The organism is Pedobacter sp. V48 (assembly GCF_000523515.1).
Lineage (GTDB): Bacteria > Bacteroidota > Bacteroidia > Sphingobacteriales > Sphingobacteriaceae > Pedobacter.
This window is the reverse complement of record NZ_AWRU01000008.1, coordinates 25,084-140,426: the sequence shown is the minus strand read 5'-3', so window position 1 is coordinate 140,426 and position 115,343 is coordinate 25,084. Positions and strand designations below refer to the sequence as shown.

The 115,343-nt window shown below is 37.5% G+C and carries 96 protein-coding genes, 1 tRNA gene, 6 pseudogenes and 1 riboswitch (1 of these 104 running past the window's edge); of the genes and pseudogenes, 39 read left to right on the top strand and 64 right to left on the bottom strand.

The window, feature by feature from the left end; all coding sequences use genetic code 11:
* Together N824_RS09825 and N824_RS09820 are read right to left on the bottom strand one after the other, a co-directional pair.
* Positions 1–1,196 carry the 5' portion of a SusD/RagB family nutrient-binding outer membrane lipoprotein gene (locus N824_RS09825; RefSeq protein ID WP_048904979.1) on the bottom strand. 382 nt of this gene lie to the left of the window's left edge, so only the first 1,196 of its 1,578 coding nucleotides appear in the window; its start codon is at positions 1,194–1,196; its stop codon lies beyond the left edge, outside the window.
* A 12-nt stretch (positions 1,197–1,208) separates the two neighbouring features.
* Positions 1,209–4,370: a SusC/RagA family TonB-linked outer membrane protein gene (locus N824_RS09820; protein WP_052334104.1), complete on the bottom strand. Its 3,162-nt coding sequence runs from the start codon at positions 4,368–4,370 to the stop codon at positions 1,209–1,211.
* 240 nt (positions 4,371–4,610) lie between these two features.
* On the opposite strand from N824_RS09820, the gene N824_RS09815 reads away from it, so the two are divergent.
* The 4 genes from N824_RS09815 (at position 4,611) to N824_RS09800 (ending at position 11,120) form a co-directional block, all read left to right on the top strand.
* Positions 4,611–5,282 (top strand): RNA polymerase sigma-70 factor, encoded by a 672-nt coding sequence (locus N824_RS09815; protein WP_152542145.1) that lies wholly within the window; start codon positions 4,611–4,613, stop codon positions 5,280–5,282.
* A gap of 40 nt (positions 5,283–5,322) precedes the next feature.
* Positions 5,323–6,363, top strand: a complete 1,041-nt coding sequence (locus N824_RS09810; RefSeq protein ID WP_048904977.1) for a FecR family protein — start codon at positions 5,323–5,325, stop codon at positions 6,361–6,363.
* An 86-nt stretch (positions 6,364–6,449) separates the two neighbouring features.
* Positions 6,450–9,512, top strand: coding sequence for a SusC/RagA family TonB-linked outer membrane protein (locus N824_RS09805; RefSeq protein ID WP_052334103.1), 3,063 nt, complete (start codon positions 6,450–6,452; stop codon positions 9,510–9,512).
* Between the two features lie 9 nt (positions 9,513–9,521).
* On the top strand, positions 9,522–11,120 hold the full coding sequence (locus N824_RS09800; protein ID WP_048904976.1) for a SusD/RagB family nutrient-binding outer membrane lipoprotein: 1,599 nt from the start codon (positions 9,522–9,524) through the stop codon (positions 11,118–11,120).
* Positions 11,121–11,180: 60 nt separating this feature from the next.
* On the opposite strand, the gene N824_RS09795 is transcribed toward N824_RS09800, so the two are convergent.
* The 3 genes from N824_RS09795 to N824_RS09785 all read right to left on the bottom strand — a co-directional run bounded on the left by N824_RS09795 (position 11,181) and on the right by N824_RS09785 (position 13,733).
* Complete coding sequence (locus N824_RS09795) at positions 11,181–12,413, bottom strand: MFS transporter (RefSeq protein ID WP_048904975.1); 1,233 nt, start codon at positions 12,411–12,413, stop codon at positions 11,181–11,183.
* Positions 12,414–12,453: 40 nt separating this feature from the next.
* Positions 12,454–13,119: a FadR/GntR family transcriptional regulator gene (locus N824_RS09790; protein ID WP_048904974.1), complete on the bottom strand. Its 666-nt coding sequence runs from the start codon at positions 13,117–13,119 to the stop codon at positions 12,454–12,456.
* Positions 13,120–13,244: 125 nt separating this feature from the next.
* Entirely contained in the window at positions 13,245–13,733 is a 489-nt protein-coding gene (locus N824_RS09785) for a lipocalin family protein (protein ID WP_048904973.1), read from the bottom strand.
* Positions 13,734–13,851: 118 nt separating this feature from the next.
* On the opposite strand from N824_RS09785, the gene N824_RS09780 reads away from it, so the two are divergent.
* The 4 genes from N824_RS09780 (at position 13,852) to N824_RS09765 (ending at position 19,121) form a co-directional block, all read left to right on the top strand.
* On the top strand, positions 13,852–14,970 hold the full coding sequence (locus N824_RS09780; protein WP_048904972.1) for a PLP-dependent aspartate aminotransferase family protein: 1,119 nt from the start codon (positions 13,852–13,854) through the stop codon (positions 14,968–14,970).
* A gap of 159 nt (positions 14,971–15,129) precedes the next feature.
* A riboswitch (SAM riboswitch) is annotated at positions 15,130–15,243 on the top strand.
* A 240-nt stretch (positions 15,244–15,483) separates the two neighbouring features.
* Positions 15,484–16,788: an O-acetylhomoserine aminocarboxypropyltransferase/cysteine synthase family protein gene (locus N824_RS09775; protein ID WP_048904971.1), complete on the top strand. Its 1,305-nt coding sequence runs from the start codon at positions 15,484–15,486 to the stop codon at positions 16,786–16,788.
* A 25-nt stretch (positions 16,789–16,813) separates the two neighbouring features.
* On the top strand, positions 16,814–17,872 hold the full coding sequence (gene metX, locus N824_RS09770; RefSeq protein ID WP_048904970.1) for a homoserine O-acetyltransferase: 1,059 nt from the start codon (positions 16,814–16,816) through the stop codon (positions 17,870–17,872).
* A gap of 7 nt (positions 17,873–17,879) precedes the next feature.
* The gene (locus N824_RS09765; RefSeq protein ID WP_048904969.1) at positions 17,880–19,121 is read left to right on the top strand and encodes a homoserine dehydrogenase; all 1,242 of its coding nucleotides are present in this window, start codon (positions 17,880–17,882) and stop codon (positions 19,119–19,121) included.
* A 65-nt stretch (positions 19,122–19,186) separates the two neighbouring features.
* Here the strand turns inward: N824_RS09765 and N824_RS09760 are convergent, their stop codons facing one another.
* From N824_RS09760 to N824_RS09750, 3 genes are read right to left on the bottom strand one after another with little or no spacing between them, the layout of a single operon-like run.
* The gene (locus N824_RS09760) at positions 19,187–20,518 is read right to left on the bottom strand and encodes a dihydrolipoamide acetyltransferase family protein (protein WP_048904968.1); all 1,332 of its coding nucleotides are present in this window, start codon (positions 20,516–20,518) and stop codon (positions 19,187–19,189) included.
* Positions 20,519–20,568: 50 nt separating this feature from the next.
* On the bottom strand, positions 20,569–21,816 hold the full coding sequence (locus N824_RS09755; protein WP_048904967.1) for a competence/damage-inducible protein A: 1,248 nt from the start codon (positions 21,814–21,816) through the stop codon (positions 20,569–20,571).
* Between the two features lie 11 nt (positions 21,817–21,827).
* A complete protein-coding gene (locus N824_RS09750; RefSeq protein ID WP_235207053.1) occupies positions 21,828–24,407 on the bottom strand; it encodes a putative LPS assembly protein LptD in 2,580 nt (859 codons plus the stop codon).
* Between the two features lie 131 nt (positions 24,408–24,538).
* Here N824_RS09750 and N824_RS09745 point away from each other — a divergent pair, with 131 nt between their 5' ends.
* From N824_RS09745 to N824_RS09735, 3 genes are read left to right on the top strand one after another with little or no spacing between them, the layout of a single operon-like run.
* Positions 24,539–25,417, top strand: a complete 879-nt coding sequence (locus tag N824_RS09745; RefSeq protein WP_235207052.1) for an N-acetylmuramoyl-L-alanine amidase — start codon at positions 24,539–24,541, stop codon at positions 25,415–25,417.
* Between the two features lie 26 nt (positions 25,418–25,443).
* Complete coding sequence (locus N824_RS09740) at positions 25,444–26,289, top strand: N-acetylmuramoyl-L-alanine amidase (RefSeq protein WP_048904964.1); 846 nt, start codon at positions 25,444–25,446, stop codon at positions 26,287–26,289.
* A 28-nt stretch (positions 26,290–26,317) separates the two neighbouring features.
* On the top strand, positions 26,318–27,268 hold the full coding sequence (locus tag N824_RS09735) for an MlaD family protein (RefSeq protein WP_048904963.1): 951 nt from the start codon (positions 26,318–26,320) through the stop codon (positions 27,266–27,268).
* Here N824_RS09735 and N824_RS09730 read toward each other — a convergent pair.
* From N824_RS09730 to N824_RS09715, 4 genes and pseudogenes are all read right to left on the bottom strand, one after another.
* Positions 27,269–28,180: pseudogene (locus tag N824_RS09730) on the bottom strand (ribonuclease Z).
* Positions 28,180–28,566 carry an STAS domain-containing protein gene (locus N824_RS09725; RefSeq protein ID WP_048904961.1) on the bottom strand — a complete coding sequence of 129 codons (387 nt, stop codon included), beginning with the start codon at positions 28,564–28,566 and terminating at the stop codon, positions 28,180–28,182. Before N824_RS09725 ends, N824_RS09730 begins: the two are co-directional and overlap by 1 nt.
* Before the next feature lie 78 nt (positions 28,567–28,644).
* A complete protein-coding gene (locus N824_RS09720) occupies positions 28,645–29,598 on the bottom strand; it encodes a phosphoribosylaminoimidazolesuccinocarboxamide synthase (protein ID WP_048904960.1) in 954 nt (317 codons plus the stop codon).
* Between the two features lie 35 nt (positions 29,599–29,633).
* A complete protein-coding gene (locus N824_RS09715; protein WP_048904959.1) occupies positions 29,634–30,599 on the bottom strand; it encodes a PhoH family protein in 966 nt (321 codons plus the stop codon).
* 102 nt (positions 30,600–30,701) lie between these two features.
* Here N824_RS09715 and N824_RS09710 point away from each other — a divergent pair.
* Positions 30,702–31,481: pseudogene (locus N824_RS09710) on the top strand (S-adenosyl-l-methionine hydroxide adenosyltransferase family protein).
* A gap of 54 nt (positions 31,482–31,535) precedes the next feature.
* On the top strand, positions 31,536–32,048 hold the full coding sequence (locus N824_RS09705) for a hypothetical protein (protein WP_048904957.1): 513 nt from the start codon (positions 31,536–31,538) through the stop codon (positions 32,046–32,048).
* A gap of 138 nt (positions 32,049–32,186) precedes the next feature.
* Here N824_RS09705 and N824_RS09700 read toward each other — a convergent pair whose 3' ends face one another.
* From N824_RS09700 to rpsO, 7 genes are all read right to left on the bottom strand, one after another.
* A complete protein-coding gene (locus tag N824_RS09700) occupies positions 32,187–33,431 on the bottom strand; it encodes a DUF1015 domain-containing protein (protein WP_048904956.1) in 1,245 nt (414 codons plus the stop codon).
* A gap of 64 nt (positions 33,432–33,495) precedes the next feature.
* Positions 33,496–34,446, bottom strand: coding sequence for a D-2-hydroxyacid dehydrogenase (locus N824_RS09695; RefSeq protein ID WP_200869860.1), 951 nt, complete (start codon positions 34,444–34,446; stop codon positions 33,496–33,498).
* An 11-nt stretch (positions 34,447–34,457) separates the two neighbouring features.
* Positions 34,458–35,525, bottom strand: coding sequence for a 3-phosphoserine/phosphohydroxythreonine transaminase (serC, locus tag N824_RS09690; RefSeq protein WP_048904955.1), 1,068 nt, complete (start codon positions 35,523–35,525; stop codon positions 34,458–34,460).
* Positions 35,526–35,575: 50 nt separating this feature from the next.
* The gene (locus N824_RS09685; protein ID WP_048904954.1) at positions 35,576–37,975 is read right to left on the bottom strand and encodes a TonB-dependent receptor; all 2,400 of its coding nucleotides are present in this window, start codon (positions 37,973–37,975) and stop codon (positions 35,576–35,578) included.
* Positions 37,976–37,995: 20 nt separating this feature from the next.
* Entirely contained in the window at positions 37,996–38,667 is a 672-nt protein-coding gene (rpe, locus tag N824_RS09680) for a ribulose-phosphate 3-epimerase (protein ID WP_048904953.1), read from the bottom strand.
* Positions 38,668–38,823: 156 nt separating this feature from the next.
* Positions 38,824–40,974 carry a polyribonucleotide nucleotidyltransferase gene (pnp, locus tag N824_RS09675; protein ID WP_048904952.1) on the bottom strand — a complete coding sequence of 717 codons (2,151 nt, stop codon included), beginning with the start codon at positions 40,972–40,974 and terminating at the stop codon, positions 38,824–38,826.
* Between the two features lie 139 nt (positions 40,975–41,113).
* Entirely contained in the window at positions 41,114–41,392 is a 279-nt protein-coding gene (rpsO, locus tag N824_RS09670) for a 30S ribosomal protein S15 (RefSeq protein ID WP_048904951.1), read from the bottom strand.
* 149 nt (positions 41,393–41,541) lie between these two features.
* Here rpsO and N824_RS09665 point away from each other — a divergent pair, with 149 nt between their 5' ends.
* Both N824_RS09665 and N824_RS09660 read left to right on the top strand, forming a co-directional pair.
* On the top strand, positions 41,542–41,961 hold the full coding sequence (locus N824_RS09665; protein WP_048904950.1) for a thioesterase family protein: 420 nt from the start codon (positions 41,542–41,544) through the stop codon (positions 41,959–41,961).
* Between the two features lie 218 nt (positions 41,962–42,179).
* On the top strand, positions 42,180–43,607 hold the full coding sequence (locus N824_RS09660) for an MATE family efflux transporter (RefSeq protein ID WP_048904949.1): 1,428 nt from the start codon (positions 42,180–42,182) through the stop codon (positions 43,605–43,607).
* Between the two features lie 84 nt (positions 43,608–43,691).
* Here N824_RS09660 and N824_RS09655 read toward each other — a convergent pair whose 3' ends face one another.
* The 3 genes from N824_RS09655 to N824_RS09645 form a co-directional block, all read right to left on the bottom strand.
* Positions 43,692–44,093, bottom strand: coding sequence for a DUF983 domain-containing protein (locus N824_RS09655; protein WP_048904948.1), 402 nt, complete (start codon positions 44,091–44,093; stop codon positions 43,692–43,694).
* 64 nt (positions 44,094–44,157) lie between these two features.
* A complete protein-coding gene (locus N824_RS09650) occupies positions 44,158–44,739 on the bottom strand; it encodes a Crp/Fnr family transcriptional regulator (protein WP_048904947.1) in 582 nt (193 codons plus the stop codon).
* A 27-nt stretch (positions 44,740–44,766) separates the two neighbouring features.
* A complete protein-coding gene (locus tag N824_RS09645) occupies positions 44,767–45,753 on the bottom strand; it encodes a D-alanine--D-alanine ligase (protein WP_048904946.1) in 987 nt (328 codons plus the stop codon).
* Between the two features lie 281 nt (positions 45,754–46,034).
* Here N824_RS09645 and N824_RS09635 point away from each other — a divergent pair, with 281 nt between their 5' ends.
* The 7 genes and pseudogenes from N824_RS09635 to N824_RS37235 all read left to right on the top strand — a co-directional run bounded on the left by N824_RS09635 (position 46,035) and on the right by N824_RS37235 (position 50,943).
* Positions 46,035–46,805 (top strand): PASTA domain-containing protein, encoded by a 771-nt coding sequence (locus tag N824_RS09635; protein ID WP_048904944.1) that lies wholly within the window; start codon positions 46,035–46,037, stop codon positions 46,803–46,805.
* 18 nt (positions 46,806–46,823) lie between these two features.
* Entirely contained in the window at positions 46,824–47,882 is a 1,059-nt protein-coding gene (mltG, locus tag N824_RS09630) for an endolytic transglycosylase MltG (protein WP_048904943.1), read from the top strand.
* Positions 47,882–48,289, top strand: coding sequence for a thioesterase family protein (locus tag N824_RS09625; protein WP_048904942.1), 408 nt, complete (start codon positions 47,882–47,884; stop codon positions 48,287–48,289). The genes mltG and N824_RS09625 overlap by 1 nt, the downstream gene beginning before the upstream one ends.
* A 9-nt stretch (positions 48,290–48,298) precedes the next feature.
* Positions 48,299–49,291, top strand: coding sequence for a YihY/virulence factor BrkB family protein (locus tag N824_RS09620; protein ID WP_048904941.1), 993 nt, complete (start codon positions 48,299–48,301; stop codon positions 49,289–49,291).
* Positions 49,292–49,385: 94 nt separating this feature from the next.
* Positions 49,386–49,477, top strand: a tRNA-OTHER gene (locus tag N824_RS36390).
* 246 nt (positions 49,478–49,723) lie between these two features.
* Positions 49,724–50,452 (top strand): annotated as a pseudogene (locus N824_RS37240) (phage integrase SAM-like domain and Arm DNA-binding domain-containing protein).
* On the top strand, positions 50,425–50,943 hold the full coding sequence (locus N824_RS37235; protein WP_306413888.1) for a site-specific integrase: 519 nt from the start codon (positions 50,425–50,427) through the stop codon (positions 50,941–50,943). The pseudogene N824_RS37240 and the gene N824_RS37235 overlap by 28 nt, the downstream one beginning before the upstream one ends.
* Positions 50,944–51,311: 368 nt before the next feature.
* On the opposite strand, the pseudogene N824_RS27895 reads toward N824_RS37235, so the two are convergent.
* The 3 genes and pseudogenes from N824_RS27895 to N824_RS09600 all read right to left on the bottom strand — a co-directional run.
* Positions 51,312–51,554, bottom strand: a pseudogene (locus N824_RS27895) (GLPGLI family protein); the annotation flags it as partial.
* A 12-nt stretch (positions 51,555–51,566) separates the two neighbouring features.
* A complete protein-coding gene (locus tag N824_RS27890; RefSeq protein ID WP_052334099.1) occupies positions 51,567–51,755 on the bottom strand; it encodes a hypothetical protein in 189 nt (62 codons plus the stop codon).
* Between the two features lie 110 nt (positions 51,756–51,865).
* Complete coding sequence (locus N824_RS09600; protein ID WP_152542142.1) at positions 51,866–52,633, bottom strand: hypothetical protein; 768 nt, start codon at positions 52,631–52,633, stop codon at positions 51,866–51,868.
* A 145-nt stretch (positions 52,634–52,778) separates the two neighbouring features.
* On the opposite strand from N824_RS09600, the gene N824_RS09595 reads away from it, so the two are divergent.
* Positions 52,779–57,050 (top strand): NACHT domain-containing NTPase, encoded by a 4,272-nt coding sequence (locus N824_RS09595; protein WP_048904939.1) that lies wholly within the window; start codon positions 52,779–52,781, stop codon positions 57,048–57,050.
* Positions 57,051–57,263: 213 nt separating this feature from the next.
* Here N824_RS09595 and N824_RS09590 read toward each other — a convergent pair whose 3' ends face one another.
* From N824_RS09590 to N824_RS09575, 4 genes are all read right to left on the bottom strand, one after another.
* Positions 57,264–58,613: a hypothetical protein gene (locus tag N824_RS09590; RefSeq protein WP_048904938.1), complete on the bottom strand. Its 1,350-nt coding sequence runs from the start codon at positions 58,611–58,613 to the stop codon at positions 57,264–57,266.
* A 72-nt stretch (positions 58,614–58,685) separates the two neighbouring features.
* Positions 58,686–59,774: a hypothetical protein gene (locus N824_RS09585; protein WP_048904937.1), complete on the bottom strand. Its 1,089-nt coding sequence runs from the start codon at positions 59,772–59,774 to the stop codon at positions 58,686–58,688.
* Between the two features lie 11 nt (positions 59,775–59,785).
* Entirely contained in the window at positions 59,786–60,160 is a 375-nt protein-coding gene (locus N824_RS09580; protein ID WP_048904936.1) for a type II toxin-antitoxin system VapC family toxin, read from the bottom strand.
* Complete coding sequence (locus N824_RS09575; RefSeq protein ID WP_048904935.1) at positions 60,154–60,372, bottom strand: hypothetical protein; 219 nt, start codon at positions 60,370–60,372, stop codon at positions 60,154–60,156. Before N824_RS09575 ends, N824_RS09580 begins: the two co-directional genes overlap by 7 nt.
* Before the next feature lie 2,021 nt (positions 60,373–62,393).
* Here N824_RS09575 and N824_RS30135 point away from each other — a divergent pair.
* From N824_RS30135 to N824_RS31215, 3 genes are all read left to right on the top strand, one after another.
* Positions 62,394–62,786, top strand: a complete 393-nt coding sequence (locus N824_RS30135; RefSeq protein WP_152542140.1) for a hypothetical protein — start codon at positions 62,394–62,396, stop codon at positions 62,784–62,786.
* Positions 62,787–62,881: 95 nt separating this feature from the next.
* Positions 62,882–66,076: a hypothetical protein gene (locus tag N824_RS09555; RefSeq protein ID WP_048904931.1), complete on the top strand. Its 3,195-nt coding sequence runs from the start codon at positions 62,882–62,884 to the stop codon at positions 66,074–66,076.
* Positions 66,077–66,079: 3 nt separating this feature from the next.
* Positions 66,080–66,253 (top strand): hypothetical protein, encoded by a 174-nt coding sequence (locus tag N824_RS31215; RefSeq protein WP_161662293.1) that lies wholly within the window; start codon positions 66,080–66,082, stop codon positions 66,251–66,253.
* A 170-nt stretch (positions 66,254–66,423) separates the two neighbouring features.
* Here the strand turns inward: N824_RS31215 and N824_RS09550 are convergent, their stop codons facing one another.
* From N824_RS09550 to N824_RS09530, 5 genes are all read right to left on the bottom strand, one after another.
* Positions 66,424–66,735, bottom strand: a complete 312-nt coding sequence (locus N824_RS09550) for a hypothetical protein (protein WP_152542137.1) — start codon at positions 66,733–66,735, stop codon at positions 66,424–66,426.
* Between the two features lie 281 nt (positions 66,736–67,016).
* A complete protein-coding gene (locus N824_RS09545; protein ID WP_084498260.1) occupies positions 67,017–67,412 on the bottom strand; it encodes an STAS-like domain-containing protein in 396 nt (131 codons plus the stop codon).
* 78 nt (positions 67,413–67,490) lie between these two features.
* The gene (locus N824_RS09540) at positions 67,491–68,777 is read right to left on the bottom strand and encodes a hypothetical protein (RefSeq protein WP_048904928.1); all 1,287 of its coding nucleotides are present in this window, start codon (positions 68,775–68,777) and stop codon (positions 67,491–67,493) included.
* Positions 68,778–68,782: 5 nt separating this feature from the next.
* Positions 68,783–74,353, bottom strand: a complete 5,571-nt coding sequence (locus tag N824_RS09535) for a hypothetical protein (RefSeq protein WP_048904927.1) — start codon at positions 74,351–74,353, stop codon at positions 68,783–68,785.
* Between the two features lie 661 nt (positions 74,354–75,014).
* Entirely contained in the window at positions 75,015–75,335 is a 321-nt protein-coding gene (locus tag N824_RS09530) for a hypothetical protein (protein WP_048904926.1), read from the bottom strand.
* A gap of 569 nt (positions 75,336–75,904) precedes the next feature.
* On the opposite strand from N824_RS09530, the gene N824_RS09525 reads away from it, so the two are divergent.
* The gene (locus N824_RS09525) at positions 75,905–76,732 is read left to right on the top strand and encodes a sigma-70 family RNA polymerase sigma factor (RefSeq protein WP_048904925.1); all 828 of its coding nucleotides are present in this window, start codon (positions 75,905–75,907) and stop codon (positions 76,730–76,732) included.
* Positions 76,733–76,736: 4 nt separating this feature from the next.
* Positions 76,737–77,834 carry a hypothetical protein gene (locus N824_RS09520; protein WP_048904924.1) on the top strand — a complete coding sequence of 366 codons (1,098 nt, stop codon included), beginning with the start codon at positions 76,737–76,739 and terminating at the stop codon, positions 77,832–77,834.
* A 196-nt stretch (positions 77,835–78,030) separates the two neighbouring features.
* Here N824_RS09520 and N824_RS09515 read toward each other — a convergent pair whose 3' ends face one another.
* The 3 genes from N824_RS09515 to N824_RS09505 all read right to left on the bottom strand — a co-directional run bounded on the left by N824_RS09515 (position 78,031) and on the right by N824_RS09505 (position 79,917).
* Positions 78,031–78,717, bottom strand: coding sequence for a hypothetical protein (locus N824_RS09515; RefSeq protein ID WP_048904923.1), 687 nt, complete (start codon positions 78,715–78,717; stop codon positions 78,031–78,033).
* Complete coding sequence (locus N824_RS09510; RefSeq protein WP_048904922.1) at positions 78,714–78,953, bottom strand: hypothetical protein; 240 nt, start codon at positions 78,951–78,953, stop codon at positions 78,714–78,716. The genes N824_RS09515 and N824_RS09510 overlap by 4 nt, the downstream gene beginning before the upstream one ends.
* A 685-nt stretch (positions 78,954–79,638) precedes the next feature.
* A complete protein-coding gene (locus tag N824_RS09505) occupies positions 79,639–79,917 on the bottom strand; it encodes a helix-turn-helix domain-containing protein (protein WP_048904921.1) in 279 nt (92 codons plus the stop codon).
* A 665-nt stretch (positions 79,918–80,582) separates the two neighbouring features.
* Here N824_RS09505 and N824_RS09495 point away from each other — a divergent pair.
* The 5 genes from N824_RS09495 to N824_RS09475 are packed head-to-tail and all read left to right on the top strand — an operon-like array spanning position 80,583 to position 85,777.
* Positions 80,583–80,768: a hypothetical protein gene (locus N824_RS09495; protein ID WP_048904919.1), complete on the top strand. Its 186-nt coding sequence runs from the start codon at positions 80,583–80,585 to the stop codon at positions 80,766–80,768.
* A 49-nt stretch (positions 80,769–80,817) separates the two neighbouring features.
* Entirely contained in the window at positions 80,818–82,557 is a 1,740-nt protein-coding gene (locus N824_RS09490) for a thiamine pyrophosphate-binding protein (RefSeq protein WP_048904918.1), read from the top strand.
* Positions 82,558–82,566: 9 nt separating this feature from the next.
* Positions 82,567–83,283, top strand: a complete 717-nt coding sequence (locus N824_RS09485; RefSeq protein WP_048904917.1) for a hypothetical protein — start codon at positions 82,567–82,569, stop codon at positions 83,281–83,283.
* Positions 83,270–84,247, top strand: coding sequence for an iron-containing redox enzyme family protein (locus N824_RS09480; RefSeq protein ID WP_048904916.1), 978 nt, complete (start codon positions 83,270–83,272; stop codon positions 84,245–84,247). Before N824_RS09485 ends, N824_RS09480 begins: the two co-directional genes overlap by 14 nt.
* A 12-nt stretch (positions 84,248–84,259) precedes the next feature.
* Positions 84,260–85,777 carry a hypothetical protein gene (locus N824_RS09475; RefSeq protein WP_048904915.1) on the top strand — a complete coding sequence of 506 codons (1,518 nt, stop codon included), beginning with the start codon at positions 84,260–84,262 and terminating at the stop codon, positions 85,775–85,777.
* A gap of 141 nt (positions 85,778–85,918) precedes the next feature.
* On the opposite strand, the gene N824_RS33020 is transcribed toward N824_RS09475, so the two are convergent.
* From N824_RS33020 to N824_RS09395, 18 genes are all read right to left on the bottom strand, one after another.
* Entirely contained in the window at positions 85,919–86,095 is a 177-nt protein-coding gene (locus N824_RS33020; RefSeq protein ID WP_200869859.1) for a hypothetical protein, read from the bottom strand.
* A gap of 10 nt (positions 86,096–86,105) precedes the next feature.
* Complete coding sequence (locus N824_RS09470; protein WP_048904914.1) at positions 86,106–86,411, bottom strand: hypothetical protein; 306 nt, start codon at positions 86,409–86,411, stop codon at positions 86,106–86,108.
* A gap of 50 nt (positions 86,412–86,461) precedes the next feature.
* On the bottom strand, positions 86,462–87,697 hold the full coding sequence (locus N824_RS09465) for a Dyp-type peroxidase domain-containing protein (RefSeq protein ID WP_048904913.1): 1,236 nt from the start codon (positions 87,695–87,697) through the stop codon (positions 86,462–86,464).
* A complete protein-coding gene (locus tag N824_RS09460) occupies positions 87,697–88,938 on the bottom strand; it encodes a hypothetical protein (protein WP_200869858.1) in 1,242 nt (413 codons plus the stop codon). The genes N824_RS09465 and N824_RS09460 overlap by 1 nt, the downstream gene beginning before the upstream one ends.
* 1,075 nt (positions 88,939–90,013) lie before the next feature.
* Positions 90,014–90,163: a hypothetical protein gene (locus tag N824_RS38315; protein WP_373419283.1), complete on the bottom strand. Its 150-nt coding sequence runs from the start codon at positions 90,161–90,163 to the stop codon at positions 90,014–90,016.
* Positions 90,163–90,450, bottom strand: coding sequence for a hypothetical protein (locus N824_RS09455; protein ID WP_152542135.1), 288 nt, complete (start codon positions 90,448–90,450; stop codon positions 90,163–90,165). Before N824_RS09455 ends, N824_RS38315 begins: the two co-directional genes overlap by 1 nt.
* Positions 90,451–90,528: 78 nt before the next feature.
* On the bottom strand, positions 90,529–90,828 hold the full coding sequence (locus N824_RS09450) for a DUF4062 domain-containing protein (RefSeq protein WP_048904911.1): 300 nt from the start codon (positions 90,826–90,828) through the stop codon (positions 90,529–90,531).
* Positions 90,829–91,137: 309 nt separating this feature from the next.
* The gene (locus N824_RS09445; protein WP_048904910.1) at positions 91,138–91,623 is read right to left on the bottom strand and encodes a hypothetical protein; all 486 of its coding nucleotides are present in this window, start codon (positions 91,621–91,623) and stop codon (positions 91,138–91,140) included.
* Positions 91,620–92,264 carry a dTMP kinase gene (gene tmk, locus N824_RS09440; RefSeq protein ID WP_048904909.1) on the bottom strand — a complete coding sequence of 215 codons (645 nt, stop codon included), beginning with the start codon at positions 92,262–92,264 and terminating at the stop codon, positions 91,620–91,622. The genes N824_RS09445 and tmk overlap by 4 nt, the downstream gene beginning before the upstream one ends.
* 1 nt (position 92,265) lies before the next feature.
* Positions 92,266–93,342 (bottom strand): thymidylate synthase, encoded by a 1,077-nt coding sequence (locus tag N824_RS09435; protein WP_048904908.1) that lies wholly within the window; start codon positions 93,340–93,342, stop codon positions 92,266–92,268.
* 86 nt (positions 93,343–93,428) lie between these two features.
* A complete protein-coding gene (locus tag N824_RS09430; protein ID WP_048904907.1) occupies positions 93,429–93,770 on the bottom strand; it encodes a MazG nucleotide pyrophosphohydrolase domain-containing protein in 342 nt (113 codons plus the stop codon).
* Positions 93,748–94,722 carry a hypothetical protein gene (locus N824_RS09425; protein WP_048904906.1) on the bottom strand — a complete coding sequence of 325 codons (975 nt, stop codon included), beginning with the start codon at positions 94,720–94,722 and terminating at the stop codon, positions 93,748–93,750. Before N824_RS09425 ends, N824_RS09430 begins: the two co-directional genes overlap by 23 nt.
* A 7-nt stretch (positions 94,723–94,729) precedes the next feature.
* Positions 94,730–95,593, bottom strand: a complete 864-nt coding sequence (locus N824_RS09420; protein ID WP_048904905.1) for a metallophosphoesterase — start codon at positions 95,591–95,593, stop codon at positions 94,730–94,732.
* Between the two features lie 82 nt (positions 95,594–95,675).
* Positions 95,676–96,587: a hypothetical protein gene (locus N824_RS09415; RefSeq protein ID WP_048904904.1), complete on the bottom strand. Its 912-nt coding sequence runs from the start codon at positions 96,585–96,587 to the stop codon at positions 95,676–95,678.
* A gap of 9 nt (positions 96,588–96,596) precedes the next feature.
* On the bottom strand, positions 96,597–98,102 hold the full coding sequence (locus N824_RS09410; RefSeq protein WP_152542132.1) for a hypothetical protein: 1,506 nt from the start codon (positions 98,100–98,102) through the stop codon (positions 96,597–96,599).
* A 286-nt stretch (positions 98,103–98,388) separates the two neighbouring features.
* Positions 98,389–99,579, bottom strand: a complete 1,191-nt coding sequence (locus tag N824_RS09405; protein WP_048904902.1) for a metallophosphoesterase — start codon at positions 99,577–99,579, stop codon at positions 98,389–98,391.
* Positions 99,580–99,582: 3 nt separating this feature from the next.
* Positions 99,583–100,425, bottom strand: coding sequence for a Dam family site-specific DNA-(adenine-N6)-methyltransferase (locus tag N824_RS09400; RefSeq protein ID WP_048904901.1), 843 nt, complete (start codon positions 100,423–100,425; stop codon positions 99,583–99,585).
* A 354-nt stretch (positions 100,426–100,779) separates the two neighbouring features.
* Positions 100,780–102,144 carry an IS110 family transposase gene (locus N824_RS09395; RefSeq protein ID WP_048904900.1) on the bottom strand — a complete coding sequence of 455 codons (1,365 nt, stop codon included), beginning with the start codon at positions 102,142–102,144 and terminating at the stop codon, positions 100,780–100,782.
* Positions 102,145–103,321: 1,177 nt separating this feature from the next.
* On the opposite strand from N824_RS09395, the gene N824_RS09390 reads away from it, so the two are divergent.
* Together N824_RS09390 and N824_RS09385 are read left to right on the top strand one after the other, a co-directional pair.
* A complete protein-coding gene (locus N824_RS09390) occupies positions 103,322–103,561 on the top strand; it encodes a hypothetical protein (protein ID WP_152542130.1) in 240 nt (79 codons plus the stop codon).
* A 3-nt stretch (positions 103,562–103,564) separates the two neighbouring features.
* Positions 103,565–104,197, top strand: a complete 633-nt coding sequence (locus N824_RS09385) for a zeta toxin family protein (protein WP_048904898.1) — start codon at positions 103,565–103,567, stop codon at positions 104,195–104,197.
* Between the two features lie 207 nt (positions 104,198–104,404).
* Here N824_RS09385 and N824_RS33015 read toward each other — a convergent pair whose 3' ends face one another.
* The 7 genes and pseudogenes from N824_RS33015 to N824_RS09360 form a co-directional block, all read right to left on the bottom strand.
* A complete protein-coding gene (locus N824_RS33015; protein ID WP_200869857.1) occupies positions 104,405–105,085 on the bottom strand; it encodes a hypothetical protein in 681 nt (226 codons plus the stop codon).
* 27 nt (positions 105,086–105,112) lie between these two features.
* Positions 105,113–105,853 carry a DEAD/DEAH box helicase gene (locus tag N824_RS38310; RefSeq protein ID WP_373419282.1) on the bottom strand — a complete coding sequence of 247 codons (741 nt, stop codon included), beginning with the start codon at positions 105,851–105,853 and terminating at the stop codon, positions 105,113–105,115.
* Between the two features lie 12 nt (positions 105,854–105,865).
* A pseudogene (locus N824_RS38305) lies at positions 105,866–107,366 on the bottom strand (DEAD/DEAH box helicase family protein); the annotation flags it as partial.
* Between the two features lie 113 nt (positions 107,367–107,479).
* Entirely contained in the window at positions 107,480–107,848 is a 369-nt protein-coding gene (locus N824_RS09370) for a type II toxin-antitoxin system VapC family toxin (RefSeq protein ID WP_048904896.1), read from the bottom strand.
* 3 nt (positions 107,849–107,851) lie between these two features.
* Positions 107,852–108,082 (bottom strand): hypothetical protein, encoded by a 231-nt coding sequence (locus N824_RS09365; RefSeq protein ID WP_048904895.1) that lies wholly within the window; start codon positions 108,080–108,082, stop codon positions 107,852–107,854.
* A 629-nt stretch (positions 108,083–108,711) separates the two neighbouring features.
* Positions 108,712–108,912 carry a serine hydrolase domain-containing protein gene (locus tag N824_RS38300; RefSeq protein WP_084498258.1) on the bottom strand — a complete coding sequence of 67 codons (201 nt, stop codon included), beginning with the start codon at positions 108,910–108,912 and terminating at the stop codon, positions 108,712–108,714.
* Positions 108,845–109,072, bottom strand: coding sequence for an ATP-binding cassette domain-containing protein (locus N824_RS09360; protein ID WP_048904894.1), 228 nt, complete (start codon positions 109,070–109,072; stop codon positions 108,845–108,847). The genes N824_RS38300 and N824_RS09360 overlap by 68 nt, the downstream gene beginning before the upstream one ends.
* A 1,675-nt stretch (positions 109,073–110,747) precedes the next feature.
* Between N824_RS09360 and N824_RS09350 the strand changes: the two genes are divergently transcribed.
* Entirely contained in the window at positions 110,748–110,927 is a 180-nt protein-coding gene (locus tag N824_RS09350) for a hypothetical protein (RefSeq protein ID WP_152542125.1), read from the top strand.
* Between the two features lie 74 nt (positions 110,928–111,001).
* On the opposite strand, the gene N824_RS09345 is transcribed toward N824_RS09350, so the two are convergent.
* A complete protein-coding gene (locus N824_RS09345) occupies positions 111,002–111,421 on the bottom strand; it encodes a hypothetical protein (RefSeq protein WP_048904891.1) in 420 nt (139 codons plus the stop codon).
* A 1,274-nt stretch (positions 111,422–112,695) separates the two neighbouring features.
* Between N824_RS09345 and N824_RS09340 the strand changes: the two genes are divergently transcribed.
* The gene (locus tag N824_RS09340) at positions 112,696–113,154 is read left to right on the top strand and encodes a hypothetical protein (RefSeq protein WP_048904890.1); all 459 of its coding nucleotides are present in this window, start codon (positions 112,696–112,698) and stop codon (positions 113,152–113,154) included.
* Between the two features lie 711 nt (positions 113,155–113,865).
* On the opposite strand, the pseudogene N824_RS09335 reads toward N824_RS09340, so the two are convergent.
* A pseudogene (locus N824_RS09335) lies at positions 113,866–114,468 on the bottom strand (SDR family NAD(P)-dependent oxidoreductase).
* Positions 114,469–114,553: 85 nt separating this feature from the next.
* On the opposite strand from N824_RS09335, the gene N824_RS09330 reads away from it, so the two are divergent.
* Positions 114,554–114,907 carry a helix-turn-helix domain-containing protein gene (locus tag N824_RS09330; protein ID WP_048904888.1) on the top strand — a complete coding sequence of 118 codons (354 nt, stop codon included), beginning with the start codon at positions 114,554–114,556 and terminating at the stop codon, positions 114,905–114,907.
* Positions 114,908–115,089: 182 nt separating this feature from the next.
* Positions 115,090–115,343: hypothetical protein (locus N824_RS34110; RefSeq protein WP_235207050.1), on the top strand; the 254-nt coding region annotated here is incomplete at its 3' end.

The following is a 115,343-nucleotide window of genomic DNA, read 5'->3' as shown; positions in this document are numbered from 1 at the left end:
TAGTTGATTGGTTTACTTGTTGCATCAGCCAAATAGGCATCAACACCTGCGGCTCCCCAGTCGGCAAAAGAAAGGCGTACTCCATTTTCATAGTTTGTTTTAGCATCTCCTGCGTTTGCCCATCCTCTTAATGCTGCTTCGGCTTTCAAAAAAGCTATTTCCGATGCAGTAAACCCTCTTCTGTTTTGCACTGATTTGAAATCTGTACTCACTGTAGAATAGGAAACTCTGTCATCTTTGGCATTTATGAAAGCGCCGCTGCGAATACCTTTATATTTGTATGCAGGATGGTCAGTAACTAAACTGGCATCACTTACTTCAGCAAAGTATTTATTCATACGTCCATCTTTTAAACCCACCATAAAAGATTCCATGGTTGCACCCATACGGGTATCATTCCAGTCAAAAGAAATCATCGAAACAGGCATTACCTCTCCATTTAACGAAATAAGGAAATTCTCTGCATTGGTATTGATTAACCCAACTGGGTCAGCCAGGGCTTTTTCTCCCTGTGTTTTAGCAACTATAGGGCTAACCTTAACCAAACGCATGGCCAGGCGGAAACGTACTGAATTAAGTAATTTTAACCAGGAAGCGATGTTGCCTTTATAGCTTGGGTCGAATTTGGTAAATCCGGTGTACGATGTGTTGGCTTTGAAATTTGTTTCAATCTCATCTAACTGTGTAAACAGATTGTTATATAGATCCGACTCCTTGTCGTATTTGATCGAACCTAAGCCCGAAGTGCCATAATTCGAATAGATCACAGGACCATAGATAGCCGTTAATTTCGATATGGCTAATATCCTGACCAATTTTGCCCAATCTCCGAATAATGGCAATTCTTTTTCTTCAGCAAGCTGTATTACCTGTTTTGAGGGAGACATTACGCTACCATATATACGATTCCAATAGGCATCAATCCAGCGCAGGTAATAAGTGGTATTGTTTACACCTGCAACATAAGGGGTTGGAGAGCCCATATATCCCATCCAGTTGTCATAACACAGGTCTTCTTCAATTTGGTGGCCCATCAGGTTAAATAACATCACTGAGAAGGAAGATCCAACCAGATTAAAGTCCTGCTCCAACATTTTATCTGTTATTTGATTTGGATTTGTATTTATCTCTTCGAAATTCTTGGTGCAGGAGTTGAGTACGATCAAAGCAAACACCATTAAAAATATTTTTTTCATTATTTTAAGACATTAAAAGTTTAACTTAAGATTTAGCCCGTAAGAACGTGTACCAGGTACCGCAAAAATATCATTAGCCTGCATGCTATTGTTGGTACTCATCGCCTGCTCTGGATCGAAAGGTGATTTTTTATAGAAGAAAAACAGGTTACGCCCGATTAGCGAAATAGAAGCTGATTTAATAGCCGAACCTTTAACAGGCAAATTATAAGCTAAAGATACCTGTGCCAAACGGACATTGGTCCGGGAGAATACATAAGGCTCCATAATCCCATTCCTATCACCGATTGTTGAATAGTACAGCGCAGGGTCAATTGAACTTTGAGGGGTAGTACCCATTATGGCATTAATCGGGATATTTCCAGCATCTCGTGCTTCACCAGTTCTTTTACTTACTCCGTAAGAATCCAGAAAAGCCTCAGTTTTAGAGAAAGCAACACCGCCGAACTTAGCCGTTACCAGAGCACTTAAACTCAATTTTTTATATGTAAATGTGTTATTCCATCCGGTTATCAAATTTGGATTTAAATTTCCAACATATTCCTGCGTTGCAGCTTTACTCGGTTTTCCAGCATCATCCAATATAATCTGACCTGAAGCATTGCGTGCAAATTTGAAAATGTATAGGTCGTTAAAAGACCCACCAGCTTTGATTATTGAATTAAAACCTTCGCTATCGCTACCTACCTGATAACCGGGATTATCGGCAATCAACTCCACAATCTTGTTTTTGTTCCGCGATAGGTTAACAGATGTGTTCCACTGGAAGTTTTCGTTTCTTATGGGGTCTCCGCCCAATGTCAACTCAAAACCCTGGTTGGTAACCTTACCCGCATTCACGTAGTAAAAGGTGTAACCAGAACCCGAAGGAGCTGGCAAAGATAAAAATTGGTTGGTACTTGTGTTTTTATAATAGGTAAAATCAAGCGTTAATCTATCGTTTAGAAAACGGCTTTCCAGGCCAATCTCATTACTGATTATTTTTTCAGGCACCAATGTCGCGAAAGGTGTCTGTGTATTTCTGGTAATTCCCCCTATGCCGTTAGGTCCACCTGCGCCACCGATAACATTACCAGGGTTTACGATATTGTATGGCACTTCATTTCCGACCTGCGAGGTAGATGCCCTTAGTTTTAAGAAATTGATTTCTTTGGGCATGGTTACCATCTGGCTGATTATAGCGGATAGTCCTGCCGAATAATAAAAATAGGAATCATTTCCGGTCGTTGCCAGGGTAGATGCATAATCGTTGCGCCCAGCCAGATCTACATAGATCATATCTTTGAATCCCAGAGAGGCATTGGCAAATAAGCCCTGTTTCTGAACTCTGCTGTAGGTCTGATTGATAACCAGATTATAAGGCAGGTTTGCGAAACTGAAAAAGTTCGGGTACTGAAGTGGTGTTGTACCGTTGGCAAAAGTCATCCCGTCATTAAACGTGTAATCCTGGATACTTCCCCCCAATACGCCATTCAAACTGAATTTACCAAAAGTGTTGTCGTAGCTTAAGATGGCATCACCATATAATGCCTTGTCATTATACTTGGCATAATTCCATGTTCCGTTAGAACTTACGCTTACCGAATTGCCCCCTGCAGCATAACGATAGTCTAATAATCTGTCATTATAATCAATGTTCCCACGTACATCAAATTTAAAATGTGGTAAAAATGAATATGAAGCTTTTGCTGAAGCAATTACTCTGTTACTAGTAGAAAGTTTTGGGTCATTATATAATTCCCAATACGGGTTGTTTTGTTTTTCTTCAGTAGAATACCAGTTTTGTTTATACAGATTTCGTTCAGTATTAAAAACTTGATAATTGGCTTTGTAATCATTAAAATCTCTTTCCCTGGCAAATAAATATAATCCTGTTAATGGATTATTGTAATAACCGGCTCCAGGGCGATTTTTTGATTTTTCGTTAGAAAACCTCACATTTCCACTCAAAGTAAGCTTATCATCAAATAATTTTGTTTCCTGACTCAAGGTAACATTATGCTTGTTGTAGGTGCTGGTTGGTACAATGCCCGATGCATTGTTATTTCCATAGGAGAAATAAGTAGTTGTTCTTTCGTTTCCACCTGATACTGAAAGTGAATTAATGGTATTTACTCCGGTCTGAAAAAAATCATCAATATAGTTACGTTGGTAATCCCCCTTTGTTTTGGACCAACTGTAATCGCTACCGCCTATTGCGCCATAATCAAATTGAAACTCGGGTAATGTTGCAGCATTGCTGAAATTTATTGTAGAATTTAAAGCGATAGCAATTTTGCCGTCCTGACCTTTCTTAGTATTGATTAGAATTACGCCATTCGCTCCCTGGCTACCATATAAAATAGCTCCATTGGCTCCCCTTAAAATGGTAACTGATTCAAAATCGTCTTGATTTAATGCAGAAAGACCATCGCCACCATCTGTTCCACCATAAGAACCCGGCTGCCCACCTTTGTTATTTACTACAGGCACTCCATCGATTACAAAAAGTGCTTCACTATTTCCTGCAATTGATTTTGAGCCCCTTAATACTGTTTTTGTTGAACCTCCAACACCTGAGTTACTGATGCCGATGTCAATACCAGCAGCCTTACCGCTTAAAGCCTCCATGAAATTCGGACTTCCAGCTTTTGTAAGTTCCGTGCCTGCAAGTTGCTGCGCAGCGAAGGTCAGCGCTTTTTTCTCACGCTTTACACCTAAAGCGGTAACTACTACCTCTGTTAAATTTGCATTACCGGAAGGTTTTAACTTTATAGTAACGTTGGTTAAATTACTGATGTTTACTTCCTGAGATTCCATGCCAATATAGGAAACTACCAGTATGGCGACATTATCAGGAACATTTAACGTAAACTTCCCATCACTGCCAGTAACTGTTATAGCACTGGTACCTTTAGCGGCAACAGTTGCACCAGGAAGTGGTAATCCGGTATCGTCGATTACCAATCCGGTTACCGTCTTAGCGACTGTCTCACTTACATTAAGTGAATATTTTACCTCCTTTGAGCGATTTGGAAATAAATTTTTGTTTGCTACAATACCTTCTGCTTTAGCGGTATTCTGTAAGCCAAGCGCAGCAACTGCTAGGAGCACTAGCTTCCGCAAGCCTCTGGTTGTGCTAGAAAATGTAATTTCTAGGGCACTGGTTGTGGAATGAACTTTCCTCATTTTCATACATTTGTTTAGTTTAGGTTAATAATTTTCATTAATACAGTCAATTGCTTACAAATGGTTAATTGTAACCGAGCTTGGTTAGCGAATTCTTCGATGGCTCAAAGCAATTGACGGCACACAATGACCAGTATTTAGAGAAGAGATCAGTTTTGGAAAGAAATTGCCTACAACGAATTCATTTTTTTTGAAATTATTTTAATTCGCTACATTGCAGTGGAAAAAAACCAATCTATTTAGCAATTGAAAACAGTAAAGCCCGACTTATCCAGTCTGTGGACCAGAATGTCCGTTGAAGACGATGTTAAATCCTTTGAGGCTTTATACTATGCACTATTTAATAAACTTTTTAAATTCTGTTGTTATTATGTAAGTCAAAAAGAGGTTGCAGAAGATATTATTTCAGAAATATTCATAAAATGTTGGGAAAACAGAAAAGTAAGCCTACATGTAATTAACCCTGAAACATATCTGTTTGTTGCGGTTAGAAATCAATCCTTAAAACATCTTAAAAAATATTCAGGAGTCCACATGACTGAATTAGAATTGTCGGGCGAATATCCATTCTCGGACAACAATAACCCTGAGAAAGAGCTGGAGCGCAAAGAATTGCACATTAAACTGGATAATGCAATTGAAAAACTCCCATTGCAGGCAAAAATGGTTTTTAGGTTGATTAAAGAAAATGGAATGAGATATAAAGAGGTAGCAGAAATTCTAAATATATCTCCAAGAACGGTGCAAACACAGCTTTTCAGGGCTATCGATAAACTAAGGATTACATTGCTTTCCTATAAAGAAGCTAAGTATCAATGCGGCAATAATGATACACAAAACATTAGCGGAAAAATTATAAGTCTTATTTTTTTAATAAGCATAACAAACTATTTTTTAGAGTATTGTAGGCATTTTTAAGTAAAAACAGTACTATAATAGTAACACAACAAAAACACAAATGACTGATCAAAGATTTACGGAGTTATTGGGTAAAAGATTAGCCGGTGAAATTTCACCCAAAGAGCTTATTGAGCTTAAAGAACTGCTTTCAAAAAGTGCGGAACACAGGAGTGAGTACGAAAATCTAACCGGTTATTTTAACGACGAAAAACCAACCACCAACAATATTGATTCCGTTTTTGAAAAGATTAAACAACAAATAGCTGTTACAGAACCTAAGTCTATTCAAAATATTGAAGAACCGATAAAAAGAAACTTTGTTAGCTGGTACCGAATTGCGGCTGTTATTGCCTTTTGTATCTGTTCTTTTGCAGCATATCATTTTTTTATTCCAGATAACTCTGCCGGGAACAATGATATTAAAGAATGGAAAGTCTTGCAAACGCCAAGCCGGGATAAATCAAAAATCATACTTGAAGATGGTACTGAGGTGAACTTAAACGCTAAAAGTCAATTAAAATATCCAGCATCCTTTAGCGGAAAAACCAGGGAAGTATATCTTAATGGGGAAGCTTTTTTTGATGTCAAAAAAGACCCTGAACATCCTTTCATTATTCATACGAAACATATGAGGATAAAGGTTTTGGGAACTGCCTTTGATGTAAAAGCTTATGAGGATGATTCATTTATTGAAACCACTTTGGTAAGAGGGCTTGTTCAGGTCACATTGAATAACAAACCTGCTGAAAAGATCATATTAAAACCGAACCATAAGTTTACGCTTGCCGACAAAAACAGTGTTAATTATACGATAGTCCCATTGACTTATTACAATTCAAAGGATAGCAGCAGCAACAGCATAATGGAAACTTCCTGGTTAAATGACAGATTAGTATTCAAGAATCAAACATTCATTTCTATTGCCCGAGATGCTGAAAGAAAATATGGTGTTGAGATAAGATTTAATGATGAGAAAAAGAAAGATTATACCTTCACAGGAAAGTTTGAAAAAGAAAGCATTGATGAACTATTAAATGCTTTGAGTTATATAGAAAATTTCAGCTATAAAAAAGAGGGGAATATTATATATATTTATTAAAATCCCTCTAACAAAATTACCATCAAGACCCGAGTACGAAGCTTATGATGAAGACGATGCGACAGGTATTGATTTTCTGCTTCCTTATGATAGCAGTTAATGTCCATTCGCAAACGAAAGTGACATTAAAGCTCGAATCGGCAAGTTTTAATCAAGTTATTAATGAGATACAAAATCAGACCGGTTATCGATTTGTCTTTAGTGAACGTAAAATTCCTGATAAGAAAATTACCATTAATGTAAAGAATGAGGAAACCTTTAAAGTTCTTGACCAGATTCTGATTCACACCAATTACAACTATAAATTACTTCCCAATAACCTTATTGTTATAAAACCGAGATCAACCGAAGATGAGGATATTGATTCAGTTAAGCTGCTGGATGAAGTAATAGTAACAGCCTTAAATATTAAAAAAGAGAACAGAAAGATAGGTTATGCTGTATCCACTATTGACGGATCCTTACTAACAAAGGCGAGGGAATCCAACCTTGCTATGGCATTAGAAGGACTGGTAGCGGGATTAAATGTTAGTGGTGTGAATGGAGGACCGGGCTCGTCTGCCAGAATACTGCTAAGAGGTGCGGCAAGCAAAGATGCAGGGCCACCTCTTTTTATCATTAATGGGATACCTATAGATAATACTCAGCGAGGGAGTGCAAATGAATATGGAGGTGTAGATTATGGGGATGGAATTAGTAACATCAACCCCGATGATATAGAGACTATTACGGTATTAAAAGGATCTTCCGCTTCCGCCTTATACGGTGCACGTGCTGCAAACGGTGTGATCATAATTACAATTAAAAGTGGAAAAAAGAAATCGGATAATTCTGTTGAATACAATTCTAATTTCTCATTTGACAATCCTGTAAATAATACGGATTACCAATACATATATGGTCAGGGCACACAGAACTTAAGACCACAAAGCGTTGCAGGAGCAATTGCAACCGGTATACTTAGTTGGGGAGAAAAGATGGATGGACAGCCAAGTGTGCAAATTAATGGAGAAACCCGCCCCTATGTGACAGTAAAAGACAACATAAAAAAATTCTATAGAACAGCGCCGGCATTTACAAATACCATTTCTCTAAATGGCGGATCGGATAAAAGCAGCTATCACGCATCTGCTTCAATTCTCGATTATCAATCTATTTTAAGAAACAGCGATCTGAACAGAAAAACTTCAAACATATTTACTTCATATGACCTAACCAAAAAACTCACACTCACTTTAAATGGCAATTACATTTATGAGCGGGGTAAAAACAGATCGTACCTTAGCGATGGCCCTATCAATCCAAATTATGGCATCAATGCCATCGCTACAAGTGCAGATCAGGCCTTGTTGGCTCCGGGATATGATGTAAATACCGGAGCCGAAACCAGGTGGAATGCGGATGAATATAAAACCAATCCATATTTCACCATCAATAAAAAAGAAGACAAGGCTACACGCGACAGGTTTATATCCTCAGCGCTTTTCAAATACGATTTGAGCAACAGGCTGTTCGTACAGGGAAGATTTGGCTACGATATTAGTAATGACCACATTATAAGCATAGTGCCAACAGGAACGGCTTTTTCTATAAATGGTCAGGGTGGTATAAATACCTTAAATCAATCCAAAACATCAGAATTAAATACCGATATTCTTCTTTCTGGAAACCGGGACATTACTAAAGACCTAAACATAGATATATCTGCAGGTGCAAGCTTTCGCAATAGAAGAACAAAATCCAATGAGTTAACCGGAACCCAATTTATCATACCTTATTTGTACACCGTCGATAATCTATCGGCCGTTAGTAGTAGAAATGCACTTTCAAGAATTGTTACCCAGTCAGCATACTATACGGTCGACCTTGATTTCAAAAAGTACCTTACCCTATCATCTACCGGACGATACGATGTATACTCTACACTTCCCAGAAACAACAGGGGTATTTTTGTGCCAAGTGTATCAGGTAGCTTTATATTCTCTAACTTTTTAAAGATAAAAGGTCTGGATTTTGGTAAAGTAAGAGCCAGTTTTGCGCAAACAAGTGGAGAACCGGCAGTACCTTATACCACACAAATCTATTATTCTTCAGACAAGTCTGTAAACGGCGTTCCTTTAGGAAATTTTTCGAGGGATTTACCAAATTACAACCTAAAGCCATTCACTTTAAATGAATTTGAAACAGGTATTAATTTAAAACTTTTCGGCAACAAAATAGATCTTGATTTCACTTACTTCCACAGGATTACCAATAAGGAAATTATTAATGCCGGACAATCTGTAACTACGGGATTCACATCTGCATATGTAAATTTAGGCAAAACCCGTAATACAGGTATTGAAACTTCTATACAAACCAATTTAATAACCAATAAGAACTTTTATTGGAAGGCAGGAATTAATGCCAGTCATATAAATAACTTATTGATATCAATAGATGGCATCAGCAGTTATGCATTTGGCGGCACTTATCGACCATTAAACGCGAACACAGCACTGGTTGTTGGCAAGTCGATAACTCAGATTATGGCCTATGATTATGAACGTGACAAGAATGGAAACGTTATTATTGGTTCAGATGGGGTTCCAAAGCGAGGAGAGATGAAACCAATGGGCAGTGTCCTTCCATCTTTCTACGGAGGGTTCAGCAATAACTTTCAATATAAAAGCTTCAGTTTAAGCTTCCTAATAGATTATAAATTTGGAAACAAAATTCTGTCGGCTACAGAAGATTACTCCTATGTTCTTGGCCTTAATAAAGCAACGCTTTATGGTCGTGAAACAGGTATAGTTGCTAACGGCGTGTATGAAAATGGAGAAACAAATACCACAAATGTTCCAGCCTACAACTACTACCCAGCATTGGCTACAAACATCTCTGCACTTTCTGTTTTAAATGGCAGTTTTATAAAATTAAGACAAGTTGTATTTGGCTACACATTCTCGTCCAAAATATTAAATAAAACGCCTTTTAAAAATGCCTCAATTGATTTAATAGGAAGGAATTTATTAACTATCCTGAAGTATACTAAGAATATAGATCCGGAATCACAGTTCTCTCCCAGCTTTGCTTATGCAGGAATAGAGGGCGCATCATTACCCGCAACAAGAACTTTTGGTATAAATCTGAATCTGAAGTTTAAATAACTGCACGCTATGAAAAAAATAATTATTCTTCCATTGATTTTAATAACGGCCATTATGTTTAGCTGTAGTAAAGAACAACTGGATAAAATAAATAATGATCCTACAAAATCCAATTCTTCAAACTTTGACCCGAATAGTCTACTTTCAACGGCACAGTTAAAATTCGCAAATAAAGGTTATTATCAGTTGCTTTATCAAAGCACAATGACGCAGTTACTCGCGTCTACCTATTATTATTATAATAACGGGGATAAATATATAAATGTAGCGAGCTTTACGGATTATCAAGGGCGAATTTTTGAAGAGGGCTATGCAGAAGCCTCCACGATAAGAGAAATGCAGCGACTCGCAACTGAAAAAGATGCTGATAAATATTCCAATCTGATCAGTATTGGAGATATTATGTTCGTACTAATTTTACAAAGAATAACCGATACTTATGGGGATATACCTTATAGTGAAGCCGCTAAAGCCAGGCAAGGGATTAAATATCCTTTGTATGATAAACAGGAAGACATCTACAATTCCATGTTATTAGATCTGGAAAAAGCCATTGCAAATTTGAATCCTGACAAGCCCGGACCAACGGCGGATCTGCTTTACAACGGTGACATTCATAAATGGCAAAAGTTCGGCTACGCTTTAATGGTACGAGTGGCAATGAGACTGAGCAAAGTTCGACCAGATATAGCCCGACTCTGGGTTGAAAAAGCCTCGGACCATGCTTTTTCCGATGCAAACGACAATGCAATTCTAATGACTGATGCTACGAGTTCAGGTAGCCAAAATAGCTCTTCGGCTGCATTACGTGTGTTTTCAGATTATATTGAAGTTAAATGGAGCAAAACCTTAATTGATTACCTAAGAAATACTGGAGATCCAAGATTGGGCGTCATAGCTGAAGTACCTCAGGATGGACTTGCAAAAAATATAAATCAAACACTCTCAGGAAATACAGATGCATCAATTCAAATGGGATTGCCGAACGGATATGACCTGCTTGGGGGAAATACAGATATCAGCAAACATCCAATGTATCCTGGAGGAACGGGTTCAGGTGCTGATTTTGCTCCTCTGGGTAAATATTCCAGACCAAGAACCGCTGTATACTTGAAACTTGGAGGGCCGATTTTTATTATAACCTATGCCGAAATCGAATTTTTACTATCTGAGGCAAAACTGAGGGGCTGGGATATTTCGGGCACTGCGGCCCAACATTATTCAAATGGCCTTAGAGGCGCATTGCAATCAATGGAACAACAGGATGTACAAGCAAAAATAGCCCCTGAAATCATCAACACCTATGTAAATGAGCATCCACTAACGCAATCTGGCCTGGAAATGGCCCTTAGTCAAATTAACACCCAGTACTGGGTGGCTACAGGCACCAACTTTAATTTTATTGAATCGTGGTTAAATTGGAAAAGATCAGACTACCCTAAATTGATACCTGTTAATTATACCAGTAACGTAACCAATGGAACCATCCCCAGAAGAATGATATACCTCTCATCTGAGGCCTTGAATAATCCTGTGAACTATAGAGCTGCAGTTGCTCGATTAAATGGTGGTGATACTTTGACATCAAGGGTGTGGTGGGATAAATAAAAAAGTACTCCCAATCCACTGCTATCTAATGAATAAAGGAGTACAATCGAGCGCAAAAAATTATCTTTTTTTACTACCTTCTATATTTGGGAGGAATCCCGTAAAAATCCCAATTAAAGGAAGAAAAGCACAAATTTTAAATACATATTCAATACTGGTCTGATCAGCCAGCTTACCCAAAACCGCAGAGCCCAATCCACCCATTCCAAAGGCAAAACCGAAGAACAGCCCCGCAATCATACCCACCTTTCCGGGTACCAATTCGGTTGCATAGACCAGTATTGCAGAAAATGCGGAAGAAATAATTAAGCCAATAATAACAGATAAAGCACCTGTCCAGAATAAAGAAACATACGGCAGCAGTAATGTGAATGGCGCTGCACCTAGAATCGAAATCCAGATGATATACTTACGGCCAAATTTGTCTCCTAATGGCCCTCCAATTAACGTACCGGCAGCAACAGCCCCTAAAAAAGCAAATAGGTAGACTTGAGACTGCTGCACCGACACATTAAATTTATCCATTAGGTAGAATGTGTAATAGCTAGTCATACTAGCCATATAGAAGTATTTTGAAAAGATAAGTACCATTAAAATACCTAAGGAAAGTACCACTCGGTTCTTAGATAAATTATGATGAACCTCTTCTTTAGCAATGCTTTTATTTAATGCCTTTAATGCCAATTGTTCCTGATACCATTTTGCCACTCTAGACAGTACTACAATACCTAAAATTGCAGCTAATGAAAACCATATAATGTAAAATTGCCCGTAAGGGACAACTATAATTGCTGCCAAAAGTGGGCCTATAGCACTACCTGCATTTCCACCCAGCTGAAAAATAGATTGTGCAAGCCCCTTTTTACCTCCGGAAGCTAAATGGGCCACCCTCGAAGATTCCGGATGAAATATTGAGGACCCTACTCCTATTAAACTTACCGCAAGAAGGATATTTAAAAAGCTGGAAGCAAAAGACACGGCTACAAGTCCACAGAGTGTAAAGCCCATGGCAATAGCAAGTGAATACGGACGAGGCTTCTTATCCGTGTAAAAACCAATAAAGGGCTGCAATATTGATGCTGTTAGCTGATAAGTTAAAGTGATCAGACCAATTTGGGCAAAAGTAAGATTGAACTTTTCTTTGATTACAGGATATACAGCAGGAATTACTGCCTGAAGCATATCATTAAGTAAATGCGTAAAACTAATTGTGAATAAAATAGAGAATACTGTTTGTTGCGTAATCCTCTTTGTGTCGATAACGGCAGTGTTTGTAAAAGATGTTTTTTCCATATTTTTCAGATCAGATCATCTGATGAATTTTAATAAATTTTTATTGAGATACGTGTCCTAATATTTTTGCTGCAATATTCCAGGCCTTTTTTGGGTCTCCAGCAATAATGCTTTTTAGCAACTGCTCATGATATATGTAAGTTTCTTCGAAGGCTCTGGCATCTGAATGTGTTTGAAGGAACCAATTTTTTAAATGAATGGAGGCTGATTTATATAAATCGGCCAGTATTTCATTCTTTGAAGCTTCGGCAATTGAGATATGAAATTGCACGTCTGCTTCAATACACTCTTCTAACAGCCCCTGTTTTGCTGCCCTTCTTCTGTTTTCGAGATGAGTCCTTATTGTCAAAATATCACTTTCAGTTCTGTTAAGTGCCGCTTTCTCTGCAATTTTCATTTCAAGTAATTGCCTAACCTCATCCAGATCTTTAACGTTAGCACGCTTTAACCGCAAATCCATAGGCTCCCTGTTTGCGGTTAGCTGATCTACAAAAGTTCCAACTCCTTGTTGAACCCTAAGCAATCCTGAGTTGGCTAATATTTTTATGGCTTCCCTTATAGTTGAACGCCCAACACCAAAGTTCTTCATCAACTCAGGCTCTATCGGCAGCTGCTCATTCACTTTGTATTGTCCAAGAGAAATCTGTTCACTTAATCGTGCGGCTACTTCATCCGCTAAAGACTTTTTTTGTATAAGATTTTTCATATTAATTCATCATATCATCAGATGAATCCAAATATAGATATTAAAAGATATCAAACAAAAGAAATCAATAAAAAAAGGGCTCAAAACTAATTGAACCCTTTTCCCTAAACCAAGCTATTTTATTCTTATTTCGCTGCTTTTGTAAAATTCAATACAATGTAAGCCGTTTTTGCTCCGTATTCTACAGGTGATTTAATAACCATGCTATTGCCATCTGTAGAAGACAATACCGATCTGTAACCAGAAGTTACGTTTTTGGCTTTTTCACCCTCAAAGATCTTTTTGAATTGGAAGGTCTCATCAGCAGGACTTACCGACCAGTATATTTTCTGGGTTTTTGCAGTACACGCTCCGCCACCCGGCAAGGTATAACTTCCATTACCGCTGTTGGTCAGACTCCAGGTACTTCCTTGAAAACAAGTGTAAGAACCTTCATCAAATAATGATTTTACTGCTGATTGCGGCAAGCCTTCAAATGTAATATCATTTAAAACCCAATTACCAGTTACATTACCTTTCTTTAAACTTTGAGTTGCACCGCCTTTAGGTGAACAACTTTGCAAAACCATTAACGAACTGCATAAAATGGCTGCTATCAGTAATATTCTTTTCATATTCTTCTTTAATTTGATAATTCAATTACATAAATCTTGCCAAAACTTAAGGTGTATAATATTATACCCTTAACTTTGTTACACCTTATGCCCAATCTTAACTTTTAACCCCGTAATAATGAAGCCTGAAACACTTGCAATACATGCTGGAAATTTATACAAAGTCAGCACTAACGATGTCACCCCCCCTATAAATCTATCTACCACATTCCTGAGAGGTGAAGACGGTGGCTACTCTGGTGGACACATGTATAGCAGAGTGAGTAATCCAAACAGATCAGCATTAGAAAGTACGCTTTCAGAATTGGAAAAAGGTGTAGAAGCCTGTGCATTTTCTTCAGGAAATACAGCGGGGATGGCAGTTTTTCAAGCTTTAAAACCAGGAAGCCATATCATTGCTCCTGACGACATGTACTGGGGTTTTAAAAAACAATTGCAGACCATTTTTAAAGATACTCTTGAAATTGATTTTATAGATCTCACGAACCTTGATAATATAGCAAAATTCATTAAAAAGAATACCGTACTGATATGGATAGAAACGCCCTCTAATCCACTATTAAAAATTACAGACATTGCCGGAGTTTCTAAAATGGCCAAAGAAAACAACCTTATCCTTGCCTGTGATAGCACTTTTGCTTCGCCATGTCTACAAAATCCTATTGATTTTGGGGCTGATATTGTAATGCACTCTTCAACAAAATACATTGGAGGCCATAGTGATGTTCTTGGTGGTGTGCTGATCACCGCAGAAAAAAATGAATTTTGGGAAAAGATCAGAAACATACAGCAAGTTGGTGGAGCAGTACCCTCTCCTTTCGATTGTTTCCTGTTGGTAAGAAGCATCAAAACATTGGCATACCGTATGCGCGGCCATTGCACTAACGGAATGGCTTTAGCCTTACACCTGGAAAAACATCCTGCTATTGAAGCAGTTTATTATCCCGGATTAACAACTCACCCTCAGCACGATATAGCAAAAAAGCAAATGACTGGCTTTGGAGGAATGTTATCTGTGTTGGTTAAAGGAGGAGCCGATGAGGCCAGAAAAGTGGTTAATAAAGTTAAACTCTTTGCACAGGCTACAAGTTTAGGTGGAGTTGAAAGTTTAATAGAGCACCGTGCATCTGTTGAAGGACCGGACACTAAAACCCCACAAAATTTAATTCGGATATCTGTTGGACTAGAGCATATAGATGATTTAATAGCGGATTTAGATCAGGCACTTGGAGGGTAAAATCGAGATACCCTATTGCAAAACCAATTTACAACACTGAAATACAATAAGTTAATAAATATCCAAAATATAATTTTGGATATTTATTAACTTAAATCTACATTTGCAGTATCATTTAGCGAAAGCTAATCAAGTCAACCTTCCTTAATAAAAAGGTTTGATTTATAAAGAAGTGGCGAGAGACAGGCTCTTTGACCCACTGGCAACCCTCCCAAGATGGAGAAGGTGCCAATTCCTGACCAAAAGACATGGTGTCGTTTGGAAAGATAAATTGAAACAAAATGAAAACTGTAAGAATTACTTCAAATCTGTTAAATTATTGTTATCCTCAGCAGGCGAATTGCATGTGCTGTTGCATTCTATAATTTACAAATCTTCCTTTTGCATTTCACATTCATACGGAAGGCCCCTTGCAGGGGTACGCTTAACAACCGTATACGTTTCCGGAGCTAAAAATCTTTACAACGTATCTAATCAAAAACATAACAGGAACCACTTAAAACTAAATATAACATGTCAACATCACATAAATTCGAAACACTACAAGTACACGCAGGTCAGGAAATTGATCCCACCACAGGATCAAGAGCTGTTCCAATATATCAAACCACGTCTTACGGTTTTAAGAACTCTGAACATGGCGCAAACTTATTTGCGCTAAAAGAATTCGGAAACATTTATACCAGGATCATGAATCCTACAACAGATGTTTTCGAAAAAAGAGTAGCGGCACTTGAAGGCGGTGTGGCTGCTTTAGCGGTCGCTTCGGGACAAGCGGCTCAATTTATTGCGTTAAATAATATCCTACAGGCGGGCGACAATTTTGTATCCTCATCTCATTTATATGGTGGATCATATAATCAGTTCAAGGTAAGCTTCAAACGTCTTGGTATTGAGGTTAGATTTGCAAATGGTGATGATGCTAATGATTTTGAAGCAAAAATCGATGCCAATACCAAAGCTATATATTTAGAAACAATTGGTAATCCGGCTTTTAGTATTGCTGATTTCGAAAAACTATCTGCCATTGCCAACAGACACGATTTACCATTAATCGTAGATAATACTTTTGGTGCAGCCGGTTACCTGTTTAAACCTTTAGAACACGGCGCCCATATTGTTGTACAATCTGCTACCAAATGGATTGGCGGACACGGCACCAGTATTGGCGGAGTAATAGTAGACGGCGGAAATTACAATTGGGGAAATGGTAAATTCCCTCAATTTACCGAACCATCAGAAGGATATCATGGTTTAATTTTCAATGATGTTTTTGGAATTGGTGGGCCCTTTGGAAATATTCAATTCATTATTCGTGCCCGCGTTGAAGGGTTAAGGGATTTTGGCCCGGCCATCTCTCCTTTCAACTCTTTCCTTTTAATTCAGGGATTAGAAACTTTATCACTTCGTGTGCAACGCCACGTAGATAACACGCTTGCACTGGCAACCTGGTTAGAGAACCATGATGCTGTGAAAAGTGTAAATTATCCTGGACTTGAAAGTAGCCCATACCATGCCAATGCCAAAAAATATTTAAAGAATGGTTTCGGTGCAGTACTATCTTTTGAACTACATGGTGATAAAGAAAAAGCAACGGCATTGGTCGACAATCTTAAGCTTGTTAGTCACCTTGCAAACCTGGGTGATGCAAAAACCCTTATCATACAACCCTCGGCAACTACGCATCAACAGCTAAGTGACGAAGAACAAATCGCAGCAGGTATTACCGCCAGCCAGTTACGTGTTTCCGTAGGAATTGAACACATAGATGATATTAAGGCTGATTTTGAACAGGCCTTTGCTGCTATAAACAAATAAAATAAAACGTTACAAGATCTAAAGAATGAGCACTACTGCCACATATACGCATACAAAGTTATTTAAACTGGAGAACGGGAAAAAACTACGCAAATTAGAAATTGCTTATCAAACTTATGGCAAACTAAATGCGAAGAAAGATAATGTGATCTGGGTATGCCATGCACTTACAGCCAATGCTGATGTTTTAGACTGGTGGAAAGGACTTTTCGGCAATAACGATCTGTTTAACCCCGAGGAACACTTTATCATTTGTGCAAATGTATTAGGTTCTAATTACGGTACAACCAACCCGCTAAGTATAAATCCGGTAACAGGACAACCATATTACCTTGCTTTTCCAGAATTTACCATTAGAGATTTGGTTGCTGCTCACCGCCTGCTTGCCACACATCTTGGCATTCAACACATTAAGGTGTTAATCGGAGGTTCTTTAGGCGGCCAACAAGCATTGGAATGGGCCATTACAGATAGCAAAAGCGTAGACAATCTAATTCTTGTAGCTACAAATGCAGTACACTCACCATGGGGAATTGCATTTAATGAGAGTCAGCGTTTAGCAATCAGTACTGATCGTACATTTTATGCACAGCAGCCAGATGGTGGCTTAAAAGGATTAAAGGCTGCAAGAAGCATTGCTTTATTGTCTTATCGCACTTATGAGGCCTATTCAGCTACACAATTAGAAAGTGTAAATGACAAAACGGGTTCATTCCGAGCTGCCTCTTACCAGAATTATCAGGGCGAAAAACTGTGTAAACGCTTTAATGCCTATAGTTATTGGTACCTAAGTAAAGCTATGGACAGCCATAATGTAGGACGGAGCAGAAAAAGCATTGTTGATGCCTTAGCATTAGTTAAAGCAAATACGCTGGTAATAGGAATTGAAAACGATGTGCTATTCCCGCTTTGTGAACAAGAGTTCTTAGCAAAGCATATTCAAGGAGCGGTACTCCAAAGTATTAACTCTGCTTATGGCCACGATGGTTTTTTAATTGAGACAGATATATTAACCAACATAATTGGCACATTCTTAAAAGAAAGTGCCAATAAGAAAATAATTAAATTACATAAAACAGCATAGTATTTAGATGAGTAAGAAACTTAAGATCGGTTTATTTGGTTTTGGAGTTGTTGGACAAGGATTGCATGATATTATTCGCGGTCAGGACCTGAACCTTGAGATCGTTAAAATAGCTATTAAAAATCCTGAGAAAAAACGTAGCCTTGAGGCACATCTTTTCACCACAAATCATGATGAAATATTAGACAATAGTGAAATCAACACGGTAGTTGAATTAATTGATAACGCAGAGATTGCGTACAACATCGTTAAAAGAGCATTAATTAGCGGCAAAAATGTAGTGTCTGCCAATAAAAAAATGATTGCCACTCATCTGGCCGAACTGGTGGAATTGCAAGAAAAACACAATGCTTCTCTATTATATGAAGGTGCAGTTTGTGGCAGTATACCTATCATCCGTAATCTGGAAGAATATTACGACAATGAATTACTACACGGTATAAGTGGAATATTCAACGGTTCATCTAACTACATCCTCTCTAAAATATTTAATGAAAATCTTGAATATGGCGTTGCATTAAAGCAGGCGCAAGATCTTGGTTTTGCTGAATCTAATCCCATTCTGGATGTTGGAGGCTATGATCCTAAATTTAAGCTGGCTATTGCAACTGCTCATGCTTACGGGTTATTTATTGACCCTAATAAGATACTTAATGTAGGTATTCAAAACTTATCGGAGCACGACATTAAGTATGCCAGGGAGAAGAACTTTAAAATTAAACTTGTGCCTACTGCCCGTAAAATAAGTACCAAGCAAATCATTACGTATGTATTGCCAAAGTTTGTAAAATCTGATGACTTCCTGTTCAATGTAGAAAACGAATATAATGGCGTAACGGTTCAGGCGGCCTTTGCTGATAAGCAGTTTTTCTTTGGAAAAGGTGCCGGTGGACACCCTACCGGAGCAGCTGTTTTATCAGATATAGCTGCCTTAAGATATGATTACCGCTATGAGTATAAAAAATATCACCAGCACAACGGATTAGTTCATACGGATAACGTAAACATTGAAGTTTATCTGCGATACACCCATGAGTACACATTGGAAAAGCTTCAGATAGATAATATTATTGAGCGGTTCTCCCGTAATGATTACAAATATGTAATTGGAAATGTAAGCCTGAAAACTCTATTGGCTAACCGCGACCTTCTTGAGCAAAAGGATGTTTTTATTGCTCATACTGGTAGGTACACTTACACCGAACAGCAAATCCTAAAGGTTTCTGAAGAGGAAGTGATATTTAACTAGTTATTATTTTTGCTTTGTTTTGATAGTGAAAAGGCCCCTAATGGGGCCTTTTACTTTATGTTATTTTATATTTCTCTGTTCAAATCCCAATTCTCAAGATAATCAGCTACCCTTCTTACAAAGGACCCCCCCAACGCTCCGTCTACAACCCTGTGGTCATATGAAAGCGAAAGGAACATCATATGGCGTATAGCGATCACATCACCAAATTCTGTTTCTAATACTGCGGGTTTCTTTTTAATTGCACCTACGGCTAAAATAGCTACCTGAGGTTGATTAATAATAGGTGTACCCATTACATTACCAAAAGAACCTACGTTAGTTAATGTAAACGTTCCATTTTGCGTTTCATCAGGCTTAAGCTTAGAAATACGTGCACGTTTTGCCAAATCGTTTACCGATTTAGTTAATCCAACCAAATTAAACTGATCTGCATTTTTAATAACAGGCACAATCAGGTTGCCGCTAGGTAAAGCGGCTGCCATGCCAATGTTAATGTCTCTCTTTTTGATAATCTGGTTTCCATTTATAGAAACGTTGATCATTGGATAATCTTTTATTGCCTTGGCAACAGCTTCTATAAATAAAGGGGTAAAAGTAATCTTTTCATTTTCGCGTTTTTCAAAGCTGCTTTTCACTTTATCACGCCATAAGACCAGATTAGTCACATCCGCTTCAACAAATGATGTTACGTGAGGCGAAGTGTGCTTACTCATTACCATATGTTCGGCAATTAACTTACGCATCCTATCCATCTCGATAATCTCATCACCACCACTTACACTTGTCAATGGCTGAGATACAGATGCAGGCTTAACTGCTTCTTCTTTAACAGATGCTTCAATTTTAGCTGTTTGCGAAACAGGGGCTATTGAAGGTGCTTCACCTTTTTTATTTTGAATATAATTTAACAAGTCATCTTTAGTCAAGCGTCCATCAGCACCTGTACCAGATATAGCATCTAATTCACTTGTTTCAATATTTTCCTGTGCGGCTATGTTTTTTACTAAAGGAGAATAAAAACGATCAGAGCCACTCTCTTCTTTCACTGCGCCTCTTGCATCATTTGACGCCAATTGTTCTGTTCCCGGAATACTTTCAATAAAAGGCTGTTCCACTGCTGGCATGGCAACTGGGACTTCTTCTGTTGTCTCAGCCTCGGTTTCTATAATTGCAATTACTGTACCTACCTGTACAATTTCATCTTCCTTGAACAATTGTTTAATTAGCTTACCTGCTATTGGTGATGGAACTTCAGAATCAACCTTATCTGTAGCAATTTCCAGAACCGTATCATCCATCTCTATCATATCTCCGGGTTGTTTAACCCATTTAATGATGGTTGCTTCTGCAACACTTTCCCCCATTTTAGGTAACAATAATTCGTATTGAGCCATTTTTTATTTCATGATTGATATCGGATGCAAAAGTAAAGTATTTTGAACACTTAATCCCCATATTGGTTAAGTTCATTCAAAATCATGGTCAAAGCCGCTATGGCTGAACGTTCTATGTTTTGCGCTCTTTTATTTCCAAAACTATAAAGCCTTGCCACAACACGCTTACTACTCGCTACCGCAATCCACACTGTACCAACGGGTTTACCTGGCATACCACCATCCGGACCGGCAATTCCACTTATCGCTACAGCATAATCTGTTTTAAAATGATCTATTGCTCCCTGAGCCATTTCTTTTACGGTCTGTTCGCTCACTGCACCATAAGTATTTAGGGTTTGAGGGCTAACACCTAAAACTGATTCCTTAAGTTCATAAGAATAGACAACTGCCCCTCCAACATAAACAGAGGAACATCCGGGATGTTGCGTAATCAAGTGGGCAATGTATCCACCGGTGCAACTTTCGGCGGTCGAAAGCGTGAGCTTTCGCTCATCCATTATATTTAGAATTGCCTTTTCAAGGGCAATATCCTCTTCTACGACAACGTTTTTCTTTACTTTAGCAATAATCTGCTGAGCATAAAGTTCTACCTCATCTTTCAATATTGCCTCATTAGTTCCTGTACTGCTCAGTCTTAAACGTACCTGTCCTAGTCTTGGCAGGTAGGCAAGTTTAATATGCTCAGGTAAGCTATTTTCAATATCCTCAATTTCAGCCGCTAAGAACGACTCGCCTATATTAGCGGTAAGTATGGTTTTATGAACAATGAACGGAAGTTTAAATGCCCCCTTTAAACGAGGAAGAATCTGTTCCTGCATTAAATACATCATTTCAAACGGAACACCTGGCATAGATACAATGATGTTTCCATTATGCTCAAACCACATGCAAGGCGCTGTTCCGTTCTCATTTTTAATAACAGTGCAACCCTCCGGCACATCAGCCTGTTTTATATTAGATTCAATCATTGGCCTGTTATGCCGCTTAAAGATCTCAGTAATGTGCGCCAATGTCGCCTCATCCCTCCTAAGCCCCATATTAAAATATTTGGCGAGTGTTATTTTGGTAATATCATCTTTAGTGGGGCCTAACCCACCAGTAATCAGAATCACTTTAGCTCTTTTTTCAGCAAGCGCTAAAGCTTCAGTTATATGATCAGCATCGTCAGATACTGAGGTAATTTGTTTTACTTTAATTCCTATTAGATTAAGTTCTTTGGCCATCCAGGCAGAATTGGTATCGACAATCTGACCAATAAGAATCTCATCTCCTATCGTTATTATTTCAGCTAGCATAAATTCAAATATTAGAATCGGGTATAGTAATTCTTTCTCTTGCTCAGTTTTAAATCCTGAAGCACTGATGCTTTTACTTTGATGTCTACAGAATAAAACTGATAAGCACCAAAAGGGATCCAGCTAACGCTCATATCCCAGCAATGTAAATCTCGGTATATAGCCAGAGAGGTTTGCGAGAAGGTACTCGCCTTAAAATCCCAACCGGAGTTAAACTGGACTTTCCATTTCGGGGTGATGTTGGCATCACCATTAAAATTCAATGTATTGGTGATCGTTGAATTTTGCCCCACCCGGTCTGTATTGTAATTAAAAGTATAGCTAAAGGCGAAGTTCCATGGAATTTTAAAATCCACAAATGCATTAGGGTCCCTGCTTACTTTAGCAAGTTCCTCTGACTGCTCAGGTGTCATACCTGTTTTAGCAGCTTTATCCTTTAAATTCTGTTCGTTCTCATTCTTCTTTTTCAAAGCTTCAGGATTTAAGCTATAATTAAAGGAGAAACCAAAATTAGTTAGACGAGGTAATTTACCCACATTCCAAACGTAATCATCGATCAGCTTCCTGCTTACCCTTCCTGTTAAAACATCTACAGTATCGGTATATCTATAGGGATCTAAAGTACCGTAATAATTTACGCCTAATTTATCTGTAAACTGTGAACGTCCACTAAAGCCAAGTGTTGATAGTTTAAAGCTTGGGGCTAGAAAATTGTATGAACCGCTAATACTTAAGCCCTGGATAATAGGAATTTTTTTATTGCCTTTTCCCGTAGTGTCATTTGGAGTAAGCACCTTTGCTTCAACCGTATTGTCTAAGCTGAATGAAATTGACGCAGAGCGACCAGCCCCTGGAAACCCATAAGGTGAGCCTTCAAAGATTGAATATTTTTGCTGCTGTCCGTCCGATCCAATTTTTGGAGTTCCGTCAGTATAGTAAGCGAGTTTATAATATCCTTTAGCTAGCTCAGAAAAATCTGGTCTGTAGCTAAAGCTTACCTGAGGGGTCATCACATGCCTCAATGCTTTGAAATTACCAAACTTGTTAAACTGAGCTGTACTATAAACCTTTGTAGACACGCCCATGTTTAAGCTATACTCACCATTGCGTTTAAACCCTGCAACCGTGTCAATTATCTCCTGGTCACTGTTATTTAAAACCTTTAAGTAAGATTTACGTACCGTTTGGAATTGCCATCGCTCAGTATAAGATACACCTGTATTGAAATTAAAATATTCCAATATATTAAAGGCCATATTTACGGGAATCTGGTGACTAACCCCATTTTTAAATTTATTAAGCGACTCTCTTTTAAACAACTGATCCTCAGTTGTTGTAATGGTATTACTAGCTTGCATACTATAACCAACTGTTATCTTTTGATACCATTTTTGCTCTCCTAACCTATCCTTTGAATCAAATGGATTAAAGGTTGGAACACTTAAACTTATGTCGGGTAATCTTAAGCTGACAGACTTGTTTTGTGTTTCCTGCGAGCCGTCTGCCGCAACACCGAGGGTTATACCATTACCAAAAACACGGCCATAAGATATTGATGATCTTAAGGTATTTTTAGTAAACTGGCTATAATCATAACTAGCTCCCCCGGCTGTGTTTTGATTAAATGAACTTGTACCGGCATCTACCGAAGCAGAAAATGTTGTTCCGGGTTTGGCATTTGCATTCTGACTATGTGTCCACTGCAGGTTAAAATCCTTTCTTGGTGTATATTCAGGTGTACCTTCCAGACCGTACCTTGAATTTGAATATCGGAAATTTATGTTACCATTGTACTTGTACCTCTTTGTATAATTAGAGAGCAATGAGCCCTCATATGAACCTCTGGTATAAATTGTAGCCAGCATTTTCGCATCCCAGTAATCATTTAGGCCAAGGTAATACCCTCCATCCCGCAGGAAGAAACCCCTTGTATAATCTTCACCCGGACTGGGCAAGATGACTCCAGACGACTTCTTGTTCGGCTTGGGAAAAAATGCAAAGGGTAAGCCAATAGGCAAAGGAATGTCCTCTATTTTCAAATATACAGGACCGGTAATAATCTGATTTTCGGTAACAATACCCTTTGTAATATAAATACCAAAGTGTGGATGTGGCAAATTACAGGTACTATAGGTCTGGCCTTTACTATGAATTTCATCATCCGGTTGCTTCTTTGCTTTACCTCCGGTAAAGAATCCACCCTCCTGTTCTGTATATACTCCCCATATACGACCAATACTGGTTTCTGTATTATAAAATAGTGAATCTGCGAGGGAGGTAGATTCCCCGGTCATTTTAACAATAGGCCTACCTACATATTTTCCTTTAGCATCAGTTCTTCCACTGGCATAAATCTCTTTAGTTTTTGAATTGTAAGTAATATAGTCCGCATCAAGTTCAAAGCCCTGGTACTTAACTCTGGCTTTTCCATATAGATAAACCATTTCTTTTTCCTTATCAACAAAACTGGAATCTTGAGCAGAGTATTCTATTTTCTCACTGGCAATCGTATCTTTTGGCGCAGTTTGTGCGTTACCTTTCTTAGTAGTGTCTGCTTGTTTAATTACTTGCTGCCATGAAAAATTGTTCAAAGCGAGGGCTCGATTACCAACAGATGTTAATAAAACAATGAAGTTTAAAAAAATGATGTACCGTAAAAGTTTCAAATTCGTGTGTGAATGTTATTTTTGCATTAATGTTTAATCCAAAACGTTCAAAATTAATGAAAAATATACCATTGCTCAGACCAAATGCAATTTTGATTGTATTTATTTCTGCAGTTATTATTACCATATCTAATTATCAGGCATTTACGCAAGAATATAAAATAAAAACTATTGTTATTGACGCTGGTCATGGCGGAAAAGATGGTAGTACAAGAGGGCTCTACTCTACTGAAAAAGACGTAGCTCTTAAAACAGCCTTACATCTTGGTGCGGCTATTGAAGCGAATATGAAGGATGTAAAAGTAATTTATACCAGAACTGAAGATGTTTTTATCCCTCTTTACGAACGTATTGCTATTGCAAACAATGCTAAAGCGGATCTTTTCATTTCAATTCACTGTAATGATATGCCTGTATACCGATCAACTGTGGTAACAGGATATAGGAAAAATAGCAGGGGGAAGAGAATTCCGATAACCAGTACGGTTAGCAGAAAAAGTACATCTACAAGAGGAGTTGAAACATTCGTTTCAGGTATGGGACGCGTAAATGAACAAGACGAGGCTATTAAGAGAGAAAATGCATCAATATTCTTAGAGGAAAATTATAAGGAAAATTACGAAGGCTTCGACCCGAACAATCCTGAAAACTTCATTATACTTTCTCTAATGAAAAATACTTTCAGAACCCAAAGTTTAAAACTGGCGAAACTGGTACAAGATCAATACGTTAATGTTGGCCGCATCGATCGCGGTGTTCAGGAAAAAAGTCTGGCAGTTTTAGCCCGTGCAGGCATGCCCGCCATATTAACAGAAATCGGTTTCATAAGTAACCCCGATGAAGAGGATTATATGAATTCTGAAGCCGGACAAAATGAAATCACCAATTGCCTGTTAAAGGCGATTGAAAACTACAAGAAAAGCATAGAAGGATAAATAATTGAATCAATAACTATTATTAGATGAGTGTAAAGAAAAATGCAGCCCTGTTATTATTACTATGTTTATTTAGTTCACAACTGGTACTTTCCCAAACTTATAAAGTTAAAACTATTGTTATTGACGCGGGGCATGGTGGCACGAAACCTGGTGCCAGAGGAAGTTTTTCATTAGAGAAAAATGTTGCGCTAAAAGTAGCTTTAAAACTGGGTAAAAAGCTGGAAGAAGAATTACCTGGAGTAAAAATCCTTTATACCAGAAAAACAGATGTTGATGTAGATTTCTATAAAAGAGCTGCCCTGGCAAATGACAATAAAGCCGATCTCTTCATTTCCATTCACTGTAACTCAATGCCCGATAAAAGGGTCGTTACCGGTTATACAAAAAACAGAAGAGGTAAAAAGACGCCTAAGTATTCCTATGTAAAAAATAAATCTACAAGTGGCACCGAAACGTTTGTTGCAGGTTCTCACCGCTTAAATGAGCAAGATGCTGCAATTAGGGAAAATGAAGATATCAAGCTTGAAAAGAATTACAAGCAAAATTATAATGGCTACGATCCTAATGATCCTGAAACATTTATTATACTATCTTTGTTCAAAAATATATTTAGGGATAAGAGTCTGAAATTAGCTAAATTGATTCAGTACAATTACACCCACGATGACAATAGAGTAAACAGAGGAATAAAGGAACAAGGACTTTTAATTCTTCAAAGATGCGGAATGCCTGCGGTACTAACAGAAATTGGATTTATTTCTAACCCTACCGAAGAAGAATATATGAATTCAGCGCATGGACAAGAGGAAATTGTTAATTCAATTTCCAAAGCAATAAAAACCTACAAAAAGGAAACTGAAACAAATTAAGTAAATACATACCAAGAACATACACTGAATGAAGATAGCAAATGAAACCAAAGTAGGCATACTAGCTGCCTTTTCTATTGCCCTGTTAATTATAGGCTATAATTTTTTAAAGGGAAATGCCATTTTTTCAAGTGAAACTGTTTTATATGCAAAATATTCGCGTGTTGATGGTCTTGCGGTATCGAAACCGGTCTTGATTAATGGCTATCAAATTGGCCGTGTAGATAAATTGGAATTACAAACAGACGGTTCAATTGTTGCCACGCTGAAAATCAAAGGCAAATATGAGATTCCAAGAAATAGTATTGCCAAGCTGGAAAGCACAGACCTTTTAGGAAGTAAAGCAATTGTAATGGCCCTAGGCACTGGAAATGACTTTGCTCAGGATGGGGATACATTGAATGCAAATGTTCAAAAAGGAATTCTTGAAACCGTGCAGCCAGTTCAGAAAAAGGCTGAGTTGATTATTGGGAAAATGGACTCCATATTAACAAGTGTAAACTCAATCTTGAATCCCAATTTCCAAAAGAATGTGGATAAAAGCTTTAACAGCATAGCCTCTACCCTTTCTTCTTTAGAATCTACCTCTAAAAAGGTTGATAATCTTGTTGGTTCAGAAGGCACCCGTATATCTGCAATTCTTGCTAATGTAGAAGCAATTTCGGGCAATCTAAAACAGAACAATGCCAAAATATCTGCTATATTGAACAATATCAATTCAATTACAGATCAGGTAGCTGCAGCAAATTTCAAACAAACAATAGACAATGCAAATAAAGCTGTTGTAGATCTTCAAACCATAGTAGGTAAAATCAATAATGGTGAAGGAACACTAGGCCTGTTAGTTAACGATACGAAAATGTACGACAACCTAAACAACGCGTCTAAAAGTCTTGATAACCTGATGATAGATCTGAAAGCGAATCCAAAACGTTATGTTCACTTCTCCATATTTGGTGGTGGTAAAAAGGATAAGTAATCAAATAGTATAAGTATTACCTTCTATTGCAAGTTCAGTGTTCTCAAAAACAGATTTTGCTTCATCTAAAAGAGGCTGCAATGTCTTGTATCTTGACGAAAAGTGTCCGATAAGCAATTTTACAGCTCCGGTTATTTTAGCGATCTCACCGGCCTGTAAAGCCGTTGTGTGATGTGTTATATTTGCTCTATCCAGCATTTCATGTAAAAATGTAGCCTCGTGATATAGCAAATCACAATCTGCAATGTGGCCAAAGTATCCTTCGTCAAACAATGTATCAGAACAATACCCATATATTTTAGGGGTATCAGAGTCAGTAGTATAATCCTTATTTAGGATAACTCTGCCGTCAGGTAAATTAAGGTCAACACCCCTTTTTAGCAAAGGATAATACTCAATATCAATCTGCTCCTGTTCAAGTTTTTCAACAATGAGCTTACGCAGCCGTTTCTTTTGAGTGAACTTAAATCCTGTGCATGGAATTCTATGATTTAAAACAAAGCTATCAACAACCAGATCCGCATTTTCAAAAATCTGAACAGATGCATTAGCCTGAGTTACCACAAACTCTATCGGATACCTGATGACCGTTTCTGAGTATTTAAATTGAAGGGCCAGTATTTCCTGTAAGGGTTCTGGTGCAAATATCTTAATAGGCTTAACACGTCCGTTTAAGTGCAGACTGGAAAGCAAACCTATTAGACCAAAGTAGTGATCGCCATGTAAATGGCTTATAAACACATAATCTATCTTACTAGCTTTAAAGCCGTATTTGATCAACTGCTGCTGAGTACCCTCGCCACAGTCAATCAAATAAAACTKWWSAKYGYMATTTAAAAGCTGTGCTGTAGGATTTCTATTATATACGGGGGTGGCAGAGCTGCTCCCTAAAATAGTAATCTCAAATTTCATTAATCCTTATCTACGCTTCCCAACAACTCTTTTTCTATTTCTTCCATAAAGATTAGATCGGTTGCTTCATCAAGTTTTGACACGATTGTTAGCGACTGGTCTAAATTGGACATCTCCAATATTTTAGCCACCACCTCATTTATTCCCGTTACAATAAACAGGCCATTAGATTTCTTACAAAGTCTGTCTCCAACAAGCAAACTGCTCAGATCCTGAGAATCATCACATTGCTTTATAGCCGATAAGTCTAATACGATATTACGATATCCCTCTGTATTCAATAAGATAAATTCAGATTTCAATTTCGGTGTATTATCGTTTGTAAACTTTGATTCATTAAGTTTCAAAACAACATACTTTTCATGCTTATCTACTGAAAATTTCATGATATTGATTTATTTAGTTTGATTACGAATGTAGTTAAAATTCTCTGATTTATTTAATTATTGAAGTAGATTAGATGCCTACGCCGATAAGAGTTTACTTATAGAATCAGTTACATTTTTTTCTATTCTGCTTACCACATCAGCTGTCTCATTCTTCACGAACTGATCCCCCGTTATTTGTTCATAAAGTTCAATGTAACGATCAGATATTGAGTTCACAATTTCAACAGACATCACCGGAATGGCTTGCCCATCCTTACCCTGAAAACCGTTTTCGATTAACCATTTCCTTACAAACTCCTTAGATAACTGTTTCTGTGGTTCATTACTATCTTGTCTATCTGCGTAACCTTCTGCATAAAAATAACGTGAAGAATCTGGAGTATGAATCTCATCAATTAAATAAATATCTGAACCAACTTTACCGAATTCATATTTAGTATCTACAAGGATTAGACCTCGCTCAGCAGCCATTTGCGTACCACGCTCATACAGCGCGTAGGTATAATTTTCAAGATGAGTATAGTCTGCCACAGATACAATGCCTTTAGCTAAAATATCTTCTTTAGAAATATCCTCATCATGCCCAACAGAGGCCTTAGTTGTAGGTGTTATAATTGGTTTAGGTAATTTATCATTTTCCTTTAAACCATCTGGCAAGGCCACTCCGCAAACACTGCGCTTTCCGGCGCTGTACTCTCTCCAGGCATGTCCTGCTAAATAACCTCTAATTACCATTTCCACTTTAAACGGCTCACAAATACGTCCGATGGTAACCATTTCATCAGGTACATCAATAACCCAGTTCGGAACAATGTCTTTTGTTGCACCTAAAAATTTAGCCGCTATCTGGTTCAATACTTGTCCTTTAAAAGGTATTGCCTCAGGTAAAACCACATCAAATGCAGATATCCTGTCTGTTACTACCATTGCCATAAATTGGTTGTTAATGGTATAAACATCTCTCACTTTTCCTTTGTAAAAATTTGTCTGCTTAGGGAAGCTAAAATTTGTTTCTTTAATTGCTGTCATGCTATGTGCTAAAAAGCTTTTATTGATTATTTAAATTACTGAATATCACCATAGGCTTTCAATATTCTTTTAACCAGTTTGTGTCTTACCACATCTTCACCTGTTAAATAAATAATATCAATACCTGGTATGTCTTCAAGAATGCGCAGTGCGTTATGTAAACCCGACATCTGCTTTTTCGGTAAATCTATTTGTGTGATATCGCCTGTTACGATGAATTTAGCTGATGGTCCCATACGGGTCAAAAACATTTTCAATTGCAAATCAGTAGAATTCTGTGCCTCATCTAAAATTACAAAGCAGTTATCAAGCGTCCTTCCGCGCATAAATGCAAGTGGAGCAATCTCGATCGTTCTGTTTTCAATATATAATTTAAGTTTTTCGGCAGGGATCATATCGTCCAGCGCATCATACAATGGACGTAAATAAGGATCAACCTTTTCCTTCAAATCTCCGGGTAAAAACCCAAGATTCTCTCCCGCCTCAACGGCAGGTCTGGTTAAGATGATACGCTTGATCTCTTTATTTTTTAATGCTCTTACCGCAAGGGCAACGGCTGTGTAAGTTTTTCCGGTTCCGGCAGGGCCGATAGCAAAAAGCACATCATTTTTATTAATGCTCTCAACCATCTTCCGCTGATTAGCGGTTCTCGCTTTTACCATTAAACCATTGGTACCAAACACAATGACTTCTCCGCCTCCCCCATTGCTTGCTTTTTCAGCAGCGGGTTCGTCGGCCGACTGTATTTTCTTTGAAACCAAAATAGACTCTACATCATTCGCAGTTAAAGAGCTATACTTCTCTAACTGACTAATCAGTTGACCATACTTCTTTTCAAAAACTTTAAGTTCCTGTTCGTCACCTAGTACCTTTACTTCGTTTCCTCTTGCCACAATCTTTAATTTTGGAAAAGCACTTTTAACAAGCTCGTAATGCTCGTTATTAGCACCCCAAAATTGTACCGGATCTACCGATTCTAATGTTAATTTTAGTTCGTTCAAAATATTGTTTTTTAGATTGGAGTGTATATTTTGATTTAAAAGTTGAATATTTGTACGCGTTTTACCACCTACGCAAGATTAAGAATAAATATTCAATTTTTAATGGCCATTATTACTTTAACAACAGATTTAGGTTCTAAAGATTTCTATCAGGCTGSSSWWAAKGNNARTATCCTGAGTATCCTGCCTACAGCTAACATTGTTGATGTAACCCATGAAGTGCCATCTTTCAATATTTCACACGCTGCATTCGTTTTAAAGAACGTTTATCCATACTTTCCAAAAGGCACTGTTCACCTTATTGGCATTGATTCTGTATTTAGTGAAAACACAAAATATATTGCACTAAAACATAAAGATCATTTCTTTGTAGGTGCTGATAATGGAATTTTCTCTTTACTTTTTAATGAGAAGCCCGAAGAGATTGTGGAGCTAAATATTATGCAGGACCTTAAATATCTTCATTTTCCTCTGGTTGATATTTTTGTTAAAGCTGCAACGCAGCTTGCCAAAGGTGCTAAGCTGAAGGACATTGGTGTACCCACAGAAAGTATTGAAGAAAGAATGTTGTTAAATCCGGTTATTGAACGCGACATCATCAGAGGCAGCGTAATCTATATCGACACCTTCTGCAATGTAATAACCAACATCACAAAAGATCTTTTCACAAAAATTCAGCGTAACCGCGAGTTCACCTTGTATTTCAGAAAAAGTGAAACCATTACGCAGTTAAGCTGGCATTATAATGAAGTACCTGAAGGAGAAAAACTGTGCCTGTTTGGCATCAGTAACCATCTTGAAATTGCCATTAACAAAGGAAAGGCCAGCGGATTATTAGGTCTACACCTTAACGACATTATCCGGATCGAATTTCATCCTTAAACATGCATTTCCCATCAGGCATGGAGTTTGCTTGTCCCTTAAAAACACTTAAACATGATCAAAAACGTATTGTTTATTATTTTCTTTTTTAGCACCTCATTACAAGCCGCAACATTTCAAACGGACACCAGCGCTTATCAAACACAAAGATTAAAAGTAAACGCCCTTCTTAAAGAAAGAAGTGCCAAATTTGGTCAGTACGATCAAAGCTTGGATAGTAAAACAGGAATATTTGGCTTCCAAACAAAAGGTGATATAAAAAACTCCAATGAAATACTGCGTCAAATAGTTCTAAATGACAACAATGTCTTTAAAGAGCTTAAAATACTGATGGACTACAAAGATGAGGAAGTTAAACGTGTCAAAAATGAAGCTAATAGCACCAACGATAGAATTGAAAACTATAAAGCCTCAATAAAAAAACTACAAGATCAGCACGTCCAGCTAAAAAATGATTATGCTGCTGCAAATAAAGAAAAACAAATTACCAATTACATAGTTATGTTTCTGACACTTACTTTGTTTGTAGCCTGTTATTTATTCTACAAAAAACTTAAAAAAGCATAATGAAAACAGCAGTCTTTAAAATTCTTGTAAAAATTAACAAAGCTATTTTACCAAGTCTGTATAAAAAAGACCCAATAAAACTAACTACGTTTCAAAAAGCAATATTAGGCTATAGGTATTGGGTTTTAACTCAGTCGCTTAATTAAAGTAATTGGTCAATAGCCCTACCAGAAATTTGGGTTCAACCCAAGTTGATTTGGGAGGCATTATACCATTAACATCAGCTACCGCAATCACCTGATTTATCGAAACAGGGAACAAAGTAAAAGCCAATGCATAAAGGCCGTTATCAACCTTACGCTGGAGTTCAGAAACCGGAGTTCTTCCACCCTCAAAAGTAATTCGAGCATCAGTCCTGGGATCTTTTATATTTAATATAGGGCCTAAAATATAATCCTGTACAATACTTACATCTAGCGCTTTAACAGGATCATTTTCATCATAGATTTCTTTTTTTGGCTCAAGCACATACCATTTTTTATCAAAATACATCCCAATCATATGTAATTGATCCGGCTTAACCGCATCTGGCGATTCTTGTATTAAAAATGACTGTCTTAATAATTCAATCAGTGATTCAGGATTCAGATCACCAAGGTCTCTAACCAGTCTGTTAAATTCCAGTATTTTAACCTCTCTGGTATTCATATAAACTGTGGTAAAATAATTATACCCTTCGGTTCCAGTATGACGTTCCTTATTTAAAGCTTGCTTATGTAAACCCATCTTTGCCATTGATGCTGCCCTATGGTGACCATCGGCGATGTAAGCAAACGGAATATCATAAAAGGCAGCAACCAGATCATTCAAATCCGGATTATGACTAACAGCCCATACCTGATGTGTTGTACCATCTGCAAATGTAAAATCAAGGTCTGCCTTAAGCCTGGTGTACTTGTCTGTAATGGAATCTATAATCTGATCAGGGTGGTAGGTAATTAGTACGGGATTAGCATCTAGTCCGGTTTGTTGCAGATAATCAGCCAGAAGCCTCTCCCTGCGCTCTACGGTCGACTCATGCTTCTTTATCCTCCCCTGTAAATAATCTTCAATATGAGTAAGTGTCCAGATGCCTGTTTGCACCAGATCATTGTGTTTCACTCTGTAAATGTAAATCGCAGGTCTGTCCTGTTTAATAAGAAATTGATGCTCAATGAAGCCCTCAAGATTCTCGCTGATCTTTTTATAAACCAACTCCTCTCTTGTTCCCCTTAGATATGGATTATCGAGTTCCGGATTAATCAGATGAAGAAAAGTACATTTATTTTCTGAAGCGATCAACCTTGCTTCGCCCGTACTATAATTCTCAAGCGGTCGCGTTACAACCAATGATTGTAAATGTACTGCAGGTTTAAGCGCACAAAAGGGCTTAATCGTAGGCATACATTTGATTATTAGTTATATCCCGTCGTCTCGCTCTAGAGGCGAGATGACGGGATATAAGTTCTTATTTATTAAAATGCTCAATAATTAATGAAGCAAGTTCAACGCCTATGCGTTCCTGAGCTTCATTAGTAGCAGCTCCAATATGAGGAGTTAAAGAGATTTTAGCATGTTGTAAAATTGCAGCTCTAGGTGTAGGTTCATCATCAAACACGTCCAAACCAGCAAAAGATACCTTACTACTGTCTAAAGCAGCAATTAATGCTTCTTCATCAATAGTACCACCTCTTGAGCAGTTCACCACACCAGCACCTTGTTTCATTTTTGCAAACTCTTCTGCTCCTAAAATAGGCTTATCTGCAAATGGAGTATGTAAGCTGATGAAATCACTATTTGCAATTACCTCATCCAATGATACCGTTTTGAATGGAATCTCAACAGAAACACCACCCTGGAAAGTCAAAGGCAAAGTACCTTCAGCAGGGTAAAGATCATAAGCCAATACATTCATACCTAATCTAAGGGCAACCTTAGCAGTTTCACGGCCAATACGACCAAAACCAATGATACCCATAGTTTTACCCTGAAGTTCAACACCACCTGCATATGCTTTTTTCAAAGCATTGAATTTAGTGGCTCCTTCAACAGGCATTTTTCTATTTGAATCCTGTAAAAAACGGATACCAGTAAATAAATGTGCAAATACCAGTTCCGCAACAGATAACGAAGAAGCAGCAGGTGTATTTACCACTGCAACACCCTTACTGCGGGCATATTCAACGTCAATATTATCCATACCTACCCCGCCTCTGCCAATCAGTTTAATGTTAGGCACCTGATCAATCAATTCTTTACGTAATTTGGTGGCACTTCTAACTGTAATACCATCATAGTTCTTTAAAGCTTCAGCCAATTGATCCTGAGGTACTGTTTCAGTATCAACTACAAAACCCGCTTTTTCTAATAACGCTTTACCGATAGGATCTATCCCATCGTTTGCAAGTATCTTAATCATTAATTTCTATTTTAATTGGTGTGTTTTTCAGCAAAATTCTGCATTAATTCAACCAGTGCGTGAACACTTGTAATTGGAAGAGCATTGTATATAGAAGCTCTAAAACCACCAACACTTCTATGTCCTTTAATACCTTCAATTCCATTTTCTTCAGCATATTTCAAGAATGGTTTTTCAAGCTCTGGATTTTCCATTACAAAACAAACATTCATTCTAGAGCGATCTTCAACAGCACAAGTTCCTTTAAACAATGGATTTCTATCAATCTCAGTATACAAAGCTCTGGCTTTTGCTATATTTTCTTTTTCAATTTCAGCAACGCCTCCTTTAGATTTCAACCATCTTAAGTTAAGCATAGCTACATATATAGAAAATACCGGAGGCGTGTTATACATAGAACCACCATCGATATGCACTTTATAATCAAGCATAGAAGGTATTTTTCTGCCTGATTTACCTAGGATCTCGTCTTTAACAATTACTACAGTTAAACCAGCCGGACCGATATTTTTTTGAGCTCCTGCATAGATCAAATCGTATTGGGAAACATCAATAACCCTGCTCATAATGTCTGAAGACATATCACAAACTACAGGAATACTGGTTTCAGGTAAGCTGAACATTTCTGTTCCGTAAATAGTATTGTTAGAAGTGAAGTGGAAATATGCACTGTCTTCAGGAATACTATAATCTTTAGGAATAAAGGTAAAGTTTGATTCTTTTGAAGAAGCAACAATGTTTGCTTTACCAAAAGTAGATACCTCTTTAATAGCTTTGTTTGCCCAAACGCCTGTTTCCAGATAACTGGCAGCTTTTCCTTCAGGTAATAAGTTCATTGGAACCATCGCAAACTGTAAACTTGCACCGCCTTGTAAAAATAAAACAGAATATCCGGAAGGTACATTTAATAATTCCTTAACTAATTTTTCTGCTTCTGCTACCACACCTTCAAATTCAGATGTGCGGTGAGAGATCTCCAGAATAGATAAACCATCCTTAAAATCTAGAACTGCTTGTGCTGCTTGCTTAAATACTTCCTGAGGTAAAATACAGGGGCCTGCGCCGAAATTGTGTCTCATTTTTATAGTGATTTTTAATGCTTGTAAATGTAACAGTTTTATATTATTTATTATTTCGAATTCTTGAACTTTATGATCAATTTCAAATTTAGTTGTCTGCCAGTTAAATAATTAGGAATAGCATATTGTACGTTATCTACATCCTTAAGCCATAAATATGAAACCGTATTGTTAATATTCAACAAATTAAATACCTCTAAATGAGCAGAAAACGAACTAAAATATTTATCCAGCAACCTCGGTTTTTTTATTCCTGCATCGTCTAAAAAATCTTTAGAAAATCCAATATCCACGCGCTTATAAGCAGGGATATTAAAATTATCGGAATAACGACGTATAAGAGGTGCTCCTACCGGCAATTTAGAACCGTACATCATATTTAAATGCACTTTATAAGTAGGGCTGTTCAGCAATCTATCCTGAAAATAAACTGAGAAGTTAATCCTTTGATCGGTTGGCCTTTTTAAATAACCCCGCTCATCATTGAAGATATTCTGATTGGCCTTCATTAAAGACATTCTGAAATACGATACCAAGTCTTTTACAAACTCACCACCTATACTCAAGTCTGCTCCATAGATATAACCTTTTGCCAGCTCTGCGGCCAGATATTTGATCCTTACATTATCCATCATATAAGGAATAAGCCTGTCCTGATATTTAAAATAAAGCTCAGAAGTAAACTTCAGGCGTGTTCCCAACCCATCGAATGCATAGTCCAAACCTGCGGATATGTTGTACGATCTTTGGGCCTGCTGATTTAAATTAAGCACCCCATTAAAATCCCTGATACTCCTGTAATCGGGTGCCTGCTGATATACCCCCGCAGTAAACCGGATAATTTTATTATTGCTCGATGGTCTGTAGGCCAAAAGCAGCCTTGGGCTAAGAAGAAATTGCTTACTCAAAGTATTATAATTACCTCTTACGCCAAGCTGAAGGGTTGAATTAGTTGATAAGGCATAACTATCCTGAATATAGGCGCTGTAGTATTGAATTGCCAGGTCATTTCTAACATTAATAAGGTTATCCTGATAGAAATCATTTAGCCCTCCCTGCTGTATATATCCGGCAGAATCTATTAGACTATACTCGTTTAAATTGTCAATATATTTCTTGTTTTCAAACCTTAAACCCAATGAAAATGTATGGTTTTCATAATCCTGATCAACCTTTACCTCCGAGCTAAAGTTTTCTGACTCCAGGTTATTACGGGCATAATTTATATATTTTCCTACACCCTTGTTGATGCTAACAGAACCGAAGTTTCCATTAGCAAAGCTATTGTTAACCTCATCAAACACATATCTCCCTTCTATGTCTATCCTTTCCCTTTCAAGGGTATTAAAATAGCTGTTTATCCATTTTATAACCAAATTCGATTTAGGATAGAACGCAAAGGTTATCGCTCCCCCCGCAGTCTGATAATCATCTACTTCTTTCCCGCTATAATCAGTTTGCAAGCGCATCACAGTACTCAATGTACCAAACTGGGTTTCTCTGCTTTCTGGTATTAACTTAAAGATACCACTGTTAAATCTCCCTAAAAAATCCACACTCATTTTAGACGAAACATTTTGATGATAAATCAGTTGTGCATCGGTAAAATTAGGTGCATAGCTCCCCTTATTATCTTGTCTGTTTAGTATGCTCGTATTGTTTTTATACCGCAATCCGGCGAGCAAATAGCTGTTTTTATTTAAAATCTTAGAACTAAACCCGGCCCCCAGCATACCAAGATTCAATACGGCTTCACTACTATCAGGCCTATCATATCTCACGTCCAGGACTGATGATAGTTTATCACCATAGCGAGATTCAAAGCCACCTGTAGAAAACTTAGCAGAGCTTAACAAATCACTGTTAATGAAACTCAGCCCCTCCTGCTGTCCATTCCTAATCAATACAGGCCGGCTAATTTCAACATCATTTACATATACCAGGTTTTCATCAAAATTACCTCCCCTAACGCTATACTGAGCGCTTAGTTCGTTATTGGTAGATACGCCCGGCAATGTTTTAAGAACTACTTCAAAATTACCAGAAACCGAGGGTATAGAAGCAATATCTGCAATATTAATCGTGGTGCTGTTACGAAGTTGATTCTGCTTTGTGGTGATGGTAACCTGCTCCAGCTCGTTTATATTTCGTGTTAAAGAAACGTTTTGAATAATCCTGCCAGCCTTACCATATTTAAACTCAACCAAAACAGATTTATAACCTAACAGGCTGTATTTCAATGTAAAGGAAGTAGTACTTGAATAAATATTATAGATCCCATTATCATCAGAAGCAGTCGACTGATTTTGTCCAACTACACTAATGGTTACCATAGGTAATGGACTCTTCAGATCATCTGTAATTAGGCCCGACACTTTTACAAGAGGTTGTGCATTTACATATGTAAAACCAAATAGTAAAAGGGGGAGCAGCAGATAGAGTCTATACATTTATGTTACAAAGCTGTGGGCTATGATGATTTCAGTTGTGCATCAAGTTGCTTTAATTCAGAGATCATGACCGAAGGAGAAGGAGCACCAAAAATGGCATTTCCCGCAACAAAAACACTGGCACCTGCCTGAATCAGATCGGCCAGGTTTTGTATCCCTACCCCACCATCAACTTCTATTAGCAGATCAGGATTAACAACTGATGCCATCGCTTTTAACTCCCTTAATTTATTCAGCGTATTAGGAATAAACTTTTGGCCACCAAACCCTGGATTTACCGACATAACAAGTACCAAATCCAGATCAACCAAAACATCTTTAAGTAAGGCCACAGGGGTGTGAGGGTTAATTGCAACACCTGCCTTACAACCAGCTGCATGAATTGCCTGAACCGTTCTGTGCAAGTGAGTACAAGCTTCATAATGCACGGTTATTACCGACGCTCCTGCAGCTGCAAAACGCTCAATATACTGATCAGGATTAACAATCATCAGGTGCACGTCCAAAGGCTTTGTTGCGTATTTTTTTACCGCTTCCATTACCGGAAAACCAAAAGATATATTTGGCACAAACACACCGTCCATCACATCTACATGAAACCAGTCTGCCTCACTCGAATTAACCATTTCAATATCACGTTGCAGGTTAGCAAAATCAGCGGAAAGTAAAGAGGGAGCAATAAGGTGTTTCATGAGGAATGTGTTTTTAATTTATAGCTGGTTCACGATTGTAAATATAAAGAAATAACCCATTTTATACCAAAAAACCCCGCAAATTGCGGGGTTTTCAGTATATGCGAAGCTGACATACCGAAGGATTTACCAACGGCTGACAGACCTGCCTTTAAATTAAGCTGGTTTATTTTCAGCTGGAGCAGCTTCCGCTTTCGGTGGACGAGGCAATAAAGCTTTTCTAGAAAGTTTCATTTTACCTTGCTTATCAACATCCAAAAGTTTTACTTCAACTTTATCCCCTTCTTTAAATACACCGTCCATTGTTTCTAAACGAGTCCAGTCAATTTCAGAAATGTGAAGTAAACCATCTTTACCTGGCATAATCTCTACGAATGCACCAAATGGCATAATAGATTTTACTTTACCACTGTAAGTTGCGCCTATTTCTGGTTTAGCAGCTATTGCATTGATACGGGTAACAGCAGCATCAATTGCGGCTTTGTTATCAGCAAAGATTTCAACGATACCTTTGTTTCCAACCTCTTCGATAGAGATAGAAGCGCCGGTTTCACGTTGCATTTCCTGAATAATTTTACCGCCTGGCCCTATTACAGCACCAATAAATTCTTTATCAATACTTAAAGAAACAATACGTGGAGCATGGTCTTTATAATCTTCTCGAGGTGCAGAAATTGTTTTCTTCATCTCGTTTAAGATGTGCAAACGGGCTTCTTTAGCCTGAATCAAAGCGTTTGTTAACACTTCCCATTTCAAACCATTGATTTTTAAGTCCATTTGACAAGCAACAATACCTTTTTCAGTACCGGTTACTTTAAAGTCCATATCACCTAAGTGATCTTCATCACCTAAAATATCAGAAAGGATTGCATATTTACCAGTTTTCTCATCAGTAATTAAACCCATTGCAATACCCGATACCGGAGCTTTGATTTTAATACCAGCATCCATAAGTGCTAATGTACCTGCACAAACAGTTGCCATTGACGAAGAACCGTTAGATTCTAAGATATCAGAAACGATACGGATGGTGTAAGGGTTTTCTTCTAATCCTGGTAATACTTTCTTTAAAGAACGCATAGCCAAGTTACCATGACCAATTTCACGACGACCAGCACCTCTGTTGGGACGAACCTCACCCGTTGAGAAACCAGGGAAATTATAGTGCAATAAGAATTTGTTGTATCCATTGATGAAAGCACCATCAATCATTTGCTCATCATCTTTAGATCCTAAAGTAACGGTAGTTAATGATTGTGTTTCGCCACGTGTAAATACTGCAGAACCGTGAGCAGCAGGCAAATAACCTACTTCACTCCAGATTGGGCGCACTGTACGTACATCACGACCATCTAAACGAATTCCTTCGTCTAAAACAAGGTTACGGATAGCATCATACTGCACATCGTGGAAATATTTTTTGGAAAGGAAACCGGTCACATCATCAATATCTTCTCCTAACGTAGCAATGAAGTCCATTAAGATCGTACCAAATGCATCACCACGCTCACCTTTGCTTGTATTGCTTTTAGCTACAGCATAAACCTTGTCGTAAGTAGCAGCATAAACCTGTTCTTTTAATTCAGGGTTACTGTCTTCATGAGAATACTCACGTTTTACAGTTTTACCAACAAGTTCAGCAAGTTCTTTTTGAGCTTGAACCTGAATAACGATTGCTTTATGAGCGAATTCAATAGCCTCAACCATTTCAGTTTCAGAAATCTCATCGCACTCACCTTCAACCATTACGATATCTTTTTCAGTACCTGCAACAAGGAATTCCAACGAAGCACGCTCTAAATCACTAACATAAGGGTTAATTACTAATTTACCATCAATTTTAGCTACGCGTACTTCAGAGATTGGTCCGTTAAATGGAATATCTGAAACTGCAATAGCAGCCGAAGCAGCTAAACCAGCTAAACAGTCTGGCATTATATTTTTATCAGAAGAGATCAATGAGATCATTACCTGAGTATCGGAGTGATAATCTTCAGGGAACATCGGGCGTAAAGCGCGATCTACTAAACGTGAAATTAAAACTTCATAATCAGATAATCTTGCCTCGCGACGAAGAAAACCTCCAGGGATACGGCCTGCGGCAGCATATTTCTCCTGATAATCAACAGATAAAGGTAAAAAATCAACACCAGCCTTAGCTCCTACCGTAGAAACTACAGTTGCCAAAAGCATGGTATCGCCCATTTTAACTACCACCGAACCATCAGCTTGTTTAGCTAATTTTCCTGTTTCAATTTCGATTGTTCTTCCATCGCCCAAGTCGAACGATTTTTTTATTACATTCATTTAAAAATTGTTGTGGTGTGTTTTCCTCTTTTCACACACCGGATTTATATATATAATTTTACTTTGCAAGTTAAGATAATAATATCAAGAAATTAAAAAAGCCATCCCTAAAGAATGGCTTTTCTTGATATAAGTAGTTCTATTTGATGATATCCCTTAGACCTAAAGTCTTGATGATAGCACGATAGCGCTCAATATCTTTTTTAAATAGATATGCCAAAATACCGCGGCGTTTACCTACTAATTTTTGTAGTGATAACTGAGTAGAGAAATCTTTACGATTTTTCTTTAAGTGCTCAGTTAAATGTGCAATGCGGTATGTAAATAACGCCACCTGACCTTCAGCAGAACCAGTGTTGGTTTCTACTTCACCATGCTGTTTAAAGATTTCAGCTTTCTTTTCTTTACTTAAATACATTCTTGAATGATACTAAAGTTTAAATGATTAATTAATTGGGTGCAAAGATAGTGTAAGTTTTAAAGATTAACAAGTATGCGTAAAATTTTGGCACGACAAGAAAATTGGCCATTACTAAATCCTATTTTTGTTGCTGTAACGACTTATTTATGGAAAAAAATCAATACAGTATATTTGAAAGTGAACTAAAAGTACGTCCTGATGATATCGATATGTTTAACCATGTCCATAATAGCAAATACTTTGATTATGTGCTTGCTGCCCGTTATGATCAAATGGCCGAATTTTACAAAATGCCGATGGAATCTTTTTTAAACAGTGGATTTGGCTGGGTGGTACGTACTGCACTTGTTGACTTTAAACGACCACTAATCCTAGGCGATGTAATTGCTATCCGAACCGGAATTTTAACCATTAATGAAAAAGGCTGTCGTGTACAGTTCGAAATTGAAAATAAAAGAACAGGTAAAATTGCTTCTGATGGATGGTTTGATTATGTGATGATTGACACTACCACCGGAAAAGGCTGCAAAGTAAATGAAGAAATGATAAAGGCATACAGCATTTAATACTTGGCCCTTCTTTTTCGGTTTTCTTTTTTTTCAATAAAATACAGAATTGTATTTGTAAAAAATATATATTTGTTTTCTAACTCAACCGCATTACGATGAAAGTATTTGCAGTCCGTTTGAGGTTCTAAAGACCAAGGACTCCACCTTTTCACGAAAATATTGATACAGCTTTTCTGGCTGATCGCGGTCTATTTATTACTTTTTCCACTTACCCTATGTTAGAACAAAAAACAGCTTCATTAGGCAAGCTATCTCAAATTTTTACACTTATTAAACAAGCCCTCAAAGGCGAAGATCTCGATTTTACCCAAGGTAGCATTCGTAAAGCTGTTATTTTACTGGCCATCCCAATGATGCTGGAAATGGCTATGGAATCTGTTTTTGCATTGGTAGACCTTTATTTTGTAGGTCATTTACATAACAGCAGTCACGCAATACAAACCGTAGGGCTTACAGAATCTGTACTTACCGTTATATACTCACTTGCCATTGGCATGAGCATGGCTGCAACAGCTGTTGTTGCCAGAAGAATTGGCGAGAAAGATCCGGTTGCTGCCTCAAAAGCAGGAATGCAGGCAATAATAATTGCAGTTGCGTTCAACCTGATTATCAGCATTGCCGGGCTTATTTACGCAACAGACATTTTACTATTAATGGGCGCATCAGCGGAAACTGCAGCACAAGGCACAACATTTATGCGCATTATGATGGGCGGAAGTATTATTATTGTATTGCTCTTCCTTATCAACGGGATATTCAGAGGTGCAGGTAATGCCGCTATTGCGATGAAAAGTTTATGGATTGCCAATATTGCCAACATCATTCTATGCCCTGTTTTAATTAATGGTTTTGGGCCAATCCCTGCATTTGGATTAACAGGTGCAGCCATGGCCACAAGTATCGGACGTGGTATTGGCGTGTGCTATCAGGTTTATCACCTTGTGAGTGGCAAAAGCCTTTTAAAAATAAAACTATCCTATTTTAGGCCTCATTTAGAACAGATAAAGGCGTTGTTAAAAATTGCGACGCCTGGTATTTTCCAATTTGTTATCGCATCATGCAGCTGGATATTTTTGGCGCAGCTTGTAGCAACAACAGGTGGAGATCATGGATCAGCAGGTTATCAAACTGCATTAAGGCTGATGATGTTCTTTATGCTTCCGGCATGGGGAATGAGCAATGCCGCGGCCACACTGGTTGGACAGAATCTAGGTGCAAAACACATTGACCGGGCTGAGCAATCTGTAATGAAAACTGCGAAATATGTAGTAATTTATATGCTCTTTGTTATGGTGTTAACCTTTGGCGTTGGACGTTATTTCATATCATTTTTCACTAATGATGTTTTAATACAGGAGGTTGCCAAAAATGCCCTTCAGATTATGAGTCTTGGATATATCTTTTATGGTATTGGCATGGTCTTGATTAGCACCTTTAACGGCGCCGGAGATACCTGGACGCCTACATGGGTTAATCTTTTTGGCTTCTGGTTGTTCCAGATTCCTTTGGGTTACTTCCTTGCTAAATACTTAGAAATGGGGCCGACAGGTGTATTTATTGCTATCCCAGTTGCCGAAACAGGGATTGCGATAGCAGGTTATATTCTATTCAAAATTGGAAAATGGAAGACTATAAAAGTCTAACTGCGTTATCAGTCTAACGGCAGCTCAAGCCGTCATCTCTCCTATCGTCAAGATGACGGCTTGAGCTATGAAAATATTGGGACCTTATGCCTGGTGTTGTTTCAAATCCGGAACATACCCCAGGCCAGGTGTAAGCCAGTGCAGTAAAAACACCCTTGAATAACGGTAATTAAAAGGAGCAAACAGAAATACACCAACCATAATAATCGCTACATACATCCAAAGGTTCTCGTAAGTAAGATCTACGCCCAGTATATAAGCGGCTACTGCGATGGTAATCATTTCGGCAACATTCATAGCATAACTAATGAACATTGCTACATAAAAAAAGCCAGGTTCCCTTTCAAAACGAAGGTTACAAACGGGACAATATTCATTGGTTGTCTGGCCCTTAAAAGCATAAAGCTTACCAGAAAATATTGGGCCTTTTCTACATCTTGGACATTTACACTCTACAACTGCCTGTATTTTTGATATTGGTTTCATAACTTTAATATTATGACACAAAAATACGACACATAAAACAGTTAATTTATGATCCAGATCATACTTAAATTCTAATGATTTTACCCCTAACCAGTTTCAATTCTTTCTGATCTGAAAGCTTTTTGATGATGCGGATTACCGTTTCTACGCGCAGCCCGCTCATGTCTGCGAGCTGCTGCCGGGTTACCTTTAGCTCCTGGGTATGTTCTACATCTTTAAACAGGTAAGCAATAAGTGTTCTTATTCTGTGCTCGGCATGTTCATTTGCCAGTTCTTCGAGCATCATAGACTTATAAAACAAGCGATGGCTTAGCGTTTGAATAAGCTTCATACTAAAATCAGGATGTTCCTTTAGCATTTTAAAAAACTCCTCCCCTTTTACCACTATAATTTCAGAATCCTGAGTGGCTATAGTGTATGCCAGATAGGGTTTATTTACCAATAAGGCAGGCTCCCCGAAATATTCGTTGCTTTTAAAAATGCCCTGAATAAATTCTTTACCATCATCATTAACAGTCACCATTCTCACCTTGCCGGTCTTAATAAAATAAACTGCCCTGGGCTGGGCTCCCGGTTCATAAATTACGTCGCCCTTTTTATAAAGAGACGGTTTATAACTATTATCCAGCAAATATTTAATTGTCATGATGAAAATGCCATTTCATGTCAAATGCTACCCTATCGTTTCTTTAATGAGCTTAGTATAAAAATCATTCAACTTCATTCCCATTGCTGCAACTTGCTGAGGAATGAAGCTGGTTGAAGTTTGTCCAGGGATGGTATTTATTTCAATGAAGTAAAAATCGCCTTCATCTTCTGTAAGTATAAAATCTATACGTACTACACCCCTGCAATTCAACTTAATGTAAACCGCTTCAGCTATTTTAGCTACCCGATCCCTTGTTTCAGGCTTAACCGCGGCAGGAGTTGTTTCTGTTGCTACTCCAGGAGTATATTTAGCTTCGAAATCAAAAAACTCTTTTGCTGTTTCTACTTCTGTAATAGGCAACACCTTTATTCTGCCATCAAGTTTTACTACACCAACGGTAAACTCTCTGCCTGATATAAATTCTTCTATCAAAATTTGGTTATCCTCATGAAAAGCTTTCTCAAGGGCTGCTTCCAAATCATGGCCATGGCTTACCTTACTCATGCCGATACTACTGCCACCGTTGTTTGGCTTCACAAAGTATGGCAGTTTAAGGTCTTTTTTTAGTTGAACTAAATTGTAGGGTACATTTTTAAAGATCTGCGCAGATTTAGCGACATTCAGCTGATCAATGTCCTGCACAATTGCCTTGGTGTAACCTTTGTTCATGGTAATGGCCGAGGTAAGCGCATCACATGTCGTATAAGGAATATTAAGCATATCAAAATACCCTTGCAGCTTACCATCTTCGCCTGGAGAACCGTGTATAGCTATAAACACCCCTTCAAACATTATTTTTCTTCCTTTAATGGTAAGAGAAAAATCGTTACGGTCAACCTCTATTTTCACAGAATCTGCAGGCTCATAAAACCAGCCCTGCTGGGTAAGCATAATTTTATAGACATCGAATTTACCGGTATCTAAATTCTGTGCTATTGTTGCTGCACTTTTAACGGAAACTACCCATTCGCCAGTGGTCCCTCCGGTTAGCAATGCTATTGTTTTCTTCATCTGTATAATTTTTAAATTCTAATATATCTATTATATATATACGGGTTATAATGCATACATAACTTACCGTTGTCATCTCTCCTTTGGTCGAGATGACGACCTGGTTTGTCAATAACTGCCCTACCGATCACGTTAAGCAAAACCATCAGGTCAGGTAAGGCAAAACCATCAGGTCAGGTAAGGCACAAATATAAATTAGTTGGTGCAGATGTCATTTTAATTCCAATAAAATATTATTTTAATCTAAATTTGGACGCTGTACCTTCAGAAGAGAAAAACGCATGGGCAAATTCATATCTTATTTAAAAACAAATTCATTTAGAAACAATCTTATTGCAGCTATAATTACGGTTGCAGTAATCTTATTTACCGCATTCTTTAGTTTAAGGTATTATACCAAACATGGCCAGGGTTTAAATGTACCTTCAGTTAAAGGGTTATCATTCACACAAGCAGTTAGTAAACTTGAACAGTTGGGCTTACGTTATGAGGTCGATTCTGTTTATATTATGGATACACCTCCGGGAACAGTAATAGATCAGGATCCAAACCCTAATACTTTTGTAAAAGACAACAGAACAATTTACCTGACTGTGAGCATGAACAGGGCTCCAAATGTTAAATTTCCGGATGTCGTATATAAATCATTAAGACAAGCACAGGCCATCATTGAAAGTTTTGGTCTGAAACTTGGGGATACTACTTATAAACCGGATGTGAGCAGAGACGTGGTTTTGGAGGTTTCTTTTGGCAATCAGCCTATTAAAGTCGGAGAAATGGTACCTAAAGGATCAAGAATTGACTTTTTATTGGGCGATGGAAAAGGAAACGAAGAAGTGGACATTCCAACTCTTATTGGCTTAACCAAGGATGAGGCACTGTTTGCATTGAGAAATGGCGCAATGTTAAACCTTGGAACAGTTACTTACGAGGGGGTTGTTACGGATTCTGCCAATGCTGTAATCATTAAACAGGAACCACTTGCAACAGATTCGGTAACTAAAGTAAAAATTGGGACACCGGTAAACATTACATTATCTAATAAAAATTAATCACACTATCATTTATATATGTCAAACGAAGAAAATAAGACGGGTCTTAAAAAGAATACCAAAATAATATTAGGCTTACTATTACTTGTTTTAGTTGCCGGAGGCTTTTATGGACTTAAATTATATAAAGTATATTTTGCACCAAATGTTACGGGCAACGAAAAATACCTATATATAAGAACAGGCTACAATATCGACGACCTGTTTAAAGAGATTAAACTGAAAGATATGTTAACCGATATAGGTTCTTTTAGTGAAGCATCCGGTAAAATGCAGCTTGCACGTTCTTTAAAACCAGGTCGTTATAAATTGGCAAAAGGGATGAATAACCGCAGCATTATTAATATGCTGAAATCGGGTAATCAGGATCCTGTAAAATTGAAGTTTCAAAACTTAAGGCAAAAAGAAAACTTTGCCGGTTATCTCTCAAGAAACCTTGAACCGGATTCTTTAACTTTTATAAATCTGCTTGACTCTGCTGCTTTGCTTGAAAAATATGGGTTTAATAAAGATAACAGCTATGTGATGTTCATTCCAAACACGTACGAAATGTATTGGAATGTTACTGCTCCGGAGTTCTTTGATAGAATGCATGCTGAATATGATAAATTCTGGAATGCTGATCGGAAGCAAAAAGCAGCATCATTAAACTTAACTCCTATTCAGGTTTCTATATTAGCCTCAATTGTTGATGCCGAAGCCTTGTACGATAAGGAGATGCCTATTATTGCAGGTTTGTATTTAAACCGCTTAAATAAGGGTATATTGCTTCAGGCAGATCCAACTGTTATTTTTGCCAATAACGATTTTACAGTTAAACGTGTTACCAATTCGCTTTTAAATGTGCAATCAAAATACAATACTTATAAATATGCTGGTTTGCCCCCAGGACCTATCATGATGCCAAGTATTAATGCTATTGATGCTGTGCTAAACCGCGATAATAACAGTTATATTTATATGTGTGCTAAGGAAGATTTTTCTGGCTACCATAACTTTGCGGTAACGGTTCAGGAGCACGAAAGGAATGCTAAGAAATACAGAGATGCTTTAAACCAGCGCAATATATTTAAATAATGTATACTCATACCACAAAAATAAGGGTTAGATACGGTGAAACGGACCAAATGGGCTATGTTTATTACGGAAATTACGCCGAGTACTACGAAGTTGCCCGTGTAGAGATGCTAAGAAGTTTGGGTATGGATTATGTTGGAATGGAAAGCGCGGGTGTAATGATGCCAGTTTTAGAATTGAACTGTAAATATATTAAGCCGGCTTTATACGACCAGGAAATAACAATTAAAACTACGATCCATGACCTTCCGGATGTGCGGATCCATTTTAAATACGAATTGTCGAATCCGGCCGGCGAACTGATTAACATTGGAACAACTACGCTGGTATTTGTGGATATGGCAAAAAACAAACCTTGCTCTCCTCCAGAAAATTTTATGGAGAAGTTAAGGGTATTTTTTAATTAAATTTGATAGATGGAGTGGGTTCATAAGCAACTTTTAAAAATCAGGTTTTATTCTATGTTTATTAGCTGGACAAAAGTTTGTGTTTTACCTGGCTTTAGTCCGCTACCCATTTATACCGTTGCCACATTCTTTTTTAAAGAGATTGGCAAAGACTCCCTGGTGAATAAGGCATCTTCATTGGCTTATAATTTTATGCTGGCCATTTTTCCTGCCATCATCTTCTTATTTACACTGATCCCCTTTATACCTAAGAAAATTGGTTTTCAGGATCAACTGATGAACCTGATTATTTTGGTTTTACCAGAAGATGCTTATAAAGCCTTTAGCACTACTCTTGATGAGATTGTACATAAGCAAAACAGTGGTTTGTTATCATTCGGATTTATTTTGTCATTATTTTTTGCAACGAATGGAGTCCATAATCTAATGATGGCTTTTAATAAATCATCGTTGATCATTGAAACACGTAGCTGGGTAAAACAACGCCTAATTGCTGTTTTACTAACCCTTGTGATTGCTTTTTCAGTAATTACTTGTATTATCGCAATGGCAATTGGTGAAATTGCATTAAACCGTATTGAAACCACACTTAATATTAAGGCAAGCTTTACAACATTTGCTATTCAGCTTACCAGATGGGCACTGTTAGGAATATTATATTTTGTAACGATTTCTATCCTTTACAGATACGGGCCGGCCCATGCCAAGAAATGGAAGTTTTTCAGCGCCGGTTCATGGCTGGCTACTATACTTGCTTTTATCTCTGTTTGGGGCTTCTCTTTTTACATTAACAACTTCAGTTCATACAATAAAGTCTATGGATCTATCGGTACGCTTATCGTTATTATGATCTGGCTTTATTTAAATTCTCTGATACTTTTGGTAGGTTTTGAGCTAAATGCAAGCGTAGATCTGTCGAAAAGGAGTGTAAAAATCATCCGACCTAACTTCAATTTGTTCAAAAAACCGGCTCCAATAGAGGATAAACTAGGGAAAAGATAATTTTTTCTCACTCATTTTTAGCGCGTTATCATTTTTAAGCGGAATTATCCAATTCTGAATTTGCAAAATCAAGCCGTATTTGTACTTTTGTCGCGGAGAGTTGGCAGAGTGGTCGATTGCGGCAGTCTTNSRRRACTKWTRMCTNTGWYARWRRRTMYGYGGGTTCGAATCCCCCACTCTCCGCCAAAAAGGTGTCAAAACCAACAAAAAGCCTGCAAATCGTATGATTAGCAGGCTTTTTGCTTTTTAGGACATAACAAAATATGCATCAATTCTCAACTCATAAGTGAGTCATTCGGTGAGTAATTTGGAAAATGAAAACGACTCACCGAATCGGACGCATCAAACTGACAATCAACATGTTCCACCAACGAACATCTTGTAAAAAAGTACCTGCAAAGCTAAATTTGTTAACCATTAATGTAATGCATTATGAAAACCAATTTCAGCTTACTCTTCTATATGAAGAAGCAAAAGAATTATCAATCGGGCAAAGCCCCTATTTATCTTCGGATTACCGTGGATGGGAAACGTTGTGAAGTAACCACAGGCCGATGCTGTGATCCTATCCAATGGAACACAACTTCAGGGCGATGCAATGGTAAAAAAGAGGAGATGAAATCCTTGAATGCTTACCTGGACGATCTCCAAAACAAAGTATTCGAAGCTCATCGGCAATTAACTGAAAAAGACGACACCATCACCGCCGAGAAATTAAGAGATCAGTTTCAGGGCAAAGTAGCCAAGCAACGTACCTTAATTGACATTTTTAAGGACCACAACCAAAAGATGGAAGCACTTGTAGGAAGAGAGTTCTCTAAAGGCACAGCTGAGCGTTACCGGACATCTTTAAAACATACTGTTGAGTTCTTACAATGGAAGTACAAGATTAGCGACATCGAGATCAGAAAAGTTAACTACGATTTTATAACTGAGTACGATTTTTATTTGCGATCAGTCCGAAAATGCGCGAACAATTCAGCTGTGAAATACTTGAAAAACTTCGGTAAGATTATTCGCATCTGCCTTTCTAATGGATGGCTTGTGGTAGATCCATTTGCACGTTATAAAAACAAGATTAAAAAAGTTGAGCGCGTTTACTTAACTGAACAGGAAATMRMGACNCWYKKCCRATNWWRGMACTGGCTTCAGAGAGGCTAGAACAGGTAAGAGACATCTTTTTATTTTGTTGCTTTACAGGCCTCGCCTATATAGATGTTAAAAATCTAAAAAGCTGCAATGTTGTAACTGGCGTAGATGAAGACAAATGGATCTCGATAAAAAGGCAAAAAACCAATACTCCATCTCGCATTCCTTTACTGCCAGTAGCCTCTGCTCTCCTAAATTCATATCGCGATAACCCTGCCTGTTTAAATACCGGAATGCTGTTTCCAGTTTCAAGCAATCAGAAAATGAATAGCTACCTTAAAGAGATTGCAGATTTCTGTGGCATCAAGAAACCAATTACCTTCCACATTGCCAGGCATACATTTGCAACAACCGTCACCCTTTTAAATGGAATCCCTTTAGAAAGTGTTTCAAAAATGCTGGGACATACTAATATTCAAACCACTCAACATTATGCAAAGATACTTGACATTAAAGTTGGCGCTGATATGGCTCTTATTAGCGAGAAATATTCCTCCCCTTGAACAAACATAATTGGTAATTAATTTATTTTCAATCAGTAAATAAAAAGATTCAACATGTGTTAACAATTATATTAATGTCTTACTATAATGAATTTAGAAAGAGCTTCACAAAGTACTCTCAGATATATTCCGAACACACCAATTTCTTGACGATTTGAAGATAGTTGCAGGCATGAAGAAATACATTGATGATATGAGAAATACGCGTTTATGGATGACATAAGTCGGTTTTTACGATAAAACCTATAATAAAAACCACTTAAATTTGCGCTTCCCATGTGGAAAATCTGAATTGTCAGAATTCCCACATGGGAAGGCAGCTGAGTCTGACGGAAGATCTAATATTTAATCCTATAATAAGAATGCTTTTAAATATTCAAATGTCTTTTTGTATTATACTTGTAAACACTTTTAAGTTTATCGATCAGCTCATTTAGGTTAACAATTGAGCCACCTGTTGGTGTTAAGATTGAATTTGTCGGAAACTCAACCTCCTCAACCTTAGTTGCAATCCAGCTTACATTTTCATGGGGTAACGCAAGTTGTAGGATCATACCTGGTAACCCTCTAAATAATTCCGGGCCACCCGAAACAGGAATTTTATCGGTATAGAACGCAACTACTTAAACAGAGTCAAGTGTAAGACCATTCGCCCGATGGCAAGGGTAACCAGCAACATCTCTAACCTCATCGGTAATTTTCCATTTTATACTTTTTACGCTATCTTTTAGTAAATAAGTTTCATCAAATACTTTTCTTTTGCTGATCAGCTGTTTATTGTTCAGGTGCGAATAAACGATATTATTTTGCATCGCTATTTACGGATCATTGAAAAAGCTTGTAATTGAAGTATTCACACCAACGGGGGTAAATAACGCTTTATTATCGGCAAACATCAAAGTGTTTTTTAATTCTTTGAACACTATCTCCTAATGTTACTTTTCATCAGGATTTTCTTACCCATGAACATATCAAAATGTTCTCTCGCTGAACTATCTGTTAATGTCATGATATCCAGAATACCATCCTTTTTAATAATACCGGTTTCGAACAACGACAACTTATTATGACCAGAAATATTAAAATGATACATGATCTCATTAATGTGAAACATATAAGAGCTATTACCTTCAATACGGAAATGTCTAGGTGAAATAATTGAACGATCAGGGCGTGTTCCATCACTGTCGATGTGCATCAGGATCACTTCGAATTCGTCTTCCTTTCCAGCATTATTTTCAACGAGCATTTTTCTAATCTTTTCTGCATAATTCCCCAAAGCAACCACCTCAAAAAATTTATTAGTTGAAATATGAGCACGCCAGAGAAGGGAAAGAAAAAACAACTTGGTTCTGGTGTAATCTAAATTATGGAACCTAATTGCAGGTACGAGTTCTCCTCCCTGTAATCTTTCAAGTTTGATATGACTTCTTGTTTTTGGATTGCCATTAAAAAAAATACAACTACTGGCATAAGTCTCCAACTTACTTAATATTTCGTTATCGCATTCCGCACACAAAATATTTCTATCATAAATACCTGTGTAAGATGATGATACTTTCTTCAGGTTATCCATGCTCACATTTACCACTTTATGATCTTTGCCAAAAATCCCTTTATACATGAAATTAGGGATGATATGTGATTTCTTTAAAAGTGGTTTTTCTTGAAGGCAAAGTCTACAGAGCATTACAAAAAGTTTAAACATCTAAAATTAAACATTGCTAACCAAAGTTAAAACCCGATGTAAATCTTTAGTATCTTGCAACATGCTGTTATATGCAAATAATAACCTTATCTAAAATCAAAAATGAAACTAGACATTCTAGTATGTAATGAACTCAAACAATTCTACTAAGCCAACCCATAATAAACTAACCCCACCCATAGACTACAATTATTCTGTACTTCCTTATCATGAATTGGAATGGGGAAAATTGGAGCTGTTGTGTTATGAACTCATTTGTGCTGAATACGGTTCAGAACGCTGTCAATTGTACGGGTTGCCTGGACAAGGACAACATGGATTCGACTGCTATGTTCGGTTTGACGATGATAAGTACATCTTGTTTCAATGCAAAAGAGTCAGCACTTTCAAAAGAAATGATTTAAAAGAAGCCCTGAAAATTTGGGAGAATGGGACGTGGTATAACAAAACCAGAACATTTGTTCTTTTTAGCTCCAATAACCTACAGGATAATACATTTTTGGATGAGTTGGAAACTGAAAAATCGAGGCTTAAAAAAAAGAATATCCAAATTGAGGCCTGGGGAAGCCTACGAATTGATGGAAAACTTAGGAATAACCCAAAAATAGTTGAACAGTTTTTTGGAATTTCATGGAGGGATAAATTTTGCAATCCACTGGCACTAAACAACTATCTTGGCGCTTTTCTTACCGATATGGTTCATGAGTATATTTACTATCGCCCTGTACAATTCTATATATTTAGAAGGTTAACCAACCCACATAAAATTGAAGAAGTTTACAAAGGACATAATCAACTTCAACGCATATCGCTCCCAAATTACATTTCAGCATGTTTAGCTGAAAACAAACTAGCAAGAATAATCATTAAAGCAGATGCTGCGATTGGAAAGTCCAAAGAATTAGAAAACCTGGGATTTATCTATAGTGAGAAAAAAGACGGCCTATTTCCAATATTGATCCGCTTAAAAAATTTCCACGGAGAAATTGATAAATACATAGAGACGATCTATCCAAACTGGGGCCAAATTATCCCTGAACGCTTATTACTACTCTTTGACGGGCTTGATGAAGTTCCGTCATCTGAATTCAAAAAGTTTGTAAAAAAGTTCAACACTTTTGTTCAAGCCAACAAAAAGGCAAACATTATTGCAACCATACGAACCAATGTATTCACCAGAGAGATCGGTGCAGACATTATAGAGGATGACCGTCTACTCGAATTTTATCTAAATGATCTTGAGGCAGAAGATATTGAACACTACCTTGGAGAACGTATTCCATCAGACCAGCAAAAACGGAAATTAAGTAAGTTCTTTGATAAACGATGGGTGAAATATTTGCTTTCCAGTCCGTTTTACTTGTCCGCACTCACTGACCTTTTTCTGGAAGATGAAAAACAACTCCCCCTAAATAAGGCAGAGATCATTGAAAAGATCATTACTTATAAGATCCGTAAAGATGATGAAAAGTATGGTCCTGAAGTGGATCTAAATAGCTTAAGAAATTTCGCAGCTAAATTAGCTCTCTATCTAACGTTGACAGGAAAAAATGCGATACTAACTAATGAAATGAGTTCGTTTGGATACTTATCATTAGAAACTATCCGACGTTGCTCCTTATTTAAAGTTGAACCACAGCAGAATTTAACTGATTCGATTTCATTTGAACACAACAACTTTCAGGAATATCTGGCAGCAGTAAGCTTATCAAAATTAGATTGGGAATCGCTTGAGCCAATATTGTTCCATACTACAGGTGTGCATATCTTGAAGCCGAAGATGTTCAATACTGTAAATTATTTATTCACTATTCTGTCAGTTCAGGGCACAGCATTCAAAAAACTTTTCAAATTACTATCTGAAACCGACAATGATATCTTTCTAAAGTTTGAAAAAGATAAACTTACATTGCCACAGCGTATGGAAATCTTCAAACGCATCATAATAAAGGGAAAGAGCGATCGCATTTATTACCTCGGTGGAGACTTTCGTTTAGATGAATTCTGTGAGTTTATCAATTATTCTGCAGAAGCTTTCAAATTTGTCATTGATGAACTTAAAACGGCAGAAGAAGACAATCACCGCTACTGTTTATTGGATATCATTTATTATTACAACCAAGTCAAACTAACAACTGAAATCAAGAAGTGTCTTTTAATTGAAATTGAAACAATTTTATCCAAAACAGGTTACGGCTATGCTGTTTATGACCGAGCCATTGACATTTTGGGCAAGTACCAATTTTTCAATAACCGGTTGCTGGAACTTGTGAAACAAGTCCCACGTAATAACCACAAAATGGTTCGTAGCGCAATTATTAAATATATTGACGAGGGTAACTTCATTAATGAATTCAAATATGTTGTAGAAAGCGATGGCATACTAACCAATTCCAATGACAGGATTAGTGCGGGATTGGAGCCATTTTATCTGAAATATGTACTCACACACCTCAATCATGAAAATGCATTTATCCTGCTAAAGCACTTTACCTCGCTTCCAAAACGAATCAAGGAAATCACGGGCTATGAAGGATATTCTGAAGAATACAGACTCATCAATCAGATTTATAAAAAACTCGGCAACATCCATAACCACACTGGTGACGAGAAGCTCTACCGATTGTATACAGATTTTTTGGTCCAAGTTGAATACGATGACTATAAACGAAAAGATTGGGGCGATCCGAGCCTATTTTTTGCCGAAAATCAAAATAAAGATTTCATTTTTTGGGACTTCGTATACCATAAAGACTTGCATCAGCTAGATTACTTTCTATTCAAATTTTATCGGGATGGGCTAGGTCAAGAAATCATTAACCAATACAAAAACGGCATCATTACGGAAGACCAGGTTAGAACAATCCGGCTTTCATTAAATAACCCAGAGCATGAAAATTTTCAACAACTATTGCTCGAAAACTTTGGCGATCAATTCAAATTTCAGGAACGACCAGATTGGGAAAAAATAAATGCAGAAAGAGAGATAAAGAATACTGAGCTACTGCAGGATCACACTCAGTTTCTTGAAGAAGGCAAAAAAGTCTATCAGCTGATTAAAGAACATAAAAAAGACGCTAGCTCAGATGAAACACTTTATGAACTGGAATACAGTGAACGAAAGGAAATTCAAAAGAAATTAAATAACACCATTGTACTACGTGCGATCAGCGATTATAAAATAAAGGGCGGTTTCAAACAATTCCAGAACGCTTTCGATCTTAGGGGATGGGAATGGTATGTATTTCAAACTGTAGGTGTTTACATTAATTCTGATAGAAAAGGTCTTTCACCCGAGCTATTGAGGATTGCAGAAAATTATTTGATTAAGAACATCTTACCTGAAACAAAATTTGATACCGCGATCAAGGAATATGAAAATGGATCTTACACAGTTTCAAATGCAGCCTCTCATCTAACTAACTTTTTTGTTCATAGCAACATTGAATTAGAATCTTCTACAATACTTGAGATGCTGAAGCTGGACTACTATGGCTTTCGAGCTGACCATAATGAGGAAAATAAAAAAGAGAAAAAAATCTACCAATTGGTTTATCAGTGTAGCGACCATGAAGCATTCAAGAACCAAGTGCTGGAAAATCTTCAACACCAAGGGTTAGCTCACCGGGTTATTGCCTCACAGGCCACTGCTTGCCTAGAATATAACTTAATTGAAGGTTTACCTTATATGCTCCAACGATTAAACGACCCCAAGTTTTCACCCCGATATAAGGAATACCTAATCAACATCATCATTGGACTTGCTGATGGGGCTGAAATATTTGAAGATATAATCTATTCTATAACTTCCATCAGCCAAGAATGGCAATATAAAATCTGTAAATACCTCATTGACTGCAACTATGAATTGTCCCAATTAAAGTTGTTAGTTGAAAACACCTCAATGAATACAACTGTAAATAAAAAAGAAATCTATTGGAAGTTTGAGTTCCTCAGGATGGCAATTAAGTTAGGGTCAAAGAAAGCTACCTCCTACTTGTTCAATACCTTTTACAAAAAATCAAAAACAAGCGACTTTTTAAATATTAAATCAAACTTCTTTATCAACTTATCTGAGAATGATCCCGAATATTTACTAAGGTATTGTTTTCAGGCATTAAGGGTGTTGGCGCCAACTTTTCATGATGGAAGAGTCAATGACCAGCCTGAAATGCTTGAAGAAACCATTAGGTACTGTGCGGTAAAAAGTCAAAAAATGTTTCAGAAGGCATTAAAAGAATATGAAATGATCATTGGTACATTTACAGAAGTCAACCCGGGAATCAGCTATTTAAAATGGTATGAGCGGCGTCTAGTAAAATCTTATCTTGCAAATGCCGTATCCTATGAAAACGATGAACAAGCAATGACACTAATCAAAAAAACAGGTCTGATTTGATTGTTTTCCACAATATCTATTTTATAGTGATCAAATTTAAATTCATTTTCTACAATTCCATGCAAATTGAGTCAATCAATATTTACTAGAAGCCACATTCTAAATAAAAAGAGTCAAGCTTGTCTGAAAGCTATGATTTATAGTATGATGCATCGTCTAATACCAACCAAATTACCCTTTGATGGTCTACTTTAGTTTTTTATATCGGCAATATTAACTGACAGCTTTATTCCAGGGAACCGACTCTTCATTGCCACCAACAAACATATTTTCTGAAATACGACTTGCAAATTTCCCTTGATAATTGAAGAGTTTTAAAAGCAACAACTCAAGGTGGCATATACCAATCTCTTTAATATGATGCCTTGTTAAAGATGGGATCTTTGCAAGATTAGTCCGTTTATTCTGGTTAGTATGGGTAATTGAGTTACGAACTAATGTAAACAGTTCTGGAAAATCCTGAAATTTCATTTGGTGTGACCGGAGCTGATTCTCAATTTCCTTGTATTTAATAGGTATATTCAGCGAAATACCCGCATCACGCAGCAAAATCCTGATTTTCTCCGCTGCATTTATAGATTTACCTTTTGCAACTGTATATAAATTGCGCTGCTCAATCATTTGCCAGTTGAATAGCAGTTCAAAAGCATTTTGCAACAACACAATTGCTCCTTCACAGAAGCCGCTGTTATTATTTGCTTCAACATACCAGTGTAGCAAATAATCAATGCATTCCAGGCTACTCGCATCACTGGTCATATTTACAAAAGCATCCCACATCACACCAATCCCAGAATGATCAGACTGTGGCAACCAAGAACCAACTGATTTATATCGATCGGCATGATTCGCAGAAAAGTCTGTCCATGAAGGTGTATGCTGATCTAAACCTTGAATAAAACAAGGAAATGTTCGTCTCCCATTTAGGAAGCTGAAGAACAGGCCAAGTGGCTGTACCATATTATGCATCCTGTTAGCATTAAGTTTACCACTCTTGTGCTGTAATTCACCCGTAAGTAATAAGGCGTAGCCCCCAGTGTGTTCAAGTTCCTCTTTCAAATGTCCGTAATTTGAGATCTTATCCACTGTAACTAGCCAATCTTTATTTTCGAAAGTTAATCGATTTGTTCTCATCCAGTCATCTACTTGGACTGGTGCACCGAGGAAATCTCTGAAATTGGGCAATTCAAAATGAATTCGGTCAACGTCTTGCTGGTTGTGAATGATCAAAAATGGTGAGTTAATAGCACCTACAACCCCATTTCCGTTCATTTTGATAAAATAAGAGTAACCGTGACTGATATCAAGACCAGGAATGAGAATTTTGTCGATTGGTTCAAAGAAAATGCTGCGATCCGGCACACCAATAAACTTTATTCCGGACTCTGGCGTCCAAGTAAAATAGATCTCCCCATCAATTTTAACAACTTTTCCGCCGTTAACTACTTCAAATATTCCTTTGAAAATCGTTACGGGTTCATTTAGTCTAGCGCTGAATGATGGACTAAGTATAATCGGTAGTTGGTCCATCATCTTTTGAAAATCCTCAGAAATCTTAGTCATAAATATTTATCACGTTATTTTAATGCAAATAAAATGAATGGCTGCGCGCCCTATTTGCGTAGTACATTTAAATTATACTTCGTTGAGCACTTCTTGAAAATCCAGCATTTGATTATAGGCAAGAATATTCAATATTATCCCATCCTGATCGGGGTTACCTGTAATGGATGCCTGATATAGGATACTCTGATCTGGCTCATCATGATCATAAATTTTGTGTGCACGATTGAATGTCCAGCTGCGTCCTGACCACATCTCATCTGCTTCGACTTGATCGACCTCATGTGGTTCCATTTCTTTCATACCAGAGTTATCCGCACCGTAAATCCCAACAACTATATTTACCAGACTGATCACCTGCGACGCACTCATTTCAAATTCGCTAAAATAGGAAATATGCATCTGTACCGATAGATCCAGCTTTTTTTCAGCATCAAATATTCTCAGTCTTACCCGGTCAAATAGGTTCATCTCCGATTCTTCCAGCTGAAAGGTGTAATCGACGTATTTCACAGCTCCATTTTCTTCTTTCACTTCATGCTTGACTTCCGGCATCGTAATTACCTGCTCGGGTGAAAACTTTAATAGATTAAGCAAGGTACCGTTAGCACGAACATGTCGGTCAGGTTCTTTTTTGGACTGATGGCTTATAGACAATAACAGCTGAGATAAAGGATCAAGTTTGTAATTCAGTAATACGCTGAATTGTCCAATATTCCATACCTGTAAAATTTCATCATTGGCTTGCTTGAATTGTCCATTAGCCAGTGAATTAATCTTTTCCTCTTCGGAAAATGTTGAAAATTTAGGTTCGAATGTCCAGCCATTTCCTAAAATGTCTTTTAACTGATTGTAAATATCTATGACCGGTTCGGCTCGATTGATTTGTGCATTGAACATGAGGGTAGTTTGTCCGGAAGTAAAATGCTTGATCACAAGGCAATTAAATGCATTAAAAAAGTCATGATCAATGACAACTTGTACTCTGTTGATTCCAATTGCCACATCACCGGGATTGGACAGTATCATGTCATAACTTGCTTCCAATAATTGCGATGGCTTTAATTTCAGACTTTCCAGATAAGGCCAATTTGGTAAAAATGTGCTATGGATCAGATCGACTATCGTTGGTGAGAGCATACTATTTAATTGTTTAGCCATAGGTACTCCTACTAACGTAAAACTTTAAGGTCATCCACCCTTTTGAAGTGCTCCTTATTACTAGTGGCAACTGGCAATTCAAAAACAAGACAGGTTGCTGCGATTAAAATGTCATGATGCCCGATCAATTTGTTTTTCTTTTTCAGATTCTGATAAATCTCAGCGGCTTTCATGGCTACTTCATCTGTTAATGGCAGGGCAGTCATTCCTTTGGTCAGTTCTATGATTTCTTTTTGTCTTTCCGGTGTTGGAGCACCGATGAACAGTTCATAAGTAACTACTGAGGAAATATATAAGTCATATTCACCTGTAATTCGGAAAAGCTTAGTTGTGATTTTATCCTTAGCCCGCAGATGCTCGATCAATATACATGTGTCTACTACCATTCTGCTGGTTTTATAGCACCAAATGACTGGCGAGTATCTTCAATCATTTTGAGATCTTCTTCTGTCCACACTGAGATTTTTAATAGGCGTTCCTGATTAGCTTTTCTATCCTGCGGACTGGTATGCTGTAAATTGACGCCCAGTTCCCTAAGCTTTCGCTTAACGGTAAGCATAGATTTGTCACCCTCCTCACTAATTATAGGTTTTTGCATCTGTAGAGATTAATTTTATACCAAGTTACAAAAATAGAGTAGTAACATTGTAATATATGAGGTTTTAATATATCCACATTTAGACCTTAAAATAAAATTTCAATATTTATTAATATGCTTGTTCAACGACCACAATGCCTGCGAAACAATACCACCCTTGAGTTGGGTAGAGTATCGATTCGCAATACCGGCCTGCCCCGGATGCCGAGTTTACTTACCATATATGAACTTGAAGAACCGGTATCCAGTGCTCACGAAGAATTGCAAAAAATACAGAAGGAATTAAGCACTCTGGAAATAGGGAGTTATGGAATTCAGGGGATTTTCTGCCTTGCTGTTGCCCGTTTTGAGACCATGCTATCTGATTTGATCTTTTCCATGTTAAGGTTTTTCCCTCAAAAGCTGACACTGCTAAAAAAACATGGTGATTTTGCTAAAGAAGAACAAAAAAACCTGAGTTTCAACATAGAGCAATTCCTCCGTGGAGAGTTGATGTATACGATGCTGGAGATAGAAGTCAACAAATTGGCTTATTCAAATTTAGAGAATATCATTAATGTATTTTCTAGGGTCTATGCTATAGAGATAGATGAGATCAACAATAACATCGACCAGCTCATCGAAATTAAGGAAACTAGGAATTTACTGCTTCACAACAATTTAGTGGTCAATGAGATTTACTTATCTAAAACAAAAACAATAAAACGGGCAACTATTCCAGGGGGCAAATTGCTGATTGATATGGATTATACTTTAAAATCTGTAAAATTAATCTTAGGTATCACCACCGAAATTATCCGAAAAATTAAATCCAAATATAGCAAGTTCACGTTAGTTTCACTTCTACGGGAACTCTGGACTTTTACATTTGAAAACGCAGCAATAAGGTTAAATGAATGCTTTGAAATTAATGAGCAGGAAGACACCATTGACGGCCCCTTTAACATGCCATCATTTCTTTCCAGTTCTGAGCAGCATCTTTTCGAATTCTGGCGATCATTGCGTAGTTCAGCCCCGTTGACTCGCCCCTCTTTGGTTCATCTGGATGGTAGAAATATTCGTAAACAGNGCKWWKWTNNCGGARGWKYKTSGTGWATTGAGACTTACTCATTGGTAAATAGAAATGCTGAATTTGGTGACATTATTATCGATTAGAAAACCACCTTTCGGGAATCGAAAAAGATAGAACCAGTATATCGAAAAGAATCTTAATCTTTATAGTTAGACCTCATACAGGATCCGTTTTTACAGTTTAACGCATAACAAATATGAACACAGGGAAAAGATAAAAGTTACACGTAAGAATCGCCAGTCGTACGGGAGGCTAAATAAAAAAACCAAATATCTTGGGAGTTAAATTCTGCATATATACGCTCTACTGATTGCAAACAATTATCCTTAGTTAGTCTTATATTAGCTTACCACGATACATAAATAAATTGACCTCTAATGACAAATTATCAGCTCCCATCTATAAAATCCAACGACGATTTTGAAAATTTAATCTGCGATTTATTTAACGAATTGAAAGCCAATCTTACTTTCAAGCGATTTGGGAAAAATGGGCATAAACAAAAAGGCATCGATATCTTCTCTAGCCAAGAGAAAATCGTGATCCAATGTAAATGGAAAGATTTAACCAGGGCATCCATATCAATTAAAATGGAAATAATAGGGGAGATTAAGTCAACCGTTGAATTGATCCTTAGAAACAACCCTAAGCTAGATTTTAACACCTTGTATGTTGTTAGTACAGCTAGCGAACATCCCGATTATGATGAGTATTGTTCGGAATTGAAAAMGRMRCTCNKTMCSAYMTTWGNNATATTCTTTTTTGGGGCTGGGAAACCATAGAAGGGAAAATATCCGATTGCCCGAAAACTCTAAGAAAATACTATCCTAACTTTTCTCTTAATAATAATCATTCAGCTGAAAACACTAGTTATAAAATTGCTATTAAAAGAAGGCTTAAAAAAGATTTACATCCGTGGCTCACACGTCAAACTAAACGTCGCTATCGCATGATTATCCACTCCATAGAGGATCAGGACTACCCAAATAATGAAATTAAGGACGGCAAAGTCTATACTTGGTTCGGTGCAGAAATACATGATTTATCACATCGGGGACTTGAATTTTGTGATGAAAATATTGGCATTTATGTAAATGAAGATAACAAATGGACATTAAATAATAAAAGTGACGATTCAACATTTGAACTCAGATCTGTCAATGTAATTAGCACAATTGCGTTCAATGATATCATTGAGTATGACATGGATGGTGACGAGCATTATCCATGTCCTCATTTTTACATCAGATTTAATCATTCAGGCCCATATAGCTATGTACATTATAAAGATCATCAGATATCTTATCAATATTATGATGAGAGTAATCAACTGGTTGATTAAATGCTCTTAGTCATAGACGGCCATAGATCAAGATAAAATGGCTATGAACTAATAAAACAAATTAACGTATGATGCTCATTAAACACTTAAAATCAATGAACGAAACTCAAAAGAAAATTTACGAAGGACTAAAACAAATTAGTCCTGAAATCGGAGCCTTTTATAAAGATGCGTTGATGATTATGGGTGATGATTGTTTACTCAGCACGAAAGCAAACCTAATCGCACATTTAAGCAGAGAAATTGACGGCGGCTTCCGAGATATATTTGCGCCTAAACTTCCAGAAACTAAGAAAAAAGAAGCGGAAGAAAAGGAAAAATTAGAAGATAACAAAGAAGGGCATAGAGCAAATATAATTAGAGCTCTTGGTTTTGAAAATGATAAAATCAGTAAAGAATGGCTTTCCTTAGCTCATAGTTTTAATAAATTTGCGCATCGTCATGGTCATACACCAAGAACCTTCGAAGAATTTAAAGGGAATTGGGATCGCTACGAAAAGATACTTCACGTCTTAACAGGATCAGCTTACGCGATCACGGATCGTATTAATCATATTGTGAAGTTTGATACTCCAACGAAGCTTGTTATGGGGTCAGTCAAACAAATTATGGAAGATCCTGTGCATCGATTCCAGTTCTTTAGTTCTTTAAAAGCACAGGAGTGGTTGTTGCCTTTGTATGAAGCTGGATTTTTTAGTAGTGACACCTATCCCAAATCTCAACATGAGGAGGAATGGTTCCAACTTCGCTATCTTTTATATATCGCAAAGACAGCAAATGAAAAACAGCAAGGCACAATTATACAGATCATTAGAAATCTACAACAATCTGTTGTTGAAGGCAAAACCAAAATTAACGATCATACAATAAGTTTTATGCTTGGTACTCTAGCTAAGCTTCCAAATTATGTTCTCAATGAGAATGACATTGATCTTTTAGTATTCCTAAATGGGCAATGGGTAAACTCCCATAAATTCTATGAAAGCAATTTTACAGAAGGGTTTCTTAAAAATCATCTTGAAACCAATAATAAAGAGGGCTTAATAAAGCTATTGACTTACTGCTTTTCATTTGACAAACAAGAAATAAAAATTGACGGGTTTGAGGAACTGGGCCTATCTTATCAGAAAAGAGTTATTCCGAATTTAAGCGAGCCTTACTTACGTGTAATTAACCAGCATATCCCAGAAATCATTAAAATCGGTGGAATTAATTTAATTGAACAACTTGCAGTTAAACTTAACGAACTTTATATAGCACGGCCTTATGAACTTAGCGCCATTCCGTCTATTGAAATCTCAGAACAGTCATCAATGTATAGCGGGGACTGGGAATCATCCCTGGTAGATTTTCTCACAAAAAGTGGAGAAACGCTATCTCCTGGCGATTTAAAAATTTATGTAAAGTTACTATTTAGTCAGCAATGTGTGACTCATTCCCGAATAGCTATTCACCTGATCAGACTACACTATAGTCAGCTTTCTTCCTTATTTTGGGAATGGTTAAAATCGCAAAAATTGGATGTGCTTTTTCCTATCCACGAACTATATCTTTTGATCAGAGAAAGATTTAAGAACCTCAGTGACGAAGATTTCAATATGCTAATAACGTGGATTGAAAATATTACATTTCAAACTGAACATTTAAGCCCAGATGAGATAAAGGCGAGTATAATCCTTAGAATAAGGCAATATCTTGACGCCCTAAAACCTGAAAAAGAAGACCAACAAAGATTACTTCAGTCTATTCTAACCAAATATCAGGATGAAAATTCACACCCTCTTGAGCATCCAGAATTTGACGGTTACAGCACCGCTGGGTATGCCTATGATTTTCCTGAAGATGTAGATGAGTTAAAAGAAAAAAGTGTAGCAGAACAAATCAGTTATTTATCTGGCTTCATTATTCCTGACCACTTTAATAACATCCCTATGGGGCTGGGCACGCTAATGAACAATTATATTATTGATGAGCCAGAAAAATATCTTTCTAAACTTCATGAGATGGGAAAATTACCATTGATCTATTTAGAACAATTTATCTCCTCCTTTTGTCATGTGATGAAAAACGGCGCACTGCCTGACTGGAAAAAACCAATGGACAGCTTCATATCTTGGAGCACGGAGAATAACAAATCAGGCAAAACGAATATCTACGAACTTGCGTCCTTTCTGTTGCTACTTTCCGAGTCGAATGATACTTATCAGTTTACTGAGGATAATCTGGATTTGCTTCTCACCAAGACCGTTCACTTACTTTCATTAGATGATTATAAGACCTTAGAACATCTTAATGAGGATTATTCAGGGTTTATGCTAAATGACGGAAATGCCAAATTATTTGATGCTTTGGTAAACTTCAGCCGTTTATGGGCAAAATTACAATCAGCGGGTACAAGCCCTGTTTTACATCCGCATGTAAAGGACTATCTGGAATCGAACTTGTCCCGCATTTCAGAAAAGGACAAGGTTTTCTCAATCGGATTAGGCATGCATATTCCATTTTTTCATTATGCAGATTCGGATTGGTGTATTTCAAACGTAGACAAAATATTTCCAGCAGAAAACAAACTTCATTTTTTATACACTATTATAGGGGTATTCTCTAATCGCTATCTTCCATCCAAATCGGTCATTAAATACATGTATGACACTGGACTTAATAGTTCAGCTGTGAAAATTTTTCAAAAAGATAGTCCAGAGCTTAACCGATTATGCCGGTTGGCTCTCGTGGAATACTTTTTTATTGACCCATCTGTAATTAATAAAGAACAGTCCCTCCTGAGTTTGATTATAGCAGAAGAGAACCCTTTACAATTCGAAAAGCTTATTAACGTATGCATTAATCTTGAAAAAAGTACTGTTTTACCAGTAATAGAATTATGGCAGCGTGTGCTTGACAAGTGCCTTACTGATCCAGATAAATTTAAAAGCACAATTAATAGCCTAGTTTTGCTGTCAGACAATTTATCGGAGTTATCAGCAGATGCGATAGCATTAATTGAAACTTGCGTATCCTATTTAAACGATGGAAGATCTTCATATATATTAATTAGAAATTTATTGAGATTATCAGAAAAAATACCTGATAAAGTATCAGAATTGCTATTGAAAATATGGGAGCAAACAGGTATCCGTCCTTACGCTAATTATGAGTTAAAACAATTTGTAGGAATGCTATATATTAAAGGAATGCAAAAACAAGCAGATGAAATCTGCATGTATGTAGCTTCAACAGGTAATTTGACTTTAAAACCAATATATGACCATCATCACTTAGATCAATTTTAATTTATGAACATAATTTCGATAGGTTTTAGCGTAACTGAAACAGAAAAATACAGGAATATTCTGGAACCGATTTCGAGCGCTAATGACCTTCAATTCTTTCATCTGGGCCAGGAAGCCATAGAATTCTTTAATAATGCAGTTATTCCTTCTCAGCTCAGATCGATCTCGGATGTTTAGATGTGTCGCCTGCAAAGAGTTTGGCTGAAGTGAGGGCATATTTTGGTCGATTCCTGAACTGAGGAATTTGATTTAACTGAAATAAAGCAGGCTATGTGATTTGAGGAATCACTGGTCTACAGTTAATACCATACTGGCTAGCAAGATTTGGGCTTCAGGTCGATTAAATCTTATTGATGGGTATATAATATCCATCTTAAATTTAATGGACTGAGCTTGGAAAAAGATATCCTAATGGCAGGGTAATGTTTGTTCAGATAATCCAATAACTTTGTTTTGATGTCATCTTTCATTCTGTAGCGGATGATTACTTCTAGAATTGCAGCGCTAGGAAATTCAATCAATGGATGGCAATCAATATTGACGAGTCTGTATTCGTTTTCGTACTTCCATAAAGCCGATTTGTTGGTAATAATCGGTAAAGAGGTTACCTTTTCAAATTTTGGAAACTGACTTACATAATTCACTTTGTTGAGCATCACCAACTAGGGGTCGAGTGGGGAAAAACCAGAAGGTAGACACTCCATTTCGGTCCAAACTGATCACCCGAACTTCTATCCTTTTATCGACTGAGGCATGCCAAATATGTGCGGCGCCTCCCTATTGGGAAATGAAGGTGGAAATCATACAATTGCTTTACTTAAATCGCAGTTCAAACAAGTAATGGAACAACTTTGCTATGAGAAAGTAACAGATTTAAGAGATACGTAAATCTCAGTACTACAAACACCGAGTATCTATATTTTTTTGCTAATGAAAACTTTTAAAGCTGGTTCTCTAATATTTTCCTAAAGTCACTAGGCTTTTGATCGACAACAAAATAGCAGTCCTTTTTTAAATCCTTGTGTTTCACAATAACTTCCAGATAGGCTTTATTAAGCGCTGAGGAGACAATAGTGTGGATATAGGGACTGGCGTTACGCAGTTCTGCAACCTGACTGATTTCAACAATACAGTTTTGAGACTGAAGCTTTATAAAACATTCTTCTGCAAAATCCCTGGAAATAGTCTGGACACCTTTAAAGTCAATGACCACTCTTTCGGAAACTGAAAGTCGGGAGGCTATTCTTCTCCTGATATTTGCAGCAGAAAATCTTGACTTGGCGTTTATGCCTGCCAAATCGCGGAAGATGATGGGGGTTGCTTCTTTTAGCATCATAAGTTACTGGATTGCAAAGATATAAATTATAAAACATTATTCGATAACCCTGAAATAAAAAATGTATATAAATTGTAACTATTTGAAGTCAATTAAAAATGGCATCATTGCCCGCACACAAAGTGCGCTCACATACGCAGCCGAGGACTTAATTTCCCCGAACTTACCGTCGCTTTTATTCTCATTGGTAAAATCCATCACTGACTTAACAACCAATGAATATTCAGATTGTTTTTTGAGAATCTCATTTGCTCTGAGAATACTATAGCTCTCCATCTCCAAGCCTATTATATTTTTGTCTATGTTTTCTACCGGAATTTGATTATAATCTTCTTCAGCCAATGAGGTATTAGAGGATGACATTTTATCCAGCATCCCGGTAGTCTTAACCACCCAGGGTCCGCAGGCGAACTGATCAAAATGAATATCAAATTCTTTCAATAAATCCTTTCGAGACTTGTTTATGAGTTTTTGCATATTGGCAATTATTTCGGTTTTATTTCGCTGTAGGTGTGCAATAAGCTTCTTATCCGTGGAGGAAGTATATTCAAGGGATTCTAGTTTACCATTTTTAAACTTTCCTGTAGCATAGTCGTGCACCTCAGTGGGAACGATTACGTCGTACTGCTTAACCTTACCAATCTTTCCTCCGCAAACCCCTGGCATGATCAAAAACCTTGGTTTTATTCTCGTAAGTACTTCCGTAGCATGGATTGCGGCATCAACCAGCCCCATCCTTTCCTGATGGATAACGAAAAAAGTTGATCTATAGTCTTCTCCATTAGGAAGAGCTACATTGTTCTTAAAGTGGGCGGTATGTGCATTGACGCCCTGGTTAGTTTTAACAATCTTGCACTCATCTTCAAAGACGGCAAACTCATGTTCATAAAGTGCAGTTAGTATTGCAAAATCAGTCACCTGTGCCATTTGGGACGTCGTTTGCAAGTTACCCCTTACTAAACCAAGGTTGTTTGAAGGAATGGAATTTAGCTCAAAATCCTTATCAGGCATTGAATTAGCATGGTGCAATTCCCTACCTTCAAATTTTTTCCCGGGACTGCCTTCCCTAGAAACGAAATCAAAGACCATATTTTTATACACCGGATGATGCTCAATTGCTTTGATCATTTCAGCTCCATCATCTCCCTTGGTCATAGTCCTCACACCGGGGTGGATCAAAAGGGTAAAGTTGAAATCATCGTGCATAGCATCCAGAAAATCAAATAGCTGCTCGGGATTTGAAAACATCAGCACGACAGCCTTAGTGAATAACAGAGAGTTAGGCCTGATTACCGTTTTATAGAAAGCCATATCGCTCTCTTCATTGGTACTCGCCAAGATAATTAAATTGGTCTTATGTTCCATAGTTCTTATTGCGTTTTGTGTAGTTTTAAAATCAGGTAAATTTCGAATTCTTGTACCGTTCCGTTCAAACACTCTTCCCTATTGTCTTGGACGTTTCCACCGAAAGCCATCACATAGTGCTGTATGATCTTGGTGAGCCCACCCTCTTTATCACCGGTATCGGTTTTCTCGGGCGGTACAAATGGAAAATTCTGCTTTATGGTAAGCTTTACCATCTCATTATCCGCATTTATTTTATCAAGGGATATCACTAATTCAACCCGATGCAAATCAGAGCTGTATTTTCTAGCATTTTCCTTGGCATTTTTGACAATCTCCAGGAATATCAGATCAAGAATTTTTTTGTGGAAGGCAATCATTATGAAATCCTCCTCTTGAGGGCGTACAATTTCAAAGCTGATACCAGGTAACTCACCATTTTTATTTTTTAAGTCCCTGATTGTTTTCAACAAATCCGAAGGATAAGCTTCACTGAGTGAATAAAAACTTTCTTTTTTGTTGAAATCAAGTTTTTCAGTTACCAATGTCTTACAGTCATCTTTGAGTTTATCAAGATATTCCAAAATGTCTTCAAGTTCAGATTGCTCATAGGTTTTGATATGATTATATATGGATACAACGGACTTGAGATAGAAAAGTATGCCCAGCTTTTTATCTGAGAGAACAGTGTAAATACTTTTACAGTAGGTCTCCATGTACTCATCATTAAGAATATGCTCCATATTGGGTAACAACTCCTTTTCCAAGATATCAACGACCTCAAGCAAGCGCTCCTTGAGTCTGTCCAGGGATATGGGGTGTTCTAGTATAGCATCTATAACCTCGTTCAATCTGTCTTTTAAAAAGAAATGCCTGCCCATACTTTGGCCCTGGATAACAAACATCTTCAAATTATAAAACGGCTGATCAAGTGTTGAGTCTCGCCCAGTGTCAATTATCTGATAGTTTTTGGCGATGAGCCTGAAGAATTCACGGTTACTGTGGGTATAGGCGCCCACATTTATGGGCTTCTTGTCATAGTTTTTCTGAAACTCGTTCAACAGGGACTCTACTTTTTCTCTGTTGGGATCATTACTGGCATTTTTATATAAGATATCCCAAAAGATAAAGTGCAAATAATTCCTGCAATTTTCATCGCGCCAAGACAGGATAGTCTCAAAATTTCCCAAGTGGAATATCGCCTCAGGGGAAAGTAGGTAATAAACCCTAAGCAAGGCGTAATATTTCCAATTATAAAACAGAAATCCTTCAGTGGACAGCCCCTTTGAAATCCCTTCTTTAAGGTAAGTTCTTAAAAATTCTATGAGTCCGTTCAGGTAATTGTCAATTATTCTGATTAACTGCGGTTCATGCAAAAGGCAAATTAAAATTAATTCTGCAGTTTGCTTATGATCATCGATTTTCCACCAAAATACGTTTCGGGAGATTTTTGATTGGAAGCTGTTGAAGAACACGAAGTAGTCAGGATAAAAACGGTAGGTATCGATTCTACCGAAACGGTTTCGCATCTTGAAAATTTCCTTATTGGGTACGACCTTTGCACCAATCTTTTCCTTAGGCAAATAGTCAATGTTGGCTAGTTCATCTTTTGAAACATTGAGCGCAGTTAACTCACGGATTCGATGTTTAATATATAAATCCACTTCATGAGTGGGTTTTATTCTGTGCGAATCACCGTTAATTGATTTGATATTGCTGAGTTCCTCGCAGAACGGGCAGGATAAAGCGGATACATAGATGGGTATTTGTAGGTTCATACCAAAGAACACATCAGTAGGTGCCGATTTATGTATCAGTCCTGCTGCCAGGGATTTTTGATTCTTCTTAACGGTTAGTGATTTTATCCTCGAAAACATTTCCCTGTTGAAATCCTCTACCCTGGTGACTACTGAGAGAACGCAGATTTCCTTTACATCAAGGACACATATGGTATCTATCATTTGGACCAGAGAGTCGCCTGTTAACGAACCTGTATCGAGGATAAGTATCCGTTTGTTAAATGTTAACTGGCGGAAACGGTCTGCCAGTACTGGGAATCGCCACCCTTTTGTGGTTTCAAATCTTTGGAGGCCAACGATATTGTCTTCATGGGTTCCAAAAATCTTACTCAGCGAAAAATGCCCCAGACTCTCAATCCCTGAAAATGTTGGGTAAAATATAAAGTCGGGCACATAATCGGCAACTGCGGGGCTGTCCTCGGATACAGCTTCAAGCGCAAGTTGCAAGCCCTTTAAGTCAGACAAGAGTTGCTGAGGAGAAACTGAGAAATCCTTACTATTACTTAAACTGGAGATTCTTTCATTTATTTTCTCGAAATAATATCCGATGTTGCTTTCTCCTGTAAGCTTTTGGGTATCTGCATATTTCAAGGAGAGGCGATTCTTTAGCGAGGACAGGAACTCATAGCCTGAACCGCAGCCAAAAAGCGGTTTTAAGTTCGTGAGATAGCCAGTATGAGTTAGATTTTGTGCAAAGTGACCAATCTTTAGGTAATCTGCATCGATATTTTTATCGTCAATGAGTTTATCGGCAGAGTAGAGGACCTTTTCAATCTCACTGTTTTCCTCTCTGAATTCAACGATAGTGTTCAATAAGGGGTTGATACGCTTACGTTGAAGATTTCCGGTGTAAGGGCCTTTATATTTGCGGATAACTAGACCGCTATCAGCATCGGCAAGCGAAAGGAAAAATGTCTTTGGGTCAATTGCCCTTTCTAGGTCGAACACGACTTCATCATCATTGCAGGGCTGAGCCCTGTTTTTCTCGGATATACGTGTATCTGCAATTGAAAATACAGCGATAACCTGTGCCTTTTTTAAGCCTTCGAGTTTTGCCACAATCTTTGATATCAAACTTCCTGTTGAGATCACATCGTTGACCACCAGTACCTGGTCATCATGCACAACCTTTTCAAATGGCTTCTCGCTCTCAAAAGAATAATAACTTGATAGCATGATTAGTGTAGGGGGCTGGGAAATACCGTTCTTATCGGTGGGCATAAGCATCCTGTAGCTTTCATTTTCACTGATCATTGCCGCTACAGAGGTTGCCAAAAGCTGGCTGGTAATGGTGACCGCCATGATTTTATCGATCTTAAAAGGAGAATAATCGATATTGAGATATCCATCTTCCACCTCTTCCTTCAACTGACCCTTAATCCTGGAGCAATATTCATCCAACAGGCATTTTGCAAAGTAGCGGGCCATATACTTGTCATGCAATAGGTTAAATAGACTTAGATACTCTAATTGATAAACCCCGCTGGAGGCAAGGTAAACATATTTACTATCGCGTTGGATTTGGGCGTTAAGAAATTCAGAAATACTTTTTCTGCGTTGCCTTTTATATTCTGTAATGATATCTTCAAGGCCTGAATAGGAACTTAGTATCTCATTTCCTTGCTTGATGATTAACCCGCCGGAAATATTCTCTATTTCAGTAATTTTATTTGAGGTATATCTCTGCCGCTGTCCCAACAGGAGTTTAGTGAGCAATATTTCATCCTCTCGGTATTTAAGTCCAATCCAGTTGATGAGCTTTACAGACTCCTTGTCAATATCAAAAGAAATACAGGGAATGGGTTTATATAGGTAAGGCTCCGGCAAAAAGGGATTCAACCCTGCTATATCATCAATAATATAATTCCCATACAAGCCTTTGACTAAATTTTGCTCATCTTCGGGCAAATTCAAAATAATAACTTTGGTCAGCTCATTCACTTTAGGGGACACCATCAGGTAGTATAGGATTTTAATCCATGAGGTGTTGCCCCCTTTCAATCCCGCAAAATCAAAAAAGATCAAACAGTTCTCCTCTGATTTTGTATTTAAAAAGCTGTTAACCTCAGCAATAAGCCTATTGTATATATTTTTAACGTGGACTTCAATATGGGGATCCCCTAGCCGGAGTTCTTCTAAGATTTTATCATAGATAAACAGTATGCTCAGATAGTAAAATTTTTCAGGCTTAAAAAGATTGTAAACAGAAATTTCCTCCGCTGGTTCCTCCAGGCTGATCTGATAGGCATAATTGCTGAGTATCTCTGATTCTGAACGAACCGGGGCTATGGATTTAAAGGTATCATCCTTATCATCAGTTTTCCTTTCCGGGATTACTATATTGAACATCGTTCCAGGATAAAATACCTCCTCATCGTTAGCGACATGTCTGATTGAAGCTCTGATATTATTCGGCCGCCATTCGCGTACTTCGAACTTGCCATTGATATCCTCTATACGAAGACGGGTAGAAAAATCACAGATCAATATCCCTTTGCCGCTTCTTATGGTAAGCATTCCATGATACCTTCTTACCATATCAACTAAAAAGTACAGACCCCTGGGAACCAGATCATAATATTCAATAGATTTATCCAACGGATCTTTAGAGGAATCCAGTAAGAGCGCGTACTCCAGGATTTTTGCATCTGGTGAGGCATTGACATATCCTTCGGAGAAGAATGCCTTATAATTCTTATTTGAGGTATCAAGATCGAACTGATTTTTCAAGGTAGCAGGTATTCCAGCACCGAAGTCCAGGAAAGTAAAATCCAGATAAGATTTGTTATCAAAAGAACTGAATGTTGATAGGTCAATAACTTTAGGCATGGGATCGCTAACCTTATCTCCTAAGCGCTGTGTTATTATATTTTCGCGAATGGAAGCCTTGTCCTTATAGAAATCCAGAGAATAATAGGCTTTCTCCCTGGAATAACGTTGGGATAGCCTATCGAGATGCTTTTTCTCCCATGGATGTGAAAGGAAGACCGTAACATAGGCTTCTTTTAAAAACTGCACCTCATCCTCACTGTACGAATGCTGTAGAGAATTGATGTACAATTCTTGGGTAATTACATTGCTTAATATTTTGTTAGCGAAAGGGGAATAGCAATAGTTGTCTGACAGAATTTTCTGCAGGCTTTCCTGCAGGTCAAAAAGGCTATGGGTATAGAGTTTACTTTCCAGGTTATTATTGATAACATCATGAAAATGAGTGTCATATTTAATAAGCTGTTTGTTATAGCCAATATTGAATATGCTAAAAGGAATGATCTGGTGGTTGTAGCTGGTGATGTTTTCTGCTTCCCTGTTTATCTGTTTGCTGTCAGGGGGTAGGTTTTCAAAGAGAGTTTGATCAAAGTCTAGTGCTTCAAACAACTTGTAAACAAACATCAAAAAGTTACTGCTTCTTTTTCGACGCTTTTGCCTCGCCGGTGAATCGACATAACCTTTTTCTTCGGGATATTTGCTCTTTAGGGCAGTAAGCTGAGCCTGATTGTAAATGTAAGTCAGATCATACCAGAATGGTAACCTCACTATAAGTCTTACATCCCGGTGGTAAATATTTCTGATCCAGCCGAATAAAAAAGTGATCTGCTCGGTGGCGATCCATTCGGTTATAGTCAGATCAAAAATTACTTCATCAACCGAAGTATGAAAGCTTTTTTCCCAAAGACTTATTTTTTCATGGGCAGGATCGATGGATGCAACTGTTTGATCTCTTCGAAAAATAAAATCGAAGTTAATCTGGGTAAATCGTGGTCCAAAAGCAATTACAAGGGTTGATTCTGTGGTCATGAGAGTGGTAAAAAAGCGTATGTTGTCCAAGATAAAAAGAAATATTCAAAGAATTGAACCCCTTGTTATTTTGCGTTCGTTCTATTGGGTATTTCGGATGTAGTGGTCCTTCCCCAATTTTGGTGGTTTTTCAAAATGAAGTGAGTAATGTAAAATCAATGGATTAAGTGTTCATTAAGGCTTGCTGGTGATTAAAGCCGTAGGATCCACTAATATATAGACAAGAATCTTGATCAATGTTAGTTCTAGCAAAAAACACAAAGAACTACCGACATAATAAGATTGTGTCAATTTAAAATACAATTGTTTACAAAAACGAATTACTTGTCTGTCGTATTTTTTTACCACCAAAATTGGGGAAGAACCAATAAAGTCTGAAAGCCATTATTATTCAGGAGTACTTAGCTGTCTCTAATTTAGTTCGTTAAATAAGCAAAAATAATCTTCAGTAAGTTGGGAAGCGATTTCGATTGCGTAGGTGAGCTGAGAAGTGGAGCATGATTAGATTTATCCAAGATGAAGGTTCAGCAAATCGTAGATAAATCTAAAGAGAATGCCCACGAAGCAACCGAATGTTCATTATAAAAACGATGATAAAGCGAAGCTATGGCGTGTGTTTTTTTGAGATCAGAGCCTTGCGGAGTACCTATTTCATTGTTTTCTATTCATTAAATAAATGAGATATATCTCTTTTTGGCACATTATCAATCGACTCTTTTACGACTACCCTCCATATTAGATCGAAATTTATATTTAATATTTGAGATAATTTAACAATGTCTTCAACTACAAACTTTTCAGGGGCTGCACATTTAGCCATAAACCCACCGTAATTTATCCCCAAAGCGGCAACAATTCCTGTGGGATACATAGTTATAATATCTTTCATCTTTTTAACACGTCCTGTTTCAAACATCGAAGCCATTGATGAAAGTGTATTTTTTAATTTATCCTGATTTATCTTATCGCTTGCCTTCGCCATTTACATACTTGCTATTGTTTAAATTTAGTCCAATAGCTAGCGAAATGAACTCTATACTTTCAATATGCAATTAAATATTTTCATATTGAAATTTATTTTATATATTTGAGAGTAATACAGACTAATACGAAGTTAGATATATACAATTCGTATTTAAATATTTTGAAAATGACATAATTAGATATAATAATATAAATTTGTAGTACTTAATAAAGAAAAAATAAGGACTATATACGAGCCTCGCCCGACAAATCTGGTAAATTTTCGCGAGTGTAAGTATTGTAGCCGAACCCTATATATTTAGGGCCGGTTACTTGCTTATCTTCTGTGGAAATTATTCTGAAAAGAATATCGGCTTACCAGAGCCCGTCGGCATTAGATAGTAGGTAGCCGGCCCTAATGTTTTAATACCGCCACTAATTCCCTGCTTTTTCAGGCTCATATTCAAAGTTGCAACTAACAATTGTTAATATGAGAACTAACCAAATTATCAGTGGTGATTCATTTATCGCTCTATGTTGCTTTCGTAAAGTATCTGAGTACAGAAAGACACTTACAAAAACCAAATCATGAGACAGGAGCCGATAACTGGTCGTCGTACTATGATGTTAGAAAAAAAGTATTACTTCGATCAATTCATCCAGGGGGACGAAAAGGGATTGGAGTATTTCTACAATCGACTCTACCCATCATTATTCTATAAAAGGAAAAGGTACAATAAAGACGAGATCAATGCCGACTGCATCGTCAGTGATGCCTTCCTTCGTCTTTGGCTGATCAGGAACACCATCACCGATCCCGACCACATCGAAACCTTTTTGAGCAAGACAACCATGGACGCCTGCAAAGCATATTACAGGACCTCCCGAAACAATTTTCAGCGAAGCATGCTTATGCTCGATGACATCGAAGACTATCAGGAATTCATGGCAGGCTATGATCCCGAAGATGAACTCGATCATGATGACATCATCTATCAGGATGAAATGGATGAACGCCTTAAACTACAATGGCAGCAAGTAGAAGCCGTGATCCCCAATCTCACCGAAAACCAGCAACTGTTCATCAAACTCTGCCTGAAATACGCTTTCAACTACGAGCGCATCGCCTGTCATATCGGCGGCATCTCTGACTATCAGGTGGGGAAAACCGTTGAAAAAATATTGGACACCATAAAGACCATCCTGACCAGTTCACAAAAGCTCGATGACATAGGAAAAACCGGCAAATTTAAATTCGAAGGCGACTTGTGTGAAGAGCAGTCCAGGATCCTGCATATGCGCTATGAACTCCAGTACAGTTTTGAAGAGATCGCCAGTCAGTGGAATTTAAGTCAGGAACATATTAAAAGAACCTTTGTAGAGGCCTACAGCAAAGTCAAAAAGGTGAAAAAATAAAGCTATGGAAAAAGACACGATGATTGTAAACCGTAAAATCCAGCTGCTGATTGATTCCGACGATATGGAAGTGATCAAAGCCGCAAAAGAGCAGCTATATAACTGGCAAAGGATTTGTTTCCGCGCAGCCAATATGATCATGAGCCATCGTTTCATACAGGAACAGGTTAAAGACTTCTTCTATCTGACAGAAGAGATCAAATTTAAACTCGCCGATCAGAAAAAAGATGAAAATGGCATCCTGAAATCTTCCCGGCCAAACACCACCTACCGCCTGCTCTCCAACCATTTCAAAGGGCAAATTCCCACAAATATCCTCAGCAATTTAAACCACACCCTGATCTCCCAATTTAACAATGATAAAACTGCCTACTGGAAAGGAGAAAAGTCACTGAGCAATTACAAAAAGAATCTTCCGCTTCCTTTTGGGCCGGAAGTCATCACCAGATTCGACACCACGCCGGATAACAAAAATTTCAGTTTCAAATTGTTCCAGATTCCCTTCAGGACCTATCTTGGAAAAGACAAATCAGATAAAAAGGTCCTATTGAATAAGATAAAAAGCGGAACACTAAGACTCCATACCAGTAAGCTCTACATCGCTCAGGGTAAAGTCTTCCTATTGGCAGCGATTGGAATAGAAAAAGAACAAAATATACTGGATACCTCCGTCATTGCAGAAGCTTCATTGTCAATAGAACATCCAGTCACCGTCAAAATCGGTAGCTACGAAATCAGCATTGGAAACAAAGAAGAATTCCTGCATCGCAGGCTAGCCATACGGGCGGCAATAGAAAGGGTTAAAAAAGGTGTCGCCTTTAATCGCGGTGGACACGGAAAAACCAGAAAAAGAAAAAGCCTGGAGGAATACCAACATTTGGAAAAAAGATATGTCGACTATAAATTACATGTGTACAGCCGAAAACTGATAGACCTTTGCGTAAAACATCACGCAGCAACCCTCATCCTGGTCAATCAGGAACAAAAAGAAGAAATCGCAAAAGAAGATCCTTTCCTGTTACAAAACTGGAGTTATTATAGTTTAAAGGATAAAATCAACTATAAAGCAGAAAAAGCTGGGATTCAGGTCATCATCGAATAACGACATTAACGAGGCTGCTTGTACAGCCGTAGGGTGAGACAAAAATGTACTCACTAAGTCTAACAGGTCATACAACCGCTATGGGCTCTATTGATTTAGATCCTTGCAAAAAACTGAACAGCTTATATAAGTTGTTTATAAATTATTCAACTTTTGGACACTGCCGTTGCTCACCTGCAACGGTAACATCGCTCAGTTAAAAACTGATCAAAGACTGTACGCTCCCTTTTATAAAGGTAATACTAATCCGATAAGGAAAATCAGTATTCAGATTGCTCCGGATCAGCTTCACGCCGTTCTTCAATACCTTCGTAATTTCAAGCTTTGCTTGTTTTGGCAATTTACTGGCGCCTAAAATTATAGTCACCTCACCCTCCCTATTCAAATTAAAAGACAAATCAAACCGTCCACTCACTGATTTATCAAGTTTACAGTTACTGAGCATATATTTTTGCAACTTATTTTTATCGTCCACAGTTATACGACTGGCAATCACAACTTCTCCCAAAATATCCCTGCTGTCACAGTCTGAGGGTACCGTTGATACCTGCGGCTTACCCAAAAGGGTTGATTGTGCATTAGCTTTTTGCCCAATCGCACCTATACCTACAAAAACCATTGCAGTAACCAACCATCTTTTCCAGCGAGACTGATCGACTGGCAATGGCGCCATTACCTGATCCTGGGTGAAGCGACCGCAGAAACCAGCCTTATTTTCCTGCATAATTTTGATGAAGTATGCCACATTTTTGTCGGTAAGGTCATATACCTTTTTTTGACAGCTGTTACAGAATCGCCCTTCCGCGTCAGGCTCCATATTGTTCCAATCCTGATTGCAAACAAAGCTTAGTCTGGCATCGTTGATCTTATCTTCCATAATCATGTTTGTTGGTTTATCAGATGATGAAGTTTACCAACCAATTCCATAATATTAGAATTGAAAGTAATAACGCCCTGACCTCCTCTCCTTTTAATATATTTTACCTCGGCAGTCCACATAGCCCCATAAATCGAAAGTGCCAATAAACGGCAATACCATTCCGTAAACACCAAAGCAAAACCTCTGGTTTTGCAGGCCGCAAATGCGCGTAAGGAATTATCGACATTGATAAGATTCAAATTAAGCCGATCTTTTTATCTTACAGAAGGAACCTACCATCTGGCTGAGCAGCTCACCCTTGCTCCTTTCCAAAGATTAGGAAAGGCTAATCAGTTTTTAATCAACTGATCAGGAAAAATTAACAATATTCTACACTTCTTACCATATCCTCTTTAATACTATTGGATTTGCTAATGAAGATTCCCCTATGGGAATCGTTTTTCGTTCTTTAAACCTGCCGTAGGTAGGCATAGAATCCCCGGAGGATTCTACAAGGCTCCATTGCAGTGCATAGGAGCCACAAGTAAGGCTCTGCCTGACTTCCGCTTGCTCCTTTTTTTTCTGAAAGGGAAAAAGGACAATCGCTTAAAAAAAGTCCTGAATCAGCAAACCAATCAGCCGCACGTTATTAATGACCTACATGAACCAAAGAAACCAAGCTTGCACGAAAAGGATCATAAGATGGCTGATAGGTAATATAGCCGTACGCAACCAGATTACGCATACACTTGTGATAAGTAGATATTGATCGAATGCGGGAATACCGCATCAGCTTACAACGGCAAACCCGAAACCGACCCTTGGGATCTTCAGCGGGACTAAAATAAAACACAGCCATAAACAAACTTAAATGAGAAGGCAGTAAACGAGAATCGTCAGCAGCTCTTTTCAGAAAATTTTCAATAGGAAATGATCGTTTCATCCTCAACGAGATAATGATAAGTTCTCTTCCAGGACACTGTTGATGTCTTCATACTTGTAATATAATATGCTCCCCACTTTTGTAAAAGAAAGAACTCCATTCAAGCGAAGCGATTGCAAAGTTCCAGGGGAAATTCCCAGCACTTTTCTGACCTCGGCACTCCTCAACCACTTTTTCTGAACTTTCTCAGCACCATCAATATTCAACTTTTTCAATTCAGCAAACAATTCCTTTTTAAATTCTTCAAGATCCGTTCTGGTAATTAAATCCAATGTTGCCATACATTACAGTTTAAGTTTTCAGCTATAGTACTTTGGTAATAGCATGAAGCAAAGAAAGTCCAGAGAACTCATAACTTATCACATGTGGGATAAATACATAATTTGACAGTCAACAGAACCGCTAAGTAATGTATTGATAAACAAAGAGCTGAACACTGACGAAGCCACAGGCTTGTCAAAAGTGGGTAAGGGAAAAGGTGCAATCAAGTGCTGAGGTCGATATACTCTATCCCCATCAGGGAATTGTGATCCCAATAGAAATCAAATCTGGGAGCACCGGAAGTCTAAAGTCACTTCACCAATTTATTGACGTATCTGACCACCCATATGCAATCAGGATGTATGCAGGCAAGTTTAATCTTGAAAGAGCAATGACTCCGGGCAAAAAGCCGTATTTGTTATTGAACCTACCCTATTATCTCGGCACTTTGCTACCGCTTTATGCAGAATGGCTTATTACGCAAAAGTTGTAATCTCTGTACTTCGGTAAAAGTAGACACTCCATTTCGTTCCAAACTGTCCACTCCAAAAGAGAGCTTTATTTCTAGGATAATGTTCCGTCCAAGAATTACTTGGGATAACCCCCACATTTAATTCCATTTTTAATATTTAAATCATTAAATTGCAGATAGTCAATAAACTAATCATATTAAAAAACCAACATCATGGGAGCTGACGAATTAGAAAACCAAAAAAAACCAACTGTTGAAATAATAACAGAAGAGTCAAGATTGAACGCTAATGAAACGCCATTAATTACAATCACCACTGGTGAAACAGAGCAAAAAAAAGTATTCTTTAGAATAAATCAGCCAAGGGGTCGTGCTTTATTAATCGCTGTACACTTATAAGTTGTCTGGCCAATATTTAATATTTGTGTAACCATACGTGCATTACTTGATGGAAAATGATTTTATTGATCCTACTTCTGGGTTTGATTGGGTTCACGGAGGAGATCTAATTGCTAAACAATTAAAAGAAGAAGGTGTAAAACACTTATTTACCTTGACTGGTGGACATATATCTGGAATTTATGACGGTGCCAGGTTTCAAAATATTAAACTAATCGATTTTAGACACGAACAAGCGGCCGTACATGCAGCGGATGCCTATGCTAGATTAACTCGATCACCTTCGGCAGCGGCTTTAACTGCCGGCCCAGGAGTTACAAATGGCATTTCAGGAATCGCTACGGCATTCTATTCATGCAGTCCTGTTGTAGTATTGGGAGGAAGAAATCCTTTCTCACTTGGAAATCATGGAAATTTACAAGATGCTCCTCATATTGGATTAACTACTCAGATTACAAAATATTCTTCTGGCATTTACGACTCTTGGCGTTCTTGTCATATCGTCAGAGAGGCATTTGCATCAGCATTAAGTCCAAGGTATGGTCCAGCCTATATTGATGTCCCTATGGATGTACAGTTAACTCGTATGCACCTTGATGACGCTCCCCCAGTTAGAAAAAAGACCAATACCTTAGTTTCCGGTCCAGATCCCCTTCTTGTTAAACTTGCTGCAAAGATGCTTGCTAAAGCTAAAAAACCAGTTGTCATTGCAGGTTCTGGAGTCTATTGGGATAGAGCTGAGCAGGCCTTAGCAGAATTTTCATCGATATTAGAACTTCCGATCTATGTAAATGGTATGGCTAGAGGTATTTTAGCCAAAAGCGATTCAAATCAAGTATTTTCAAATAGAAAAAAAACACTATTAACTGCTGATCTCATTATTTTACTAGGCACTGATCTGGACTTTCGCTTTGGATATGGCCAACCAGGTTCAATAAATGCTTTTGCTGAGTTAATCCAAGTCGATTCGGAAAGCTCTGTTATAGGAAAACATAGAGATGTTACATTGGGTATTGCATCAAATATAGCGCTATTTTTAACAGAACTAATTACACAAGCTAACATATTTCATAGTCCTAGTCCTAATAAATATTTAAGTGAGCTCAAATTAATAGATCACAAAATAACAGAGAACAATAAGGTTTCTTATAAATCACCCGATTCACCAATTCATCCTATGCGATTTGTTCAAGAAGTCATTTCGTTTTTGGATGATGATGCAATAGTCATAGGAGATGGCGGTGACATCGTAGCAATGTTTGCAGAAGTATACAGGTGCAGTAGACCAGGTCATTGGATGGATCCAGGACCATTTGGTTGTTTAGGTATTGGTGTTCCTTTTGCAATAGGTGCACGCCTTGCAAAACCAGATAAACAGATTCTTGTAATTTCTGGAGATGGCTCTTTTGGTTTTAACGGATTTGAGTTCGATTCGGCAGTAAGGCAAAATATACCATTTGTTTTGATTATTGGTAATGATGGGGCTTGGGGTGAAATGCGTACGTTTCACGAAGATGTATTTGGTCCAGCCGATACTTCTGCTCAGTATTTAAGTCAGAAAACGCAGTATGAAACGGTTGTAAATGGGCTAGGAGGCTATGGGCAAAAAGTTACTGTGGCTAGTGAAATTGTTCCTGCTCTTAAAAGAGCGTTCGATTCTGGTGTTCCTTCGGTGATCAATGTGATTTTAGACCCTACATATAGACGAGAAGCGCAAACAATTTCAGCAAAACATATGGTAATGGCTTATGGAGAGGGAGACTTGGACGCATTTAAACGAAGTATATAATTTAGATCTATGACAGGTAAAGAATTAATCCTAGAAGTTGAAGGCATCCAGTTAAAACTCTTAACAAAATTGGTAGATAAGAACCCTTTTTGGAAGAGTATATTAAACAATCCAAAAGACGTTGATGAGAATGTTTATTACGGAATGTGTGTAGAAAACTATCATTTGCTATTTCGCGAGAGTTATTTTGACGCACCAATTCTATCATATCCATTTTCTCAAAAAGCTAGACTTTTAATAAATGAATTTTATATTGAGGAGTTAGGGCATGATAAGTTACTTTTAAAATCACTGATTTCGGTTGGCCTTAGTGAAAGTGATTTATTCGAAAGCACTCCTTTACCAGGAACGATGGCACTTTGCAATTCTCTTGCTTATTGGTCGAGACATGATCCACTGTTTTTTTTTACAACTTTAGGGCCCTTGGAAGGGCGTGAGATTGAAATAGATAGTTTCGTAATCGCTATGCATGAAAAAGAACTATCAAAGGAATTCATAGACCCTATAGAAAGCCATGCTAATATTAACATGAATGCTGGCCATGGTTTATTAACTAGAGACATATTTGAAACTATACAGGTAATTTCTGATGAGGATGCAAAGAGGATCTTCACGTACACTGAATTGTTTGTCAAAATTTACGATAGATTTTATAAAAATATTTGGAACCATTATTCTAATGGCGGTAAATTAATTAGAAAAGCTGTGCATTATGGAAAAGCATAATTCTTATTTTGATAAACCAATCTTTCGTATTGGAGTGGAAGTAACTATTGAAAATGAATATGCTGAGTTTAAATATTTTGATACTTCGTTTGATATAGAATTCTCGGATGAATATGAGTTGGCATTAACTACTTTTATAAGTAAGTTAAAGACTGGCTTAAATTTTATCTCTTTTAATGATGAATTTCCTTTCTTTAAAGACTTTGCTAATGAACTCATTAAAACTCTAGATAGATACGGATTTATAACAGAATCTTCAATAATAATTAATGAGGATTATATAACCGGGTTATCTCTTTGGAAGGAAATTGACAGTTATGCATCGTCATATCTATCAAATATCGACCTTCCTCTTGGTAAGTTATTAATCTCCGAGAATGTAACCAAAGAAATTATAATTAATTATGCGATCCAGTATTATCATTTTGTAAAAGCTGGACCTAAGATTATAGCTGCTGCAATGGCTCTTGCAGATAGGCCTGTTGTTCATGATATATTGCAATCATTTTTAATGTCGGAATTGAATCATGATAAACTTTTACTTAAGGCGTTGAAGGGAGCAGGAATTGATTCCAATAAAATTTTATCTTCCGTACCTCTTCCAGAAACCTTCGCATTAATTACAAGTATGCAGGTTTTGGCGCATCAGGAGCCATTAAGTTTTTATTCTTGTCTTTTTTTAGTTGAAGAAGAACGACCGCTATTCAATGAATTATTAAAAACAGCTTGCGAGAGAGTGGGCTTAAGTAGTGCATTCTATAAACCGATCCTTGACCATTCTCACATCAACGAAGATGAAGATCACGGTGCAATAACAGAAGAGCTTCTCAGAAATTATTCAAAGATCTCACAAGAAACTAGAATTGTTGTGTTTAAACACGTGCATAACAATTTGGAAAACTTAATTGCTTTGGAAAAAGCGGTGATTGAGGAGGCAGTAAATTGTGTTAAAGAAGTTAATTAATTATATATTAAAATGAAAATCAATGATAGTATATTAAATCTTTACACTCGTCCTTTTTTAGTTGCCACACAAATAACTTTACAGGCCAAAGAAAAAACAATAGAACTTTTTGACGATAACAGATCCTTAAAAATTGATATAGATGGAGAAGTTGAATTGGGATATAAGTTAATAAAAAGGCTAACTGACCCTGGTGATGGGATTTGGCATCTGGATGAATTAAAAAATAATGATATAATAGACTTAATAACATATTTAGATCGTTATGGATGGATCCAAGATGCCGATAAATCTGGCGAAATTGAATACCAAAGGCTTTCAAAAATTTACTTACAGGTTATGACTGATGCGAATTCTTGGATGTTAGATACAGTTAAAACGCTTAATAGTATTGATGAGGAAAAGAGCACGAGACTTAAAAAACTAACCTATTTTTATTTTACGGAATGTAATAATTTAATATCCAGTTTAAAACATGGGCACCGTTCTTACCAATGTCTCTCCGACATTATAATATCAGAAGAAGATTCTATGGAACTTCTAGCACTGAATGTGTCGCTTAGGGCTTGGCAGCATACCTCACCTAAGACGCTCTATTTAATTTCGAAAGTTTTAACCAATACAATAGAAAATATTTATGAGGATAAAAACAATCTTCTTAATGATGATAAAAGTATATTTGAATTAACAGGTACTGAAGATGTTTTAGCGATTAAAAATCAGGTTTGGGCCTTTTGTTGCCTTATGGTAAAATCCATCGAAATGGAACGGAAACCCATGTTTAGGAAATTTACTCCTAAAGAAATGAATTCTACTTCGGGCATAAATGCAATTATTCAAGCCGAAGCAATTGGGGAATCCTTGATGAATGCAATTGAGAATACCGAGTTACTTGATGTAATTAATGGTAGTGTCTATGCACATAGATCTGCTGTAGGTGTATTCTTACACCAACATTTTGTTACAATAACTTACATAGATGCAATTTTATCCTTTTTAAGACCCCAGCTTAATAGAAAGACAAAGATTATTGGTTTTGATTATCTGTTAGAAGAAATTGGTCATGATGCACATGAACGCGAAGCATGCATTTTACTAGGATTAACTGAAGAACAAATAGACACCTTTGCTCCTCTTCCTTTTTTCACAGTGTATGCTGATATTATTGGCTATCTTTCTGAAAAAAGCCCCTTGACATTTTGTATGGCTATACTCGTAGCCGAGGGAATGCCTGGAGAAAAGAAAAAAATCGCAGATGCTCTTGCCAATCAAGGAATTGATCATGAGGAGCTTGCTGTTCATACTGAACTTGACCTTAGCCTAAATCATACTTATTATCCAAGAAAAATGATGTCAAGTTTTCCATGGATTAGCGGTCAAAATCGTGTAGATGCGACAAGGAATTTTCTTTTCATCTTAGAGCTCAGTCAGTTGTGCTGGAAACAGCTTGCAAGGTATGCGGCCAACGAAAAACTTAATGATGTGCCGTTGGCTTTTAAAATTCCTTTTTCGGAATTGCGAAAATTATAAACTTATTCAAGCATTAATAACTTGGGATATCTAAAATGTGCTTTTTTTTTTTGCGCTTCTCCACTTTTACAAATCGTCCAAACCACTACTATGTAAGTAGCTTTGACAGTTTGCTTGTTTACGAGTTGCTAATAATTGGGATTACTTTAAACCTTTTTTAAAAGCCAATTGTTTTTTTGCTTCAAGTTGTTCTTTGCTTGCTAAATCGGATTTTTTAGCCAACTGCTTTTTTGCATCAAGTTGCTCTTTGCCTGCTAGATCGGATTTTTTAGCCAACTGCTTTTTTGCGTCAAGCTGTTCTTTAGAGGTTTCGTTCATTTTTCATTGATTAAAGGTTAGGAATATGTTTTTTTACAAAGTTGATTTGCTCTTCATTAAGTCCTTCAAAAAGGCTATCTGTAGTTAATTGTTCTGGCTTAAAGGAACAGCCTTCGGTTAAACTTGGGTTTTCGCCATTCTGCAATTTCCTAACCTGTTCTTCAAAACCTGGAATGCAAAGATTATTGAGCGGACAGGATACACAAGAAACTCTATCACGATTTGCCGATAAGTATTTAGATGCAGAGATGCAGTATTCCTCAAAATCTGGTCCGTCATATCTCTGAGTTGGATTAGTAATGTATTTTTTCGCCATTTTTAATCTTTGGTCTTAGTATTTTATGCTAGCAGGATGATTTATCTTCATTATTCAAATATGTCATAACCCGGAATTTTGTTTAAAATATTATTTGGTGGGATAAAATATATTCCCGCTCCCCAAATCTTTAGGATCTGATTTACTGTAGATTGATCGGCGACTGAACCGCCAAAGTTTACATTGCCTAGCCACGTATCTTGGCGAAGCAATCTAATCAATCTTTCGGGTGTATCTTGAAAACTTATAAAATTTAAACCTATTTTAACTTTTGGACTAATATCTGAGGCTTCAAAAAATTCATACCCTTGTCTAAATATTCTTAAAGAATCACGATGGCTTATCGGCTCTCTGTGGTGGTTTGCTCTTTGCACATGACTGGCCAATATGGTAGGATCTGAAGTCATCGGTGTTTCAAAAAAATCATGGTTGATATAATTTCCAGCTGCGTCTTGATCAATAATTGAAGTTGAACCAGCAAAAGGACATTTGTTAACTGCTACAGGTATATCATTAACGATTTTTTCTAAAGGACATCCGCTTTCTTTTTCTCTTCCAACTAAAAGTTCTTGGGTTACTTTATCTAATTTTATCCAACTATCTATATTTACCTCTATGCGCATAAAAGCTAAGAATGTACCACCTATTGTCCATTTGTCTGCTTCAATATTGGTTTCTTTAATTTGAATTGCATCCAATCGGTCATTTCCGCTTTTAAGATTCGAAATTCCATCATGGAAATCTATCCAACTTCTTCGATCTTCTCTTTGAAAGCCTGTGTAAAATTTCACAAGCTCAAAAGGAAAAGCCTCATTGTTTAGTTCCTTTGTTATGAATTTATATGCCTCTAAGTAACACCTATAAGTTAACAATTCTGAATCTGAAATGAATTGAATGGCAACGTCTTCTGTGGCAGGGTTTTTCGTAATCGAATCAACATAACTTAAACCTGAAGCTAAAAGCACTTTACCTCCACCAGTTGGTAAGGGAGAACGAAAATTTGCTTGGATGATTTCATCAGGAACTTGCTTTTTAATACCTGTTCTACCAAAAATATTTTTACCATATCCAATGGTAATTTGCAATCCAGCAACAGGAGTTGGCAAATTAATGTTAGGCAGATCAACTATATTACCCTTTTTAAGATTAAGAAAAAGGCTCCAAAGATCCTCTAAAGCTGTATAAATCTGATCAGAATTAGCGCTTGATTTAACCCTAATAAACAATAGACCCCAATGCTTTCCGGGTGTTGATCCTTGTTGATAAAATATCCCCTCTTGAAGCATTATATAATGATGTCTACATTTCTAGGTGAACTCTTCAGTACCAAACCGCCATTTTCATATTCGGTTAGTAATTTCTTAATTAACTTACAAATACTAGCTTGACCACAAACAATGGGCGCATCACTTTCAGTTAATATCACGTATTCCCCTTCATCAAGCTCTGTTGCTTCTCCTAATTGAATAAGTGGGCCAACTTCAATCTGTTGCAATACTTCAAATCCTCCTTTGATACTTACATCAACACCACCTTTATCTAATGTAATATCATCTAAATAAACCTCTTCGGCATCACTTGGTCCAAATACCAAACGTTGATGCCCCCTCGAGAATTGAACCCAAGCATCTGGTATTGCATTGCCATTATAGGCGAAATTATTTTTTGAAAAAGACTGTATATACATTCCCAAAGCCTCATTAAATGCGATGTGCCTTCCTTCAAAAACAGCACCATAAGCCCCCATTGCAGCTGCAGGATCGGCATGGCGACATGCTAACTGTTGTACATTGAATGTTTTGAAAATTGATTCTTTTTGTACCTTTTCAAAAGTTGCTCCATTTTTCCTTGCATAAGGTTTTGCGCCAAACATTACAATGTAAAGGAGATCATCTAATCCATTGATAGGATGTGTCATGAAGAATGCATTTTCTCTATTTATTTTTCCGACGGGTTGACTAGGAACTCCCAATTGAATCAGTCTATCTTCGTTGCCATTCCCTGCAACTTGAGTTGAAAAACTAATCTCACGTTGTTGAATGGTCATAGGGATAGGATCATTTCCATATAGGTCGTCCCAAGTTACTTGATAATTTAAAACCGATGTTGCCAATTGCTTTAAAAGATCTGGGTCATGTTTAGCTATTGTTACCCAATATTCTCTTAATTCTGTTGTGATTTGAACCCGCTTAGGTCTAAGCTTTCCCTGGGAGTCTGTTCTATATTCTATTGTATATTCACAGTACTCATTGTGCAGGTTATGACGGCCTTTTATACCCCAATCCGAGAGTTTCTGCGCAACATCAGCACTTTGACAAAATGCTGGTTCAGCAGGATCCCCAAACCACTTGACGCTATTTACTACGATTGAATTTTGGATTTCGGCTGGATCAAGGTGGAAAAATTTCGATCCCAAGTCGGTCTCAAGGAGGCTGTATTGTCTCTGTATTTCCTCATTCCATTTTTCTAGCAAGAGAGTAGGCAAATTATCCGCTTCGCCTGGTGATTTAAAAATAATTTTAGTCATGATACTGAATTTATAGATAAATGTTTTGAATTGAAGCTGTTAGAAGATACGCTCGAATGCTTTTTGCATTTCGAACTTTAGACCTGATGCGCTATTGTTTGCAAACTTGCGTAATTGCGTTTTTTGGTTCAAAAATATTTAGGCTACACCCCATAATATATGTGAGAATCTTATAGAAAACGATTTGTCGGGAAACGCAGATACCTTTAAAGATCAGACCCCTAATGAGGGCAGTTTCAATAATCATAAGAATGAGAAATACATTAAGTTACTTAAATAAAGCTAATTATAAAAATTTTAAAAAGCTATTCAATGAATGAATATTTTTTTGTTTTGAATCTGGTTTTCCGAGCTTTAATTAAGTTGTATTTGAATTGGGGCTTACATCAACAACTTAAAATGATGAAAACCGATTTTTAAATGTTTTTGTTACAGTTTTATCTTCGTATGTTGACTACTTCATTTCCCTTCCCAATGCTAATTATGCGAGTCCCAAACTCAACAAATTAACTAAAAAGAGACATAAATTATCCTTACTTGTCTACCTTAAAAATGAGTAATTAAATACAATTAATTTAAAATAGGCCTATGTAGGACCACTATATTATTGAATTTTTAATAATGAGAAAAAAAATCTTCTTGAGGACAGAGGAGGGACAATGTTTTTAAAACTTCCGTCAAGAAGTTACGATATTTTATTAAATAATTAATAATAAATTAGTTAACAATTATCATAATCAGATAATTTATTTTCATAACAAATTTAAATACAATACGTTAAGCATTTTTACTTCAATTATCTCCAGATACATAGCAGCTTTAATTCTGATTATCAATCGTTTACACCGAATTAAACGCTCGAAAAACACGAAAAACATAAATACATAACTAGCTGATTATCAGTATTTTGCAAAATTTTTCCGTTACTTTCTTAATTCAAGATAGAACACTGATAATCAATCTGTTTAATAGCTTAAAAAATACAAACTCATCATATTTTATGTCAATGTATTTTAGCATAACCTACGCTTCGGTTACTCCTTCTAATAAATATACTAACAGCTGTAAGACATAGTCAACGTTCTTTTCCGATTCGGTAACCATATTTCTGATCAATCCACTTTTTTCTTTTTGCTTTATCTGCGATGAGCCAGCCCATATTTTTCAATTGAGGAATCACCCCGGCATTGAGCAACGAGGTTTTACCAATCCCTGATACTCCGATCAGCAGGCTGAAGCGATGCTGAATAATCTGGGTGCTGAGTCCCTGTGTTTCGGCGGTCTGCAGTAAAACAGCGAGGCAAGCTCAGGGCTAAAAAACCCCATACCAATGGGCCTATCAATTTTATTGAGCTCAGGAAGTAACTTCGTATTTCTTGGTTTATAGGTTGCTTCTACGCTGAGTTCCAGTTTGCGAATAATATCTCTAAGGATGCTAAATGGCAGTTCCGCACTATCCTTAAAGCAAGTTAGGGTATGTCTGTTTTCGATGAGCGTTTTGAAGGCGTTCATTTTTTCAATCGCAATAGCTTCCCGGTCTATATATTTGATTGGCCAATTTGCTTCCGGATCCACAATATACAGCAGCAGTCACTTGAGTTCTCCTTTTTGTAGCTTTGCAAAAGCTTCATGATATTCGAGCTCGGTAAGCGACAATCCGGATTCCGGGTTTATGCTGCCATACCTTTCTGCATAAATGCCGATGAAAAAATTGCATTGCTTTACACCGTCCAAGCAAACTTCCAAGGCCCCCAGCTCATCGCTACCGAATACCTCCATAGAGATCAGGTCTGATTTTAAAACGCCCAGGAATTTTAGCACTTCTTCCCGGGTTTCTTTCAGATCCACAAAGGTTGAACTGACGAATATGCTGAGCTGACTGGACTTCATTGACTACTAAGATAGTTAATTGTTCCGGCAATATAATAAATTAACCGAGATCAGGCGGCCGATACTGGTTTCCCTTTACAAACTGTAAATTTATAGGCGGATAAGGCCAGAGGCGAACTTTATTGAAGAGCCTAATAAGGCATAATTCTCATCCTGATGGCAAATTGTAGGTGAGGACAGAATCTTTCGATCTAACTATAGGTACGACCCCTTAGTAGAACGTATAGATCTTGGGGTCCCTTGAAACTAGTAGTTTTATTATTGAACAGTGAAAGTTAAACATGCAAAGCAATCTCCACCTAGGTTAGTTTACACTAACGAGCATTCATTGATACTGGTGTTGGTCAGTAAAGCTAACCCTATATTGGCTATACGAGACATCAGCATATCAAGATCTGCATCAAGATCCAGCTCGCCTAGTACAGCGAGGTAATCGAGGTCTCGGGAAAGGTCGTATACGGAATTATCCTTGTAGTTTTCGACTGCCGTGGTCATCTCTTGAAGTGTTGGTCGATAGGCGCGCATTATTTTTGCATCAGCCGCTCCTAATTTAGCTTCCACAGCGTTAAGCGATAGATTGCAAACGTCTATGGGCAGGCGTTTGCACAAATGATAGCGAACAGCCCAATTGACCATCGAGATCAAATCACTATCCGTATAACCGTCAAGTTTTTTACGGTAGGTCAATAACATTTCGGCAAAGGTGGTTGGGCGACATATTCGCCAGAAATCACCATGACGTTTTAAGTCCAGTGCAAAAGCTTCATAAAGTTTATCATTCAATGTTACCATCATACCTGGGTATTTCCGATCTCTGAATAAGTCATTACAGTAGCAAAAATATCTTCGGAAATTTGCTCCGTTGTCTGATTCCCATTTATAAATTGAATATTCTCGACATTGCTAAGCTTGGCGAAAGCTTCCAGGTATTTTTCACGTACCAACTTCAGATTATCTAATGTTTCGTAAAGTTCAACATGTTCACGGTTAAGCAATATTCGTTGCATAGAAACTTCAACAGGTACATCAATAAAAAAATTAACAGTTGGACGCAGAATACTTGCACTCATGAAATTGGCATCGATCACCCATTGCATATCCATATGCGTGCCATGATAAGCATAGGAAGAAAAGTAATACCGATCAGTAATGACTATATAACCTTCCTCTAACTTTTTAAGCATGCCGTAGGTCTCATTCAGCAGATGATCTAATCTATCGGCCACAAACAGACCTGCAATAACACGCTCATCCGCTGTTTCTTTACCTTTCAAAACATCCCGAATCATAGATCCAATGTGATTATCAGTGGGTTCAAACGTTAAGTAAACACGATATCCGGCAGCAGATAGTCTGCTGGCCAAAAGCTTTGCCTGCGTACTTTTGCCGCTCCCGTCAATCCCCTCAAAAGCAATAAACAATCCTTTTTCCGCCATATTAATAATTTCCCAAATTTACATCAAATAAGCCGGATTGAATAAGCAGTTCTGTATTTTTTGAGCGAGCTACGAAATAATTTACCGCCATAGCCCAGAAATCCTTGTGTCTAAAACTATCCTCAAGACCCAACAGATGCTGAAAATAAATATTGCATACTTCTTTTGCTTCCTTTCGTTCATGTTGATACGAGACATATAAAAACATTAATCTTGCAATATCATGAATCGAAGGCCCATAGATATGAAAAGTTTCACCTGTTAATATTGCATTGTCTAAACTGGGATTTCCGGAGGCAAAAGTCAGTAGTTCTTCCGGTAATCTTTTAATAAGGAGGTCAATTTCGTCGAAGCGCTTTTCAAATTCGCTTGTTCCGTTAACGAACGGAAATACAAGTTCGGTGGCCGGGTATCGATCATTAAAGATATTTGCAATATCAGACTCAACAAGCTTTTTATTTATTGGGTTATCCAAATAAAAGTGCAAAGACTGGGACACGTGTGTCTGCGTTGCAATCTTACAGCCAATCAACAGACTCATAAACTCACTCAGCATACTGAATTGGAAAATATTTGCAATCACACCCCAATGTAGATCGTTACTTCTGTTAATCACAGTAGTGTGCAGCATACCCCTACTAATGCGAAACATTAATTGTGTGTTACATGGAATATCTTTGAATGGTTGACCAAGGTCAATCCGACTGTCCCAAAGAGCGATGACTGATCGTCTTAGGTCAGGGTCTTTATTTAGACGTTTACATAACGTAAAGAATTGATCACCAGTTTTTTCAAGACCGGCGCCTCCGTTATGGCGCAACCGTCGACCATAAGCCCCATGGAGTGTAACTCCATCATCGGAAAATTGTGGAAATATCGAGTTGAACATGGTAATGAAAGCCAGGTCATCACGTCCGGCTAATACCCAAAATGACTCTGCAAGGTGAAAGAAAATATTACAATTTCTGCCTTGGGCTACTGTGCACCGTCGCTTGGGATCACGTATCACGGTTTTAAAATTCAATACCTCACGGGTATCCCCTATTCGGCTGCCGACAGCATTTCCATTTTCTTGCAAGTGTTTAAATMRYKSYWCMKAWCNYMKSKCTAAAGGAATCACAAACCATTGTATTTATTTCATCGCCAATGAGCGTTAAACCCGAACTAATCACGCTCGTACGGCTTAAATTTTTCGCGGTTTAACTCCATTTTTTCGAGATAAGCCCCTTCTAAATCAAAGCCCATCTGATAGGCTAATTTAAGAACATAAATGAACACATCTGTCACTTCCGCGATGATCTCCGGACGCTGGGACTCATAGCTTACGTCGCCACGCACGACCTTTTTAATCGCATTTGCCACTTCACCAGATTCGCCGCTAAGTGCCAATGCCAGATATTGCAGTGTTTGCAAGTTATCAGCAGAGATCATCTGATCCCACGGGAATTTGCTTTCATGACTATTGTCAAATTCTTGCTGCAACTTAATTATTTCCTTTATTTCCATTTGCTAATAATGAGATAATTTTCATCAATCCTTCTTTTATCGCTTTGTACCTTTTGCCTATCTCGCTGGAATGAGAGGAAGTCAATCTCAACTTATTGTGCTCGGCTATTTGCTTGTTGACCTTATCAAGCAATTCCAGCAGAGGTCTTGGATAGATAGGACATCCTTTGTCTTTTCCTTTATCATTGAGCAAGTTCATTGATTGAGCTAGATTTATAAGACCCCTAGGGTTTATTCTTGACTCTTTCAATTTCATCTTATCAGAGACCCATTTGACGATCTCTTCTTTATTGTCAACCGGATTCGTAATCGCCAGCATAATTGCCATAGGGTCTATATAATCAATCTCCACTTTCTCAAGGCACGAGAATTCAGGATCGTTATAGGCACCAAAAGCATGGATCGTCAGAGAAAGCTGTGTAATTGAGACAAATTTACTCTTAATTCGCTCCGCTATCAGGCACATTTCCGCCATATTGATTGGCAAGAAATTTGAAACTTCCAACGCGCGATAATAACCAGTTAAAATTAAAGTTTGTAAATTATCGGTAATACCGGCCTGTAATAGCATGAATGATGGGATCGATTGATCTTGCTCATGGTTAAGCAGCTCCTTCATGGTTAGTAAACTCCAGCAAGCGCGGTTGGAATCGTGCTTTTCCTTTAATTCTTTTATCAAAAAATCCACTCCACCCTCACCACTTTCAGTTTTAAATGGCTGAATATATTGTCCGTGGCTAAACTCAAGATTATCTGGCGCTGGATTTGACTGCCACTGCATTGCCTTCTCTTTGAAACCATTTATCCACCGATCATTGATTTCGTCGATTTCAAAAAGTCCGGATAGAATAAGATTGCTGGTTCGCACCCCCTCCTCTGGGCATTTTTTCAAGGCTTTATTCGACAAATCCGCTAACTTCCCGCCGGGTTCTTGGTAAATGTAATTGTTCATATTTGCGTTAATCTAGATATTGTTTAATAATTGAGGGGCCTACCTCATATGGAGCCTCATTCGTTATAGCGTATGGGATGACTTCGAAAGCTCCGTCAATTTTCAAATTGAATATATTAAATTGGTTCAAATAACCATCTGAAAGCCTGGGTAAGAGTGCGCCGCAACCAATGACCGGGATTTGTTTTGTTCCATCGCCGATATAGATCCGCACGCTTGAATGTACATGACCATGCAGCAATATTATAACATTCGATTTTAGAGCTAACTTAAACAGGTCAAGCGCATTACTTACCAATGAATTATCGTTTTGATACATCGGAATGAGATGATGATGTAACAATAATACGATTGGATTTTTCGCGGCCAGGAGCTTTTTTTCAAGATGAGCTGGATAAATTTTAGAACTCTTGGTGTCTTCCTTAAATGCGGTATTCGTAGTAATAAAGGACCAGCCATGCATTTCTACCATTCCTGCCGTATGCTCAGGGCTATAGACAAACTCATGGTTTTCGGTTAATTCGCGTGCAAACTTATTAAAGTCCCCGAATTTATCAGCAGCCTTTATATTGATATCATGGTTACCTGGCGTAACAATGTAATTTACGGGAATGTCGGTAAAGGCCTCACCTAGCTGGTTAAAAAATTTCTTGGCCGCCTGGTAATGATAAGCATCCGCCTTATCTGCAATGTCACCACCGACCGCTATTATCAAATCGGTAGGTTCATAGGTGGACAATTCCGCAATAATCAGTTTCGCTACCTGATCGAAAGTTACTCGACCGGTAGAATAGTTTAATGCCATCTGGTCTCCAAAGTGAAAATCTGTTATATGTAGTAAAATGACTTTTTTATTCGCGTTAATTTCCATAAGGATCATAAGGTCGGTAAAATTTTTAAGAGTACCGGCATACCTGGGACAAGTTCAGATCCGTAGAAAAAATAACAGCGCGTTAATTTCTTATCCAGACGATCTTTGTCAATATCAATATAGGAGGTGAGAGTGGTTCCCGGGTATATATGTTAATATCAGCCCCGGAGCCTACCCTCCATATGTCGATATCCTGAAATTTTATAGAAAGTAACATCGACACAAAAGTGAAGGGCTTTGGACCCAATGGAGCTATAATGATACTGTAATTTTCACGCAGCGAATAGTAGAGTGAAGTCAGCTCTCTCTCCAGGAATAGCAAGTCATCAAATTTAAAGGTGGTTATATTGGCAGAATTCTTAAGGATATACTCATTATTTTTTTCTAAAACAGTCACAAACCGTTCGTCAAATGCCGGTTTAGTATAGAATATATGGTATACTTTTGGATCTAAATGATTGATGATGCCATCCGCTTTGTTTTGTTCGTAGCCCAAGCATACGATCAAAGCTTTCGGCTTATCAGTAGGTATCATGTATTTACCTGGAAGCGGAGCTATTTCAGTATTATGTTTGGGTTCAAGTGGTTCAGAGTACTTCGATGGGGTATAACTAAAAATCGTCTCAACCTCCGAAAATCGCATCTTTTTATTCGATATATATAGCATTATGGCATAGTACCATGCCTTGGTCATACACGAGTAATCGATATAGATGCTGATTTTATCTTTATCCAGTGCCCCAAGATGAAGATCTAGCAAGGAAAAAATCTCTGTGTAATCCTTGACTACTTCCTTGACAACTGCATTGTATTTCTTATTGCATATAAATGGTTCGTAACAAAGTAATAGCGTTTTGTTTATGGTGTTTTTACTGACGATCCTATCAAATGCGGTAAACACTCGTTTCTCATGATTACCTGCTAAAATAAACAAGTCAAACTCATGACCTATCAGATCCTCAACATTTAGCTCTATTCCGTATTCAATCTTCATGGAATGACATCAAAAAATTCTTAATTGACTCTCGGGATCGTCCAGTTCAGTTGACTTAGACTTACCTTGCAAAATATCTTTCAAACTGGCTTCCGGGTATTTTCTTAACGGCAGTTTGAATAAAACACATAATAAATAAGATAACTTAAGTCGCTTCCCCTCTATTTTAAAATCGAATTCATCGTCCGTTGGGTCGACAGGAATAAATGCGCCTTGAGACACCCCCTTTTCTAAAATCTCCATTACATGGTCAGCTGAAACTGAATTACCGACATCGACGATAAATGTTCCCCTGGGATCCATATGAAAAGTCTGCCCTAGCACCTGGTCTTCAAAATACTTGCCTACCTTAGTGAGCAATTGTTTAAATGTTGTCTTAGAATAGCGGTTGATAGGAATGTTTTCTATCACGTTGCAAAACCTTTTAGAAGTCGACAACAATTCATCGAACTGAATCCTGGAATCCGCTTTTGCATCCTCTGATCTGGATAAAATAGCGGTTACCAATCCAATAAGCCATCGCGGATTCCCATCGCAAACTTTCTTTAATACCTCCAACCCGAAATATAACTCGCTGGTTTTTCTGCCCCTGCCTTTTGTGGCGTTTACATCCTCTTTTTTAGTCTTCAAATAAAAATTGCGAAAATATACAATTGGCTTTATTTTTCGAAAGAGAGTATCCTTTTGTGAATCATTTTCAGGAAGTGGCTTAGAAATATCTACGCCGTTTTCTTTTAGGAAAATTTCAAACGACTTATCTTTTTTCAGGAGTTGAACCATCTGCAAGTAAAAATCGCTCCCCTGTATATAACTATTTGGTTGGCGATTATAGATGGAATTAGTTCCGAAGAAACTCTCGGCTGACAGGTTGGGGAATTTCTTCCTGACAATTGAGTCAATCAGTCTCTTTGAAAAATCTTCATTTTTCTTTGAGCCCCACATTTTAATAATTTGCAGGTCATTACCGGGAGTGGGCCCATATTCACTGAAGATCAACTCCTCTAATTCTTTTGGGAGAATCGGACTTGCACTTAGCTTATATAGTATAATCTGATTACGACTCCGCAAAGATCCGAAAAGCTTCTTTTGCAACCAATTAGGCGCAAATTCTAATTCGTCAAAACAAAACGCCCATTTTTTTTTCAGATCCACTTTAAAAATCCGTTGAAATACTGGGATTATATATTCGAGAGATGACTCAAATGACAATTTAAAGAAATCGTCATTAGGCAAATCACTGGCGTCTTTGTAATTAAAAATTAACCCTTGTATCATTTGATTGACCATATCAACCCTTAGATTGAGTGCATCAATGATGTAATCAAGTGTAGGAATTGTTCCAGGCAACTTCCAAGCGACGATCAAAAGCTTACAAAGCTCTAACTCTTTTTCGGTTTTCCCTTCCAAATCACTTAAAGCAATGACCTCTTTAAAGGTCTGACAGACGGACTTAAACACATTTGTATTTACTGAAAATTCAGAAACCAGCTGTGAAAATGAACCAAACTTCTCCAATTGAGAGCTGTACACCTGGTTTTTTACATCCCAATAAATATCAGTCGAGATGTAAATCGCGAAAAATTTGATGCTTGCACTTATCCTGGAATCATTAAGGTTATCCCATGACCTAAGTGCTGGGATGGTCAACATTTTCATTAAGGTTGTTTTTCCGCATCCCCTAGCACCCAATACCACAGAGTGATTATTCTGAATTAACTTTTCAAAATTATCCGACCAAATGAAGGTCTCCGCAACTTCTTCAGGATTTAAGTGGCGGGCATTGAATGTATTGTAAAATATGTCAATTTCCCGCATAATATGCATGTTTTGGGCCTACGCCGATTTTATCTCCTAGATATATCTTTTTAGCCTCAAGCATATTTTTCAACGTTTCCTGCTGTTGGGCAGTCAGATATGCAATTTCCGGAGCCGCGATCAGCACTTCTGGCCATTCGACAAAAGATTTTGATTTCAAAAGGGTAACAACTTTACTTTCAATTTTTAACAAGTCTTCTTTATAACCGAAGCCCGTGAAAGGCAAGAAACCATCATCCCTAGTTTTGCCCCACCCAATCTTATTTCTAAAGGTGTATGTTTCTATCGTTGCAACTGCATGACCATTTTCTTTTGAAATTTCAAGAACATGGAAATAATTAAAAATAGTTGCGTAAAGTATTTGATCTGTTGCACTGAAACTACCTGAGGACAAAATTGGTATATCGACCCCACAACTTGTCGGAAAATATCGGAGTAATGGATCGTGTTTATGTCCATGAATGACAAGGTCGAATTTAAATCTCCCTAACAAATGAAGTAGATCCTCGCCATTTGTGATAAAATCATCATCCCCTAAGCCTCGCCGGGCATGGTTAACGGGATGGTGATGACACAACATGATTTTAATTTTCTCATCGTCATTGTTTTCTGAAAGATATTTCTCAATTGCCTCCAACTGATTTGAGTCGATCTTTCCTTTTATGGTAGGATTGCCGTCCTTGTCTGTAGAATAATGGGTATGGTAATGAGTGGAGTTAATAACAAGCAATTGAAAGTCTTTATCCTCGATAAAGCTAAAACCACTTCCCCAAAAACTTTCAAGATAAGCCTCCGGCAAAGGGAAATTTTGTTTTACTTTTTTAGGGATGTCAAAACTATATGCAGAAGCCTTATGACGGCTGTCAACATCATGGTTCCCAATAGTTGCATATAGTTGCTTGCTTCCTAATGCAGCCGCTAATTCCTTTATATAGGACCAGCCTGAAAAAAATCCTTGCTGATCGGATTGGTGCGTGATATCACCCGGGCTCAGCACCACATCAACTTCAATCTGATCTTTTGCAATAACCTCTAAAAGATCCTCTACAGGGTGTTCGTTCACCGGTGATCTTAATTTGGCACTGAAAAGCAAAGTGCTATTTTTTTTAGAGTCTTCTAATTCAGGATGACAATGGAGATCACTGATTATAGCAATACGCAAGAGTTTCTTACCCATATACTAGGTGTTAAAAACAATTAATTCATTAAATGTACCCCGGGTTTTGTTTCGACCCCCGACTTTACTTAGCCGGCCTACTTTGACAAGTTTCCCAACTCCATCATATAAATCAGTTAAAGAATGATGGCTTGCATTCGTTAAAATAAAGTAAGCGCCTTTTTCTGCAATCTTTTCGATGTATGCTTTCAGTTTAAGTTGGTCATCCCAGGAAAACAGGGTTTGGTTGTATTCTATAAAACCATTGTTCTCATGCGCTACCGTGTATGGAGGATCTATAAAGACCAGGTCATTTTTAGAAATCTTATCTATTGACTTTTCGAAGCTTGATGTGGAAAAATCACAACCTTGAATAAATTTACTGACATCTTTTAACAAATCTTCTGTAATTACATCAACATTTATGCGCTTACCATAAGGCACATTGTATTTGCCCTCACTATTCACACGGTATATACCGTTGAAGGAAGTTCTGTTTAAATAGATAAATCTAGCTGCCTGAATAAATGAGTCTTCCGGTCGTGACAGCCTTACCTGGTAATAATGCTCTTCTGTATTTATGAAACTCTTGAGGTGATCTATTACCAATGATGCATCTTCTTGAAGCTTATGATAACAATTAATCAGTTCATTGTTGGTGTCAGATAAAAAATACTTTCTATCAGGATTCGTACTGATACTCTTCAAGTGAAAAAACACTGCTCCTCCCCCTAAGAAAGGCTCGTGATAATTTTCGAAGCTCTTGGGTAGAAAATCTTTCAGCAAATCTTTGGTCAACCAACGTTTCGAGCCCGTCCATCTAAGGAATGGAAATTGCTGCTTTGTATCAGCTTGGATTTCGGGCATAGATAAATTCACAGTTTATTTGAAATAATTTTTTCTTAATGATAATTCTTACTTGGTATAAAGTTAGTATAACTGACGAAAGTACTTGGTTTTTTCATCAAATACTAAACAAGAGTGAAATCTTTTATCTATAATTACCCAAACACTAATAAAACATGCAAGTTAACCGGCAACCAAATTTTCAATGACATTGGGTAAATCAGTAAGAATATATTTAAAAGATGGAAACGTTTCCGGTATAAAATTTGGGGAAGTAGTCAATCATACCATTCAGGCACTCTCCTGCCCAAGAATAAAATCGCCGATCTAAATACCTATTTTTCGAAATGACAAGTAGTTTCTGTACAACACACCCTATATCAGAGACAAATTTCTTTCAAATAGGTAACGAAGCTCCGCTTGGCTCAGGTTGAGGCTAAATATATTTCGCTGAATATTTCGTAATCTCTTTTTTTTATAATTTTCATTGTCTGTAAGAAGCTTATGAGATGAATATGGCTCGTTCTTAATAATCATGTTCCAGATGATTATAGCGATCTTTCTAGCTGTAGCGGTAATGGCTGCAACTCGTCCTTTTCTAAAGGCTATTCTCTTGAAGAAAGATGCAAGATCATGATCTTTTTGATTCCCGATAGAGTTGGCCGCTTGCCTTAAGACTGTAGCTATGGGGTTTTTTCCTTTCTTAACACGACTGCTTAAAATACGCCCTCCACTAATCTTATTGTTTGGCACCAGTCTGAGCCAGGATGCGAAACTTTTTGCAGTTGGAAATTTGTAGATGTCATCACCAAGGTTTGTTAGCAAGCACAAAACGGTATTGTGACTAATACCTGTAATGGCAAAGAGGTCAGTTCCGAAAAACTGGAATGCAGGTTTGGAAACATTGAACGCCGGAGCATTCTTAGCCTTTTTTCTATTGTATCCTTTAAAGATCTTCTCTTGCTTTGCTGAAACCGATCTTTTGGGGATGTATTCGATCAGAAGTCTTTCTATTATATCATCACAATCTTTCAGTGCCTGGTTAAAATATCTGTAAAGATCAAGGCAAGCTTTTAGTTCAAACAGTAGCTCACTGCGCCAAGTGCCACACAACGATTTAGCTATTTCTTCTTTTGATTTTTTTGTCCGGATGTCAACCAGTGAAGCCAAATGTTGAGGGTCCCGATGACCCTCCAGAACAGCTGCAATAATGGTCATGCCTGATTTGCCAGTGATATCACGGATGGCGACGTCAAGCCTAATGTTCATTAGTCTGAGTGCTTTTTGCATCTTGAGTGTATATCGCGCTATTTGTTCTATCAGGTGCTGGCGGTGATTATAATAGGTGCGTAATTCCTGCATGATGTCATTAGGCAGAAAACTTCCAGACAAAAGACCTAGGGAATGGAGTTTCTGTATCCATATAGCATCGATCACATCTGTTTTCTTTCCTTTTACATTTTTTGTTTGACTACCGGAGACTAAGGTTACATCGAATCCCGACCGTTGCAATACACTGAAAAGTGTCTGCCAGTAGGACCCTGTACTTTCCATGGCTACGGTAGTGATATTGTGTGAATTTAAATAAACGATAAGTTCATGATGATCCTCGGTGTAAACTCCAAAAGATCGGACATTTTCGGGGTTCTGGTCCACAGCTACAACATGTGTGCGGGATCCGACATCTATGCCAGCAGCATAGTGATTGATGACCTGAAGCGACATTTTTTTCTTTTCCATAGCATTTTTGAGTTAAGAAGCTTCAGGGATACATCATTCGAAATTAAGAGTTTTCTGTACGGGATTCCAGATAGGATCACCAATCAATTCATCAAATGTCCAATCATAAAACATGGACCTCATGTATCCGGATCAGATTTCAGGAAGGACTCAGGATAAGTGCCAGTTTGCTTGCCGACCTCGTTCTGAAGCTGCAAATCTAATTTATGAAATATGCTTGAAAGTTGTCTCCTCTATTCAATTGCGATTGCGCAATCTTGTGATTTCAGGACGGGACAATACAATCAGTGCATTAAAAAAATGAAAATTAAGTGTTACAAAGCTGAATATCGGTTTCGATAAAAAAGGCCCGACGATAATCAAATTCTTAAAAAGGACTATCATTTTTAAGTAGAGTGAGTCACGGCAGAATAAAAATCAACAAAAACCTCACAATCAGATAGTTAAAAACAAAGATGCAATCCTTTTGGCTCCCGAACCGTAAAAAAGGCTCCCGAACCTAAAAAAAATACACTCAACTATTTGATATACTGATAATTATGAGTAATTTTACAGAATAGCATTTGCAGTTATAAAAACAGAGATGGCGGTGAGTAATTCGGTGAGTCGAGTTTTCAAAGTCCGCTCAGACACGAAATAAGACGGTTTTTGGGCTAAGGTACAAATCCCCCACTCTCCGCCGAAAAGGTATCAAAACCAACAAAAAGCCTGCAAATCGTATGATTAGCAGGCTTTTTGCTTTTTAGGACATACCAAAATATGCATCAATTCTCAACTTAAGATAAAGTTTTGGCCGCTGAAAAACCAGATTCAAAAAACATTGCCATCCTATCCAGGACGGCAATGCAAAAAAATCAGCTGTAAATAGCTCAGGACACCCCCTGTTTAATGAAGATATGAGTACAAAAGAACCGATGTGGTTCAAGTAAKCNAASAKCNRAAKAKCSAAACAGAAGACCTCACAAACAAGAGATGATCGGCATTCAGTAATTAAACCTATTTGATGCCATCATTTCAGATTTTTATTAGATGAGAACAAAAGCAACAGAGAATTACTAAACAATATTCTGCAAATATTTTCGTGATTTTTATGCAGGCGTGTGCACTTTGCAAAATAATGCTTACTATTTTGCAAATCCGTATCTTTACATCATCAAGTACCAGCTACATTATTCAAATGAAAAAAACATCTACTGTTGAGCGCCTTTTAAAAAACATGGGCAACATGCATGAACTTGGACGTCAGCGCGCCTTCGAATTGGGAAATCCCTTTTACGCTCAATTTGAAGAATATGGCAAATACTGGTGTAAAGAGCTTCCAACAGGTGAAAAATACCTGGTAGAGATCGAAATCATAAACGATGCTAATGGCATACCTAAAGAGATCAAGGATACAGTTATTAAAAAGCTAAATTAAAGTATGCCAGAGCTTATCTTTATCACAGGCTGCAATGCTGCAGGCAAATCTACTTTTATCCGAACAAGATTGAACGAACTGGAGGGGTTCGAAATTCTGATGACTGATGTTTACAAAAGCCGGACTAAAGAACTTGCTTTAAAAGCCATAGCCGATAGAAAAGACATCGTTCTGGAAACAGTATTTAATGACAGCTCCTTTATTAACATTGTTGAGGCAGCAAGGAAAGTTGGTTATCAAACCAATATCATTGTCTTGTTTATTGACAACATACAACAATCCATCGACCGTGTAGCTTTACGCATTATGCATCAAGAAGGGCTCCCCATTTCTGACGGCAATGTTAAGCTAAATTTCGTTGAAAGTTTGAAAAACGTAGCATTTTATTACTTTTATTTTGACCATTCTGACTTCATCTACACCGGTACAGGAGCGACCAACAAATATGTCTTTAGTTTCAACCAGGACAAATTAATAAACTATCAATCTAATGACTTAGAGTATCCTCAGCAATTTGCCAGGCTCAGCTTCTCCAAAGATCGTCTGGATGAAGAGGCTTATTTACTGATGACAAAAAACCAATACTATAAAAAAGAGCTCAAGCAAAATATCAAAAGAAATAGACTTAAGCTATAGCGCTGATTATTGAATCCTGCTCATGAATATTTGCTAAAGTAGCAAAAACGAAATATTACTATCTTATGTAAAGCCCCTTCAAAATCAAGAAAATACCACTAAGGTGTTGTAATGGACTCCCCTCATCCCCGCTGGAATGGTCATCAAAGCCATACTGAAACCTTGGAATCGCATGATTTCAAGGTTTTTTGTTTTAATTGAACTTTTTTAAACCAGACGCTCTTCCAGATCATCCTTCCACATAACAAAACCTCTTCTTTCGTCTGAATAATCATGTAAAACACGACTAAAATTTATTGGAGTTGATTGCAGAAATAAGAATCTCTCTTCATTTCTGATTCTGTTAAGATCTCTATCAATATTATAGAGTGCATTTTTAAGTTCCGAAATTTCCTTTTGGGTATGCCAAATATAAGTAGCCTCATCGGTATCCAATGTCTCCATAGCAATATGATATTGCTCTTTTCCTGCTATTAGAAAAACAAAAGCAAATGGAGCTAGAACGAATCGTATTTTCAACACGTCTCCCTCATGTTGTTCGGATAAATATCTAAGTTGCATTTTATGCCTGTAATTACCCTTAGTCAGTACATCCTGTAATAACTCTTCTCCGGAATCATACAATGTCTGACTAGTATCTCCGGTACTGAGCTGTGACATTTCAACATTCTTCCCTAAAAGATTACCTTTCTTAAATAGATTTTTTTCAGCAAATGTAAAACGTATTCCTTCTATAACTTCACGATCAAGCTTCTTTATATCTAGACATACGGCAGATTTGCCAACAACAATACCTTTTTCGACAACTATACAAATATCAATCTGTACAGTCTTAGATTTCAGAAATTTTTCAAAGTATGATTTTAACACTTCAAATTCCGGTCGCATGTTTAAATTCTCAATATCAAATATTACCTATTGCGCTATCTCTTTTATAACTTCACGGAAGGAAACCCCACCATATAAAAAATCAAGTGATTCAATGGTAACCTTAATATTTCGCTCAATTATTTGATCGCTTAAAGTGTTCATTAGACCATCTACTTGGTTTTTCTCTTCCACATCCTCCTCAACATCATCAAACAATGTCCTGTGCCGAATCAGCTTTTTGTAGTAAACATTCCTTTTAAGGAACATTGCGTTTAAATAATCGATCTTAATATCCCTATAATCATAAATTATAGGAGTAAGCTCTGAACGCTGTACGCGGCCAATATATTGGATCAATTTTCCTTCAAAAGAAAACGGATAGACTAAAAATAAACATTGAGCATTATGAAGATCAGATCCTTCTCCAAAGAATTGCCCTGTGGTAATAAGCACTTGATAGTTACCTGCCTTTAAAATTTTCCATTTAGTACCGCGGCTAGCTTCCGAATCATCTCCACTTAATGTAATGGTCTCAAAAGATGGTTTTAAATATTGTTGTAAAGTCTCTATATGCTCCTTTCTCTCAGTGAGAATAACCACCTTTTTTCCAGTGCCCAGTTGAAAAGAAACATCTTTTAAAATCAATTTATTTCTTTCAGAATCATGAATAAGTATATTTGATAATGTCTCGAAACGATCTGTCTTGGCATTATAATTCACATCCAAAGCTGTATTCCTGATGATAATTTCCGGCTGCTTTAATGCATCTTGATCGCTGGATTTCATTTCTGAAATAACCTCTCCAATATGAATGAAAATCAATCTATCATCATTGTTTTTTCGAAAAGGTGTTGCGGTTAGGCCATATAAATAGTAGGAATGAAAAAGTGAAAGTGCATTTTTAAACGTTTCCGCTGCGATGTGATGACATTCGTCAATAATGATAGTTCCGAATGCATAAACTAACTGATCCGCTTCTGGTTTTTCTAACTCTTTACCCAAACTTTGTATCATTGCAATCGTAACCTGTTTTCCTATCTTAGTCTTGCCTTGTCCTATCCTACCAATATCTTGCTTTGGAATTCCCAGAAATGCTTCAACTCTTTCTGCCCATTGGTCCGCCAGCTGCTTACGATGAACTATGATCATTGCTGGCTGCTGTTTATCAGCAATAATTTTAAGACCCACGACCGTTTTCCCTGAACCCGGAGGTGCAACGATCACTCCTATATCTTTCTTAGACGCGGCCTCCACTGCGGGCAATTGATATTCGCGCAAAGCGGCATTGAATGAAACATTTATGGGAGGAAGCAATTTCCTGTGATCATTTAGCTGATAAGGAACATGATTTTTGATGCAATAAACCAACAATTTCCTAATAAAACCCTTTGGAATGATAACATCTTCGTTTTTTTCCTCGATGAATTTTAAGAATCTCTTAGTTCCAAACGTATTCCGACCGCTGTTCTTTTTGAGAATGAAGTCAATATTGAAGAAATTAAGTTCCTCTTTTAAAAAGTCAGCTACGGAAGAATTCATTCCCCCACGGTTGATTTCAATTACATTTGACAATGTGATTGAAAGCTTTTTAGGATCAATAACGCTGGTCGTTTTGTTATTATTTAATGATAGGAATACCTGTTCAAAATCATCAACAGAAATACGTTTAATACTCTTCAAAAATCCCCATTGATCCTTGTAAGAATTGGATGTTTCAGGATCTATAAAACAACTATTATCCAATTCCAAGGCTATTTTGTGTAAAGGCAATGCAATTAGATTTCCGAAGCCTTTTCCGGAAAGTCTATCCTGATTAGGAAACAATCTGTCAAAACTAGAATTTTTATCAAAAGTAGATATCACTCCTGATCTCTCTAGTAAAGTAAGTACAATTATTCTGCTCTTAAAGCAGGATAAGGTTGATCAAAAAATATCCAAACATGCCCACCTTTTCCACTGCGTGAACGTTCAAGATAGGCCGGAATATTATAGCTTGCACATATTTTATAAAACTTCGACAATCTTCCAACCAACTATTTTTATCGAAATCTGCGACAATCAACCAAGATGAGTTGTCTTGCAGAAGCGGATATAATCCTATTAATTGCCTTCCTTCAAGATGTTTTTGGATCTGGTCTTCGGTAAGGGAAAGATAATTTATTGTTTCTGTACTAGTAGAATTTGCTGTTTTCTTATAAATCCTATTAAAATAGGGATCATATAATTTGGCAGGCATAAAACCATTTTTGGTTCCTTTTGTCCAATAAATAGCATAAACATCCTCACGACCTTTAAACAAAGATTTATATAGCGAGATATGGTACTCAATTGAAGATTTATCGAACTTGCTTAAAGTAAATGTTAATTTCCATCATTATGCTCTTACTCAATTAAAGATGGTTTTCATAGACTTTAATGAATGGGGTTAAAACACTTTAATCCTATAACCCGTTCAAAGTCACCCAAATTTCGGGTATATATTTCCAGATCATGAACGGAAGCAGTAGCGGCGATTAAACTGTCACCTAATTTTAGGTTATATTTCTTACGGATTTCAATAGCACGATCAAAAACATCTTCATCAGGAACAATGATTGGTGCATACTTAAACACATCCTTAACATACTTTTCTTCTTCCTTCTTCAATTTGTGATAACCTAGAACTTCCACCCTCGATATTTCGGAGACAATACAAGATTCATCAACAATAAGAGCTCTCAGGTATTCGTATTCACTTGAATAGGAGTAAATGATAATATTACTGTCTAAAAGAAAAGCCATACTTTAAGAGAAGGGTAACTCACGATCTGAACGTTCATCTCTCTGCCAATCCATAGCATCACCAAAAGAAGAAGATTCTTCAGCCTTAAAATTAAGAATACGGTTTTTTAGATTAGTCCTGGCCTTTTTATTTAGATCAGCATTTTTCTTCTCAATCACTACATTTAACTTCTTAGCTAAAGCAATGATTTTGGCAAGACTATCTTCATTATTGGATTTTAAGATGAGTTCCATGGCACTTCGCTATTATGATATACAAATTTACTAAAAATAAATTATCCAGAGTAGCGAAAATTCTATTTTTAAGTTTCTGACTCTTAACATATTATTTTTAATATCAGAATAAAAAACACAAGCAAAAACCGCCTGTTAAACATAAAAAGCGCTATATTTATCAAATAGCATTTGCAGCTACAAAAGAAACAAGATCGGTGAGTGATTCGGTGAGTCGCCAATTACAAACCTCTTCGAAATCATATTAAAGCGGGATTTTGGGCTAGGGTACAATTCCCCACTGATCCGCTCTTGCAAAGGCAGAGTTAGCAGTATAACCTGCAACTGCCTCCCCCGTGATGTATTATGGTTAATTGATCTTTCCTGTTAACAAAAAAACCTATACCATAATAATTCTGTTCTCCAATACCAATTATTTCATTTTGCATCATTGCCATATTTTCATCTTAGACAAGATTAGGTGAAGCGCCCAGGTTGCACATCATGAATTTCGCCAAATCATTAGGAGTAGAATATATTCCTCCATTAGGAACTTTGTATCCACGCCCCGTATGATCAAGAAGAGGTGTCTTGATATCTACCTTTCCGTCAGCGTCCTGAAACCCGGCTGATAATTCAGAAAGCTTTTCTTAAGGCACAACAAAGTAACTGGAATTCATATTCAAGGGCTCGAAAATCCTTATCTCAATTAATTCAATAAAAGGTTTTTTCGCAGCTTTCGAAAGCGCCAATCCTAAAATTCTGTATCCAATATTTGAATAGCTAAACTTCTCTCCGGGTTTGGGTCCGGATATCTTTGCCAAAAAGCATAACGCTTCTTTCAGGAACATGTGCAAGCCCAAGCGGTGCTCTGATTGCCGTCGTTTTCCCCGGCCCATTTGGCCCGAAAAAGCCGAATATACTTCCCGTTTGAACGGTAAGATCAGCTCCTTTCAGAACTGGTTTATTTCCGAAAGCATACATTAATGAGTTAGTCTCAATTATATTCATAAGGCCAAGGTATCGTCATTATTTATTCAAAAAAAGGAATGTTGTGAATACTTTGTTTGGTAATGTGAAGCATATAAAAAATCATTTAAACTTTATAATACGTCGATGAACTTACGGTAATACTAAAAGTTTGCTCACGAAATTGCCTTAATCATATTAAAAAAGGTAATACTATTCCCTTTTTGGTATTTTGAACAATATCATTCAAATCATTATTGAGTTTAACAGCTTTAGCTATGATCTGCGAATTCCTGTCGACGTCCATGTGCACGAATGGAAAAAAGATGTGCCCTACTAAACGTAAGATCATAAGAGCCGACTCTAAATTCACAAAAGACAGAAAAATCGGTTATCAATAGTCAATTCAAAACAGTGGAATATATTATATTTATATTCATAAACCAATTAAAACCAACCAAATGAACAAAATCTACCTAATCGTCATCATAGTCGCATCAACAATAAATGCCATTTCCCAGGAAAAAACCTGTAACTGTCTGGAAAATCTCGACAAAGTGATCGAAAAAACAGAAATCAACTATGCAGGCTTCCCCTTAACAGTTAACCCAAAAACCATATCCAGATACAAAACCCTGGTAAAAAAACTCAAAAGAAATGCAGCGACAACCTCTAAGCCCAAAGAATGCTTCAGCATTATCAAAGAATACGTAGTCTATTTCAACGACAAACATTTCGACTTTGAGTACGGTGTAAACGACGACAGCAACAAGCAATACCATCAAGTCACCGAAGAACAATTCCGTAGTACCTACAGCAAAATAAAACCGGGATCAGTTGAAGGCATCTGGACCAATCCTGATTCCACCATGAAGCTCGCCATCATCCCCAGGACAAAAGATGTATACCTGGCTGTCATTCTGAAAAGCAATGACGACAAACTTCCAAAAGGGCTCATCTATAGCACCATCACAAAAACTATCAGCGGATATACTTTCGATAAATACAACTGGATCACTCCTGACTATCCCCTGCGCCTCCGGGAAGGATTGCTCTTCATGTGGAACTTTGAAATCTGGGGTCGTGAATACCCGGCTCCGATGAGTAGCGAAGAAAAAGCAGAACTGTCCAGCTGGAAAAACTATAATTTCGGCTTGGGCATTTCAAAGTTGAATGACACGACCACCCTGCTCAGAATTGCATCATTCAACAATGACAAGAAGATCAGGGAAATCATCACCAGGAATGACTCTTTAATCCGAAGCAGCAAGAACCTTATTGTCGACCTCAGAGGCAATGCCGGAGGAAATTCAGGTTGGTTTTACCTCCTGCCCTACTTCTATACCAACCCTATTGACCAGGGTGCACCCCAGCTTAGGTTGTCGGAAGAGAACATAAAGCGTACCCTGCCCAGAATAAAATCATTTCTCGACAATCCGCCAACCGATGCCGCCTTTAAAAGAAACTATACGCCGGAACTGGTTGAGGCCAATAAAAAAGCATATCAGGAAATCCCGCAGTCCAAGGCKASATNYTANWCYMWTWCCCTMSAYGAYGCTCNNWWCMGATNCTNTAGNTAAAAACACCAAACAAAATTGCGCTGATCTTCGATGACCTGGGCGGAAGCTCAACCGAATTTTTCTTTTACATTTCCAGACAAAGCAAAAAGATAAAAAGATATGGCACCTCTACTTATGGGATGATGGATTACATGGGCATGTCCGAAGAGACTAAATTGCCGTTCAGCGAATTCTACCTTGTAATTCCCGACACCAAAGCATCCTGGACCGACAATAATCCAATCAATGGAAAAGGCTTCCAGCCCGAAAAAAATCTCGGACATCTTCCCTATAGCCAATGGGTCAGCTACGTGGCAGAAGACCTGAACAGCCAGTGATCTGCGAAACACAAATAACCAACAATTTCCTCGAAGTGTAGGAATGCACTACTACAATATATATTAAATCCCGACTAGAGTTTTCTCAACTCATAACCACGCTTTGCATGCTCGTATGTGAAATATCTGTTCTCATTAGCAAACCAATTCAAGGTAAGTCCCATTCTAAGTTTAGTAGATGAAATTAGTGTATAATCAACCCCGTCTTCGTTCCACATGTGAATGCACGATTCTTTAATTATGTTATTATCGATTATAGGCATAAAAAGATGATTTGAAGGACGGTCTCCCCACTCACTGTAAAATTCAATGAACCAACATTTTAACTCTAAGCTTTCAATTAGTTCAACTAAAAACAGCCACTTCTCTTTTCTGTATCCTCCTTCGTCATCACTAACCCCGATTATTGTTAAATTGTGCTGAGCAAAATGAACTACTGATTCTGGGACGTCAACTTGTCCCTTGGTGATTATAGCAGCTATTCGTTGGCCCATTAGATAAATATAATAACATATTACCAACGTTGCATTCACGACTTAAGCCCCAATCTGTGAAGAGGGTCGAAGTGTGAATATTAAGAAGATTACAAACTATTTCAAGCTTATATAACCCTTAAAATAGACCGCAAGAGCCATTGGCAATAGTAAACCAGAAATCCAAATAACCCAACAAGTTACGCGGCTTCTCTTCGTATTCCATTGATGGTTTATAAATTCATCATATATATCTTCATGCCTTCCCTTTGCTGCTAACATCCAGTACGATAGCCTTAAAATTACAAGGTTAATTACAATGCCTATTACGCGAGTAAACGGTTTAAGGTGCATATGGATTCATTGACCAGCAGACCGATCAACATCGTTAGGCCGAAGATGCTTAGTTCCACTAATAGCAAAGCCCTAAACCATCCGTCCCAATCCTCAGGTTTGTCTTTATAAAAGTAGAGGAAACAGAAGTAATAAAATCTTAACAGCATGCTCGTATAAATATAGAAAATTTATGCTTATCAATCAATTGGGAGACCCGATGATTGCGCGTAATCTTGGTTAGTAAGTTGCAGAAGCTTATTACACTTCATGATCATAGGATATCCCCCCTCTTATGCACCCATAGAGCCAAAACCTTCATTTAGGAATGTGTAAATTAATCGATTGTATTTGGTTAGAAAAGGGATGTGACATTCCTTTCTTTACTTCTATCCACATACAGTATTTCAATTAATTAGACTCGAAACTAAGATTCAACATGTATTAAAAATTCTGTTACTTATTTTAAAATATTGAATGTTAATTTAAACGTTTAATCTCTGTATCTAAGGCCTTGTCCCCCGTGTTTATCCCTATAAATTTCATAAGAACCTTCATCGGTGCTGTAGCTAGATCTGACTCAGCTTTGCTATTTAGCCGATAAGTTGACTGAACCAATCTTATCTTTTTTAGCATCCATGGTTTAAGTTGCATATCTAATATCTTCTTGCGCTGTCCGCCTATTTGAAGAGTTGATCAAGCGAGACCAGCCACTCGCATGTCAGTTCATTATTGTATCCAGGGTAAATGCTTAAGTATATGTGACAAAGATTTAACGCTGGTTTAATAATTGGGTTTAGCTTTGCTTATTAAATATTTGGTTCGTATTACGTTTCGGTCTAGTTGATAATTAAAGAGCTCGGACTGGTTTACCGGAGCTCTTTTATTGAAGTACTTTAACCGAGCTGTAGCGTTTTGAAAGTGGTTCTCGTATAAGCTAATATAAACTTAAAACACCTATCATGAAGGCATTAACCGCTGTATTTTCATTTCTAATTTTATTTTCGATTTGTTTTACCTCTTGCGAAAAGGACAGAGAGGCGCCTTCAGAAAGCGCTCTGGTCGGGGATTGGCAGGAACTGGATCTGACCGGGTTTGTCCGCTCAGTGAAATTCACTAATAAAAACGAGTTTCAGTTCTCCACGGGGAATAACGAGGGCTATGCCACAAAATATACTGGCACTTATCAAATACTGTCGGATAGTCTGAAAATTGAAACCAAGGAGATGCTCAGCCAGGATCCGGGGAAACCAGCTGTGAAGACCGCGACAACATTCGAACTCTATGAAAAGGCTACATTTAGTATATCCGGTGATATCCTTACGTTGAAATACATTACTTATCCGGCCGATGCTCCAGTTACTACCACTGCAAAATTCCGCAAGGCGATTACTATAGACCAGGGAGGATTGATCAAATAACAGGGTTTAAATCTCGCTAAGAGACTACAATATTAAAAGCTCCGTTTTTGCTGGAGCTTTTAATATTATCTCATGCTTTTTTATTACTGTCATATATAAATGCGACACAAACGATAACATCTGTAAAAAACAGTAACACAATAATTTATTCTTCATTCTTGCGGTATTACTTGATCGCAGGAAGATTTCACGAATATTAATTAAATCAGTTTTGTATTCTTGAAAATTTCTTTAACAACCGCCAAAATTCCCTCTAAGTGTTGCAATTGGCTCCCTTCATCCCGCCAAAAAGGTGACAAAACCAACAAAAAGCATGCAAATCGCATGATTAGCAGGCTTTTTGCTTTTTAGGACATGCCAAAATATACATCAATTCTCAAATAACAAGTGAGTAATTTGGAAAATAAAAATGATTCCCCAAATCGGACGTATAAAACTAATAATCAACACATTAAACCAATTAACATCTTGTAAAAGCACCTTCAAAGCAAAGGTGTTTCTCTTCACCAACACTAAATATCTTCCTATCCAACAATTATAGTCATCTCCGCTTTTGGTAATCTATGTTTCGGTAATTAAACAAGTAAGCTCCCGCCATCGATTACAATGATTTGACCGGTTGTAAAGCTCCCGCGCATAAGGTATAAATAAGCTTCGGCAATTTCATATGCATCGCCAATCCTGCCAGTCAGTAATTTGCTTCCAATNNRGCTAANATRANKCSTCSYKTWSRGCTTCCGACATACCTGCTGAAAGATTTGTTCTGAAAGTGCCCGCGCATATCGCATTGACCCTTATCGGTGCAAGTTCGAAAGCAAGCGAGCGGGTAAGTCCCTCAATAGCGCTGGCCATTGCTGCAATCACAACGGTTCCTTTTCTCGGTCTTCTTCCAATTGCACCGGTGGTTAATACAATTGATCCGCCTTGACGAATCAGTCGGGCTCCGTGCTTCACAGCCATAACAGAACCCCAAAAGCGAAGGTTTATAGATTGTTTAGCTTTATCAATGTCCAAAGCCGATAAGTCACTAAAATTTAATGCATCACCGGCAGTAAAAACAAGGTGATCAAATTCGCCTGTTTTCATAAAAAGCTGCTCAATTTGTTTTTCATCACCAAGATCTGCAATGAAACCTTGGCTGTCTTTCGGCAGCAAAGATAAAGCTTCATCAACCTTTTGCTGGCTACTCGAAACCACAACTACCAAGGCACCTTGCGCTGATACTGCCTGGGCAGTAGCTAACCCAAAACCAGATGTGCCGCCTAATAAGACAACTTTTTTACCACCCAAACTGTTTTCTTTCTTATTTTCCATTTGATATTTTTATAGCTACAAAATTATTGGACATTTACTATAATTTTGTTATCCGTTACCTTTAGGATAGTAACTATAATTGTGTATGGGAAAATCGAATTTCAAATCAGAACCAGGTATTGAGCGGCAATTGGCGCTACAGGATGCCCTGGATATATTGAGAGGAAAATGGAAAATCCTTATTTTGCGAAGTTTATACCTTTATGGAACTATGCGGTTCAAAGACCTGTTGGAAGCTTCAAAGAACATAACACCAAAAGTATTATCTAACGAATTACAGCAGTTAGAGTTAAATCTGCTTATTACCCGCACAGTGAACAATACTAAACCTATTACAGTATCTTATGAGCTCACTAACCATGCCATCGAAACGCTACCTGTCATTAAAGCTTTAATTGAGTTTGGGTTGAAACATAGAAAGAAAATTAAGGACAATTAAAGCTTATAAATTTTGAATCCAACAAGCCTTCCTACCAGGAAAATGGGATGTAGACCGGAAGAGCAAGACAATTGGTTCGATCTATCCCGAAAAAATCTGTTTTTTACGGAACGGACTTTTGAATCAAAAGAGTGACCAAAGTACTTGAATTTATGCATTTACTTTGAAAAAACGAGGTTGGAATGACAAGTAAACCAGCAAGGGTCACAGAAAACCATCCAATACACATCAATTATAAACTGCTCAAATGGATGCTTACAAAGCAGGATCTTCTTGTTGATCAATCCAAAAAGTACTTTTTAGTGTTATGCACAATTTATCTGAAAGTTCCCTCCGGCCTCGGGTTGGTCAAGGAGCGGCACACCCTAAACCACCCCGCTGACAAACTCCTTCAATGTGGTCTTTCCCTTAATCGGACTAACCGGCGTATGATATT

Excerpts from the sequence above, each read along its gene's own strand:
- N824_RS09540 (WP_048904928.1), bottom strand. The coding sequence starts at position 68,777 with ATGGAACATAAGACCAATTTAATTATCTTGGCGAGTACCAATGAAGAG.
- N824_RS09810 (WP_048904977.1), top strand. The coding sequence starts at position 5,323 with ATGACTGATCAAAGATTTACGGAGTTATTGGGTAAAAGATTAGCCGGT.
- serC (WP_048904955.1), bottom strand. The coding sequence starts at position 35,525 with ATGAGACACAATTTCGGCGCAGGCCCCTGTATTTTACCTCAGGAAGTA.
- N824_RS33015 (WP_200869857.1), bottom strand. The coding sequence starts at position 105,085 with ATGCGACCGGAATTTGAAGTGTTAAAATCATACTTTGAAAAATTTCTG.
- N824_RS09760 (WP_048904968.1), bottom strand. The coding sequence starts at position 20,518 with ATGGCTCAATACGAATTATTGTTACCTAAAATGGGGGAAAGTGTTGCA.
- N824_RS09595 (WP_048904939.1), top strand. The coding sequence starts at position 52,779 with ATGAACTCAAACAATTCTACTAAGCCAACCCATAATAAACTAACCCCA.
- N824_RS09695 (WP_200869860.1), bottom strand. The coding sequence starts at position 34,446 with ATGATTAAGATACTTGCAAACGATGGGATAGATCCTATCGGTAAAGCG.
- N824_RS09505 (WP_048904921.1), bottom strand. The coding sequence starts at position 79,917 with ATGGCAACATTGGATTTAATTACCAGAACGGATCTTGAAGAATTTAAA.
- pnp (WP_048904952.1), bottom strand. The coding sequence starts at position 40,974 with ATGAATGTAATAAAAAAATCGTTCGACTTGGGCGATGGAAGAACAATC.
- N824_RS09635 (WP_048904944.1), top strand. The coding sequence starts at position 46,035 with ATGGGCAAATTCATATCTTATTTAAAAACAAATTCATTTAGAAACAAT.
- N824_RS09360 (WP_048904894.1), bottom strand. The coding sequence starts at position 109,072 with ATGAATATAATTGAGACTAACTCATTAATGTATGCTTTCGGAAATAAA.
- N824_RS09780 (WP_048904972.1), top strand. The coding sequence starts at position 13,852 with ATGAAGCCTGAAACACTTGCAATACATGCTGGAAATTTATACAAAGTC.
- N824_RS09660 (WP_048904949.1), top strand. The coding sequence starts at position 42,180 with ATGTTAGAACAAAAAACAGCTTCATTAGGCAAGCTATCTCAAATTTTT.
- N824_RS09330 (WP_048904888.1), top strand. The coding sequence starts at position 114,554 with ATGGGAAAATCGAATTTCAAATCAGAACCAGGTATTGAGCGGCAATTG.
- N824_RS09520 (WP_048904924.1), top strand. The coding sequence starts at position 76,737 with ATGGAAAAAGACACGATGATTGTAAACCGTAAAATCCAGCTGCTGATT.
- N824_RS09350 (WP_152542125.1), top strand. The coding sequence starts at position 110,748 with ATGTCCGAAGAGACTAAATTGCCGTTCAGCGAATTCTACCTTGTAATT.
- N824_RS09625 (WP_048904942.1), top strand. The coding sequence starts at position 47,882 with ATGTATACTCATACCACAAAAATAAGGGTTAGATACGGTGAAACGGAC.
- N824_RS09655 (WP_048904948.1), bottom strand. The coding sequence starts at position 44,093 with ATGAAACCAATATCAAAAATACAGGCAGTTGTAGAGTGTAAATGTCCA.
- N824_RS09620 (WP_048904941.1), top strand. The coding sequence starts at position 48,299 with ATGGAGTGGGTTCATAAGCAACTTTTAAAAATCAGGTTTTATTCTATG.
- rpsO (WP_048904951.1), bottom strand. The coding sequence starts at position 41,392 with ATGTATTTAAGTAAAGAAAAGAAAGCTGAAATCTTTAAACAGCATGGT.
- N824_RS09545 (WP_084498260.1), bottom strand. The coding sequence starts at position 67,412 with ATGATGCTAAAAGAAGCAACCCCCATCATCTTCCGCGATTTGGCAGGC.
- metX (WP_048904970.1), top strand. The coding sequence starts at position 16,814 with ATGAGCACTACTGCCACATATACGCATACAAAGTTATTTAAACTGGAG.
- N824_RS09480 (WP_048904916.1), top strand. The coding sequence starts at position 83,270 with ATGGAAAAGCATAATTCTTATTTTGATAAACCAATCTTTCGTATTGGA.
- N824_RS33020 (WP_200869859.1), bottom strand. The coding sequence starts at position 86,095 with ATGAACGAAACCTCTAAAGAACAGCTTGACGCAAAAAAGCAGTTGGCT.
- tmk (WP_048904909.1), bottom strand. The coding sequence starts at position 92,264 with ATGGCGGAAAAAGGATTGTTTATTGCTTTTGAGGGGATTGACGGGAGC.
- rpe (WP_048904953.1), bottom strand. The coding sequence starts at position 38,667 with ATGAAACACCTTATTGCTCCCTCTTTACTTTCCGCTGATTTTGCTAAC.
- N824_RS09490 (WP_048904918.1), top strand. The coding sequence starts at position 80,818 with ATGGAAAATGATTTTATTGATCCTACTTCTGGGTTTGATTGGGTTCAC.
- N824_RS09475 (WP_048904915.1), top strand. The coding sequence starts at position 84,260 with ATGAAAATCAATGATAGTATATTAAATCTTTACACTCGTCCTTTTTTA.
- N824_RS09705 (WP_048904957.1), top strand. The coding sequence starts at position 31,536 with ATGATCAAAAACGTATTGTTTATTATTTTCTTTTTTAGCACCTCATTA.
- N824_RS09515 (WP_048904923.1), bottom strand. The coding sequence starts at position 78,717 with ATGATTATGGAAGATAAGATCAACGATGCCAGACTAAGCTTTGTTTGC.
- N824_RS09525 (WP_048904925.1), top strand. The coding sequence starts at position 75,905 with ATGAGACAGGAGCCGATAACTGGTCGTCGTACTATGATGTTAGAAAAA.
- N824_RS27890 (WP_052334099.1), bottom strand. The coding sequence starts at position 51,755 with ATGCAAAATAATATCGTTTATTCGCACCTGAACAATAAACAGCTGATC.
- N824_RS09470 (WP_048904914.1), bottom strand. The coding sequence starts at position 86,411 with ATGGCGAAAAAATACATTACTAATCCAACTCAGAGATATGACGGACCA.
- N824_RS09800 (WP_048904976.1), top strand. The coding sequence starts at position 9,522 with ATGAAAAAAATAATTATTCTTCCATTGATTTTAATAACGGCCATTATG.
- N824_RS09755 (WP_048904967.1), bottom strand. The coding sequence starts at position 21,816 with ATGCTAGCTGAAATAATAACGATAGGAGATGAGATTCTTATTGGTCAG.
- N824_RS09535 (WP_048904927.1), bottom strand. The coding sequence starts at position 74,353 with ATGACCACAGAATCAACCCTTGTAATTGCTTTTGGACCACGATTTACC.
- N824_RS09465 (WP_048904913.1), bottom strand. The coding sequence starts at position 87,697 with ATGCTTCAAGAGGGGATATTTTATCAACAAGGATCAACACCCGGAAAG.
- N824_RS09425 (WP_048904906.1), bottom strand. The coding sequence starts at position 94,722 with ATGAACAATTACATTTACCAAGAACCCGGCGGGAAGTTAGCGGATTTG.
- N824_RS09530 (WP_048904926.1), bottom strand. The coding sequence starts at position 75,335 with ATGGCGAAGGCAAGCGATAAGATAAATCAGGATAAATTAAAAAATACA.
- N824_RS09485 (WP_048904917.1), top strand. The coding sequence starts at position 82,567 with ATGACAGGTAAAGAATTAATCCTAGAAGTTGAAGGCATCCAGTTAAAA.
- N824_RS09805 (WP_052334103.1), top strand. The coding sequence starts at position 6,450 with ATGATAGCAGTTAATGTCCATTCGCAAACGAAAGTGACATTAAAGCTC.
- N824_RS09600 (WP_152542142.1), bottom strand. The coding sequence starts at position 52,633 with ATGCTCTGTAGACTTTGCCTTCAAGAAAAACCACTTTTAAAGAAATCA.
- N824_RS09685 (WP_048904954.1), bottom strand. The coding sequence starts at position 37,975 with ATGTATAGACTCTATCTGCTGCTCCCCCTTTTACTATTTGGTTTTACA.
- N824_RS09820 (WP_052334104.1), bottom strand. The coding sequence starts at position 4,370 with ATGAAAATGAGGAAAGTTCATTCCACAACCAGTGCCCTAGAAATTACA.
- N824_RS09765 (WP_048904969.1), top strand. The coding sequence starts at position 17,880 with ATGAGTAAGAAACTTAAGATCGGTTTATTTGGTTTTGGAGTTGTTGGA.
- N824_RS38310 (WP_373419282.1), bottom strand. The coding sequence starts at position 105,853 with ATGAAATCCAGCGATCAAGATGCATTAAAGCAGCCGGAAATTATCATC.
- N824_RS09585 (WP_048904937.1), bottom strand. The coding sequence starts at position 59,774 with ATGGCTAAACAATTAAATAGTATGCTCTCACCAACGATAGTCGATCTG.
- N824_RS09555 (WP_048904931.1), top strand. The coding sequence starts at position 62,882 with ATGAACGAAACTCAAAAGAAAATTTACGAAGGACTAAAACAAATTAGT.
- N824_RS09735 (WP_048904963.1), top strand. The coding sequence starts at position 26,318 with ATGAAGATAGCAAATGAAACCAAAGTAGGCATACTAGCTGCCTTTTCT.
- N824_RS38300 (WP_084498258.1), bottom strand. The coding sequence starts at position 108,912 with ATGTTCCTGAAAGAAGCGTTATGCTTTTTGGCAAAGATATCCGGACCC.
- N824_RS09340 (WP_048904890.1), top strand. The coding sequence starts at position 112,696 with ATGAAGGCATTAACCGCTGTATTTTCATTTCTAATTTTATTTTCGATT.
- N824_RS09650 (WP_048904947.1), bottom strand. The coding sequence starts at position 44,739 with ATGACAATTAAATATTTGCTGGATAATAGTTATAAACCGTCTCTTTAT.
- N824_RS09795 (WP_048904975.1), bottom strand. The coding sequence starts at position 12,413 with ATGGAAAAAACATCTTTTACAAACACTGCCGTTATCGACACAAAGAGG.
- N824_RS31215 (WP_161662293.1), top strand. The coding sequence starts at position 66,080 with ATGAACATAATTTCGATAGGTTTTAGCGTAACTGAAACAGAAAAATAC.
- N824_RS09390 (WP_152542130.1), top strand. The coding sequence starts at position 103,322 with ATGAAAAAAACATCTACTGTTGAGCGCCTTTTAAAAAACATGGGCAAC.
- N824_RS09395 (WP_048904900.1), bottom strand. The coding sequence starts at position 102,144 with ATGGAAAAGAAAAAAATGTCGCTTCAGGTCATCAATCACTATGCTGCT.
- N824_RS09345 (WP_048904891.1), bottom strand. The coding sequence starts at position 111,421 with ATGGGCCAACGAATAGCTGCTATAATCACCAAGGGACAAGTTGACGTC.
- N824_RS09370 (WP_048904896.1), bottom strand. The coding sequence starts at position 107,848 with ATGGCTTTTCTTTTAGACAGTAATATTATCATTTACTCCTATTCAAGT.
- N824_RS09665 (WP_048904950.1), top strand. The coding sequence starts at position 41,542 with ATGGAAAAAAATCAATACAGTATATTTGAAAGTGAACTAAAAGTACGT.
- N824_RS09365 (WP_048904895.1), bottom strand. The coding sequence starts at position 108,082 with ATGGAACTCATCTTAAAATCCAATAATGAAGATAGTCTTGCCAAAATC.
- N824_RS09645 (WP_048904946.1), bottom strand. The coding sequence starts at position 45,753 with ATGAAGAAAACAATAGCATTGCTAACCGGAGGGACCACTGGCGAATGG.
- N824_RS09720 (WP_048904960.1), bottom strand. The coding sequence starts at position 29,598 with ATGACAGCAATTAAAGAAACAAATTTTAGCTTCCCTAAGCAGACAAAT.
- N824_RS09575 (WP_048904935.1), bottom strand. The coding sequence starts at position 60,372 with ATGCAAAAACCTATAATTAGTGAGGAGGGTGACAAATCTATGCTTACC.
- N824_RS30135 (WP_152542140.1), top strand. The coding sequence starts at position 62,394 with ATGATTATCCACTCCATAGAGGATCAGGACTACCCAAATAATGAAATT.
- N824_RS09785 (WP_048904973.1), bottom strand. The coding sequence starts at position 13,733 with ATGAAAAGAATATTACTGATAGCAGCCATTTTATGCAGTTCGTTAATG.
- N824_RS09455 (WP_152542135.1), bottom strand. The coding sequence starts at position 90,450 with ATGAACGCCTTCAAAACGCTCATCGAAAACAGACATACCCTAACTTGC.
- N824_RS09725 (WP_048904961.1), bottom strand. The coding sequence starts at position 28,566 with ATGAAATTTTCAGTAGATAAGCATGAAAAGTATGTTGTTTTGAAACTT.
- N824_RS09420 (WP_048904905.1), bottom strand. The coding sequence starts at position 95,593 with ATGGAAATTAACGCGAATAAAAAAGTCATTTTACTACATATAACAGAT.
- N824_RS09400 (WP_048904901.1), bottom strand. The coding sequence starts at position 100,425 with ATGCCCGAAATCCAAGCTGATACAAAGCAGCAATTTCCATTCCTTAGA.
- N824_RS09590 (WP_048904938.1), bottom strand. The coding sequence starts at position 58,613 with ATGACTAAGATTTCTGAGGATTTTCAAAAGATGATGGACCAACTACCG.
- N824_RS09460 (WP_200869858.1), bottom strand. The coding sequence starts at position 88,938 with ATGACTAAAATTATTTTTAAATCACCAGGCGAAGCGGATAATTTGCCT.
- N824_RS09430 (WP_048904907.1), bottom strand. The coding sequence starts at position 93,770 with ATGGAAATAAAGGAAATAATTAAGTTGCAGCAAGAATTTGACAATAGT.
- N824_RS09385 (WP_048904898.1), top strand. The coding sequence starts at position 103,565 with ATGCCAGAGCTTATCTTTATCACAGGCTGCAATGCTGCAGGCAAATCT.
- N824_RS09740 (WP_048904964.1), top strand. The coding sequence starts at position 25,444 with ATGAGTGTAAAGAAAAATGCAGCCCTGTTATTATTACTATGTTTATTT.
- N824_RS09445 (WP_048904910.1), bottom strand. The coding sequence starts at position 91,623 with ATGATGGTAACATTGAATGATAAACTTTATGAAGCTTTTGCACTGGAC.
- N824_RS09790 (WP_048904974.1), bottom strand. The coding sequence starts at position 13,119 with ATGAAAAATCTTATACAAAAAAAGTCTTTAGCGGATGAAGTAGCCGCA.
- N824_RS09495 (WP_048904919.1), top strand. The coding sequence starts at position 80,583 with ATGGGAGCTGACGAATTAGAAAACCAAAAAAAACCAACTGTTGAAATA.
- N824_RS09450 (WP_048904911.1), bottom strand. The coding sequence starts at position 90,828 with ATGAAGTCCAGTCAGCTCAGCATATTCGTCAGTTCAACCTTTGTGGAT.
- N824_RS09775 (WP_048904971.1), top strand. The coding sequence starts at position 15,484 with ATGTCAACATCACATAAATTCGAAACACTACAAGTACACGCAGGTCAG.
- N824_RS09415 (WP_048904904.1), bottom strand. The coding sequence starts at position 96,587 with ATGAAGATTGAATACGGAATAGAGCTAAATGTTGAGGATCTGATAGGT.
- N824_RS09745 (WP_235207052.1), top strand. The coding sequence starts at position 24,539 with ATGAAAAATATACCATTGCTCAGACCAAATGCAATTTTGATTGTATTT.
- mltG (WP_048904943.1), top strand. The coding sequence starts at position 46,824 with ATGTCAAACGAAGAAAATAAGACGGGTCTTAAAAAGAATACCAAAATA.
- N824_RS09580 (WP_048904936.1), bottom strand. The coding sequence starts at position 60,160 with ATGGTAGTAGACACATGTATATTGATCGAGCATCTGCGGGCTAAGGAT.
- N824_RS09700 (WP_048904956.1), bottom strand. The coding sequence starts at position 33,431 with ATGCCTACGATTAAGCCCTTTTGTGCGCTTAAACCTGCAGTACATTTA.
- N824_RS09405 (WP_048904902.1), bottom strand. The coding sequence starts at position 99,579 with ATGGGTAAGAAACTCTTGCGTATTGCTATAATCAGTGATCTCCATTGT.